The sequence below is a fragment of the Salmonella sp. SSDFZ54 genome, assembly GCF_004010735.1.
Lineage (GTDB): Bacteria > Pseudomonadota > Gammaproteobacteria > Enterobacterales > Enterobacteriaceae > Salmonella > Salmonella enterica.
The window spans coordinates 57,672-173,014 of record NZ_CP034819.1 but is presented as its reverse complement, the minus strand read 5'-3'; the positions used below and the strand labels follow the sequence as shown (position 1 = coordinate 173,014).

Here is a 115,343-nt window from a genome sequence, read left to right as displayed (position 1 = left end):
GGCCGTGCGCCTGTATTACAAACCGTTTGTCCGCTGGATATGGGCCGGGGGACTGCTGATGGCGCTGGGCGGGCTGCTGTGCCTGGCGGACCCGCGCTACCGCCGCCGTAAACCATTGCCGGAGGCCGGATGAAACGCAACGTACTGTTATTACCGCTGCTGATTTTTCTGCTGATTGCCGCGGCGCTGCTGTGGCAGCTGGCGCGCAACGCGCAGGGGGATGACCCGACGAATCTCGAATCGGCACTGACCGGAAAGCCGGTGCCGGCGTTCCGCCTGGAATCGCTGGAGACGCCGGGTCAGTACTACCAGGCGGAGGTGCTGACGCAGGGGAAACCGGTGCTGCTTAACGTCTGGGCCACCTGGTGCCCGACCTGCCGCGCCGAGCATCAGTACCTGAACCGGCTGGCCGCGCAGGGTATCCGGGTGGTGGGGCTGAACTATAAGGACGACCGGGCGAAGGCGGTGGCCTGGTTAAAGGAACTGGGCAACCCGTATGCGCTGAGTTTATCGGACAGCGACGGGATGCTGGGGCTGGACCTGGGCGTGTACGGCGCGCCGGAAACCTTCCTCATCGACGGCAGGGGGATTATCCGCTACCGCCATGCGGGCGATTTGAATGCCCGGGTATGGGAAAGTGAACTGAAACCGCTGTGGGACAGATACAGCCGGGAGGCGGCGCAATGAGACTGTTACCGGGCATGGTGATGCTGATGCTGGCGCTGGTTATCGCCGGGTCAGCGCGGGCAACCACCGACGTGATGCCGTTTAAAGATGAAGCGCAGGAGCAGCAGTTCCGCCAGCTCACGGAGCAGCTGCGCTGCCCGAAATGCCAGAACAACAGCATTGCGGACTCGAACGCGATGATAGCCACCGACATGCGCCGCAGGGTGTATGACCTGATGCAGGAGGGGAAGAGCCGCCAGGAAATCATCGATTACATGGTGGCGCGCTACGGCAACTTTGTCACCTACGACCCGCCGCTGACCCCGCTGACGGTGCTGCTGTGGGTGCTGCCGCTGGCCGCCATCGTGGCGGGCGGGTGGATAATCGTCGCCCGCACGCGCCGGCGGGTGCGCCTGCGCCGGGAGCCGCTGCCGGCGGACACCCCGGTTTGCGGCGCGCGCGCCGGGTGGGGCGTTTACGTGCCGGGGGCCGTCATTGCGCTGGCGGTCGGCGCCGGCAGCTACGCCCTGACCGGCAGCTATCCGCAGGTGAGGGCCTGGCAGCAGGCAACGGCGCAGACGCCGGGACTGCTGGCGCGGGCGCTGGACCCGCAGGCGCAGCCGCTGAATGAGGAGGAGATGGCGCGGCTGGCGCTGGGGCTGCGCACCCGCCTGCAGAATGATGCCGGCAATGTTGAGGGCTGGCTCATGCTGGGGCGCACCGGTATGGTACTGGGTAATGCCGGTACCGCCACCGGGGCCTATGCGAACGCTTACCGTCTGGACCCGAAAAACAGCGATGCGGCGCTGGGCTACGCGGAGGCGCTGACGCGCTCGTCCGACCCGGAGGATAACCGCCGCGGCGGGGAGCTGCTGCGCCGGCTGGTGAGCCGCGACCACACGGATATCCGGGTGTTAAGCCTGTATGCGTTCAGCGCCTTTGAGCAGCAGCGCTTTGGCGAGGCGGTGGCGGCCTGGGAGATGATGCTGAAGCTGCTGCCGGCGGGTGACGCCCGGCGGGCGGTGATAGAGCGCAGTATCCGGCTGGCGCAGGAGAAATAATGCCCTGACGGCCCGGTGGCGAGGCGCCATCGGGCCTGGCTTGTTACTGCATTCCGCGTGTTTGTAAAAATAGAATGGTCGCCGCGACGCGCGAGCGCACGTTTAGTTTGCGAAGTAGATTACGAATGTGCACCTTAACCGTCTGCTCAGAAATATTCAGTACTGACGCAATCTGTTTGTTAGAAAGCCCCTGCGCCAGCTCATGCAAGACATCTAACTCTCGTTCGGTCAGGATACTAAAGGGATCTTCCTGCGCGCCAAACCGTTCGCGCTCACGCAGATATTCATTGACCCGATCGCTAAAGACTTTACCGCCGTTAGCACCTTTGCGAATGGCCTCCAGCAACACTTCCGGATCGCTATCTTTGAGCAGATAACCGTCGGCGCCGGCGTCGATCAGCGCGTAGATGTCGCTGGCGGAATCCGAGACGGTAAGAATAATAATTTGCGCCGTCACACCATCCCGGCGTAGCGCGTTCAGGGTATCTAACCCGCTCAGACCTTTCATATTCAGATCCAGCAGGATCAGATCGGGCTCAATGCGATTCGCCAGATCGATCGCACTCGCCCCGTCACCCGCTTCGGCAACGACATAAAAAGCCGGGTCCAGTTCCAGTAATTGACGAATACCTCGCCGCATAAGTGGATGGTCGTCCACAATAAGCACCTGAAAAGGTGTTACTTCAGGCATGCTATATCTCCTGAGTTTTATTAGAATGATTATTGTTTTCAGCGCGGAAATCGTCCAGATTTGCCACATTGTCAAGCGCGTAAATTTTACCTTAATTAGTGCATGGGTAAGTAGTAAAACCTGTGACAGGCGAGTCATTAGCTGAACGATAGAAAGGATAAAACAACCCGTTGTGAGAGAAAACAGAATACTCCCTGAAGTTGAATACTGGTCTGGGCGCTTTTTTCGGACAATGTGACATAACAGAAGTGTGGCATATGTTGCTGCGCCCTTGCACCCGTAAGTCCAGACTATCTTTACTGGCAGGAAACTCCTTATTAAAAGTCATAGCGTCTAAAGCTTTTCATTATTAACAAATTATTTTAATTGAATTTATTTATGGTTTTATTAATGTCAATGAAATACATCTGAGCAGAACGAATAAACCGCGACATCTGTTAAATTAAATATTAAGTCAATAGCAGAGGTATTTTTATGCGATAAAGAGATTCTGACGATATTCTTATCATAAATGAAAATGTGGTCAGGAATGAGAGTCATTCACTTATAACTTATCCTGGATGTGCCTGAACAACACTCGCGGCGTTTTGAGCACCCGTTGGGGCGACTCAAGGGGAGAGCGTAGTGAGTATGTTTTGATTTCTGCACACAGTCCATGTCCAGCCTGTTTGCATCAAAAATGCTGGTTGGAGTAATTATGAAAATAATATTAATACTGGATGCTATATCAGCCGTTTCTGTGAGCGTAAGCGTGGCGTAGAAAATTTTAAATATGTTAGCCGGTTAAAAATAACTATTGACATTGAAATGGTGGTGGAGTGTATATGAAGAGAATATTTATATATATATTATTACTTTGTGCATTCGCATGTTCTGCTAATGATAATGTTTTTTTTGGCAAGGGCAACAAGCATCAGATCTCTTTTGCTGCGGGAGAAAGTATAAGAAGAGGAGGGGTTGAGCACTTATATACGGCTTTTCTGACATACAGTGAACCCAGCGATTTTTTCTTTTTACAGGCAAGAAATAATCTGGAGTTAGGAGGATTTAAGGCTAAGGGTAGCGATGATTGCAGTAAACATTCTGGCAGCGTTCCCTGCAATAAATATAACCAGGGCGTATTGGGTATCTCGAAGGATGTGGCGCTGGTTCATTTCGCTGGTATCTATACCGGTATTGGTCTGGGGGCTTATATAAAATCTAAGTCGCGAGATGATATGCGTGTCAATTCTGCATTTACCTTTGGAGAAAAAGCGTTTCTTGGCTGGAACTTTGGGGCTTTTTCTACAGAAGCTTATATCCGGCATTTCTCGAATGGATCACTCACGGATAAAAATTCAGGGCATAATTTTGTAGGTGCTTCAATTAGTTATAATTTCTGAAGTTGAATAACAATTAGCGAGTTGCTGGCTGAAGGAGTAATTCATTACCGTACGTTGTCTACAAAACGTGTTGTGAATAGCCGATCATTATCGACCCTATGGCGACAGGGAGGCTAATTGTTAGTAACAAAGAAGTGGTAAGCTGTTTACCTTACCAGAACGTTTTATTATTGCTGCGACAGATTGCTTACTCATTTACCTGCCACTGCAAACATTTCTTCCAGCATAGGGTGTAGATGCGCTTTTTCTGTTTTAGTGCAAACATGGTTTACGTTATTTGCCTGCATTGACTTTACGTTGACCACTGCACAAGAAAGGTGTCCGATCAGTTCATGTAAAATAACGTCTCTGGCATCAGCTAACTTTTTAATTGTAGGCATAAAAAAACCAGCCCTGAGAGGCTGGTTTTTAAGGGGAATTTTGGTCGGCACGAGAGGATTTGAACCTCCGACCCCCGACACCCCATGACGGTGCGCTACCAGGCTGCGCTACGTGCCGACTTGTGGGTGCTAATACTACCTCTTTCCAACGCGAATGCAAGGGGAAACGGTGCTAACTGATTTATAATTAATCAGTTAGCGATAAAACGTTTCTCTTCTGTTAGCACTTGCAGCAGCAGACTGAGCTGCGGCTTCTGATCTTTGATCTTCTCGCCGTGTAAGTCATAGGTCTGATAATGACCGTTATTATTGAGCACCAGAGTCATTTGCGGCGTCGTGATTGCCAGCGTACTGCCGTCTGCCGCCGTTACCCAGTTATGACGACGTGGAACGGTAAAGATGTCCTGGCCCTGTGAATATTCGTTCGCTGGCGTGCTGACATGTAACAGGCGTTGCATCAACGTGGTCATCACATCGGTATGATCGGTAAGCACATTAATACGCTGCGCAGGCGTCCCCGGCCAGTGGATCACCAGCGGTACTTGCAGATGACCTTGCGACCAGTCGAAGCGATTTTCTTCCGGCGTCAACGGTATGCCGCGTCCTGCGGTAATGATCACGACGGTATTGTCGAATTTACCGGCCTCTCGCAGCGCGTTCAGAACCCGATTGATTTGCGCATCCACGTCGCTGGCGGCGCTGGCGTAACGCTTAACAAAATTCTTCTGATTACTGTCATCAATGTTAGTACCGTTAAACGATACCCATGAGAACCAGCGGTTATCTTCCTGTGCGTAGCGTCCAAGCCAGTCTATCCACTGGCTGGCCGTTTGCGCATCAGACTGCGTCTGCGCTGTCGGCATCGAGAAATCGGACAGTAATGCCTGACGGTAAAGCGGGCTGGCGAAGCCATCCGAAGAAAACAGTCCCAGTTGGTAGCCTTGCTGATTCAACGCGGTAATGAGCGCCGCAGGGGTTCTGGTGGATAACACGCCATCCATATAGCCTGGCGATATGCCATAGAACAGGCCGAAAATACCGTTATCAGTGGTATTCCCTGAACTCATATGACGGGTGAAGTCGATGTTTTGCTCGGCAAATGTAGCCAGCTCCGGCATCTGCTTCTCAAAGCGAGAATAGTTCAGGCCGTCTACGGTAATGAGCAGCACATTCTGACCGGTGCCCATATCGCGATAGTGCAAATTGCTGAGCGGGTACTGTACGGAGACCGCTTCCGGATTGCCTTGCTCTACCAGACGGCGCTGATATTCCTGCGCATCCAGCAGACCGTGTTTTTCAAGAAAACGTCGCGCCGTCATCGGATAAGAGAGCGGCAGGTTTGCCCGCTGCATGGTAATCGGCCGGTAAAAATTAGCGTCTGCCCAGATGTAGATAAGATGCGATGCGATAAAGGAGACGAAAAAGAATGCCGCAAGCGGCCTTGCGAAATGGCGGCGGCGCGTAAGACTGCGCAGCTTTTGCCAACTCCATGTCGCAAATAGCATCTCAATCAATAAGATAACCGGCACGCTAATAAACATAAGCTGCCAGTCGCGCGCCATTTCGTTCTGGTCAGGGTTGATGACCAGCTCCCAGACAATGGGATTAAGATGCAGGTGAAAACGGGTAAAGACTTCGCTGTCGATAAGCAACAACGTCATACCCGCGGTCGCCAGAATGGCTGATAAAAACCGCATCAGCCGCTGGGACATCACGATAAACGTGAGCGGAAAAAGAATAAGCAAATAGGTGGCGAACACCAGAAAGCTAAAGTGCCCGACAATGCTCAGGTAGGAGTATATGCGACCCGCAAGCGTTGTCGGCCAGTCGGCGACAAACAGGTAACGGCTGCCGAGCAACGTAGCCAACAGTATATTGAACAGAGCGAACCAGTGCCCCCAGCTAACCATCTGGGAGACTTTTTCACGGTAGCGCTGACGATGAGTTACCATACCTGTCGCTTGTTTCTCCGGAGTCGGCTTTTTAGTGCGCGTTGTCTTCGCTAATCGAAGACTGCAAGGCGCGGGCAAAAGAGTTCGCAATCGCCTGGCGTTGAGCCGGCGCAACGCTGGTGTTGATAAGGTTGGTGACCATATTTCCCAGCACCATCAGGGAAAGATCGGTCGGCGCCTTATGTTTTTCCAGTACACTGAGCAGTTCGCTCAGCAGTTGTTCAACATGTTCATCACTATAGCGGGAGAGTTGTGGCATAAATCAAAATCTGTTTGTTCATGAAAGGGCAACATATTACCGTAGCAACAGTTTTTTTTCTGCATTTTTATCCCCTAAATCATTCGCGTTACGGATAACACCTGAAATGACAGGGCGATTGCTTGCGTCTTCCGGCAGGCGGTGGTTGAATACCGCCCGGTCTTAAAGGAGAGTTTATCATGAGTCTGGATATCAACCAGATTGCCCTGCACCAGCTTATCAAGCGCGATGAGCAAAATCTTGAGCTGGTCTTGCGCGATTCATTGCTGGAGCCGACAACCACCGTTGTCGAGATGGTGGCTGAACTGCATCGGGTCTATAGCGCCAAGAATAAGGCGTATGGCCTGTTTAATGAAGAGAGTGAACTGGCGCAAGCGCTGCGGTTGCAACGTCAGGGGGAAGAAGATTTTCTTGCCTTTAGCCGGGCGGCGACCGGACGCCTGCGTGACGAACTGGCGAAATATCCCTTTGCGGACGGCGGCATTGTATTGTTCTGCCATTATCGCTACCTGGCGGTGGAGTATCTGCTGGTTACGGTACTGAACAACCTGAGCAGTATGCGGGTCAATGAAAATCTGGACATTAACCCGACGCATTATCTTGATATCAACCATGCGGATATCGTGGCGCGTATCGATCTTACCGAGTGGGAAACTAATCCGCAATCGACCCGCTACCTGACGTTTCTCAAAGGTCGGGTAGGGCGCAAGGTCGCTGACTTCTTTATGGATTTCCTCGGCGCCAGCGAAGGGTTGAACGCCAAAGCGCAGAATCGCGGCCTGTTGCAGGCAGTGGATGATTTCACCGCAGAAGCGCAGTTGGATAAAGCAGAACGTCAGAACGTGCGTCAGCAGGTGTACAGCTACTGCAACGAGCAGTTACAAGCCGGGGAAGAGATTGAGCTGGAATCGCTGTCTAAAGAGCTTTCCGGCGTCAGTGAAGTCAGCTTCAGCGAATTTACCGCCGAAAAAGGCTATGAGCTGGAAGAGAGCTTTCCGGCGGATCGCAGTACGCTGCGCCAGCTAACCAAATATGCCGGCAGCGGCGGCGGGTTAACGATTAACTTTGATGCGATGCTGCTGGGCGAGCGGATTTTCTGGGACCCGGCGACCGATACCCTGACTATCAAAGGGACGCCGCCGAATCTGCGCGACCAGTTGCAGCGACGCTCGTCGGGCGGGAAATAGAGGCATACGACATAAAAGGACGCCGTAGTGAGTAAAGGAATACGTCAGAAGCCGCCTGTTAATTTCAGTTTATTTCGGCAGGTTTTGTATGCGCACATTGTCGCATTTTTGATGATGTTGGTGCTCGGCATGGTGTTCACCGTTCTCTCGTTGGTACTGTTTTATACTTATGGCGCCAACTGGTTACTGAGCTTGTTCATATGCCCGCTGTTCTTGTTAAGTGGTTTATTCATTACTGGATTTGCTTTTAAATCAACCTGGTCCAGCATACGTTACTATTACGACAAGGGGCAGTTGAAACGGTATGGACTCAATCTTGATGCAACTTTGACGCATAAAGAGAAGGTGGAAATACGCATCGATAATGCAAAGCGTCAAGTGCGTGTAGATGAACTGGAGCTCCATGTCTTATTTGATTTTCAGTTTGATAGCAAGACATGGAGCTGCGGCGACTTACTGACCAATGAAAAGGTATTTGATGCGTTGAATGACGGGCAAACGATACCAATACGAATTTTGCCATGGAAACCGGAAAGTGCCAGCGTTCGTCAACGGGCATTATTCAATCGGCTTAAAGGTATGAATACCGCGGCGGAAACTACAGATCCTCGATTAGGGGAGGCGCTAATTGAATATGGCGAGGTGTAAGAAAGCAGAAAAGCAAAGTGGGTTCTCGTTGCTCTGCATGTCGTCAAATTCAATTAAACGCATAAAAAAACCCCGCCGGGGCGGGGTTTTTCTTCAACTTCCAGGCGATTACGCGCGAACGAAGTCGATGTGAGTCAGCTTCGGTTTGTAAGCGTGACGCTGTACAGCCTGAGCTTTAACTTTTACTTCTTTACCGTCAACAACGAGGGTCAGAACTTCGCTGTAGAATTCAGCTTTAGCTTGCATGTTCATCACCTGGTCGTGGTCCAGTTCGATAGCAATCGGGGCTTCAGAACCGCCGTAGATGATTGCCGGGAACTTGTTAGCGGCGCGCAGGCGGCGGCTCGCACCCTTACCCTGCTCTTTACGTACTTCTGCGTTGATAGTAAACATTTAAATCTCTCTTTAATAATTCCTGCTACAGGCGACCCAGCAACAGGTAAGTGATCTGCTTTGCGTATGCAAAGGCGGGCGGGATTCTATACTCAAATCGCCGTTACATCAATGAAAAGTACAATTAACCACGTAATTCGTGCGCCCGGCGGAAGCGGCCTTCATAGTCGAACACTTTTTCACGCACCTGCCAGTACTGGCCTTTCATCCGCGCGACCACAAAATCGGGATGCCGCAACAGCGCCTGCTGCGCGACAATATCCGCCGCCGTGATCCAGCGTAAAGGAACGCCGGGCGTGCGCGTATGCGGGCGAATAAATAGCTGTTCGAAAGCGGTACGCTGGGCGGGCGTGTGCAAGCGGAAGCGCTCACTGACATCCGCGCCGTCCTCGTCATAGTAAGTGATTTTCAGCCATTCGCCTTTCTCATCCTGCCCATGCTGCATCGTCATTCCGCTACAGCGCAGGACTAACGCATCCTTGAGCCTGAGCGCCGCTTTTAACATATCGTCCGGGTCGACCAGAATGGCGTCACATTCCCGGCAGCGTCGGGCGGCAATATCGTTTTCGGCATTACACTGCGGGCAGTTTTTGAAGCGAAAGCGAAAATCGCACTGCTCGCGATGGCCGTCGTCATCCTCAAACCAGCCCTGGCAGCGACGGCCAAAGTGTTCAATCAGCGTGCCGTCGGCAGTGGTTTTCCCCCAGAAGGTGTTGGCAAAGCCGCAGGCCGGGCAAAATACCTGGACAGGAACGTTATCGCTTTTTCCCTTCGGGCTACCGACCTCCGGGGCATACAGGTCGTGCGGGTTGCCAGCGTAATCAAGAATCAGGCAATCGGTCTTTCCCGGCGCAAGGCGCAGACCACGCCCGACAATTTGTTGGTAAAGACTAACTGACTCCGTGGGACGTAGAATCGCGATGAGATCAACGTGTGGGGCGTCAAAGCCGGTGGTCAGCACCGAGACGTTAACCAGATAGCGAAAACGCTGCGCCTTGAAATTATCAATCAGCGCGTCGCGCTCGGGCCCTGGCGTATCGCCGGTAATCAGCGCCGCGTCGTCCGCCGGAAGCAGACCGACAATCTCTTTCGCATGTTCGACCGTGGCGGCGAAAATCATCACGCCTTTGCGCGTTTGCGCAAATTCCATAATCTGGCTGATGATGTGCGGCGTAATCCGCTGCTGCTTTTTCAGCTCGCGGTTCAGGTCGGCTTCGCTGAACAGCCCATTGCTTTGGGCCTGCAGGCGGCTGAAATCGTATTGGACCACTGGCATATCAAGCCGCTCAGGCGGCGTCAGATAGCCGTGTTTAATCATATAGCGCAGCGGCAGTTCATAAATACAGTCGCGAAACAGAGCGTTGTCGTTGCCGCGCACCATACCGTGATAATGAAATTGATAAATCCAGCCTTTTCCGAGGCGGAAGGGCGTGGCGGTGAGCCCAAGCAGACGTAAGTGAGGATTAACTTTACTCAGGTGAGTGAGGATTTGCTGATACTGACTATCTTCATCGTCACCGATGCGGTGGCATTCATCGACAATCAACAGCGAAAACTCCTCCTGGAAGGCGTCAAGATTACGCGCCACCGACTGTACGCTGCCGAACACGACTTTGCCCTGACTCTCTTTACGTTTGAGTCCGGCGGCGAAAATATCCGCTTCCAGCCCCAGCGCGCAATATTTGGCGTGGTTCTGCGCGACCAGCTCTTTCACATGCGCCAGCACCAGTACCCGTCCGCGGGCGACGCGCGCCAGTTCGGCGATCACCAGGCTTTTACCTGCGCCGGTCGGCAGAACAATCACGGCGGGCGTACGGTGGCGGCGAAAGTGGCTGAGCGTGGCGTCTACGGCTTCTTGCTGGTAGGGGCGGAGTGTAAAAATCATGGTCTCACTACGTTAAACGGTTCCGGGAATAGTATGCCATGAATCATTTCCCTTGAGGGATATAGTTAGCCCGCTATACTGAGCGGATAGCAATTCCCTTTTTTCGGGTAGAATGCCCGATTTCCGTATTATTACAGGCTAAATCACACACATGCGACTTGATAAATTTATCGCTCAGCAGCTTGGCGTCAGCCGCGCTATTGCCGGGCGTGAAATTCGTGGTAACCGCGTTACCGTCGATGGCGACATCATTAAAAATGCGGCCTTCAAACTGCTCCCGGAACATGCGGTTGCGTATGACGGCAATCCCTTAGCGCAGCAACACGGGCCACGCTATTTTATGCTTAACAAGCCGCAGGGATACGTTTGTTCAACCGATGATCCCGATCATCCAACGGTGCTGTATTTCCTGGATGAGCCGGTGGCGTATAAGCTGCATGCCGCAGGACGTCTGGATATCGATACTACCGGTCTGGTGTTAATGACAGATGACGGTCAGTGGTCGCACCGCATTACGTCGCCGCGCCATCACTGTGAAAAAACCTATCTGGTGACCCTGGAGTCGCCGGTGGCTGACGATACGGCAGCGCAATTTGCGAAAGGCGTGCAGTTGCATAATGAAAAAGATCTCACTAAACCCGCTACGCTGGAGGTGATAACACCTGTGCAGGTTCGTCTGACCATCAGCGAAGGCCGTTATCATCAGGTGAAGCGGATGTTTGCCGCAGTAGGCAATCGCGTTGTGGAACTGCACCGCGAACGGATTGGCGCCATTACGCTGGATGAGAATCTGGCTCCCGGCGAGTACCGCCCGTTGACTGAAGAAGAAATCGCCAGCGTCGGCTAACTATCTCGTTAAATTCAGGAGTTCGATGTGACCACCCGGCAGCACTCTTCCTTTGCCATTGTCTTTATCCTTGGCCTGTTGGCCATGTTAATGCCGCTGTCGATTGATATGTATCTTCCAGCGCTGCCGGTGATTTCTGCGCAATTCGGCGTGCCTGCCGGTAGCGCGCAGATGACGCTCAGCACCTATATTCTGGGGTTTGCGCTGGGGCAGCTTATCTATGGACCGATGGCGGATAGCCTCGGGCGTAAGCCGGTCATCCTGGGCGGGACGCTGGTATTTGCCGCTGCGGCGGTCGCCTGTGCGTTGGCGCAGACTATCGATCAACTGATCGTGATGCGTTTCTTTCACGGTTTGGCGGCCGCGGCGGCAAGCGTCGTCATCAATGCGCTGATGCGGGATATTTATCCAAAGGAAGAGTTTTCGCGCATGATGTCATTTGTCATGCTGGTCACTACGATAGCGCCGTTAATGGCACCCATTGTCGGCGGCTGGGTGTTGGTATGGTTAAGCTGGCACTATATCTTCTGGATACTGGCCATTGCGGCGATTCTGGCGTCAGTCATGATCTTTGCTCTGATTAAAGAGACGCTGCCCGTTGAGCGGCGTCAGCCTTTTCATATTCGTACCACAATAGGTAACTTTGCCGCGTTGTTTCGCCACAAACGCGTACTGAGCTATATGCTGGCGAGCGGGTTCAGTTTTGCCGGTATGTTCTCTTTTTTGAGCGCGGGGCCGTTTGTCTATATCGAAATTAATCATGTTCCGCCGCAGGATTTCGGCTACTACTTCGCGTTGAACATCGTATTTCTGTTTGTGATGACGATTATCAACAGCCGTTTTGTCAGACGGGTAGGGGCGCTAAACATGTTTCGGGCCGGGCTATGGATTCAGTTTGCGATGGCGGTGTGGATGGTTTTCAGCGCGCTGATGGGCATTGGATTCTGGGCGCTGGTGGTCGGCGTTGCGGCGTTTGTCGGCTGTGTGTCGATGGTTTCGTCCAATGCGATGGCGGTCATTTTGGATGAGTTTCCGCATATGGCCGGAACGGCGTCTTCGTTGGCGGGCACTTTCCGCTTTGGTATTGGCGCTATCGTCGGCGCGTTGCTGTCGCTGGCTACCTTTACCAGTGCGTGGCCGATGATCTGGTCGATTGCGCTTTGCGCCGCCTGTTCCATTCTGTTTTATCTCTACGCCAGCCGTCCCAAAAAACGGTGACGGGCGCGGTGTCCCTCAATGGCGCCGAAGAATGCGCAGGCGGCGTTGGGGGACGCTATCCGCTACACGATGGCAAAGCCAAACGGCTTTCATAGTTGATGTATATCAATTACCAATTCATCATTTTCCTCCTTTATGTTTATTTTATGTAAAATCCATTTATGTAAAAAGTCACATCATTGTAGTTAAAAAGGTTGAGTTAGATCGCAGAAACGGGTACATATAGCCCGCCGCTATCTCCGCGTCGGTAAAACTATTTTAACTCCCGCTTGCTATAGAGCCACTGACGGAGAGAAGGGCGTTAGCAATCTGTTTAAGGACGGGTTGTCAATGATGTGTTAATATAAATGTAAGTAAATTGTGAAGTAATTGTGCTTCCGGGGAAAGAAAGTGAATACATTACAGCTCTCAATTGTTCACCGTCTGCCGCAAAACTATCGCTGGTCGGCGGGTTTTGCGGGGTCAAAGGTTGAACCGATTCCGCAAAACGGGCAGAGCACCGAGAATAGTCTGGTGGCGCTTAAACTGTTGAGTCCGGCAGGCGATAGCGCGTGGTCAGTGATGCATAAGCTCAGCCAGGCGCTAAGCGATATTGAAGTTCCTTGCTCCGTGCTGGAGTGCGAAGGGGAACCGTGCCTGTTCGTTAATCGTCAGGATGAGTTTGCCGCCACCTGTCGGCTGAAAAATTTCGGCGTGGCGATAGCGGAACCTTTTTCTAACAATAATCCTTTTTAGGCGTCAGCTTAACGCGAGTAGCTGACGCGTATAGGCCTGTTGCGGTGCGGTAAACACGCGCTCGCATTGCCCCTGTTCAACCACCTCCCCCTGTCGCAGCACGATAACCTGATGGCACAGCGCGCGTACTACATGCAGATCGTGGCTAATGAAGATATAGGCCAGACGGTGCTTTTGCTGGAGCGATTTCAGGAGGGCAAGAATCTGCGCCTGAACGGTTTTATCCAGCGATGAGGTCGGTTCATCCAGAATAATAAGCGACGGTTTTAAAATCAGCGCCCTGGCGACGGCGATACGTTGACGCTGGCCGCCGGAAAACTCAGCGGGGTAACGATGCCGTGTTTCCGGGTCCAGGCCGACTTCCATCATGACCGCTTTCACCTGCTGTTCGCGCTGCGCGCCTGAAAGCGTAGGCTGGTGGACGCGCAGGCCTTCTTCGATAATTTGCAACACGTTTAAACGCGGGTTTAGCGATGAGTTCGGGTCCTGGAATACGACCTGGATACGGTGGCGAACAGGTAAAAGCTGGCGGCGGTTTAACGTATCCAGCGATTGACCGTCAAATACGATGCGGCCTTCGGAGCGGATAAGCCGTAACAGCGCCAGACCGGTGGTGCTTTTTCCCGATCCTGACTCGCCGACCAGACCCAGCGTTTCGCCTGGATGCAGGGTGAAACTGATATTGTTAACCACCACATTATGATCCACGACGCGCTTCAGAATGCCTTTGCGGATCGGGAAGGCGACGCGCAGCCTGTCTACTTCCAGCAACGGCGTCTGCCCGGCGGGGAGCGGAACCGGATCGCCTGTGGGTTCGCTGTTGAGTAGTTTTTGCGTGTATGGATGGGTCGGCGCGGAGAGCAGCGTGTCGGCGCGTTGGTTCTCTACGCACTTGCCGTGTTGCATTACCGCCACTGAATCCGCCAGTTTTTTTACAATGCTGAGGTTATGGGTGATAAACAGCAATCCCATATTGAGCTCGCGCTGGAGTTCCCGCAGTAGAGATAAAATCTGCGCCTGTACGGAGACGTCGAGGGCGGTGGTCGGCTCATCGGCGATCAGTAATTCCGGCCGTGTTAACAGCGCCATGGCTATCATGACGCGCTGGCGTTCGCCGCCGGAAAGCTGATGCGGATAATCGCGCAGACGCTGGCTCGCCTGGCGGATACCGACCCGATCCAGACAACCGATCATCTCCGCCCTTGCCGCCTCCCGACGAATTCCCCGATGGAGCGACAGCACTTCATAGAGCTGTTTTTCCAGCGTATGCAGCGGGTTAAGTGAAACCATCGGTTCCTGAAAAATCATGGCGATTTTATTGCCGCGCACGCCGCGTAGCGTCTGCTCGCTGGCATGAAGCAATGATTCGCCGTGAAAGCGAATATCGCCGGAGAGGTAGACGGCGGGAGGGGTAGGCAAAAGACGCAGAATGGAAAGCGCCGTCACGCTTTTTCCTGACCCGGACTCGCCGACCAGCGCCAGCGTTTCCCCGGCGTTCACCTGTAACGAAATGGCGTTAACGACAGGGCGCACGTGCTGTTGCTGACGGAAACCTACCGATAAATTTTCAATTGCAAGCAATGGAGATGTCATCTTATACCGCCTTAGCAGGATCAAAGGCGTCGCGTACCGCTTCGCCGATAAAAATCAGCAGCGATAGCAGAATGGCGACAGACAGAAAGGCGGCGATCCCCAGCCAGGGAGCCTGTAAGTTGTTTTTCCCCTGTAAAAGAAGTTCGCCGAGAGAAGGGGAGCCAAGCGGCAGACCAAATCCCAGAAAATCCAGCGACGTCAGGGTGGTGATGGAGCTACATAAAATGAACGGTAAAAATGTCAGGGTAGCGACCATCGCATTAGGCAACATATGGCGCAGGATAATGTCACGATCGCTGACGCCAAGCGCCTGCGCGGCGCGGATATAGTCAAAATTGCGGGTCCGTAAAAACTCGGCGCGCACCACGCCCACCAGACTCATCCAGCCAAACAGTACGGTTATGGCCAGCAACCACCAGAAGTTAGGCTGCACTACGCTGGAAAGTAAAATAATCAGAAACAGGGTCGGCATTCCCGACCAGACTTCAATGAGACGTTGCCCCCATAAATCGACTTTGCCGCCATAATAGCCCTGTAGCGCGCCCGCCAGTACGCCCATGACGCTGGAGCAAATCGTTAACATCAGACCGAATAAAATAGAAATGCGGGTGCCGTACAGGATGCGGGCGAAAACGTCGCCGCCATTCGCATCGGTGCCCAGCCAGTTTTTCGCCGAAGGCGGGGAGGGGAAAGGCTGCGTGGTGGCAAAATTAATGGTATTGGCGCCAAAGCGTACGGGGGCCCACAACACCCAGCCCCGATTCTCAAGCTGCCGTTGTAGCCAGGGGTCCTGATAGTCTGCCGTTGTCGCCAGCGGGCCGCCGAAATCGCGCTCGCTGTAATTTTTTACCAGCGGAAAATACCACTGGCCTTCATAGCGCACCAGCAATGGCTTATCGTTAGCAATCAGTTCCGCGCATAAGCTCAGGCTGAACACGACCAGGAAAATCCATAGTGACCAGTAGCCCCGGCGATTATGGCGGAAACGCGCCCAGCGGGCCTGATTGACCGGGCTTAATCGCGGCATTATCGTCCCTCAAAATCAATGCGTGGATCGACCAGCGTATAGCTGATATCGCTCAGGATATTCAGTAATAAGCCAATCAGGGTAAAGATATAAAGCGTGCCGAACATCACCGGATAGTCGCGCGAAACGGTTGCTTCATAACCCAGCAGCCCCAGGCCGTTGAGCGAGAACATGACTTCAATTAGCAGCGAGCCGGTGAAAAACATACTGATAAAAGTGGCGGGAAACCCGGCGATCACCAGCAGCATGGCGTTACGAAAAACATGTTTCCAGAGAATGTTTTTTTCACTCACGCCTTTAGCGCGAGCGGTAACGACATACTGTTTACGCACCTCGTCGAGAAACGAATTTTTCGTCAGCATCGTCAGGGCGGCAAAACCGCCGATGACGGTCGCCAACACCGGTAGCGTAATATGCCACAAATAATCGGTGATTTTCTGGTACCACGGTAACGTGTCAAAGTTGGCGGAGACCAGGCCACGTAGCGGAAAGATATCGTAGTAGCTGCCGCCGGCAAAAAAGACGATTAATAAAATAGCGAACAGAAAGGCGGGGATCGCATAACCAATAATGATAAACGCGCTGCTCCACACATCAAAGCGACTGCCGTTATGGACGGCTTTGCGGATCCCCAGCGGGATAGACACCAGATAAATAATCAGCGTGCTCCATAATCCCAGGGTAATGGAGACGGGAAGGCTATCTTTGATCAGCGTTAGTACGGATGCGCTGCGAAACAGACTGTCGCCGAAGTCAAAAGAGAGATAGTCCCGTAGCATCTTGAAATAACGCTCATGCAGCGGTTTGTCGAAGCCGTAGCGATGGGTGATCTCCGCGATCACCTCCGGATCGAGTCCCCGGCCGCCGCGATAATGGCTGTCGCTGATATTGCCGACGCCGGTTTGCGCATGACTGGCGCGAACGCCTTCGCCGCTGGCGCCGGGCAACGCGCCGCCCTGGCCAAATTCAATCGCGGCAATAGCCTGATCGACAGGGCCGCCGGGAGCGATCTGCACGATAAAAAAGTTAATGGTAATAATGGCCCATAGCGTGGGGATCACCAGTAACAGACGGCGGATAAGATAGGCGCCCATTGATTCTTACTACCTCCTGGCTGCCGGTAGCTTGGCGGCTTTGTTGACATCATACCACCAGGTATCTAACCCGATGGTATATACCGGGCGAATCGCCGGATGGGAGAATTTATCCCACCAGGCGAGCCTGTCTTGCGCCATATACCACATCGGCAGCATGTAATAGTTCCAGGTCAGCACGCGATCCAGCGCCCGTCCCAGCGGCACCAGTTTCGCTTTATCACCCTGCGCTGCGATAATTTGCGCGATCAGTTTATCCACCACCGAACTTTGTACGCCGGGAGCGTTATAACTGGAGTCAATGTATTCCGACGCCCATGAGATTTGTAGATCGGAGCTGGGCCAGGGCATCGCCCGCCATAGCCTCGGCATCATGTCATAGTCGCGGCTGCGCATCCGGTTGGTGAGCTGAGAATTATCAACCTGACGGATAGTCATCGTAATGCCCAGACGCTGAAGATTATGCTGGAAGGGCAGAACCCACTGGCTATTACTGCTGGCAGGAAGGAGAAGTTCAAACGTCAGAGGCTTACCGGTGACGCTATTGACCCGTTGCTGTCCGTTGATCACCCATCCGGCCTGCGTCAACAAGGCGTCAGCTTTAAGAAGATTTTCGCGATCGTAGCCGTCGCCGTTAGAGACCGGCGGCTGATAGATCTGGGTGAAGACTTCAGGAGGAAGATCTTTTTTCATCGGCGCGAGTAATACCAGCTCATCGGCGTCAGGGTAATTTCTGGCGGCGTACTCGGTATTCTGGAAGTAACTGTTGGTTCGGCTCCAGGCATTATAGAACAGCGCTTTATTCATCCACTCAAAATCGAAGGCCAGGGTGACAGCTTCACGTACCCGCCGGTCTTTAAATACCGGGCGCTGAATATTAAAGGCCAGCCAGCGTGTGTCCTGCGCCGACTCGTTTTTCTGCTCTTCTTTAATGATGTAATGATTATCGAAATTTTTACCGATATAGCGCGTTGCCCAGTTTTTAGCGTCGTTTTCCAGCCGTAGATCAAATGCGCCCGCTTTAAACGCCTCGAAAGCGACATTGTCATCAAGGTAGTAATCGTAGCGGATAGTGTCGAGGTTAAAGCGTCCACGATTGACCGGCAGATTAGCCGCCCAGTAGTTTTTGACGCGTGAATAGACAATGTACTGGCCCATTTTCCACTGAGTAATCCGGTATGGCCCGCTGGCTAAGGGCGGCGTTGAAAGCGGATCGCTAAGTTTGTGATTTTTCCAGAATTTTTCGGGCATGATCGGTAGTGAAAACAGACTAAGCATGTCTTCTTTACCAGGCTTCGCCAGCTCAATTCGCACGGTTAAAGGCGCAATCGCCTTCACGGTAGTACCTTTATAGACCAGACGGAACTGCGGTACGCCTTCGGTCATAAACTTATGAAAGGTAAAGGCCACATCGCGGGCGGTAATGGGCGTGCCATCGTGAAAACGAGCGCGGGGGTTAATCGAGATTTCCACCCAGGAATAGTCGGCGGCATAGCGGGCATGGTCGGCAATCAGCGGATAATAGCTTCCGGGCTCATCATCCGAGGTGGTAAAAAGCGTATCGTAAAGGGCTTCGGTACGTACGCCGGGATTGCCGCGCAGCGAATAGCGATTGAAATTATCGAACGTACCAATGGCGGAAAGCGTCATCTGACCGCCTTTCGGCGCAGCAGGATTCACATAATCAAAGTGATCAAAGTTAAAAGCATACTTAGGTTCGCCGAGTACGGCGAAAGCGTAGCTTTCTTTGATTTCCTGGGCCTGGGCGCCAGCGCTAACCAGTGCGACAAGCAGAAGCATTACGCGCGCAATCATCTGAAGGCGGTTTCCTTATCGTATTGCCCGCTGCAAACCGGCAGGCGTTTCGCTGAATAATAAGTGACGTTGCGTCTGATGTGAATCCGTTAAAACCGTAAGGGGACTACCATTCAGGCACGGAAGGCGCCGACATCCACAGCACGAAATCTTTTAGGGGTAAAGGACGGCTAATCCAGTACCCCTGCAAGTAATTAACACCGTGATCGCGTAGCCAACGGGCCTGCTCCGGCGTTTCAACGCCCTCGGCCACCGTCAGCATATTCAGGCGTCTGGAGAGCGTCAGCACGGTATCCAGAACCGGCGACGTGACGGTTTCCGTGCCGATCGCCTGGATAAAGCCGCGATCGATTTTCAGATAATCTAAAGTAAATCGCTCCAGATAAATCAGGGCGCTATGGCCTGTACCGAAATCATCTATAGCGATTTCAAACCCGGCGGAATGCAGCCATTCGAACAGTTTGGCCGCTTCATACTGTTGAAGCATATCGCGTTCAGTGATTTCCAGCACGATATGAAAATGGTGCGCGGGCAGGGCGTCCCTGAGCCGGTGCATATCCTCTTTAAAACTGTCGCTGTGCAGATGTTCCGGCGCGATGTTAATGCCAAATTTGGCACCGACGGGCATCACCTTCTGTAGCGTGGGTGCGTCGCGGGCGATCAGCTCGAACAGATGCTGCGTTAATGGTACGATAAGTTGCTGCGCTTCGGCATAGTGGATAAAGGCATCCGGCGGAATCTCGCCTGCCGTAGGGTGACGCCAGCGCAGTAAGACTTCAAGCCCGGTGACGCTCAGCGTACGAGTATCGACGACGGGCTGATAAACCACATAAAACTGCTCGTGTTTGATCGCCGTTAAAATCTCTTTGCCCGGTCGCGTCCGGAGGGCATAGATAAAGTAACAGATAAACCCTGCTACGATGCCGCTAATGCAGCCCAGCATCAACGTATACCACAAGTCATTGTAGGTCCAGCTATCGGCATAAAGCTGTATTTTAAGCGGCAGGCCGTTGATAGTTGCCTGTCGTGATGGCGTGCCCGGCAGCTCCGCGACGGCCAGCAGACGCGAAGAAAAGGTCGACAGCGCGGTATTGCCGACAATCAGCGCGATGCCGTTAAAATCGTCCTGGCGCGTGGTATAGAGTAAGTAGGGCGTCAGGTTAATATTCAGCGATGTGAATACGCCGCTGTCATTTAGTAATGGGTTTCGATACCAAATCACCATTGTCGGTTTGTTGGGCATCATTGGCGTGCCGGGCAGAATCGCCATAGCAACGTCTTTGCGGATATCTATATCCGGCACCAATTGCTGAAGCGGCATATTCATGGCGCCAGTGGCGGAAGAGCAGAACACTTTTTTATCTTTAATCAATAAGAAGGCGCGGACATTAAGGCTAAAAGCGGCTCTTGAGGTGAGTTCTGCGCCAACCTGCTGACAGGTGTTGATCGTCAACGGTTGAAGAATATCGGTGGTGGCTTTCAGGTCGGCGAAATAGCTGGCCAGGTAATGTTGTACATCAGAAAGGAGCGTATTGTATTTAACATCCCGTTTATGCCACGACAGGAAAAATTGCAGGCTACCAATAAGTAATGCTGCCGCCATCCCCGTAATGATACAGGTAAGCAGGATTTTCCGACCGGAAGAGGAGTCGCGTGTTAGCATAATTCCTGGTGTGACCTGAAAAGGCGGATGCCGGTTAAACTGGTTGATTTATAAGACTATAGCCTGGATTACCCCGGATAGTCATGCTTTTCTGTGATGCGCAGGAAAGCGTATTGTCGCAGTAGTCGTTGGCGGAAACGACCTGAATGTCTGATGGCGCTATGTTTATCAGGCCTATGTTCGTGTGTTGTAGGCTGGATAAGAGGCGACACGTCGCTATTCGGTAAAACGGGTTCAGAAGGGATAATAAGCAAAAGCACTGCCGAAGCAGTGCTTTTTATGCCGTCTCATCAGGTAAGCCAAGGGAGGTGCTGCCTGATGAAGATTAACTGCGGCTCAGAACTCGACGCGCTTCATTGTAGCGTTTTTTCCAGTACGGTTCGTTCATACTGGAGATAATGACGCCGCTACTGGTAGACGCATGGACAAACTGGTTATTGCCGATATAAATACCGACATGGCGACCAGTGGAACCGGCGCGGAACAGAACCAGATCGCCCGTACGCAGGTTATTGCGTGAAACCGCTTTGCCCATTTCCTGCTGTTCATAGGTTGAACGCGGAAGCTCTAAACCAAACTGTTCACGGAAGGTGCGCTGTACAAAGCTGGAACAGTCGACGCCTTTCTTAGTGCTGCCGCCCAGGCGGTAACGCACGCCTTTCCAGTCAGCATACTGATCCATAATCCGCGACTTAACGTCGAGGTTACGCACCATATTTTCAAATTCATCCTGAGAGGCTTGCAGTGAAGAGCTATCGCTATTGCCCACAGCATGCGTCTCAGAATGCATATTCTTTACGGTATTGGTGGTTGTGCTACAAGCAGAAAGCAGAACCGCAACTGCAATCGCAGGAATCCCGCGCAAAATATATCTCAAAATCGGTTGAGATTTGACCATGTTGTTTGTTTTCCCTTGAAGTCCTTAACGATAAATATCGTTATAAAAATGCCAAACGTGATGAGACTAATTACCTGCACAGCTTGAGACAATTCTTTGTGCACAAATCTGTGGCGGAACGCACAAATTTATTCGCAATGAGAATAATTATCTGGCGAGGCAAAACGAGTTTGAGATTACCCGATTGTTGCTGTCATTGCGAGCGATTTCGCGTGATTTTTTATAAGAATTTATGATACGAAAAGTGAGCTATCAGCACGGGTCAAATTAAGCGCAAATCGTTTAAAAATCGTGCAACCTGTTCATTTTGCAGAGGAATAATATGACCGAAAAATGATGGGCTGGGGGAATATCATCATAAATTACCTTCAACGATGTAAAACTATCGCTGAAGGTAATGTTAATTGTATGGGTTATTTGTTTAAGATTTGTTTATTTCCGCCCGGGAGATAATTCTCAAAAAGCGCTATCGCCCGGTCGCTGAGCGGGGTCATCAGCCACCAGGGGAGGCCAATCAAAATAACCGTGAGTGACCCGACCACAATATCGGTGAACCAGTGAGCGCCAATCATAACGCGCGGAAACGCGAAAACCACAAATATAATAAGGGCGATAATCCCCGCCGTTTTGCCGAAATAACGCAGCATAAAGGCGGAAAATATCAGCAGCATCATACCGTGATCGCCTGGGAAACTGTCTTTTGACGCGTCTTTTGTCGGGATATGCAGCAACTCGCTGACGCGATAAATATGCTCAAAAGAGAGCGTTGGGCTGGCGCGCTTGACGGGGATCAGCGCCTGACCGAGTTGGTTAAGCACCACCGCTGTTAGCAGCATGACCAATCCGATTATCACGATGCGCCGCCGGCCCGATGCGTTTTCTTTTAGCCAGAAACTGAGCATCAGTCCGCCCATCGCCAGTAGCGAACAGCCGTCAAACGCCCGATTATTGGTAATAGCGACCCACCAGAGGAACGCGTGGCTTTCCACCAGTTTCTGGTTAAAGAAGTGGAATATGCCGGAATCAATGGTGAACCAGAAACCGTGATTGACGGGAAGATACCATGACAAAAACAGCGCCAGACCGGCGGCATTAAGCAGAATTATCAAGGAATAGCGGGTTTTCATCGTCATTTCGCCATAGTTTTTAAACGGTGGCAACCTTACGCGTGCGTCGCTAAACGAAGCTTCAACAAGGCCGTCTGTAACGTATTCCAGTCGGTTTCTGTGTTTGAGATAAGTTCAACCCGGCTGTCCGGCGGCGCGACACTCTGTGTTTCGATGTGCAGGTCATCGCCCTGGCGATTGATGCGTACCAGCCCCTCTTGTATGCGCATAACGCCTTTCACCCGGCCCACCGGCGCCAGACGCGCCCATTCGAGTAGGCCAATGGTGTCAAACACGGTATCGGCATCGAAAATCCAGCCGCAGGCCTGATGACCCTGTCCGCTATTGAGGCTGCGTCGCCAGCGCTGCTGGGCGGGCAGATTTAGCGCAGCGAGTCCTTTTTTACTGGCATGAGTGTGTGAATGCGCGGCGCTGGCCGGCAGTTCCGCCAGGTTTTGTCGCGGTAAATCCAGAAGCTTACCGTCTATCTGTCCATGTTCGGCATGAATCAGTTGACGATCGCCGCCGTACTGTCGCCACCACTGTTGCAGGGCGGCATCGCTCTGCGCCGTGGCGCGATCGGTCTTATTGGCGATGATAATATCGGCTGAGGCGAGCTGATCGCGGAAATTTTCATTGGCGACGCTCTGTTGGTCCAGTAGCAGGCGAGGGTCCAGGATGCAGAGCGTGGCGCGTAAATCAATCCACGGCTCATAAACCGGCGCAGTTAATAAATCCAGAATCTGTTTTGGGTGTCCCAGTCCGGTTGGTTCAATCAGCAACCGGTCAGGTTTGCCCTGGCGCAGCAGCGTGTTGAGCCCCACCTGCATAGGCAATCCGTTGACGCAGCACATGCAGCCGCCGGGGATCTCTTTTAGCAGTGCGCCGCTGTCGGCAAGCAGCGCGCCGTCAATACCCACTTCGCCAAATTCATTGACCAGGACGGCCCACTTTTCAGCCGGATCTTTATGGGCTAATAAATGAAGGATAGAGGTGGTTTTTCCGCTACCGAGAAATCCAGTAATAAGATTGGTTTTGGTCACGTCAGCTCCAGAATATTGATACAACATAACAACTTTAATAATCCTGGCGAATAAACGTGAAAAAGAGAAGCGCTGAGTTGACGAAGTCGTGCTTCTGCCATCTTAAGAGCAGAAAATGTTAAATTTTTAACGTTTCTCTTTCCGGGCGCAGAACAGTCAATAAAGAAAAGGGTCAGGCTGCGCCCTGGGGCGCAGCCGAAAAATGCGAAACTTAATCCGCGCGCCCCATATAACGGCGCTCTTCGATATGAATGCGGATTTTCTCACCTGCGCTCAGGTATTCGGGAACCTGAATCACCAGACCGGTGCTTAATGTCGCGGGTTTGTTACGTGCGCTGGCGGACGCTCCTTTAATACCCGGCGCGGTTTCGACGATTTCCAGATCCACGGTCTGCGGAAGCTCTAGCGCCAGCAGTTGGCCGTCCCAGGTCAGAACCTGCATATCCGGCATTCCGCCTTCAGGCATAAACAGCAACTCTTCTTCAATCTGATCTTTGGTGAAGGTATACGGCGTATAGTCTTCTTTATCCATGAACACATATTCGTTGCCATCGACATAAGAAAAGTCAACGCCGCGACGGCTCAGGGTGACGGTATCAACGATATCGTCGCCTTTGAAACGTTCTTCCACTTTCAGACCGGTGCGGACATCGGAAAAACGCATTTTATACAGTGTGGCGGCGCCACGGGCGGTAGGCGACTGAATGTCGATATCTTTCACAATCAGCAATTTGCCGTTGTAGTTCAGTACCATACCCTTTTTGATTTCGTTCGCTCTTGGCATCGAGGAGATCCTGTTGTAGAGATTATCTAAAATATCGCGTAAAACTACTCGCGCCGGGCCGTCCAGGCAAGTGGAATTGTCACTTTTGCTGGTGCAAAAAAGGTGATACTGTTCGCCCGCTTTCCGTTCCGCGTTCAACGAGAATACGCGATGGCATGTCGCCCGGAGGGGGGAAGTGTGCTGTGTTGTCCCTTCTGTTTCCAGCCTTGTCTTCGGAATGTCTGAGGGCAGGCCTGATCATGATGACGTCTACATTTTAAATCTGGATTTTTCTTTGGACAAATTCTGTTATCTTTCATTTGGTTATAAATAGAGGGCTGAGCATGGACTGTCGTAGCGGTTGTGGCGCTTGCTGTATTGCGCCTTCAATTTCGTCGCCGATACCCGGAATGCCGAATGGCAAGCCGATGAATACCAGATGCGTGCAGCTTTCGGAAGATAACTTGTGCCTTATCTTTGGCTCGCCTTTACGCCCAAAAGTGTGCTCTGGTTTGCAACCGGCAGGGGACATGTGTTTAACGACCCGGGAAGAGGCCATTATTTATTTGCTGGAACTCGAACAGAAAACCTTACCATGAGCTAAGCCGTTTTTGATAAATGTGCAGGGGCTTACGTTATATCCCGAAATAGTCTGCAAAAGCTGCGCCTCAAATTACCTCCTTTTACCATTAAATAGCGTAATACATGATTCCCTTATTTCGTGGCTTCTGAAGCGGTAGATGTCGCCGCTCAACCCCGTTGGTGCCTGAACGTGTACCGAATGAACCGTCACATAAAACAAAAACGATCAATTTTATTTATATGATAGTTTTTATCTATTAAAAAGAGGAATTTTGATCGATTTTAATTATTTATAACGATCGATATCATGAATTTGATAGCTTATATCTATCATTGATGTATTTACCGATCGATATAACCAGTGTGAATGTATTGTTATTTTCCTTTAAAATACTCGAATTCTTATGTGTGGGTTTTATCTTATGAAGAAATATACGTTCGCAGCCAGGGCGTTTATTTTTACGCTGGTGTTGCTTTTTGTTATTTCAGTATGTGGGTTGACTATTAGCGTTTTAAAAGGGATGTGAAATGCGGGGAGAAAATAGTGAAATTGATTTAGTCGACGTTTCCTTATTCCTTATAAGAAAATGGCTAAGTATCATGATCGCTACCTTTATTTTTGTTGCCATTGGCTATGTTTTTGTGAGCGTGCAGCATGATACAAAGGTTGTGAGTATGACAATCAAACCTAATCTGGATACGCCTGCTACCTATGCGTTATGTGGCTATACTAATGATATTCAATGTAAAACAACGGTTATCCTTAACCAGTTTAGCCGTTTCTTGCCTACGGAATATAAAAATAAAATAAGTTTTGACGCGAAAAAACAGCTTGTCATTTTTAAGGCGCAGGGGAGGGAAGAAAGTGTCAATAATATTATTTCCACCCTGAAAAATAGTGTCGATAAAATGGCAGCATGGTATATCGATGACGGTGACATTAAACGTTATAGCGTGCATAAAAATATGTTACAAACGGAAACATATGCAAAGCTATCATTGTTGTCGGAGGCGGTTAAAAATAATGCTAACATTGAAGTGATAGATGTTGCTGTAACACCAAAATATAAGATGCGGCTGGTGTTGGTCCTTTGCGGGCTGATGGGCGTAATTTTCTCAATAACCGGTCTTTTATGTAGGAGGGCGCTAACAGAATATCGTATTGAGAAAAAGACAATGAATCACCGTGCATGAACATTGCGCAGAGGTAAACTCTGCGCTGAAATGTGTCGAAGAGTAAAAGTATCAGGCTTGCAAGTTAAACATCTTTAATACGCGCCAGGCAGAACATGGTGGCGACAATCATGACTAACGCAAACCAGAAGACCGCATGATAATTCCAGATTTCTGCGGCGATTCCCGCCAACGAACCGGCAATGATCCAGCCGACGCGAATGGTATTGGTATACAGCGTGGTGGCTGAACCCGCCTGGCCTGGCATGAGATCCTGAAAATAGAGCATGCCAATCCCGCCAAGAATGCCGATGTAAATCGCGTTCAGCAACTGCAAGCCGAGCAACGTTGCCGGTGCGTGCGCCAGCAACATCCCCGCATAAAAGCACAGTCCGGCGACAACGGCGATGCACATTAACAGGCGTTTTCCCAACCGTTTGGCGAAGTAACCTGCAATCAGCATTGTGGGAATCTCCAGCCCGGCGGCGGTGCCCATCATCACGCCTGCAAGTTTTTCCGGAAGATGCAGCTCATTGATGATAAACAGCGGCATATTAATGATATACAGGCTGTTAGTTCCCCACATTAACGTACAGATGACAAACAGCAACAGCGTATCGCGGCGATTACGACGCGGTGCTTCCAGCGTGCCGGTTGCCAGCGGCGCATCTTTGCGCATTGACGGTAAAAAGAACCACACCATGACGCCGCAGACGATAAAAGCTACCGCCGCGCTCAAATACATCACCGTAAAGCTAAAACCCATCGCCAGCGCATAGGCCAGCGGCGGCCCAATGACCCAGGCCAACGAGACCTGGGCGCGGAGGATTGAGCTGAACATCACTGCTTCACGACCTGTACGATCGGCATGTTCTCGGGCCAGCGCAAACATCTGCGGGTTGGCGGTAGAGCCGAAGCTACTGAGAAAGACGCCAATGAACAGCAAAATAAAGTAGTTGCGGTTCCAGGCAAACAACACGCAGGCCAACATGCCCAGCACGCAACAGAAAACGATCAGTTTTTTGCGATCGCCTTTTTTATCTGAGCGACCCGCCAGAAACTGGCTCACGATAATGCCGATAACCGCGCTGCCGGTAAAAAAGAAACCCACCATGCCGGGACGGGCGTGAACCTCATCCGTCAGAAAAATACTGAGCGTCGGCGTCTGTAACGCACCGGCAATACCGGTGAGAAAAGCCACGATCAAAAAGGCGGTAGACGTCAGGTCAAACGATTTAGGCGCAGCGGCGGCGGGACTGTTGTGCATGTTTCTATATCAGTGGTGTGAAGAGAGGCGGAGTTTACGCTGCCCGTCAGAAAATAAACAGGCGTCTGAATCAAAATCGACACGAAAAATCAAAATAGCATTCCAATTTGTTACCAGGGCGTGCTGACGCAAGCTGAAAGAAAAAAGCTGAAGCCTTTTATGCGTCAGCTATTGAGGGTCTGTTGGAGAAAAAATGTGCTTCACCTCAAAAAATTGCTACAAAACCGGTAACTTTTCTTGCGTGCTGAAGCAGAAAGATCCAGACTTCTTGAAACGTTTCAGCGCGATCTGGTTTTTTTGATAACTCAGATTGGCGCTTTTTTTCTCATAGTGGCTGAATCGTTTCAATTCAGCAGGAGAGGAGACACATGTTCCAGTTATCGGTTCAGGACATTCATCCGGGCGAGCAGGCCGGAAATAAAGAAGAGGCCATTCGGCAAATCGCCGCCGCGTTAGCGCAGGCCGGGAATGTGGCGGGCGGCTATGTTGACGGTATGCTGGCGCGCGAACAGCAAACCTCGACCTTTCTTGGCAATGGTATTGCGATTCCCCATGGCACAACAGACACGCGCGATCAGGTGCTGAAAACCGGCGTCCAGGTCTTTCAATTTCCGCAGGGCGTTACCTGGGGAGAAGGCCAGGTCGCCTACGTGGCGATTGGTATTGCCGCCAGTTCGGACGAACACCTTGGCCTGCTGCGTCAGCTGACGCATGTGCTGAGCGATGACTCCGTGGCTGAACAGCTGAAATCCGCGACAACGGCGGAAGAGCTGCGCGCATTGCTGATGGGCGAGAAGCAAAGTGAACAATTAAAACTTGATAACGAGACGATGACGCTGGATGTCATCGCCAGCTCGCTGGTCACATTGCAGGCGCTAAATGCGGCGCGTCTGAAAGAGGCGGGAGCGGTTGATGCGGCGTTCGTCGCAAAAACGATTAACGATAGTCCGATGAATCTGGGACAAGGCATCTGGCTGAACGACAGCGCGGAAGGCAATTTGCGCAGTGCTGTTGCGGTAAGCCGCGCGACCCAGGCGTTTGACGTAGAGGGTGAAAAAGCAGCCTTATTAGTCACTGTCGCGATGAACGACGAGCAGCCGATTGCCGTGTTAAAACGCCTCGGCGACCTGTTGCTGAACAATAAAGCCGATCGTCTGCTGAGCGCCGACGCCGCGACGCTGCTGGCGTTGCTGACCAGTGATGATGCGCTGACGGATGACGTACTGAGCGCGGAATTTGTAGTGCGTAATGAGCATGGTCTCCATGCCCGTCCGGGCACCATGCTGGTGAATACGATTAAACAATTTAACAGTGAAATTACCGTGACAAACCTTGATGGAACCGGCAAACCGGCAAACGGACGTAGTCTGATGAAAGTGGTGGCATTAGGCGTGAAGAAAGGCCATCGTCTGCGCTTTACCGCGCAGGGTGAAGATGCTGAACAGGCGCTGAAAGCGATTGGCGATGCGATCGCCGCCGGTCTCGGGGAGGGCGCATAATGAGCAGGCGTGTTGCCACCATTACCCTTAATCCGGCTTACGATCTGGTTGGGTTTTGCCCTGAAATCGAACGCGGCGAAGTGAACCTGGTGAAAACCACGGGTCTGCACGCGGCGGGCAAAGGCATTAACGTTGCCAAGGTGCTGAAAGACTTAGGCATCGACGTCACCGTCGGCGGTTTTCTCGGTAAAGATAACCAGGACGGTTTTCAGCAATTGTTCAGCGAACTGGGCATCGCTAACCGCTTTCAGGTGGTTCAGGGCCGGACCCGCATCAACGTGAAGCTGACGGAAAAAGATGGCGAAGTGACCGACTTCAACTTTTCCGGCTTTGACGTGACCCCCGCAGACTGGGAACGCTTTGTTAACGACTCCCTGAGCTGGCTGGGTCAGTTCGATATGGTCTGCGTCAGCGGTAGCTTACCGGCTGGCGTGAGCCCGGAAGCGTTCACCGACTGGATGACGCGTCTGCGCAGCCAGTGTCCATGCATTATCTTTGATAGTAGCCGTGAAGCGTTAGTCGCCGGTCTTAAAGCTGCGCCGTGGCTGGTGAAACCGAATCGCCGCGAACTGGAAATTTGGGCGGGTCGTAAGCTCCCGGAAATGAAAGATGTGATTGATGCGGCGCACGCGTTACGCGAACAGGGTATCGCCCATGTGGTGATTTCGCTGGGGGCGGAAGGCGCGCTGTGGGTTAACGCCTCAGGAGAATGGATCGCTAAACCACCGGCAGTTGACGTGGTAAGTACCGTCGGCGCAGGCGATTCCATGGTTGGCGGATTGATTTACGGCCTGCTGATGCGCGAGTCCAGCGAACATACGCTGCGTCTGGCGACGGCGGTTGCCGCGCTGGCGGTCAGCCAGAGCAATGTGGGTATTACCGATCGTCCTCAGTTGGCCGCAATGATGGCGCGCGTCGACTTACAACCGTTTAACTGACAGCAGGAGAGGCATAATGAAAACGCTGCTGATAATTGACGCTAATCTCGGCCAGGCTCGCGCTTACATGGCGAAAACCCTGCTTGGAGCGGCGGCGCATAAAGCAAATCTGGAAATTATCGACAATCCGAATGATGCTGAGCTGGCGATCGTGCTGGGCGAATCTCTGCCGAACGACAATGCTCTGAACGGCAAAAAGGTTTGGCTGGGGGATATTGGTCGCGCCGTCGCGCATCCGGAACTGTTTCTGAGTGAAGCCAAAAGCCATGCGACCCCTTACAGCGCTCCTGCTGCGGCTGTTCCTGCGGCGAGCGGCGGTCCGAAACGCGTGGTCGCGGTAACGGCCTGCCCGACCGGCGTCGCCCATACTTTTATGGCGGCTGAAGCCATTGAAACAGAAGCGAAAAAACGCGGCTGGTGGGTAAAAGTCGAAACGCGCGGCTCCGTGGGGGCTGGCAATGCCATCACCCCTGAAGAGGTGGCGGAAGCGGATTTAGTCATTGTGGCGGCGGATATCGAAGTGGATCTGGCGAAGTTTGCCGGTCTCCCGATGTACCGCACGTCGACCGGCCTGGCGCTGAAAAAGACGGCGCAGGAGCTGGATAAAGCCGTAGCGGAAGCAACGCCGTATCAACCGGCGGGTAAGGCATCGCAAGCGGCGACCGAAGGGAAGAAAGAGAGCGCTGGCGCATACCGGCATCTATTGACGGGCGTTTCTTACATGCTGCCTATGGTGGTTGCCGGGGGACTGTGTATTGCACTTTCCTTCGCCTTTGGTATTGAAGCCTTTAAGGTGCCGGACACGCTGGCGGCGGCGCTGATGCAGATTGGCGGCGGTTCGGCGTTTGCGCTGATGGTGCCGGTACTGGCGGGTTATATCGCTTTCTCCATCGCGGATCGCCCAGGCCTTACGCCAGGTCTGATTGGCGGTATGCTGGCGGTTAGCACCGGTTCCGGTTTTATCGGCGGGATCATTGCCGGCTTCCTTGCCGGGTATATGGCGAAGCTTATCAGTACCAAATTGAAACTTCCGCAAAGTATGGAAGCGCTGAAGCCAATCCTGATCATCCCGTTAATTTCCAGTCTGGTGGTGGGGCTGGCAATGATTTACCTGATCGGTAAACCGGTTGCCGGGATTCTGGAAGGGCTCACCCACTGGCTGCAAACCATGGGGACGGCAAACGCGGTGCTGCTGGGCGCGATTCTCGGCGGGATGATGTGTACCGACATGGGTGGCCCGGTGAACAAAGCGGCGTATGCGTTTGGTGTTGGTCTGCTGAGTACGCAAACTTACGCGCCGATGGCGGCGATCATGGCCGCAGGTATGGTACCGCCGTTAGCGCTGGGTCTGGCGACGATGGTGGCGCGTCGTAAGTTCGACAAAGCGCAGCAGGAAGGCGGTAAAGCGGCGTTGGTGCTGGGGCTGTGCTTTATCACTGAAGGCGCTATTCCGTTTGCGGCGCGCGACCCGATGCGTGTACTGCCGTGCTGTATCGTTGGCGGCGCGTTGACCGGGGCTATTTCTATGGCGGTAGGCGCAAAATTGATGGCGCCGCATGGCGGTCTGTTTGTTCTGCTTATCCCAGGCGCAATTACGCCGGTATTGGGATACCTGCTGGCAATTGTGGCCGGTACGCTGGTGGCAGGGCTGGCTTATGCCGTCCTGAAACGTCCGGAGACGGAAGTCGCGGCAAAAGCGGCGTAAGAGAAACACGCTAAAAAAGGCAGAGCGCGCTCTGCCTTTTTTATTGCCTGAAGAACATTGAGCGTCAGGCCACCGCTTCGGCAATTTGCTGGGCTTTTAACCACGCAATCTCTTCCGCCCAGATATCAGGATTGATGGTCTCCAGTATCAGCGGAATACCGTCAAAACGCCCATCCTGCATAATCCAACGAAACGCATCGTGGCCGATATTGCCTTCACCCAGACTGTGATGGCGGTCAACGCGGCTACCGAAGGCGCTTTTGGCGTCGTTCAGGTGCATTCCGCGCAAATACTGAAATCCGACAATTTTCCCGAATTCGGCGAACGTTTTTTCGCACGCCTCTGGCGTACGCAGATCGTATCCGGCGGCAAAGGCATGGCAGGTATCGATACAGACACCAACGCGCGACTTATCTTCCACGCCGTCGATGATGGCGGCTAACTGTTCAAACTCAAACCCCAGATTACTGCCCTGACCGGCTGTATTTTCGATAACCGCCGTAACGCCCTCGGTCTGCGCGAGGGCAATATTGATGGATTCCGCGATCCGCGCCAGGCAATCCTCCTGTGCAATCTGCATCAGATGGCTACCGGGATGAAAATTAAGCAAGGTTAAGCCGAGTTGTTCACAGCGCTGCATTTCATCGAGAAAGGCATCGCGTGATTTTTCCAGCGCTTCACTGACCGGATGGCCCAGATTAATCAGGTAACTATCGTGGGGAAGGATTTGCGCCGCCGAAAAATGATACTTTTCACAGGCGATTTTAAAGTCATCAATGACCTGGGGAGTAAGGGGGGCGGCACGCCACTGACGCTGGTTTTTTGTGAAAAGCGCAAAGGCCGTTGCGCCAATTTCAGCCGCGCGGGCAGGGGCGTTAGCCAGACCGCCAGCAGCGCTGACGTGCGCTCCGATGTATTTCATAAAAGACTCCTGTTAAACCCGCTAACGGTTCATTACGAACGCTATGATAACGGGTTAACAGGCGTGAAACGTAATAATTTATGCGATAAGGCTATGGATTAGGACGTTAATGGCGCCACCGCCAATAATCAGCCAGGCGAATAGTGCCAGCGCCATCAGCAGCGGTTTCGCCCCCGCTTTTTTCAATGCGCTAACGTGAGTGGTCAGACCCAACGCCGCCATCGCCATCGCCAGCAGCACTGTGTCCAGCGTCACCAGCATATCCACCACGGCTTTCGGCAGCAGGTGGAAAGAGTTGAAGATCGCCACTACGATGAAGAAAATAGCAAACCACGGAATGGTAATTTTGCTTTTTTCCGCGCCGGTCGCCGGTGAAAGCTGTTTAACGCGTGCCGCCAGAATGATCAGGAACGGCGCCAGCATCATGACACGCAGCATCTTAGCGATAACTGCCGCATTTTCCGCATCCGGGCTAACGGCATGACCCGCTGCGACCACTTGCGCGACTTCATGCATGGTTGAGCCGATATAGATGCCGTAAGTTTCCGGGCTGAACCAGTGCGCCAGCAGCGGATACATTGCCGGGTAAAGGAAAATAGCGATGGTGCCGAAAATAACGACAGTCGCGACGGCTACAGTAACCTTACTGGCTTCCGCTTTTACCACCGGTTCTGTCGCCAGTACCGCCGCCGCGCCGCAGATACTGCTACCGGCGCCAATCAGCCAGCTGGTGTGCCTGTCCAGACCAAAGACTTTTTGGCCTAAGAAGCAGGCCAGCATGAACGTGCTGGAAAGCGTTAATACGTCAATCACAATGCCGCTAATGCCCACGTCGGCGATTTGTGAAAAGGTAAGGCGGAAGCCGTAAAGGATAATCCCTAAACGCAGCAGATGTTGTTTTGCAAACAGCACGCCGCCGTCGCATTGTTTCCATATTTGTGGATAGACGGTATTCCCGATAACCATACCCAGCAGGATAGCCAGGGTCAGGGCGCTGAACCCCGCGCCTGCAACGGCAGGGATAGCGCCGCCCCACAGGGCGACTCCTGTAATGACGGCGCTCAGAGCGAGCCCCGGTATAAAATGCCACATTGTACGACGATGATTCTGCAAGGTGAGTTCTGTCATAACCTTCTCCTGTATATGGACAATAAGGTTACGGTGATCTGGTTTAAAAATAAAATTGATTATATATTTATAATTAATCTTTATAAGTGGTAAGTGAAACGCTATCGGTGGGATACGACTATGCATATTACGCTACGACAACTTGAAGTGTTTGCTGAAGTACTGAAAAGCGGTTCAACAACCCAGGCGTCGGTCATGCTGTCATTATCGCAGTCCGCCGTTAGCGCCGCGCTCACCGATCTGGAAGGTCAGCTCGGCGTACAGTTGTTTGATCGGGTGGGGAAACGGCTGGTGGTCAACGAACATGGGCGCTTGTTATACCCGCGCGCGCTGGCATTGCTGGAGCAAGCGGTAGAAATTGAGCAGCTATTTCGTGAGGATAACGGCGCGATACGGGTTTATGCCAGTAGCACCATCGGCAATTACATTTTACCCGCCATGATTGCCCGCTATCGCCAGCATTATCCGGCCTTACCGCTGGAACTCAGCGTGGGAAACAGCCAGGACGTGATTAACGCGGTGCTGGATTTTCGGGTTGATATCGGCCTGATTGAAGGACCATGTCACAGTACAGAGATTATTTCTGAGCCGTGGCTGGAAGATGAGCTGGTGGTCTTTGCCGCGCCGTCCTCGCCGCTGACGCAGGGGCCGGTGACGCTGGAACAGCTTGCGGCATCCCCATGGATTTTACGCGAGCGCGGTTCCGGTACGCGGGAAATTGTCGATTATTTGCTGTTGTCGCATTTGCCGCGCTTTCATATGGCGATGGAGTTGGGGAATTCAGAAGCGATCAAACATGCAGTGCGTCATGGACTGGGGATAAGCTGTTTATCGCGCCGGGTGATTGCTGAACAACTTCAGGCGGGAACCCTGGGCGAAGTCGCGGTGCCGTTACCGCGCCTGGTGCGCACGTTGTGGCGTGTTCATCATCGGCAGAAACATCTTTCTAACGCGTTGCAGCGTTTTTTGAGTTACTGTGAATAAAGGTGAAGAGGAGGGCTGCCCGGGCGGCATCGCCATTTTTAGTATCCGCTTACGTATACGTTATTCTCTGCTTTACTTATAATCCGTGGCCGGTCATGAAGGTCTCTTATAACCGCGCATTTGTGTCGGAAGGATAGTATTTCGTCTGTTACAATCGCGCCTCATTTTTTGGATGGATAGCATTTTCACATGGGTTCCAAAACTAAAACCACAGAAGCGCCCGCGCTACGTCGCGAATTAAAGGCGCGTCACCTGACGATGATTGCCATTGGCGGCTCCATCGGGACAGGTCTTTTCGTTGCATCTGGTGCGACAATTTCTCAGGCGGGGCCAGGCGGCGCGCTGTTTTCTTATATTCTGATTGGTTTGATGGTCTACTTCCTGATGACCAGTCTTGGCGAGCTGGCGGCCTATATGCCGGTATCTGGCTCGTTTGCGACATATGGTCAGAACTATGTGGAAGAAGGCTTTGGTTTCGCGCTGGGCTGGAACTACTGGTACAACTGGGCGGTGACTATCGCTGTTGACCTGGTTGCCGCGCAATTGGTGATGGGCTGGTGGTTCCCGGACACGCCGGGCTGGATCTGGAGCGCGCTATTCCTCTGCGTCATTTTCTTGCTGAACTACATTTCCGTACGCGGTTTTGGCGAGGCGGAGTACTGGTTCTCGTTAATTAAAGTCGCGACCGTTATTATCTTCATCATCGTTGGCGTAGCGATGATTATCGGTATCTTTAAAGGTGTCGAGCCGGTCGGCTGGAGCAACTGGACGACAGGCGATGCGCCTTTTGCTGGCGGTTTTGCGGCAATGATTGGCGTCGCGATGATCGTGGGCTTCTCTTTCCAGGGAACTGAGCTGATTGGTATTGCCGCCGGGGAATCTGAAAACCCGGAGAAGAATATTCCGCGCGCGGTGCGTCAGGTGTTCTGGCGTATTCTGCTGTTTTATGTTTTCGCGATTTTGATTATCAGCCTGATCATTCCTTATACCGATCCAAACCTGCTGCGTAACGACGTCAAAGACATTAGCGTCAGTCCGTTTACCTTAGTGTTCCAGCATGCGGGCTTGTTGTCTGCGGCGGCGATAATGAATGCGGTTATCCTGACGGCGGTACTGTCTGCGGGTAACTCCGGGATGTATGCCTCGACCCGTATGCTCTACACCCTGGCCTGTGACGGTAAGGCCCCGCGTATTTTTGCGAAATTGTCCCGCGGCGGCGTACCGCGCAATGCGCTTTATGCCACCACCGTGATTGCCGGTCTTTGCTTTTTGACCTCAATGTTCGGCAACCAGACGGTCTATCTGTGGCTGTTGAACACCTCCGGTATGACGGGCTTCATCGCCTGGCTGGGGATTGCCATTAGCCATTATCGCTTCCGTCGCGGTTACGTGATACAAGGGTATGATGTGAATGATTTGCCGTACCGTTCCGGATTCTTCCCGCTGGGGCCGATTTTCGCCTTTGTACTGTGCCTGATTATTACGTTGGGGCAGAACTATGAAGCGTTCCTGAAAGATACCATCGACTGGGGCGGCGTCGCGGCGACCTATATCGGTATTCCGCTGTTCCTGCTTATCTGGTTCGGCTACAAGCTGATAAAAGGCACGCATTTCGTGCGCTATAGCGAAATGCACTTCCCGGAACGCGTTAAAAAGTAACGCGGTATTCTCGTCATGGCCGGATAGGCTTTATGCCGCCATCCGGCACGGACTGCCTGAACCTGACCCTTCTAACCCTCTCATTCGAGAGGGTTTTTTGTTTTTTCTTTATGATTGGTTCAAATGACATAATTATTAACAATTAAATTGATAATTATTATCGTTTGCTTTATCGTTACGCTCGAAATCAGAAAGGATGAAGATTCGGGCGCGACCGTCACTCATGAGCCCGACTCGCCTGCATAAAAAGAGTTCGCCGTGATAACCGTTATCGCAGGCGAAACGTAATGCGTTGTGAGCGATAACCGATTTTTTTTGTCGTATTTACCTCATGGAGAAATGGAATGTTTAGGTTTAACCCTTTCGTTCGGGTAGGGCTTTGTATGTCCGCAGTTACGTTGGCCTGGCCGGTTGCCGCGGCAACGGATGATGGTGAAACCATGGTCGTTACCGCGTCCGCCATCGAACAAAATCTGAAAGATGCGCCAGCAAGTATCAGCGTCATTACCCAGCAAGATTTACAGCGCAGGCCCGTGCAAAACCTGAAAGATGTCCTGAAAGAGGTGCCGGGCGTACAGCTCACTAACGAAGGGGATAACCGTAAAGGCGTGAGTATTCGTGGTCTGGACAGCAGTTATACGCTGATCCTGATCGACGGTAAGCGCGTTAACTCCCGTAACGCGGTCTTCCGCCATAATGATTTTGATCTGAACTGGATACCGGTTGACGCTATCGAACGCATTGAAGTGGTGCGTGGCCCCATGTCCTCGCTGTATGGCTCCGATGCGCTGGGCGGCGTGGTCAACATTATCACCAAAAAAATTGGTCAGAAATGGCACGGCAGCGTCACGGTTGACTCCACTATTCAGGAACATCGCGACCGTGGCGATACCTATAACGGTCAGTTCTTTACCAGCGGTCCGCTGATCGACGGCGTGCTGGGAATGAAAGCCTACGGTAGCCTGGCGAAACGCGAAAAAGACGAGCAGCAGAGTTCCGCCACCACCGCTACGGGTGAAACGCCGCGCATTGAAGGATTTACCAGCCGGGATGGAAACGTCGAGTTTGCCTGGACACCAAACGAAAATCATGACGTTACCGCAGGCTACGGTTTTGATCGCCAGGACCGGGACTCCGACTCGCTGGATAAAAACCGTCTGGAACGGCAAAACTATGCGTTGAGCCATAACGGACGTTGGGATCTCGGCAATAGCGAGCTCAAGTTCTACGGCGAAAAGGTGGAAAACAAAAACCCCGGCAACAGTAGCCCTATCACGTCAGAAAGCAATTCGATTGACGGGAAATACGTTCTGCCGTTAGCGTCTGTCAACCAGTTCCTCACCTTCGGCGGCGAATGGCGTCACGATAAACTGAGCGATGCGGTGAACCTGACCGGCGGTTCCAGTACTAAAACCTCCGCCAGCCAGTATGCTCTGTTCCTTGAAGATGAGTGGCGCATCTTCGAACCGCTGGCGCTGACCACCGGTATTCGTATGGATGACCATGAAACCTATGGCGATCACTGGAGCCCGCGTGCTTATCTGGTCTATAACGCAACGGATACCCTGACGGTGAAAGGTGGGTGGGCCACGGCCTTTAAAGCGCCGTCGCTATTGCAATTAAGTCCGGACTGGGCGACCAACTCCTGCCGTGGCGGATGCCGCATTATCGGTAGCCCGGATCTGAAACCTGAAACCAGTGAAAGCTGGGAGCTCGGCCTTTATTACCGGGGCGAAGAAGGCATACTGGAGGGCGTGGAAGCGAGCGTTACCACGTTCCGTAACGATGTGGACAATCGCATCAGCATTAGCCGTACCCCTGACGTTAACGCCGCGCCCGGCTATTCCAACTTTGTCGGTTTCGAAACCAACAGTCGGGGACAGCGCGTTCCGGTCTTCCGTTATTACAACGTGAATAAAGCGCGTATTCAGGGCGTGGAAACCGAGTTGAAAGTTCCGTTTAACGAGGCGTGGAAACTGTCGTTGAATTACACCTATAACGACGGACGCGACGTCAGTAATGGCGGGAACAAGCCGCTTTCCGATCTGCCGTTCCACACCGCGAACGGTACGCTGGACTGGAAACCGGCGCAGCTCGAAGACTGGTCATTCTACGTATCAGGGAATTATACCGGGCGTAAGCGGGCCGACAGCGCAACGGCGAAAACGCCGGGCGGGTACGTGGTCTGGGATACCGGCGCGGCATGGCAGGCGACGAAAAACGTTAAACTGCGTGCGGGCGTTCTGAACGTGGGCGATAAAGATCTCAAACGCGACGACTACGGTTATACCGAAGACGGACGTCGTTACTTTATGGCGGTGGATTACCGTTTCTGACAGAGACTGGCGACAGCCGCGTTTTGCCGCTGTCGCCAGAATGTTATAACCGATGCAGCCTGGAGAGCAGCGCCAGCGACAGAGTCGTTAGCAGAATAGCGATCAACGCATAGATATAAACGCCCGACCACGCCCAGCTATTTTTCACCATAATTACCGGCACACCGGCCATTGCCGCGCCGACATAGCTGAACAATCCCCGAAAGCCGGTAATCGATCCCGCCGCATCCTTATGGGTCACATCCAGACAGCCGACGGCAAAAAGCATATGCGGTCCGTATAAGGCGAAGCCCATGATGGTGAACAGAATCGCGGTGAGGGTGTAAGAGGTATCCTGAACCAGCGGCACCAGCACGATGCATATGCACAGCGCTAACGCGAAGATTAATCCGGTCATCCAGCGGTTACTTTTGAACATAAAGTCAGACAAGTAGCCTGCCAGCAACCCACCCGCCAGTCCGCCCGCCTCAAACCAGGAAATAATCGAGTTCGCTTTTATCAGGCTCCAGCCGTGAACCTGCGAATAGTAAATCTGCGGCCAGTCGTTAAGGATGGTGCGCGCAATATAAACCGACATATCACCGATAATAATGATCCATACCAGTGGATTGGTCAGGATATATTTCACAAAAATCTGCCAGAAGCTCAGGTTGACCGGGCTGGCCTTGACCTGGGCCAGTTCCGTCGGGTCGTTACGCCACTGCCCCACGTTGGGCAAACCTAACGTACCGGGACGATCTTTAATGGTAAATAGCGCCACTATCCCCATCAGCAGCGAAATGGCGCCGGGAACATAAAATCCCATTTTCCAGCTACCGCTAAAGGCGATAGCAAAACTGGTCAGCAGCGGCGCGAGGCTGCCGCCGATATTGTGCGCCGCTTCAACGATAGCCCACCAGCGTCCCCGTTCGTTTTTCGAAAACCACGAGGCCATAATTTTCGCCATCGGCGGAAAGCTGGTGCCCTGTAAGATCGCGTTGAGACTGTACAGCACGTAGAATGCCGCCACGCTGTCGGAAAAGCCGAACAGAATATTTACAATCCCCACGCCAATCAGCACCGGGCCGGTCATGGCTTTCGGGTTAATTTTATCGACCAGCATCCCGCCGACAAACTTCATTGCGCCATAAAGAATGTAAAAAATGGAAGACATAATGGCGAAGTCTTCTGCGGTCAGCGACGTTTCCGTCAGCATGGCCGGCATCGCGGCGGAGAAGTTTTTACGGGTAAGATAAAAGACGGCATAAGAGATAAAGACCGAGGCGATAATCTCAAAACGAAATTTTTTATAGGTCTGGTCTATCTCTTTTTTCTCTTTTACAATCGGCTTATCGGGCTGGCTGAAAATAAATGTTTTTATACTCATTTTAAAATTCCCTTCCGGCGAGGTGAGTCGCGTTATAATTCATCTTCAATAAGAAAAAGAAGCAATTCGAAACCGTGATAATTAATCTGATGGTGGATTTTTTCCCGTACAACCGGCTTCGCTTTCCAGGCAATACCGGTGCCAGCATGTTCTAACATCGGCAGATCGTTGGCGCCATCACCGCAGGCAATAATATTCTCCGTGGCAATATTTAACCGGGCAGCCAGGTCAACCAGCGTCTGTTTTTTGTTTGCGGCATTCATAATCGGCAAGGTAATGTTATCCGTCAGAACGTTATCGCGTATTTCAACCGTATTCGAAAAGGCATAATCCAGTTGATACCGTTCTTTTAGACGCTGGGTGAATATATCCAATCCCCCGGAGATAATCGCGGTTTTAAATCCTTTGGCCTTGATGACTGGCAGAATAGTTAACAGGCCTGGCGAAAGGGTCATGCGATCGCATACGGCGTTCAGCACTGCTTTCGGTGTGCCTTTCAACATTCCGATACGTCGGGTAAAACTGGCGTTAAAATCAAGCTTGCCCTCCATCGCCTGTTGGGTAATGGCGGTGATTTGCGTCGACATGCCAAGCTCGCGGGCAATTTCATCCACGCCTTCTTCCGCAATAAATGTCGAGTCCATATCAAACGCGATAATACCGTTAGCAGGCAGTGGCTGCGGCTTAATAAAAAAATCAAACTGCCATTGCAATGAGAGTTCGCGTAAATAGCGATAAAATTCAGGCGTCAGACATTCCGCTGGCAGCGTAAGCTTTAAATAAGCGGTATTGATAAGCGCGGCATAACGTTTATCAAATAATAGCGGAAATGGCATGGTGACGGCATTAAATAACGTTTCCTGTAATTTTTTCTGAAACGTATCGATATCCTGTGTAGTAATAAAATAAATAATGCTCATATGATAACTCCCTTAATTTACGGGTATTATAATGACTCTTTTGCGGCGTGGAATCTTGTGCTATCACAGATATCACAGCCAGAAAAGGGCTAAAAAAGCGTTGTTTTTGATACCAGGTAAAGTTCAGACACAAAAGGTATCACTTTTGATATGCCAACTGTGCGAGGATGTTATTTATTACTGAACGCGAATGACACTGAAAGGATTGATATAACGATGGAGAGTTGCCTTGATATATTCAAAATAGTAATAGGTCCATCCAGCTCACGTACCGTAGGGCCGATGCGCGCCGCCTGTCACTTTATTTCATTGCTCAGAGAACAAGAGACGTTGCCGCTAATTCGGGAAATTGAAATCGAGCTGTATGGCGCGTTATCGTTAAGCCGCAAGTGCCACAATGTGGATACCGCCCTGTATCTTGGGCTGCTGGGTTGCCAGCCGGAGAATGTCGATCTCCGTTCGCATATGGCGGTGATTAAGCGTGCGGAAAATGAAAACAAAATCGAACTCCCGCTCTCTGACGCGGGCGGAATCACGATAAAAGTCAAGATTATCGCCAATCACCAGGCGCATCCAGGCCATCCTTATGCCATGACGTTTCGCGCCAGGGATGATTATTTTACGGTGTATGAAGAGACCTGGTTTTCGACCGGCGCCGGGCAGGTCCGTAAACATGGCGAGCCGCTGACGCCATCGCTTCCTTTGCGTACAGTGTCGCCCTTTGAATTTAGTCATGCCGCGCAGTTGCTGGCGCTGTGTCGGCGTAACGGCCTGTCCGTGGCGGCGCTGATGATGAAAAATGAGCTGTGCCGCCACTCGCCACAGACGTTGCAGAATTATCTGGCGCAAATATGGGACGTGATGCAGCAGGCGGTTTATCGCGGCCTGCATACTGAGGGGGTATTACCCGGTCCCTATCAGGTACCGCGGCGCGCCTGTGCGTTACATAAGACGTTACAGGCTAACCGCTCCGCCAGCGATTTTTTAACCGCGCTGAACTGGGTCAATGCCTTCGCGATTGCGGTAAGCGAAGAAAATGCCAGCGGCGGACAGATTGTTACCGCGCCAACCAATGGCGCGTGCGGCATCATTCCGGCAGCGCTCTGCTGGTATGATAAATTTGTCACGCCGCTGGAGCCCGGTGCTCTGACCCGTTTCTTCCTGACCGCCGCCGCTATCGCGATATTGTTTAAACAAAACGCCTCTATTCTGGGATCTGAAGTTGGCTGTCAGGGGGAAATCGGCGTGGCGTGCTCAATGGCGGCGGCGGGCCTGGCTGAACTGATGGGCGCATCCGTGGAGCAAACGCTGAGCGCCGCTGAAATTGCCATGGAACATCATCTGGGATTGACCTGCGATCCGCTGGGCGGGCAGGTACAAATTCCCTGCATAGAGAGAAACGCCATCTCTGCCGTGAAAGCGATAAACGCGGCGACGATGGCGATGAGTCGCGTAAGCGAACCCTGTATTTCGCTCGATGAGATCATTGCTGCGATGTACGAGACCGGTAAAGACATGAGCGCTAAATACCGTGAAACGTATCATGGTTCGCTGGGGAAAATTCAGCCGCGCAAGAGAGGGTAACAGCGTGAAATACAATACGATGAATAACGACGAGATTATCCTGTCGTTGTGCGCCCGCTTAAAGGAGACGCGCCTGTCTCTTTCGATGACCCAGCAGCAGCTTGCCGATCGCGCGCACGTTGGTATTGCCACCATCAAGCGTATCGAGAAGGGGGGAGGGCTCAATCTTGATACGTTAATTTCTCTCCTGCGGGCGCTGGATAAGTTGCATAATCTTGATGCGGTGCTGTTTGAATCCGAGCTGCGTAATTTTCACGAAAGTTATGAAGGCGGAGAGGGCAGCGGCCGCCTTCAGGTACGCCAGCAGGCCGCGGATTTAAATAATAAATCTTCCGCGCCGCAGTCGGAGGAGGTGAACTACAGCGCGGCGCTGGAAAATTCATTATGTTGGTGACGTCTCACGCTCGTCCCGTAAATACCGGGCATGAAAGCGCAGATGGTCCTCGATGAAGGACGCAATAAAATAATAGCTATGATCGTAGCCAGGCTGGATTCGTAGCGTCATCGGCCAGGCGGTTTGCCGCGCGGCTTCCGCCAGTACGGCGGGCTGAAGCTGATCGGCGAGGAACTGATCGCTGTCGCCCTGATCGATGAGCACAGGAATGGCGTCCTGCGGCTGGCTGGCCAGCATTAATTCGCAGCTATCCCACTCAGTCCAGGCTGATTCATCTTCGCCGAGATAAGCGGTAAGCGCTTTGATTCCCCACGGCACGCGGCTGGGGTTGACGATGGGCGCAAAAGCAGAGACGCTGGTATATTTGCCCGGATTTTTCAGCGCCATGATTAACGCGCCGTGGCCGCCCATCGAGTGCCCGCTGATGGCGCAACGGTCGCTGACGTTAAACTGTGTCTGGATAAGCGCCGGAAGCTCATCGCGCAGGTAATCGTACATGCGATAATGGCTGGCCCAGGGCGGCTGTGTGGCATTGAGATAAAACCCGGCGCCGTGGCCTAAATCGTATCCGCTATCGTCGGCGACCTGTTCACCGCGTGGACTGGTATCCGGCATCACCAATACAATGCCCAGTTCTGCTGCGATACGCTGCGCGCCTGCTTTGGTGGTAAAATTCTCATCATTGCAGGTCAACCCGGACAACCAGTACAGTACCGGAGGCGGTTCATTATCCTGAGTCGGCGGAAGAAAAATGCTGAATGTCATGGCGCAGTTTAGCGTGGCGGCATGATGACGCCAGCGCTGCTGCCAGCCGCCAAAACATCGGTGCTCTTCGAGCATTTCCATGCGGGGGCTCCTTTTATGGTGAACCTGATAAGGTATGCAGATTCTTCATAATACAGATTATTCACCGCGTTGTGAGTAACTTTCACTTCCGTAATACATAAACATGCTTCATCATTTAAATAACGTTGCGTTAACAAATATGCCCTTTGTCCTGCCATCATTCTCGCACCGGAAAAGATGTCATGAAAGGCAGCGACAATTTCAACAATTATGGGCGTGAATACTGGATTATGTGCGCTACCTCACGCACAATAATCACACTGTCACAATATTGACAAACTTTGCCCCATGCAGGGCAGAGGCGCCACACCTGCAGGAGAACACGATTAATGCCATCACTCAGTAAAGAAGCGGCCCTGGTTCATGACGCGCTGGTTGCCCGGGGGCTGGAAACGCCGCTGCGCCCGCCTATGGATGAACTGGATAATGAAAAGCGAAAAAGCCTTATCGCAGGGCATATGACTGAGATTATGCAGTTGCTGAATCTCGATTTGAGCGATGACAGTCTGATGGAAACGCCGCATCGTATCGCTAAGATGTACGTTGACGAGATTTTCGCCGGCCTCGACTATGCCAATTTCCCGAAAATTACCCTCATTGAAAATAAAATGAAGGTGGATGAAATGGTCACCGTCCGCGATATCACGCTGACCAGCACCTGTGAACATCACTTCGTGACCATTGATGGCAAAGCGACCGTCGCGTATATCCCCAAAGATTCCGTGATCGGCCTGTCGAAAATTAACCGCATTGTGCAATTCTTCGCCCAGCGTCCGCAGGTTCAGGAACGTTTGACCCAACAAATTCTGACGGCGCTGCAAACCTTGCTCGGCACCAATAATGTAGCGGTATCGATTGATGCGGTGCATTACTGCGTGAAAGCGCGCGGTATTCGTGACGCAACCAGCGCCACGACGACGACGTCGCTGGGCGGATTGTTTAAGTCCAGCCAGAATACGCGCCAGGAGTTTCTGCGTGCCGTTCGCCATCATCCATGATTAAGGCGGAGACGATGGAGCGTAATGTCACGCTGGATTTTGTACGTGGCGTCGCTATCCTCGGTATCCTGCTTCTTAACATTAGCGCCTTTGGATTGCCGAAGGCGGCTTATCTCAATCCCGCCTGGTACGGCGCGATCGTTCCCGAAGACGCCTGGTCCTGGGCGATTCTCGATATTGTGGCGCAGGCTAAATTTCTTACGCTGTTCGCGTTGTTGTTTGGCGCGGGGCTACAAATGCTGCTTCCGCGTGGTAAACAGTGGATTCAATCGCGCTTGACGCTATTGGTACTGTTAGGTTTTATCCATGCGTTATTCTTTTGGGACGGCGACATTCTGCTGGCCTACGGTCTGGTCGGATTAATTTGCTGGCGACTGGTACGCGACGCGCCTTCGGTAAAAAGCCTGTTCAATACCGGCATACTCCTTTATCTGGTCGGGATTGGCGTGCTACTGCTGCTGGGCGTGGTATCGAGTAGCGAAACCAGCCGCGCCTGGACGCCGGATGCGTCGGCAATATTGTATGAAAAATACTGGAAGCTGAACGGCGGCATGGAGGCTATCAGCAACCGGGCAGAGATGCTGTCAAATAGTTTACTGGCGCTCGGCGCGCAGTATGGCTGGCAACTGGCAGGTATGATGCTGCTGGGCGCCGCGCTAATGCGTAGTGGCTGGCTGAAAGGTCAGTACAGTCTGCGGCACTATCGCCGTACCGGGATTCTGCTGGTGGCGTTAGGGCTAATGATCAACCTGCCTGCGGTCATCTTACAATGGCGGCTGGACTGGGCGTACCGCTGGTGCGCCTTCTTATTGCAGGCGCCGCGCGAACTGAGCGCGCCGTTGCAAACGCTGGGCTATGCCGCGCTGATGTTTGGCTTCTGGCCGCAGCTTAGCCGATGCAGACTGACGCTTGCCATTGCCTGCGTAGGGCGAATGGCGCTGACCAATTATTTGCTGCAGACGATCATCTGTACCACGCTGTTTTATCAGTTTGGCTTATTTATGAAATTCAATCGACTGGAACTCTTGTTCTTTGTCGTTCCGGTATGGGCAATAAACCTTCTCTTTTCCGTCATCTGGCTACGTTTCTGGCGACAGGGACCGGTCGAGTGGTTATGGCGTCAACTCACGTTGCGCGCGTCAGGATCGCTCAGATAACGATCTGAATCACATTCATTAACAAAATCGCTGTAACCGTTTCCATCCCTGTGATGTTTCTCACGTAGTCCTGTGCAGGGTGCTGACAAAATAGCCGCCTGCTAACGGGGCATTTGTGAGCATTTTTGAACTCAAACAGGGCAGTGAATATGATCACCATTCGTGATGTAGCGCGCCAGGCTGGCGTGTCTGTAGCGACCGTTTCCCGCGTACTGAATAACAGCGCGTTGGTCAGTCCCGACACCCGTGACGCCGTTATGCAGGCCGTCACCCTGCTGGGATATCGGCCAAATGCGAATGCGCAAGCGCTGGCCACCCAGATGAGCGATACCATCGGTGTCGTGGTCATGGATGTTTCCGATGCCTTTTTCGGCGCTCTGGTGAAAGCCGTAGATCTGGTCGCGCAGCAGCACCAGAAATATGTTCTCATTGGCAACAGTTATCATGAGGCGGAAAAAGAGCGCCATGCGATTGAAGTCTTGATCCGTCAGCGTTGTAACGCATTGATTGTTCACTCAAAAGCCTTAACCGATCGCGAGCTGAGCGACTTTATGGATCAGATCCCCGGTATGGTGCTGATTAACCGTATCGTGCCGGGTTATGCGCATCGTTGTGTCTGTCTCGACAATGTGAGCGGCGCCAGAATGGCGACCCGAATGTTGCTGAATAATGGACATCAACGCATCGGCTACCTGGCCTCCAGCCACCGTATTGAAGATGACGCGATGCGCAGAGAAGGGTGGTTATACGCGCTGCAAGAGCAGGGGGTTGCTGCGTCGGAGAGCTGGATTGGCACCGGCACGCCGGATATGCAGGGCGGCGAGTCGGCAATGGTTGAGTTGCTGGGACGCAATCTGCAACTGACGGCGGTATTTGCCTATAACGATAACATGGCGGCGGGCGCGCTGACGGCGTTAAAAGATAACGGCATCGCCATTCCCTTGCATCTGTCTGTCATCGGTTTCGATGATATCCCTATTGCTCGTTATACCGATCCTCAGTTGACTACCGTGCGCTATCCTATTGCTTCTATGGCGAAAATCGCGACCGAGCTGGCGTTACAGGGGGCCGCAGGCACGCTGGATATCACGGCGACGCACTGCTTCATGCCAACCCTGGTACGGCGCCATTCGGTGGCATGGCGACAGAATGCGGTACTGATCACTAACTGATTACGCACCGCATGTAACCGTTTTCAATCTGTGAGTAAATTCACAGTTTATTAACATTGTGATAGCTATGATGACAACGTTTGTCGCACTGTAACTAATGTGTAACAGTTAGTTGTCAGTTTTGCTGGGGTATTTCGCTTATAAAAACCGTTATCACAATATCCCGCGACTACCGGACAAAAATAAAGAGTTGAATAAGAGCCTATCCCATTAGGGCTATTTTACTTGCCATTTTGGACCTGGGCAGTGCTCGCCAAAACGCGTTAGCGTTTTGAACGCCGCTAGCGGTGGCCCGAAGGGCGAGCGTAGCGAGTCAAACCTCACGTACTACGTGTACGCTCCGGTTTTTGCGCGCTGTCCGTGTCCAAACTGGCTGCGCCAATAACGCCTGGTGGGATAGGCTCTAAATACGCTTCGGCGTTCAGTAACACGCGTTAACGTGCTGAACAGCCGGGCATTTTTTTACGCTATACCCTACATAATAAAACCGGAGCTACCATGAATAAGAAGGTACTGACCCTTTCTGCCGTGATGGCAAGTCTGTTATTCGGCGCGCACGCGCACGCGGCTGATACTCGTATTGGCGTGACGATTTATAAATATGACGATAACTTTATGTCCGTGGTGCGTAAGGCTATTGAAAAAGATGGCAAATCCGCGCCGGATGTCCAGCTACTGATGAATGACTCGCAAAACGATCAATCTAAACAGAATGATCAAATTGACGTTTTATTAGCGAAAGGGGTTAAAGCTCTGGCGATTAACCTGGTCGACCCGGCAGCCGCCGGTACGGTGATTGAGAAAGCGCGCGGGCAAAATGTGCCGGTGGTGTTCTTTAACAAAGAGCCTTCCCGCAAAGCGCTGGACAGCTATGACAAGGCGTATTATGTCGGGACTGACTCTAAAGAATCCGGTGTGATTCAGGGCGACTTGATTGCCAAACACTGGCAGGCGAATCAGGGTTGGGATCTGAATAAAGACGGTAAAATTCAGTATGTTCTGCTGAAAGGCGAGCCGGGGCACCCGGATGCTGAAGCCCGTACGACGTATGTGGTGAAAGAATTAAATGATAAAGGTATTCAGACCGAGCAACTGGCGTTAGACACCGCCATGTGGGATACCGCGCAGGCAAAAGATAAGATGGATGCCTGGCTGTCTGGCCCGAACGCTAACAAGATTGAAGTGGTTATCGCGAATAACGATGCGATGGCGATGGGCGCGGTAGAGGCGCTGAAAGCGCATAATAAATCGTCGATTCCGGTCTTTGGCGTCGATGCGTTACCGGAAGCTCTGGCGCTGGTGAAATCGGGCGCGATGGCCGGTACGGTACTGAATGACGCCAACAATCAGGCGAAAGCGACATTCGATCTGGCGAAAAACCTCGCCGAAGGCAAGGGCGCGGCTGACGGCACCAGCTGGAAGATTGAGAACAAAATCGTGCGCGTGCCTTATGTCGGCGTGGACAAAGATAATCTGAGCGAATTTACCCAAAAATAACTTTTCCGTCTGTGGGCGCAATTTTGTTGCGCCCTGAAACCGTGGAAGGGTGACGTGCCGCAGACCGGATAACGTATTTCTTTTGCCATCCGGCGCGGATAGTCATAATTAAAAAGGCCGACAGGGTATCATTATGGGCAGCACGATCTCTCCGTCGTCGGGTGAATATTTGTTGGAAATGCGTGGCATTAACAAATCATTTCCCGGCGTGAAAGCGCTTGATAATGTCAACTTAAACGTTCGTCCGCACTCTATTCATGCATTAATGGGTGAAAACGGCGCAGGCAAATCAACATTATTAAAATGTCTTTTCGGTATTTATCAAAAAGATTCCGGCAGCATTGTATTTCAGGGAAAAGAAGTGGACTTCCATTCGGCGAAAGAAGCGCTGGAGAATGGGATTTCGATGGTACACCAGGAGTTAAATCTGGTATTACAACGTTCGGTCATGGATAACATGTGGTTGGGACGTTATCCCACCAAAGGTATGTTTGTCGACCAGGATAAAATGTACCAGGATACCAAAGCGATATTTGATGAACTGGATATCGATATTGACCCGCGCGCGCGCGTAGGAACGTTATCCGTTTCGCAAATGCAGATGATCGAAATTGCGAAGGCGTTTTCCTATAACGCTAAGATCGTTATTATGGATGAACCGACCTCATCGTTAACTGAGAAAGAGGTTAATCATCTGTTCACGATTATTCGCAAGCTGAAAGAACGCGGCTGCGGTATTGTTTATATCTCGCATAAAATGGAAGAAATTTTTCAATTGTGCGATGAAATTACTATCTTGCGCGACGGTCAGTGGATTGCCACCCAGCCGCTGGAAGGGCTGGATATGGATAAGATCATTGCGATGATGGTCGGGCGTTCCCTGAACCAGCGCTTTCCGGATAAAGAAAATAAGCCGGGCGACGTGATCCTGGAGGTTCGTCACCTGACCTCGCTGCGCCAGCCTTCCATTCGCGATGTCTCCTTTGATTTGCACAAGGGCGAAATTCTGGGCATTGCCGGTCTGGTTGGGGCAAAGCGTACCGATATCGTCGAAACGCTGTTTGGCATTCGTGAGAAGTCGTCCGGGACAATCACTTTACATGGCAAGAAAATTAATAATCACACTGCGAACGAAGCGATTAACCACGGTTTTGCGCTGGTGACGGAAGAACGTCGTTCCACCGGAATTTACGCCTATCTGGATATCGGATTTAACTCATTAATTTCGAATATCCGTAATTATAAAAATAAAGTGGGGTTATTGGATAATTCCCGGATGAAAAGCGACACCCAATGGGTCATTGACTCCATGCGGGTAAAAACGCCGGGGCATCGCACGCAAATTGGTTCGCTTTCCGGCGGCAATCAGCAAAAGGTGATCATTGGTCGCTGGCTATTAACGCAGCCGGAAATATTAATGCTGGACGAACCGACCCGCGGCATTGATGTCGGCGCAAAGTTTGAAATTTATCAGCTTATTGCGGAACTGGCGAAAAAAGGCAAGGGGATCATCATTATCTCTTCTGAAATGCCGGAGCTGTTAGGGATTACCGATCGTATCCTGGTGATGAGTAACGGTCTCGTTTCCGGCATTGTCGATACTAAAACAACAACGCAAAACGAAATTTTGCGTCTTGCTTCTTTGCACCTTTAAGATCAGGGGCTCCTTATGAGTGCGTTAAACAAGAAAAGCTTTTTGACCTGGCTGAAAGAGGGCGGAATTTACGTCGTTCTTTTAGTGTTGCTGGCGATTATTATTTTCCAGGACCCGACTTTTTTAAGTTTGCTGAATTTAAGTAATATTCTGACGCAATCTTCGGTACGTATTATTATCGCGCTGGGCGTGGCGGGACTCATCGTCACCCAGGGGACAGACCTGTCGGCGGGGCGTCAGGTAGGGCTGGCGGCGGTCGTGGCGGCAACATTACTGCAATCAATGGAAAACGCCAACAAAGTGTTTCCGGAAATGGCGACCATGCCGATTGCGCTGGTCATCCTGATTGTCTGCGCGATTGGCGCGGTGATTGGCCTGGTGAACGGCATCATCATTGCTTACCTGAACGTGACGCCGTTTATTACCACGCTTGGCACGATGATTATCGTTTATGGGATCAACTCCCTTTACTATGACTTTGTCGGCGCTTCGCCCATTTCCGGCTTTGACAGCGGCTTTTCCACCTTTGCACAGGGCTTTGTGGCGATGGGCAGTTTCCGGCTCTCATACATCACCTTTTACGCTCTGATTGCGGTAGCGTTTGTCTGGGTGCTGTGGAATAAGACCCGTTTTGGTAAAAACATTTTTGCTATTGGCGGCAACCCGGAGGCGGCGAAAGTTTCTGGCGTAAACGTGGCGCTGAACCTGCTGATGATTTATGCGCTCTCCGGCGTGTTTTATGCCTTCGGCGGCTTACTGGAAGCAGGGCGTATTGGTTCTGCCACCAACAACCTCGGTTTTATGTATGAACTGGATGCGATTGCCGCGTGCGTGGTCGGGGGCGTATCGTTTAGCGGCGGAGTGGGGACGGTCTTCGGCGTGGTGACCGGCGTCATTATCTTTACCGTCATCAACTATGGCCTGACCTATATCGGGGTAAACCCGTACTGGCAGTACATTATCAAAGGCGGCATTATCATTTTCGCCGTGGCGCTGGACTCGCTGAAATACGCGCGTAAGAAGTAGTTATCCAGACCTATTGCTTTGCTTATCAGATAACCCGGCGCAGCGAAACTGCGCGCCGGGCTTCATACCGTGAGCTACAGCGTTAACGCGTGTTCTTTTTCGCCTTTTTTAAATTTGACCTCGCCTAAATCAATACAGGCGACCGGGCAGACATGACCGCACAGCAGACAACCGACGCATTTTTCCGTATTGCAATGCGGCGTGCGGCTGTGTTCATCCCACTCCATCGCCTGATGACCGCCGTCATAGCAGGAGATATAGCAACGTCCGCAGCCGACGCATTTCTCCTGATTAAGTCGCGGATAGACGATATAGCTGCGATCCAGCTCTTCCGCCGGGATAATATTGCCATTCGCCAGCCCGATCATCTCCTGTAATGAGGCAAATCCCTGATCGGCCAGATAGTGGCTGAGGCCGCTCGCCATATCTTCTACAATGCGATAACCGTATTGCATAATGCCTGTCGTCACCTGTAGGGTCGCCGCGCCCAGCAGCAGGAATTCGGCAGCGTCTTCCCAGGTTTCAATGCCGCCGATACCGCTAATCGGGAAATCGCGCAGTTCAGGGTGCATTCGCAACTGCTGGATAAAACGCAGCGCAATGGGTTTCACCGCTTTTCCTGAATAACCGGAGATACTGGATTTACCGTTAACCACCGGCATCCCGATTTTGCGGTTCAGGTCGATGTTAGTAATGGATTTCACGGTGTTGATGGTGGCGATACCGTCGGCTCCGCCGCGTTTGGCGGCCAGCGCGACTTCGCACATATCGCCAATATTCGGCGTCATTTTCGCCAGCATTGGCAAAGATGAACCGCGTTTTACGGCGCGGCAGTATTTTTCAACCAGCTCCGGGCTTTGCCCTACATCGCTTCCCATGGCGTGTGAGGTCATCTGCGGGCAAGAGAAGTTACACTCAATCATATCCGCGCCGGCTTCTTCAACCAGACGCGCCAGTTCCTGCCACTGCTGCTCATTTTCCCCCATGATGGAAGCAATCAGCACCTTATCCGGATAATCCTGTTTCAGCCGTCGAATGGCGGCCAGATTCTCTTCCAGCAGATGTTCAGCAATTTGCTCCATGTTTTTGAAACCAATAAAACCGGTATCTTCTTTCGTCAGGTGATCAAAACGTGGAGAGACTTCGTTGGCAATAAAAAAACCAATGGTTTTAAAAACGATCCCGCCCCAGCCGGTATCATAGGCTTTGGCGCACATCTCATAACAGTTGCCTACCGGAGAAGAAGAAAGACAAAACGGATTGGGAAACTTAACGCCGCAAAAGGTAACAGACAAATCTTTTGTTAACATGAGCAGGCCTCCTCTAAATAATGATGAATAGCCTGAGCGGCTTCTTTTCCGGTTTTTACCGCATAAACGACGGTCTTATCGCCTTTAACAATATCGCCAGCGGCAAAGATCGCCGGGTCGTCGGTTTGATAATTGTGCGTGTCGATAATATTATGCTGCGCTTTTATCTCCGCAAAGGTATCCAGTCGCGCGTGCTGCCCCACGGCCAAAATAATATTTTCCGCTTCCAGCGTCAGTTCTCCTGAGTGGCGTACATGGTGGAAGGTCACTTTATTTCCGCTGACGGCGACAGGCGTAAAACCATCAATAATCGATACGCCTAATGCCTGCGTGCTGGTAAATTCTTTTTCGCTGGCGGGGAATTCGGCTAATTCTTCCCGCGCCACGCAGGTGACGGAAGGACAGCCGAGAATTTTTAACGTACTGGCGACATCCATCGCTACGTCGCCGCCGCCAATAATTAATGCGCTACGCGGAACGCTAATATCGCCGTCGGCCTGACGGGCGCGCTGTAAAAAATCAACGGCAATCTCTACGTGACTGGCTTGCTCAAATAACGGTAAATCAGAGCCACAGGACATCCCGACGGTCATCAGCACGGCGCGATATTCGGCTTTGAGTTGCGCAAGCGATAGCGACCCGCCCACCTCACAATTACATTTAATATTGACGCCCATTTCTACAATGCGGGCAATTTCCTGATCGAGTACGCTTTGCGGCAGACGAAATGCCGGGATGCCGTGACGCAGCCATCCGCCGGGCTGCGGCTGTTTTTCGTAAATGGTGACGTCATAGCCTAAATGCGTGAGCGTCACGCTTGCCTGCAAACCTGCCGGACCCGCGCCAATAATCGCGACTTTCCCGCGTGTTTTACTCCCGGGCTGATAAATCTGCATGGCAGTCTGCTGTTCAAAATCGGTAATAAAACGTTGCAGGCGTGCAATATCAATAGGTTTATCTATTCCGGAACGTGTACATCCGCGCTGGCATAATTTTTCCGTCGGACAGACTCTGGCGCAGACAGCGCCAAGCGCGTTATTTTCCCGGATAGTTTCCGCTGCGCCTTTAAAATTGCGAAAGTAAATAGAACGAATAAATTTCCCCGGATCGGTTTGCGCCGGGCAAGCCTGACTACAGGGCGCATCGTGACATAATAAACAACGTGAAGCCTCTTTTATTGCCAGTAATGGCGTAAAACCAGGCGTGAGTTCATCCAGATAATTTTGTTGCGGCATATAATCTTCCTTAATGCTTGAATAAATTAAGGCGAAACGCAAATAACGCGTTTTAATGATCTAAAATCTACCGCCAGCCTAAGCATTGAAAGAAGGGTATTCTGTGAAAGAATTCACAAAAAAATGAAACCAGAATGCAAAACAGCATTTGTTCCTTATATCATAATAATAACTATTCTCAATTTTAAAGGGATAATAAATAGATTACCGATAAAAAAGAAGATAAATAATCATTCCAGTAAATAAAAAACCGCAACCGGTATAAAGAAAAAGATAAGACCAATATTGTACGGGATCGGCATGGCGATAGACATAAACTGGTTTTCGCGCATTTTTGACAACTTTATCTACCGCGCCGGTTCGCCAGCCTTTCCAGGCCTCACGGAAGCAAAAAAGCGGGAGTAGCAGAAAGGCTAATATGACAAATATCGTCTGTACATCCATGATCATTTCCCTTTTTTCTTTTCCAGTTCAAGCAATTGTTCCGGCGTAACGGCCGGATACCCCTGGGCGTCATTCGGCACCTGATGCTGCGTGGGGATAGGTACCAGCGGGCCTAAAAAACGCGGTTCGCGTTTAAAAATATAGAGATCCGCCAGCGCGCTAAAGCGGGCGCCAAATTCGCGCAGGCGCACTGTCAGCATATTTTTGGGCGAAGGTACCGCGTAACACTGCGCCTGAATGCCCATATGCAGCGCAATAAACAAGGCGCGTTCGCAGTGGAAGCGCTGAGTGATGATAATAAAGTCGTTGGTATCAAACACTTTGCGGGTACGCACAATGGAGTCAAGCGTACGGAAGCCAGCGTAATCAAGCACAATGTCCGCAGGATCGACGCCCGCCGCGATAAGGTCTTTGCGCATGGTCATCGGTTCGTTATAGCTTTGCAGGGCATTGTCGCCGCTGAGCAGCAGGTAATTGACTTTACCGCTATTGTAAGCGTTTAACGCGCCCTGGATACGGTAACGATAGTACTGATTAATGACACCCTTGCGATAGTATTTGGCTGTCCCTAACACGACGCCAACCTGGCGGTAGGGAAGATCCTGTAGCTCGTCATAGATATAGGGCGCTGTTTTCCAGCTCATCCACCGATCGAGGCCAAGCACCGTCAACAGCAGCAAGCCTACCAGGACCAACAGGCTGTAAAACACGCGCTTTAACATGCAGGAAACTCGATACCAGGATGAAAGTACGATCAGGCTACTGTACCCGAAGACGTAGCGCAAGAAACCGCCGTCTGATTGCGGAGATTTTCAGCATGATTTCCCTTGTATCGGGTCGCGGGAGAGGAGAGTCAGGCCGGATAAGACGCCAGTGCGTCGCTATCCGGCACATTTGCTTAGCCGAGAAGCACGCGGTCAATATTATGGCAACCTAACGCTTTCAGCGTTGCGGCGGTGGCATCCCATTGAATTAATGCCGCATCGCCTTTTTCCGCCAGAATCGCGCGCTGAATATCCGCATAGTCATAGCCATTGAGACTCAGCAGGTTTAGCGCGCCTTGCAGTGGGGGAAGCGTAGGGTTAAAGGCGGCGTTTTCCGCATAGCTGCCGGTGAAAATACGGCCATCTTTACATTCCAGCGCCACGCCGCTCGGCGAGTGGCTATAAGGCATATGGCTCTTATTGGCTGCCGTTATCGCCGCTTGCGTTAGCGTATCGCCCGTTAACGTAAAGCCATGATCCTGCTCGTCCATCAGCAGCGTTTTGATCTCCAGATCTTTTGGCCCGAAAGCGTCAGGCAGATAATCGCGTAACGTATGCGGCGCGCGGCCCGGCAGATGAATGCGCAGATCCAGACCGCTGTTCAGCTCGTTCATAAACTGGCGACAGTGGCCGCAAGGGGTGTAGTTAACGGTGACGGCGGCGAGCCCTTTTTCGCCGCGTAGCCAGGCGTGGCTAATCGCGCTTTGTTCAGCATGCACAGTTTGTTGCATGGTGGCGCCCAGGAACTCCATATTTGCGCCGAAATACCAGTTGCCGCTAACGCCGCGCGCAATCGCGCCGACGTTAAAATGGGACAAATCGGTACGGGCGCAGGCCGCCGCCAGAGGTAACAGTGCGAAAGCCAGCGCGTCTTCGTCCAGTCCCGCCGTATTTTTAAGCGTCGAGACCTGCTCTGCGGTCAGCATGGCGGGAAAATGGTGGTCCGCCAGGATAGGGGCCAGCGCTGATTGCAAATTATCCGCAAGCTGGGCAAAAGCAGTTTGAAAACGTGGATGCATGGCGTTGCCTCATAACAATGTAATGGAACCGTAGTTTACGGGCCTGCTATGTCTTAATATGTGATCTAAATCTCATTGCTTATGCAACTTGTGAAACTTAAATGAAAAATGCGCGACGTATCGCAAATTTTAACCCGGTCTTTTGTCCCGTCGTTAGCGCATTACCGCCAGAATGAGCGGAAACAAAAAGGGCGCTACCAGCGAGGTAATAATGCCGCAGATCACCAGCGCCAGGGAGCTAAACGCGCCTTCCTGGTAATCCAGCTCGGCGCAGCGCGCAGTACCGAGCGCATGTGAGGCGGTCCCCATTGCCAGCCCGCGTGCGGCCTTAGTACGGATGTGCATCGCGTTTAACAGCGTGTGGCCAAACACCGCGCCCAGAATACCGACAAAAATTACGCATACCGCGCTGATCGCGGGGATGCCGCCGATGCTGCCGCCCACCGCCATCGCGATAGGCGTAGTCACGGATTTAGGCAGTACCGATGCCGCGATTTCAGGCGTTGCGCCCATCAGCAAGGCAACGGATGTTCCGGTAATCATCGCTACCAGACTGCCGACAAAACAGATGCTAATAATGGATTTCCAACGCGCGCGAATCTGGTGCAACTGTTCATAAAGGGGATAGGCCAGCGCCACCACCGCCGGTTGCAGCAGATCGTTAAGTACTTCGCTGCCTTTGAAGTAGTGCTCGTAGGGAATACCGGTCAGCAACAGAAAAGGAATAATGACTACCATTGCCACCAGCAGCGGATTCAGCAACGGCATTTTAAAATGCGCCGCCAGTCTGCGGGCGGCGAAAAATACCGCCAGCGTCAGCGGTAACGACCACCAGATATATGTCATCATTTTTTCGTTCCCTTCTGCCCAACCACTTTACGCTCACCGTGTATCAGATGTGAACTCCAGCTTACGACCACAAAAACGACCAGCGTACTGATAGCGCAAGAGACCACCACCGGGCCGAATTGCGCGCGCAGTAAGTCAAAATATTGCATGACCCCAACGCCAATCGGCACAAACAGCAACGCCATATAACGAATCAGCACATAACAGCCGGGGTTAACCCATTTTGCCGGCAGAATTTGCAGCGCCAGCAACACAAACAGAATTAACATCCCGATAATGCTGCCGGGAATAGTGATAGGAAGCAGTGATGCAAGAAAAATGCCTGCGTACAAACAGGCATAAATCAATACAAAAGCGCGTATATATTGCCAGATAATATTCAGTGACTTACTCATGTTTAAAGCCCTTGATGAGATGGATTCATCATACAATTAAACGTTAAAACGTGCTACCGATCACATCATGAATTCTTAGCATAGTGGGTATAGACAGCAGGAACATCGGGCAATGCCCCTGGTCGGCGGCGTTAAACCTGGGCTAAAAAATACAAAAAACGACTCAGGGCCAAAGACGGCGTCTCATTCTTACGCCAGAACATCCCTACGCTGCCTTTTTGCTCAATTTTTGGCAAGTTTAAAATCGCCAGTTGCCCCTGGCTGGCATAGCGTTGCGCCAGCCGTAAAGAAAGAATAGAGATCATATCGCTGCTTTGCAGCAAATTGGTGCTGACGTTCATTGACGCCGATTCAATGGTGTTTTCCGGGAGCATGACGCCGTTATCGACGAGGGCGTTATCAATACTGATGCGAATAGGGGTGCCGGTTGGCCAGACTATCCATCGCCAGTGCGCCAGATCGCTCCAGGCGATCTGCGCTCGCGCGGCCAGCGGATGGTGCGGACGCGCCACAAAGCAGACCGGCTCGGTATAAAGTACCTGATAATTAAGCGGCAGTTGCAGGGCGCGGCCGCCGACACGCCCTACCACCACATCCACCTGACCGGCAAGCAAATCGTGCAGCAGCGGCGTCATTACCTTCTCTTCAATATTCAGATGCAGCGTCGGCATTTCGTTAAGCAGGCTCAGAATCGCCTGTGATACGCAGTCAGTCGCCACGGGCGAACAGCCGATCTTCAGGCTGCCAACCAGGCCGCCCTGCTTGAAACGGGCGATTTCATACTGTGAACGCTCCAGATCGTTAATTAGGCGCTGGGCGTGCTGGAGCAGTAATTTACCGCCTTCCGAGGGCCGTAGCCCTTTACTGTGGCGCTCAAAAAGCGTGATGCCTATCTCATCTTCGAGTTGAGATAACCACTTCGATAGCGCCGGCTGGGAGATATTCATCATCCGGGCGACGTGCGTCAGGTTGCCCTGTTCGCCCAGCGCAACCAGCGTTTGCAGGTGATGTAATTTCAATTTCTGCGCCCAGTTCGCCATTCGCTATAACCTCCAGGTTATGTCTCTGCCTGAAAAGCCATTGTACATTTTATCGCTCACTCTACAAACTCGTAACATAGCAAACATAAAAACAACATCTATCTCCCTGCACTGAGGCATTAGCTATGACTCAACGACGTGATCTACAAGCCCTTATTGATGCCGCGCCCGTCGGCAAAATGCAGTGGCGCGTTATCATCTGCTGTTTTCTGGTGGTTATGCTCGACGGTTTCGACACCGCCGCGATTGGCTTCATCGCCCCGGATATTCGTACTCACTGGCAGCTAAGCGCCAGCGAACTTGCGCCGCTGTTTGGCGCAGGGCTGCTGGGGCTTACGGCCGGCGCGCTGCTATGCGGGCCGCTGGCGGATCGCTTTGGCCGCAAGCGGGTCATTGAGCTTTGCGTAGCGCTATTCGGCGCATTGAGCCTGCTTTCCGCTTTCTCGCCGGATATAGAAACCCTGGTGTTGCTGCGCTTCTTAACCGGTCTGGGACTGGGCGGAGCGATGCCGAATACCATCACCATGACGTCGGAATACCTTCCCGCTCGTCGACGCGGAGCGCTGGTCACGCTGATGTTCTGTGGTTTTACCCTGGGGTCGGCGATGGGCGGGATTGTGAGCGCGCAACTGGTGCCGCTGATTGGCTGGCACGGAATTCTGGCGCTAGGCGGCATCTTGCCTTTGATGCTGTTTTTCGGCCTGCTGTTCGCGCTGCCGGAATCTCCCCGCTGGCAGGTACGCCGCCAACTACCGCAAGCCGTTGTCGCCCGGACGGTCAGCGCCATTACCGGCGAGCGCTATCACGATACGCAATTCTTTCTGCATGAGACGGCAGCCATCGCCAAAGGCAGTATTCGCCAGCTTTTTGCCGGGCGACAGCTTGTCATTACCCTGATGTTATGGGTGGTGTTCTTTATGAGCCTGCTCATTATCTATCTGCTTTCCAGCTGGATGCCGACGTTACTTAACCATCGCGGTATTGATCTGCAACAGGCGTCGTGGGTGACTGCCGCATTCCAGGTTGGCGGCACGCTTGGCGCGCTGTTACTCGGCGTGTTGATGGACCGGCTTAACCCGTTCCGGGTACTGGCGGTGAGCTATGCGCTGGGCGCGGTTTGCATTGTCATGATAGGCCTGAGCGAAAACGGCCTTTGGCTGATGGCGCTGGCGATTTTTGGTACCGGCATCGGTATTAGCGGTTCCCAGGTCGGGCTTAATGCTCTGACGGCGACGCTGTACCCCACCCAAAGCCGGGCGACGGGCGTGAGCTGGTCGAACGCCATTGGACGCTGCGGGGCGATTGTCGGTTCGCTCTCCGGCGGCATGATGATGGCCCTCAATTTCTCTTTCGATACGTTGTTTTTTGTCATTGCTATTCCGGCGGCTATCAGCGCGGTAATGCTTACCCTGCTGACGGTGGTTGTCCGCCTTTCGATTTCTGTACCTGACGACCTGCCGCGTGCCAGCGTCGTAAACGAATAAGGAGAATCTCCATGTCTGAAATAAATCAGAACGTAAAAGATAGCCGTCAGCAGTATTACCAGCATATTTCCGGGCAGAATCTGACGCCGCTGTGGGAATCGTTACATCACCTGGTACCGCAGACGCCAAACGCCAACTGCGCGCCAGCCTACTGGAATTATCAGGAAATTCGTCCGCTACTGATGGAAAGCGGCAATGTCATTGGCGCGAAAGAGGCGATCCGCCGGGTGCTGGTGCTGGAAAATCCGGCATTGCGCGGTCAGTCGTCGATCACGGCGACCTTATACGCTGGTTTACAGCTGATCCTGCCCGGCGAAGTCGCGCCGAGTCATCGCCATAACCAGTCGGCGCTGCGTTTTATCGTCGAAGGTAAAGGCGCATTTACCGCGGTGGACGGCGAGCGCACGCCAATGCATACCGGCGATTTTATCCTGACGCCGCAGTGGCGCTGGCACGATCATGGTAATCCGGGGTCAGAGCCGGTGGTATGGCTGGATGGTCTGGATCTGCCGTTAGTCAACCTCCTGGGCTGTGGGTTTGCGGAAGACTATCCCGAAGATCAGCAGCCGGTAACGCGAAAAGAGGGCGATTATCTGCCACGCTATGCAGCGAATATGCTGCCGCTGCGCCACCAGCGCGGGAACTCGTCGCCGATTTTCAACTACCGTTACGACCGCAGTCGCGAGGCGTTGCACGATCTGACCCGTATGGGCGATCCGGATGAGTGGGAAGGCTACAAGCTGCGTTACGTTAATCCCGTCACCGGCGGTTATCCGATGCCGTCAATGGGCGCGTTCCTGCAACTGCTGCCAAAAGGCTTTGCCTCGCGTGTGGCGCGGAGCACCGACAGCACTATCTACCACGTCGTTGAAGGGGCAGGGCAGGTCACTATCGGCAACGAAACTTTTCATTTTTCCGCAAAAGACATTTTTGTGGTGCCGACCTGGCATGAGGTGTCGTTTCGCAGTAGCGAAGACACGGTGTTATTCAGCTTTTCGGACAAGCCGGTTCAGGAAGCCCTGGGGCTGTTCCGCGAAGCACGTTATTAATTAGGGAGAGAGAACATGACCAAATATGTATTCCAGCCGCAGGCCCCGGTGACAGTACCCGTGGCGGGCAGTGATGAGCAGTTTCCGGTACGTCGCGTTTACTGCGTGGGTCGCAACTATGCCGCCCATGCCCGTGAAATGGGCTTTGATCCCGATCGCGAACCGCCGTTCTTCTTTTGTAAACCAGCGGACGCTGTCGTCCCGGTAGCGGCGGGGGATACCCTGGAACTGCCGTATCCGGCGCAGACCGATAACTACCATTATGAAATTGAGCTGGTGGTGGCGATTGGTAAAAAGGGGAGCGATATCCCGCTGGAAAAAGCCCATGAATATGTCTGGGGATACGCCACCGGTCTGGACATGACGCGTCGCGATCGTCAGATGGAAATGCGTCAGATGGGACGCCCGTGGGAAATTGGCAAAGCGTTCGATCTCTCCGCGCCCATTGCGCCATTACACAAAGCCGCTGAAACGCATAATGTGGATAACGCCCCTATTTGGCTACAGGTTAACGGCGAAGACCATCAACGCAGCGATATTCGTCACCTGATTTGGTCGGTGAATGAAACCATCAGCTATTTGTCCGGCTTTTTTGAATTGCAGCCAGGCGATTTGATTTTCACCGGTACGCCAGAGGGGGTGGGCGCAGTGGTGAAAGGGGATGTCATCACCGGGAACGTAGAAGGTCTGACGCCGATTGCTGTGAAAATTGTCTGAGGTGAACGATGAAGCTGTACAGTTTCTTTAATAGTTCGGCGTCTTATCGTGTACGTATTGCGCTGGCGTTAAAGGGGATTGATTACCAGACAGTGGGCGTCAATATTCGTATCGGCCAGCAGAATGAGCTGGCCTACCGACGGATGAATCCGGTAGGCCTGGTGCCGACGCTGGTCACTGATGACGGCGAATCGTTGGGGCAATCGCTGGCCATCGTCGACTGGCTGGACCGACATTTTCCGCAAACGCCGCTGCTGTCGACGAGCGACCCGGCGCGCAGCCAGGCGCTGGAAATTGTCTACGCTATCGCCTGCGATATACACCCAATCAATAACATGCGCGTGTTGCGCTACCTGACCGATGAGCTGAAGGTTAGCGAAGAGGATAAAAAACGCTGGTACGCCCACTGGATACAGCAAGGGTTAAGCGCGGTAGAGCAGCTATTGCGTAAAAGTCAGTCCGGACGATTCTGCGTGGGCGACGCGCCAGGCCTTGCGGACTGCTGCCTGATTCCTCAGTGGGCGAATGCGCTCAGGATGGGCTGCGATTTATCAGGCTATCCGCGCTGTAAAGCCGTTTATGACGCCTGCGTACAGCTACCGGCGTTTATTGCCGCCGCGCCGGAAAATCAGCAAGATAAAATCCCGGCCTGAAAAGGAGAATGACCATGACTCACGTGACAAGCGCAATTATTGTAGGTGGCGGAATCGGCGGCGCGGCGACCGCGCTGTCGCTGGCGCGCCAGGGAATAAAAGTCATGCTGTTGGAAAAAGCGCACGAAATTGGCGAGATTGGCGCGGGTATTCAGCTTGGGCCGAACGCTTTTTCGGCGCTGGATAGTCTCGGTGTGGGCGATGTTGCCCGCCAGCGTGCGGTGTTTACCGATCACATTACCATGATGGATGCCGTGAATGCCGAAGAAGTGGTATGCATTGAAACCGGGCAGGCGTTCCGCGACCATTTTGGCGGGCCGTATGCGGTAATTCACCGGGTAGATATTCATGCAACGGTATGGGAAGCGGTGCTGACGCACCCTGGCGTGGAGTATCGTACCTCGACCCATATTGTCGATATCCGCCAGACGCCGGATGACGTTACGGTGTTTGATGAGCAGGGAAATAGCTGGACGGCGGATATTCTTGTGGGCTGCGACGGCGTTAAATCGGTCGTGCGGCAAAGTTTACTCGGCGACGCGCCGCGCGTAACGGGGCATGTAGTCTATCGGGCGGTGATTGATTACGACGATATGCCGGACGATTTACGTATTAACGCACCGGTGCTGTGGGCAGGCCCGCATTGCCACCTGGTCCATTATCCGCTGCGCGGAGGCCATCAGTACAATCTGGTGGTGACATTCCACAGCCGCCAGCAAGAAGAGTGGGGCGTGAAAGACGGCAGTAAAGAAGAGGTGCTCTCTTATTTTGCCGGTATTCATCCCCGCCCGCGTCAGATGCTGGACAAGCCGACCTCCTGGCGCCGCTGGTCGACCGCCGATCGCGAGCCGGTCGCGAAATGGGGAACCGAGCGTATCACTCTGGTGGGCGACGCCGCGCATCCGGTGGCGCAATATATGGCCCAGGGCGCCTGTATGGCGCTGGAAGACGCCGTCACGCTGGGCAAAGCGCTGGAACGCTGCGACGGTGACGCGCAGCAGGCATTTGCGCTGTATGAGTCGGTGCGTATTCCCCGCACGGCGCGTATCGTCTGGTCTACCCGCGAGATGGGGCGTCTCTATCACGCCGCCGGGGTGGAGCGTCAGGTGCGTAATCTGCTGTGGAAAGGGAAATCGCAAGAGGCGTTTTATCGCGGTATCGAATGGCTGTACGGCTGGAAAGAAGATAACTGTCTTGAGCCGCGTTGAGCGCCTTACGTGACGTAGCGTGGCGTTTGCGCCGCCACCCGGCAAAAAGTTTTGCTCATCGCAGAGAGGCGTTATGATAGCGCCTCTTTTTTTGCTGTGGATACCGATATGCGTGTTTTACTGGCGCCGATGGAAGGCGTGCTCGACGCGTTAGTGCGCGAGCTGCTGACCGAAGTGAATGATTACGATCTCTGCATCACCGAATTTGTGCGCGTGGTGGATCAGCTGCTGCCGGTAAAAGTGTTTCATCGCATCTGCCCGGAGTTGCATCACGCCAGCCGCACGCCGTCCGGCACGCCGGTGCGTATTCAGCTTCTGGGCCAGCATCCGCAGTGGCTGGCGGAAAACGCCGCGCGGGCGACGGCGTTGGGATCGTATGGCGTGGACCTGAACTGCGGCTGTCCGTCAAAAGTGGTGAACGGCAGCGGCGGCGGCGCGACATTGCTCAAAGATCCCGAACTCATCTATCAGGGCGCGAAAGCGATGCGGGCGGCGGTACCGTCGCATCTGCCGGTGACGGTAAAAGTGCGTCTCGGCTGGGATAGCGGCGATAGAAAATTTGAAATCGCCGATGCGGTGCAGCAGGCCGGCGCCAGTGAACTGGTGGTGCATGGTCGTACCAAAGCGCAGGGCTACCGCGCCGAGCATATCGACTGGCAGGCGATCGGCGAAATACGCCAGCGTCTGACTATTCCGGTTATCGCTAATGGCGAAATCTGGGACTGGCAGAGCGCGCAGTCATGTATGGCGACCAGCGGCTGCGATGCGGTGATGATTGGCCGTGGGGCGTTAAATATTCCTAACCTGAGTCGGGTGGTGAAGTATAACGAACCGCGTATGCCGTGGCCGGAAGTGGTGACGTTATTACAAAAATATACCCGACTGGAAAAGCAGGGCGATACCGGTTTATATCATGTCGCGCGTATTAAACAGTGGTTGGGATATTTACGTAAGGAATATATTGAGGCGACGGAACTCTTTCAGTCGATTCGGGCGTTAAACCGTTCGTCCGAGATTGCGCGGGCGATTCAGGCTATTAAAATCTAATCTCTACAGCGTCCAGAACGTGTGCCGGGCAGATACTATCACTGCCCGGCGCAGGAATCAGAAAATCATCTTAAACACGCCCGTTACCACCAACAGCCCAATCAGAAAAATAATTAAGATTGCCCATAAAAGAATTTTCATTGTTTGTCCCTTTATTGGTAAATACAAACAAAGTATAGGAAAGTATTAAGCCATCTGCTGCCTTGTTGGGCGCGGCGACGTTTAACTCATGAAGGCTGCTGGCGGGTATTGCAGCAAAATCGTTCATTTATGAACGGGTTAGTGGGACTTTTCATTGAAATATTACATCAAAAAATGTATCAGATGAAATTATTTGCTAATCATATAAATTTCAAAATATGTCTTTTGTTGTCTGATGATGTATTGCCACGCGTAACTAAAAAATAGATCGCCGTAAGACGTACTCTCTGCGCACCTTTTTTTATCAGAACACCTCCATGAATCGTAATTCTTTCCTTGCCGCGACAGCGAGCTTACCGCTTTTTATTTTGCTGGCGGGCTGCGCCCCTATGCACGATACCCGCCAGTCGCTGACCCAGCAGACGCCCTCTTCTCATGTTGATTCCAGCCTGCCGGCGGCATTGAAAAACGGTTGGCCGGATAGCCAGTGGTGGAAGGCGTATCACGATGCGCAGCTTGACGCGCTGATTGATAATGCCATACAGCATTCGCCGGATATGCAGGTGGCTGAACAGCGTATTCAACTGGCGGAAGCGCAGGCGAAAGCGGTTGAGGCGCAGGACGGCCCGCAGCTCGACTTTTCTGCCGACATTGAGCGCCAGCGAATGTCCGCGGAAGGGCTGATGGGGCCATTCGCGATTACCGACCCCGCGGCGGGAACGACCGGGCCGTGGTATACCAACGGTACATTCGGCCTGACGGCGGGCTGGGATCTGGATTTATGGGGGAAAAACCGCGCTGAAGTTACTGCGCGGATCGGGGCGGTCAAAGCGCGCGAAGCGGAGCAGGAGCAGACCCGACAACTGCTGGCAAGCGGCGTGGCGCGACTCTACTGGGAGTGGCAGACGCAGGCGGCGCTGAAAAATGTGCTGATGCAAATCGAGCATGAGCAGCAAAACGTGGTGACGGTAAACCGGGAGCTGTATCAACACGGCATTACTTCTTCTGTTGAAGGGGTCGAGACCGATATCGACGCCAGCAAAACCCAGCAGCAGTTGAATGACGTTAACGGTAAAATGAAGGTTATTGAAGCGCGGCTCAGCGCGTTAACCAATACGCAATCGGCGGCGCTCAAGCTGCGTCAGGTGAGTCTCCCCGCCGTTGAAAGCCAGTTACCGTCGCAACTGGGCTATTCGTTGCTGGCGCGCCGGGCGGATCTACAGGCCGCGCACTGGTACATTGAATCCTCGTTGAGCAGCATTGACGCCGCGAAGGCCGCGTTTTATCCCGATATCAATCTGATGGCTTTTTTACAGCAGGATGCGTTACATCTGAGCGATCTGTTCCGCCATTCCGCACAGCAATATGGCATTACCGGCGGGCTGACGCTGCCGATTTTCGACAGCGGCAGGCTGAATGCCAACCTCGATATCGCCAAAGCGCAAAGCAACCTTTCTATCGCCAACTACAACAAAGCGGTGGTAGATGCGGTTAATGATGTGGCGCGCGCCGCCAGTCAGGTAGAGACGCTGGCGCAGAAAAATCAGCATCAGCAGCAGATTGAGCATGACGCGCAGCGTGTGGTCGGTCTGGCGCAAGCGCGCTTTAATGCCGGTATTATTGCGGGTTCCCGCGTGAGCGAGGCCAAAATCCCGGCACTGCGCGAGCAGTGTAACGGCTTGCTGTTGCAGGGCCAGTGGCTGGATGCCTCTATTCAGCTTACCAGCGCGCTGGGCGGCGGTTATCATTCCTGATTTTTCCGGATGATTCAGACAGGGTTCCTATACTTAGGCTGTGTATGAATCATCCGGAGAGGAATATGACCAAAGTCGCAATTGTAACGGCATCAGATTCGGGAATTGGCAAAGCGTGTGCGTTGTTATTAGCACAAAACGGTTTTGATATTGGTATCACCTGGCATTCCGATGAACGCGGCGCGCAGGAAACGGCGAAAAAAGCGGCGCAATTTGGTGTGCGGGCTGAGACCATTCATCTTGACCTGAGCCAGTTGCCCGAGGGCGCGCAGGCCATTGAACATCTTATTCAGCGCCTGGGGCGCGTTGACGTGCTGGTCAATAATGCCGGGGCGATGACCAAATCCGCGTTTATTGATATGCCGTTTACGCAGTGGCGGCAAATTTTTACCGTGGACGTCGATGGCGCGTTTCTCTGCGCGCAGATCGCCGCCCGGCATATGATTAAACAAGGAGAGGGAGGGCGCATTATCAACATCACCTCCGTCCATGAGCATACGCCGCTTCCGCAAGCCAGCGCCTATACCGCGGCGAAACATGCGCTGGGGGGATTGACTAAATCCATGGCGCTGGAACTGATTGAACATCATATTTTGGTCAACGCCGTCGCGCCAGGCGCTATCGCCACGCCGATGAATGATATGGATGACAGCGACATTGAGCCGGGATCGGAACCCTCGATCCCTATTGCCCGACCGGGTTCTACGCATGAAATAGCCAGCCTCGTCGCCTGGCTGTGTTCGGAAGGAGCAAGCTATACCACCGGTCAGTCGCTGATTGTCGACGGCGGGTTTATGCTGGCGAATCCGCAATTCAACGCCAAATAAACGCCGGGTGCCGGATGGCGGCGTTATGCCATCCGGATACCATCGGGTTTAACGGGCCTCCGCTTTGCCGCGTCTTTTCAGCCACCAGCGCACGCCCACCACCAGGACGATGGCCAGAATCAGCCAGACTCCGTGCCTGAGATGCTGATCGAGGTCGTGCAGCCATGGCGCGATCACCTCGCCGCCAAGATATCCCAGCGTGGTAAACAGCAGCGCCCAGATCAGCGCGCCTACAATATTCAGCGGCAGAAAAATTTTAGGCGGCAGGCGGCTGGCGCCAATCAGCAGCGGGCCAACCACCCGGAAGCCGTACATAAAACGCGTGCCGATCACAAACAGATACGGATGGCGTTGGATCATTTTCTGCGCGCGACGAATCTTCGTATGATAACGGGGGAAACGACGCAGGATCTTCCCGCCATAGCATCGTCCTAACAGATAAAGTAGCTGATCGCCCATCATCCCTCCCAGCGCGACAGCCGCCGCCACCAGCGGAAACTTGAGTAATCCCTGATGCGCCGCGACGCCCCCCAACAGGGTAACGGTTTCACCTTCGGCCATACTGCCGATAACCAGCGCCGCATAGCCATAATGCGTAATAAACGTGTTGATATCCATGCGTAAACCACCTCCGGCATTAAGCATACACCCTGGCAAGAGGCGTGCGCGGCAAAGCCGACGTTTTGCCGGAGACTATTTTGCCATTGCTCATAAAATAACCAGAAACTGAATTATACTTGAACATACTGGCATCTGAGGCAGCAGAAGGGGGCAGTATGAACCATGTATGGGGGCTTTTTTCCCATCCCGATCGGGAAATGCAGGTGATCAAAAGCGAAAACGAAACCGTTTCGCATCACTATACGCACCATGTTTTGCTGATGGCGGCGATTCCCGTCGTCTGCGCCTTTATCGGCACGACGCAAATCGGCTGGAATTTTGGCGACGGCAACGTGTTACAACTCTCGCTGTTTACCGCTTTTGCGCTGGCGGTCTTGTTCTACGGCGTGATGCTGGCGGGCGTCGCGGTGATGGGACGCGTCATCTGGTGGATGGCGCGAAACTATCCGCAACGGCCATCGCTTGCGCGCTGTATGGTTTTTGCCGGCTATGTCGCGACGCCGCTGTTTTTAAGTGGTCTGGTGGCGCTCTATCCCCTGGTATGGCTATGCGCTTTGGTCGGCGCTGTCGCGCTCTTTTACACCGGCTATTTGCTGTATTTGGGTATTCCGACTTTCCTTAACATTAATAGAGAGGAAGGATTAAGCTTCTCCAGTTCGACGCTCGCTATCGGCGTGCTGGTCCTGGAGGTGCTACTGGCGATCACCGTGATCCTGTGGGGATACGGCTACCGCCTGTTCTGATGCGAAAAAGGGCTGGCGCAAAAGCCAGCAATGCAGCATTTGCTGACGATTCTTCTGTAGCGGCAACGCTGGCGTGCCGCTATGATGCCACTGCTAGCTTGAGTATAATCTTAGCTCAGGCGGTGTGCGTTACGACGCGCGTGAATCATTATCAGAAATCTCATCATGCTGAAATTCCGAGCTTCATTCCTGAGCCTTGCTCTGATGTTGGCCGTTCCTTTTGCCCCGCAGGCTGTGGCGAAAACGGCAGCGACAACCGCGGCGTCTCAACCTGAGATTGCCTCCGGTAGCGCAATGATTGTTGATCTCAACACCAATAAAGTGATCTATTCGAACCACCCGGATCTGGTGCGTCCGATTGCTTCAATAACCAAATTAATGACAGCGATGATCGTGCTCGACGCGCGATTGCCGCTGGATGAAATACTGAAGGTCGATATCAGCCAGACGCCGGAAATGAAAGGGGTTTACTCCCGCGTGCGCCTGAACAGCGAAATTAGTCGCAAAAATATGTTGCTGCTGGCGTTGATGTCATCCGAAAACCGTGCGGCGGCAAGCCTGGCGCACTATTATCCTGGCGGTTATAACGCATTTATTAAAGCGATGAATGCGAAGGCGAAAGCGCTGGGCATGACGCATACCCGCTTCGTTGAGCCGACGGGGCTGTCGATTCATAACGTCTCGACCGCGCGGGATTTAACAAAATTGCTGATTGCCACGAAGCAATACCCGCTGATTGGCCAGCTAAGCACCACGCGCGAAGATATGGCGACATTCTCGCATCCGGCGTATACGCTGCCGTTTCGCAATACCAACCATTTGGTCTACCGTGATAACTGGAATATCCAGTTAACGAAAACCGGCTTTACCAATGCGGCGGGGCATTGCCTGGTGATGCGTACCGTGATCAATAACAAACCGGTCGCGCTGGTGGTCATGGACGCGTTCGGCAAATATACCCACTTTGCGGACGCCAGTCGCCTGCGTACATGGATTGAAACCGGTAAAGTCATGCCCGTTCCGGCTGCCGCGCTGAGCTATAAAAAGCAAAAAGCCGCGCAAATGGCGGCAGCCAGCGCCAGTGCCGGGGCGCAAACCGCACAGAACGATTAAGTCGCCGCAGGCCCGGCAGGCATCGCGCCGCCGGGCTTCACGGTAAACCGCACGGTGTTAATGCGTTTCGTCGGGCGTATTTTCCTGCCAGAATTTCCGCTTACTCGTTTTGCCGATACCGGGGTTCATACTGTTGGTTGGGTCATTTTGCCGATAAAAACGCGTCAGCGTTTCCGGCGCTTTATACAGATGTCCAACGTTGTGCTCCGCTGGGTATTGTGCCCCGCGCGCCTGCAACAGCTCCAGCATTTGCGCTTTCAGCGCATGGACGTCGACGCCTTTCTTCACGATATAGTCCTGATGAAAAACGTGGCACATAAAGTGGCCGTAATAGAGTTTATGTACCAGTTGGCTGTCGATTTCCGGCGGCAGATGCTCGAACCAGTCGGTATCGTTGCGGCGCAGGGCGATATCCAGCGCCAGGATATCTTCCACTTCATCAGCGTGTACGGCCTGATAACGAATCGCTGCGCCAGCAGCGGCGAAGCGGTGCAGGAAGGCTTTGCTGCCTTCTTCCGGCGTACAGGTGAAGAAACCGCCCTCAGCGGATTTAAAAAATTCATTCAGCCAGCGTTGCGCTTCTGCGACGCCGTCTCCCGCCATTTTTAACAGCAGATGATGCTCATATTTATCGCGCCAGTTTTTCATTCGCGGCGGCAGATGGCTGGGAAACAGGTGGCCGAATTTCTGCATCGCGCGGTCGGTGAAATGCGGACGGAAAAATTTTACTTTTTCCAGCATCGCATCGGTTCGGCCTTTTAGCGTGAAAAAGAATGGCATCTTGTCGGTGCCGAGTTTATCGATCATCAGAAAGGTATCTTTACCGTACTGCTCCGCAATATCGTAGATATCGCGATGCATATATTCTCCCGCCACTGGCAGATTGTCGAAGTTCGCCAGAATATGCCGACGGATTTCAGTCAGTACCGCGGGCTGATTGGTGCCGATATAAAAAACCTGCTGATTTTTTTCCGCTGCAAAGGTATCAAGGCGAACGGCAAAAACCGCCAGTTTTCCGGCGCAGCCGGAAGATTCAAACAAACGGTCCGGGTCGGCGTTATAGCGGGCGGGCGTATCGGCGTTGATATCTCGTACCCGCGTCACGTAGTCGTGATCGTGCGCATGACGACCATCGTGACGCACATCCTCATCTTTAATCCGTTCATCATCCAGCTTGCTCAGGATCTGCTCCGGGGTATGCCCAAGATCGATGCCCAGATGATTGACCAGTTGCAGTTTGCCTTGCTCGTCAATACGGGCAAAGAGCGACATCTCGGTATAGGCCGGGCCGCGCTGCACCAGCGAGCCGCCGGAGTTATTACAGATGCCGCCGATGACCGACGCGCCGATACACGACGAACCAATCACCGAGTGCGGTTCACGGCCCAGCGGTTTAAGCGCTTTTTCCAGCGCATAGAGCGTCGTACCGGGCCAGGCCAGAACCTGTTGGCCGTTATCCAGTAAGTGCAGCTTATCCAGCCGCTGGGTGCTGATAATCACAATATCGCGATCGTAGTCGTTGCCGTTCGGCGTGGAGCCTTCCGTCAGACCGGTGTTGGCGGCCTGCATCAGAATAATTTTGTCAGCGTTAACGCAGGCGTTGAGCACACGCCACAGTTCCAGTAACGAACCCGGGAAAACAACGGCCAGCGCGTCGCCCTGACCGGAACGGAAACCCTTGCGATAGCGGGCGGTTTTGGCGGGGTCTGTCAGCAGGTGAGAATGGCCTACCAGGCGGGCCAGCTCATTCAGGAACGTTTTATTATCAGTCATTGTTATGGAAGACATTCTCCACTCCTTGTGGTGGGACAAAATATCAGCGTTAAGCATAGCGCTTGGTATGACAATACGCTTTCTCATTCAAATTGTCTCTGTGTTGGTGGTATTCATTTGCCGCCTTGATACCATTTGCTGGCGGTTGCGTATTCGACTGTGCGGAAAATTAGGAGAATAACCTTCGCTTTCTTCTCCTCTCGCGTTTAGGCTTATGGCAAACTGCGGTTTTTATTCTGTTTTTACCGCCTCGTCGGGATAAAGATAAAGAGAGACTCAACATGAAATGGTTATGTTCAGTAGGTGTTGCTGTGAGTCTGGCGATGCAGCCAGCATTGGCGGAAAACCTGTTTGGCAATCACCCGCTGACGCCTGAAGCGCGCGACGCGTTCGTCACCGATTTACTCAAGAAAATGACTGTCGATGAAAAAATTGGTCAGTTACGTCTGATCAGCGTCGGCCCTGATAACCCGAAAGAAGCGATTCGCGAGATGATCAAAGACGGGCAGGTAGGGGCGATTTTCAATACCGTCACCCGCCAGGATATCCGTCAAATGCAGGATCAGGTGATGGCATTGAGCCGCCTGAAAATTCCTCTCTTTTTTGCCTATGACGTGGTACACGGCCAGCGAACCGTCTTCCCGATAAGCCTCGGTCTGGCTTCTTCTTTTAATCTGGATGCGGTAAGAACCGTAGGACGCGTATCGGCGTATGAAGCGGCGGACGACGGTCTGAATATGACCTGGGCGCCGATGGTGGATGTCTCCCGCGATCCGCGTTGGGGACGCGCCTCCGAAGGCTTTGGCGAAGATACATATTTAACCTCCATCATGGGCGAAACCATGGTGAAAGCGATGCAGGGCAAAAGTCCGGCGGATCGCTATTCGGTGATGACCAGCGTGAAACATTTTGCCGCCTATGGGGCCGTTGAAGGCGGTAAAGAATACAACACCGTGGATATGAGTTCCCAGCGTCTGTTTAATGATTACATGCCGCCATACAAAGCGGGGCTGGATGCGGGGAGCGGCGCGGTGATGGTGGCGCTGAACTCGCTGAACGGCACGCCTGCGACGTCAGATTCCTGGTTATTGAAAGATGTCCTGCGCGATGAGTGGGGTTTTAAGGGAATTACCGTTTCCGACCACGGCGCTATTAAAGAACTGATTAAACACGGCACCGCGGCCGACCCGGAAGATGCGGTGCGCGTGGCGCTAAAGGCAGGGGTGGATATGAGCATGGCGGATGAGTATTACAGCAAATATCTGCCGGGTCTGATTAAGTCGGGCAAAGTGACGATGGCGGAACTGGACGACGCGACGCGCCATGTGCTCAACGTAAAATATGACATGGGATTGTTTAACGCCCCCTATAGTCATCTGGGGCCGAAAGAGAGCGACCCGGTGGACACCAATGCCGAAAGCCGCCTGCATCGTAAAGAAGCACGGGAAGTGGCGCGGGAAAGTGTGGTACTGCTGAAAAACCGGCTGGAAACGCTGCCGCTGAAAAAATCGGGCACCATTGCCGTTGTTGGGCCACTGGCCGACAGTCAACGTGATGTAATGGGAAGCTGGTCTGCTGCTGGGGTCGCGAATCAGTCGGTGACGGTGCTGGCGGGTATTCAAAATGCTGTCGGCGATGGGGCGAAGATCCTCTATGCCAAAGGGGCGAATATCACTAACGATAAAGATATCGTCGATTTCTTAAACCTGTATGAAGAGGCAGTGAAAATCGATCCGCGCTCACCGCAGGCGATGATTGATGAGGCGGTGCAGGCGGCGAAACAGGCCGATGTGGTGGTCGCAGTGGTAGGCGAGTCGCAGGGGATGGCGCATGAAGCCTCCAGCCGTACCAATATCACCATTCCGCAGAGTCAGCGCGACTTAATCACCGCTCTGAAAGCCACCGGTAAGCCGCTGGTACTGGTATTAATGAACGGCAGACCGCTGGCGCTGGTAAAAGAAGATCAACAGGCCGATGCGATTCTGGAGACCTGGTTTGCCGGGACGGAAGGCGGCAACGCCATTGCCGATGTGCTGTTTGGCGATTACAACCCGTCAGGCAAACTGCCGATCTCCTTCCCGCGTTCGGTGGGACAAATTCCGGTCTATTACAGCCATCTCAATACGGGACGCCCGTATAATCCTGAAAAGCCAAACAAATACACCTCACGTTATTTTGACGAAGCGAATGGCCCGCTCTATCCGTTTGGTTACGGTCTGAGCTACACCACATTTACGGTGTCTGACGTCACGCTCTCCTCACCGACAATGCAACGCGACGGCAAAGTCACGGCCAGCGTAGAGGTCACGAACACCGGTAAACGCGAAGGGGCTACGGTCATCCAGATGTACTTACAGGATGTCACGGCGTCAATGAGCCGCCCGGTGAAGCAATTAAAAGGCTTTGAAAAAATCACCCTCAAGCCCGGCGAACGTAAAACCGTGAGTTTCCCGATTGATATCGAGGCGTTGAAGTTCTGGAATCAGCAGATGAAATATGACGCGGAACCCGGCAAGTTCAACGTCTTTATCGGCGTGGATTCCGCTCGCGTTAAACAAGGATCGTTCGAGCTACTGTAAGCCTGCCGTCAACAGGGCGCGATAGCTGCGCCCTGTCTGGCAATGACTTTTCCTGTCCCCCCTTTTATTGCCTGCCACGTCACTTAACTGCCGGAAAATCCCAGGTTAAACGCAGACTTTTCAACTATGCTTTTTTCTCAAGTCTCTGAAAAAGGCCGTAAAAGGATGAGGAAAGCATCATGACGATCTCAAAGCTATGGGTAAGTTCGCTGGCGTTGCTGGCGACGGTGAGTTTACCTCTACAGGCGGCATCGCCCGTGACGGTCGGGTCAAAGATTGATACCGAAGGCGCGCTGCTCGGCAACATGATTTTGCAGGTACTGGAAAGCCACGGCGTTAAAACGGTCAATAAAATTCAGCTCGGGACGACGCCAGTCGTTCGTGGCGCGATTACCGCCGGAGAGCTGGATATCTATCCGGAATACACCGGTAACGGGGCGTTCTTTTTTAAAGATGAAAACGATCCGGCATGGAAAAATGCAAAGCAAGGCTTTGAGAAAGTCAAAAAACTGGATGCGGAGCAGAATAAGCTGGTCTGGTTGACGCCTGCGCCAGCCAACAATACCTGGACCATCGCGGTACGCCAGGACATCGCGGAAAAAAATAAACTCTCCTCGCTTGCCGATCTCAGCCGTTATCTGAAAGAGGGCGGCACTTTTAAACTGGCGGCGTCTGCGGAATTTATCGAACGGGCGGATGCGCTGCCGGCATTTGAAAAAGCCTATGATTTTACCTTGAATCAGAACCAGCTCTTGTCGCTGGCGGGCGGCGATACGGCGGTCACGATCAAAGCCGCCGCGCAACAAACATCCGGCGTTAACGCCGCGATGGCGTATGGCACCGACGGCCCGGTCGCCGCGCTGGGTCTGCAAACCCTGAGCGACCCGAAAGGCGTCCAGCCTATCTATGCCCCCGCGCCGGTTGTGCGTGAATCGGTGTTACAGGCCTATCCGCAGATAGCTGACTGGCTACAGCCCGTTTTCGCCAGCCTTGATGAGAAAACGCTGCAACAGTTGAATGCCAGAATCGCCGTAGAAGGGCTGGATGCGAAAAAAGTCGCCGCAGATTACCTCCGACAAAAAGGGTGGGTGAAGTAATCTGTGAGTGATGCTGCCAAAAAAATCACGGTTAATCGTGTGCTGTTGCTGTTGGTTGTTCTGACCCTGCTTGCTGTCGCGCTGCCTTTCATTAATTACGCCCCGAATCGTCTGGTGAGCGGCGAGGGGCGCCAGTTATGGGAGATCTGGCCGGCGACCATCTGGATGCTGACTGGCGCAGGATGCGCGCTGTTTACGTTGTGCTTTGTACCCGGTAAACGCGGTAGCGTACTGACGCTGATGATGGCGCAGACGCTTTTTATTGTCATGCTGTGGGGAGTCGGCAGGGCGGCGACCCAGTTGGCGCAGGAGGGCAGCCCGCTGGCGCGTACCAGTCTGGGAAGTGGATTGTGGCTGGGCCTCGGTCTGATGCTGCTGGCCTGTAGCGATGCGATCCGCCGTATTACCGTTGGGCCGCTGTGGCGCTGGTTGCTGCACGCGCAAATTGTCATTGTCCCGCTGGCGCTGCTGTTTTCAGGCACGTTCGACAACCTCTCGCTTCTGAAAGAGTATACCAACCGCCAGGATGTTTTCGATGCCGCGTTGGTGCAACATTTGATGTTACTGGCGGGCACGGTGCTGCCGGCGCTGGCGATCGGACTACCGTTGGGCGTCTGGTGTTATTTTTCCGCCTCACGCCAGGGGCCGGTGTTTACCGTGCTGAATGTGATCCAGACTATCCCTTCCGTCGCGCTGTTTGGCCTGCTGATTGCGCCGTTGGCCGGGCTGGTGAAACAGTTTCCGTGGCTTGCCGAATTCGGCGTCGCGGGAACCGGCATGACGCCTGCACTGATAGCGCTGGTGCTCTATGCGTTATTGCCGCTGGTGCGCGGCGTGGTCGCCGGGCTCAATCAGGTGCCGCGCGATGTGCTGGAGAGCGCAAGAGCAATGGGAATGAGTAGCGGCCAGCGCTTCAGGCATGTGCAACTGCCGCTGGCGCTGCCGGTCTTTTTACGTAGCCTGCGGGTAGTAATGGTTCAGACAGTGGGAATGGCCGTCGTCGCCGCGCTGATTGGCGCGGGAGGTTTCGGCGCGCTGGTGTTTCAGGGGCTATTGAGCAGCGCCATTGATTTAGTCCTGTTGGGCGTCATTCCGGTGATTGCGCTGGCGGTAGTGATCGACGCGCTGTTTGATTTATGGATCGCGTTTTTGAAGGGAGCAACCGATGATTGAATTTAACCATGTCAGTAAAACCTTCGGCGATCAACAGGCTGTTAGCGACCTCAATTTGCACTTTAGCGAAGGCAGCTTTTCGGTGTTAATTGGCACCTCCGGTTCGGGAAAATCGACCACGCTGAAGATGATTAACCGGCTGGTAGAGCATGATAGCGGAACGATCCGTTTTGCCGGGGAAGAGATCCGCAGCCTGCCGGTGCTTGAACTGCGCCGTCGCATGGGCTATGCCATTCAGTCTATCGGTCTTTTTCCCCACTGGACGGTGGCGCAAAATATCGCCACCGTACCGCAACTACAAAAGTGGTCGCGTGCGCGGATTAACGATCGTATTGATGAACTGATGGCATTATTGGGTCTGGAAAGCGCGCTGCGCGATCGTTATCCGCATCAGCTTTCCGGCGGGCAACAGCAGCGGGTCGGCGTTGCGCGGGCGCTGGCTGCCGATCCGCAGGTATTGCTGATGGACGAGCCTTTCGGCGCGCTTGATCCGGTAACGCGCGGCGCATTGCAGCAGGAGATGACCCGCATTCATCAGCTGCTGGGGCGCACCATCGTACTGGTGACGCACGACATCGACGAGGCGCTACGACTCGCCGACCATCTGGTGCTGATGGACGGGGGCCACGTTATCCAACAGGGATCGCCGCTTTCTATGCTGACCTCGCCGGAAAATGATTTCGTGCAGGCATTTTTTGGCCGCAGCGAGCTGGGCGTAAGGCTGCTTTCGTTACGTAGCGTAGGCGATTATGTACGTCGGCATGAACAGCTCAGCGGCGACGCGCTGGTGGAAGAGATGACGCTACGCGATGCGCTATCGATGTTTGTCGCCCGTCGGTGCGACGTCCTGCCGGTGGCGAATCAGCAGGGCGAGCCCTGCGGTACGCTCCATTTCCGCGATCTGCTTTCGGAGACGTCCCCCCGTGAAACGACTGTGTGATCCGCTTCTCTGGCTTATTGTTCTGTTCTTGCTTCTGCTGTTTGGATTGCCTTATAGCCAGCCGTTCTTTGCCGCGCTGTTTCCCGATTTGCCGCGCCCGGTCTACCAACAGGAGAGTTTTGCCGCCCTCGCGCTCGCCCATTTCTGGTTGGTGGGCATCTCAAGTCTGTTTGCCGTCGTGGTGGGCGTCGGCGCAGGGATTGCGGTCACGCGAGAAAGTGGGAAAGAGTTTCGTCCCCTGGTGGAGACTATCGCCGCCGTCGGGCAGACCTTTCCGCCGGTGGCGGTACTGGCGATCGCGGTACCCGTCATGGGTTTTGGTCAGCAACCGGCCATTATCGCCTTGATCCTGTATGGGGTGTTGCCCATCCTGCAGGCGACCCTGGCAGGGCTGGGCGCGGTGCCTGCCAGCGTGATGAGCGTTGCCAGCGGTATGGGAATGAGCCGTCGCCAACAGTTGTATCAGGTTGAGCTGCCGCTGGCCGCGCCGGTGATTCTGGCGGGCATCCGAACCTCGGTGATTATCAATATTGGTACGGCGACCATCGCTTCAACGGTGGGGGCCAGTACGTTAGGCACGCCGATCATTATCGGGCTTAGCGGCTTTAATACGGCCTATGTTATCCAGGGGGCGCTGCTGGTGGCGCTGGCGGCGATCATTATCGATCGCCTGTTTGAAAGGCTGACGCGCGCGCTTACCCGGCACGCAAAATAAAACTGTAACCTGCCAGCATCACGCCGCCGATACCGCCAATAGCCATCAGCAGGAAAAGGGCGATCACCCCGATTTTCGCTACGCGCATTATGTACTCCTTATGTTAATAAAAGGAGTATACATTAAAGCGAATTTGTTAGCTGCTGTTTAAACGCCAAGGGGATGAATGTCGCGTCCCTGGGCGCGCCATGCCAGGAGTTGCTGCTGCTGCGCCAGCGTCTGGTTTTCTCCGCACCATACCAGTAACGTCTTGCCGTCAAACAGTTCCGGGCGGAACTGGCTAAGCGAATGCGCCAACACGTCGATTCGCCATCCCTGTTGGCTGGCGACCCAACCTTCCAGCCACAGGCGGGTGGTATCATGGATATTCCAGCCGATCACCAACGCATCTTTTCCCTGTTTCTTACGCGCAGACGCCAGGCAGAGCGCAATATAGTTGATCAGGATACCGTCAAGAATGCCGAGCAGCGCCTGAAGGGCGGGTTGTTGGCACTGTAACCGTCGTCGCAGCGGGACGAACAGGTTAGTGGTCAATGTTTGGGCAGGATAATCCTGACCGCGTTCTTTGACCCATAACCGTAAACTGTGCAGATTACTGCTTTGCAGGTAGTGCAGCAGGATCTCCTGCTGTTCGCGCCAGCCGTTAGGTTGTTCGCTACTGTCGCTACTGAGCAGCACTTTGACTTTGCTGACCTGGACGCCGTTATCTATCCAGCGCTTGATTTCGCGGATTCTGTCGATATCGGCATCGTTAAACAGACGATGACCGCCATCCGTTCGCTGTGGTTTTAAAAGTCCATAACGTCTCTGCCACGCGCGCAACGTGACAGGATTGATATCACAAAGCAAAGCCACTTCACCAATTGTGTAAAGCGCCATCGTTTCACCCTTGCTCGCGAGGTCCCGGTTTAACTTTAGACGCTCTTTTAGGAACCAGGAAGTTTTGCCTGTTTTTTATGCATTAAAACGCGAAGTAGCGGGTTGCGGCGCGGCGTTTAAGTGATCGTATTCACGAATTCATATTTTTATGCAACAGTTCAAAGAAAGTTAATCGTACTCAATGTATGTTACGCGCTTTTAATTGAAGTGTGGTTTGCGGGTATGTACGAGTTTAATCTGGTGTTGCTGCTGCTTCAGCAGATGTGCGTGTTTCTGGTCATTGCGTGGCTAATGAGTAAAACGCGCCTGTTCATCCCGCTTATGCAGGTCACGGTTCGTCTGCCGCACAAGCTTCTGTGTTACGTCACGTTTTCTATCTTCTGCATTATGGGCACTTATTTTGGGCTACATATCGAAGATTCGATTGCCAATACCCGCGCGATTGGCGCGGTGATGGGTGGCCTACTCGGCGGGCCAGTCGTCGGCGGGCTGGTCGGCCTGACCGGTGGGTTACATCGGTATTCTATGGGCGGCATGACGGCGCTGAGCTGTATGATTTCCACCATCGTCGAAGGGCTGCTGGGCGGGTTGGTACACAGCGTTCTCATACGTCGCGGACGCCCGGACAAAGTGTTTAGCCCGCTGACGGCGGGAGCAATTACGTGTGTTGCCGAACTGGTGCAGATGCTGATCATTTTACTGATAGCCAGGCCGTTTGACGATGCCCTGCATCTGGTCAGTAATATTGCCGCGCCGATGATGGTGACGAATACCGTTGGCGCCGCGCTGTTCATGCGTATTTTGCTCGATAAGCGCGCCATGTTCGAAAAATATACTTCGGCATTTTCTGCTACCGCGCTGAAGGTCGCCGCGTCAACGGAGGGGATTCTGCGTCAGGGATTTAACGAAGTGAACAGTATGAAGGTGGCGCAGGTGTTATATCAGGAGCTGGATATCGGCGCCGTCGCCATCACCGATCGCGAAAAACTGTTGGCTTTTACCGGTATTGGCGACGATCACCATCTACCGGGCAAACCCATTTCATCAGGTTATACGCTGAAAGCGATTGAAACCGGAGAGGTGGTTTATGCCGATGGCAACGAAGTGCCGTATCGCTGTTCGCTACACCCGCAGTGTAAACTCGGCTCGACGCTGGTGATCCCGCTGCGTGGCGAAAATCAGCGAGTCATGGGCACCATTAAATTGTACGAAGCGAAAAACCGACTGTTCAGCTCAATTAACCGTACTCTGGGGGAGGGTATTGCGCAGCTTTTATCCGCGCAGATCCTGGCCGGGCAGTATGAACGGCAGAAGGCGTTGCTGACGCAGTCAGAGATCAAGCTGTTGCACGCGCAGGTGAATCCGCATTTTCTGTTTAACGCGCTCAATACCATTAAAGCGGTGATTCGCCGCGACAGCGAACAGGCCAGCCAACTGGTGCAGTACTTGTCGACCTTTTTTCGCAAAAATTTAAAACGCCCGTCGGAAATCGTCACGCTGGCGGATGAAATTGAACACGTGAACGCTTATCTGCAAATTGAAAAAGCGCGCTTTCAGTCGCGTCTGCAGGTACAGCTTGATGTTCCATCGACGCTTTCACGTCAGAAATTGCCTGCGTTTACGTTACAGCCGATTGTTGAGAACGCCATTAAACATGGCACGTCGCAACTGCTTGATACCGGCAACGTCGCTATTCGCGCCCGGCGCGAAGGGCAGCATTTGATGTTAGATATTGAAGATAATGCGGGACTGTATCAGCCTTCCGCCGGCAGTAGCGGGCTGGGGATGAGTCTGGTGGATAAACGTCTGCGCGAACACTTTGGCGATGATTATGGTATTAGCGTGGCCTGCGAGCCGGACTGTTTTACCCGAATTACATTACGACTTCCACTGGAGGAGGACGCATGATTAAAGTGCTGATTGTGGATGATGAGCCGTTAGCGCGGGAAAATCTGCGGATTTTGCTCCAGGGGCAGGATGACATTGAGATTGTGGGAGAGTGCGCGAACGCGGTAGAAGCGATTGGCGCGGTACATAAGCTGCGACCTGATGTGCTGTTTCTGGATATTCAGATGCCGCGTATCAGTGGACTGGAGATGGTAGGAATGCTTGACCCGGAACACCGCCCGTATATCGTTTTTTTAACCGCGTTTGACGAATACGCCATCAAAGCCTTTGAAGAACACGCTTTTGATTATCTGCTCAAGCCGATAGAGGAGAAACGGCTGGAAAAAACGTTACATCGTCTGCGTCAGGAGCGCAGTAAACAGGATGTTTCGTTGTTGCCGGAAAACCAGCAGGCGCTTAAATTCATTCCCTGTACCGGACACAGCCGGATCTATTTGTTGCAAATGGATGATGTCGCCTTTGTCAGTAGCCGTATGAGCGGCGTTTATGTGACCAGCAGTGAAGGGAAAGAGGGGTTTACCGAGCTGACGCTGCGCACGCTGGAAAGCCGGACGCCGCTACTGCGTTGTCATCGTCAGTTTCTGGTGAATATGGCCCATTTGCAGGAAATTCGGCTGGAGGATAATGGGCAGGCAGAGCTGATTTTACGCAACGGCCTGACGGTGCCGGTAAGCCGTCGCTATCTGAAAAGTTTAAAAGAGGCGATTGGCCTGTAAAAGACTGTTAGAATATCGTTTTGCCATAGAAACGACCGAAGGCCTCATGCTGAGTAACGATATTCTGCGTAGCGTGCGCTACATTTTAAAAGCTAATAATACCGATCTGGCGCGTATCCTGGCGCTGGGTAACGTTGATGCTACGCCGGAGCAGATTGCAATCTGGTTGCGCAAAGAAGAGGAAGAGGGGTTTCAGCGTTGCCCGGATATCGTGTTGTCCTCATTTCTCAATGGCCTCATTTATGAAAAACGCGGCAAAGATGAGGCGGCGCCTGCATTGACGGCGGAACGTCGTATCAACAACAATATTGTGCTGAAAAAGCTGCGTATTGCCTTTTCGCTAAAAACAGATGATATCCTGGCGATACTTACCGGTCAGTTGTTTCGTGTCTCAATGCCAGAGATCACCGCGATGATGCGCGCGCCGGACCATAAGAACTTCCGCGAATGCGGCGATCAGTTTATGCGTTATTTTCTGCGCGGTCTGGCGGCCCGTGAACACGCGGCGAAGTAATTCTGCGGTATTGTTCCCGGCAGCGTCCTGTCTGACCGGGAAAACGCATTATTATACTAATTGATTCTATGATACCCGCTCTCTTCCAACAGTTTCTGCGAGCGAATCATTGACAGATAGTACGCGGAACAGTTGTCAATTGATGATCCTGGCAATTTACAGAGGTCGCTTATTTTTGCCTGGGTAAAATCAATATCCACATATTCCGTAGCATAGCTATCATAATAGTCGATTCGTTCAGTCAAACCCGGCATACCCTGATAAGCTTCGCCGACTTGACTCAGCATTTTTTGTGCTTCTTCTTTATTATTGGCTTTCAGGGTCTTATAAAGTAGTTTATGTTCAGATATTTGACGTAAAACGATATCCCCTTTGTAGTAATAGGTTAACTTGATTTCAATACCGTTGAGATTACCTACATAGCGTTGTGTTTCCTCTGACTCTTTGCTAGCGGCTATCTTCTTGATAAACGCTGTCATGTTATTTTGCTTTCCCTGGAGAGTATCGTTTTTCTGATCGCAGCCAGTTATGCTAACCGATAGAGAGAGCGCGAATAGTGGCAGTGCCATAAGACGTAGAACCTGCATAACAATTCCTTGTCGTTAAGTATTGGTGTGGCCAGGAATTCAGGGATTATAGGCTTTGGCGAGGGGACTTACAGCGAGGCTGTCTTTTTTCGGAATTCATAAAGAAAAGACGCTGCCGAAGCAGCGCCCTGAGCGACTTTACCAGTCGATGCAATACATTATGCCTGCCAGTTATTTCGCTTCTTTAAAACCAGCAGCTTCCAGCAGCGTCTGGGTTTGTTTCATGCTGATACCTTTGCTGGTATCGCCGGACACCATCGTCCCTGAGATTTGCTGTAACGCTTTAAAGTCCACTTTTTCCATATCCACAGAGACGTTTTCCTGGGCATAGGTATCTTCATAGGTTAATTTTTCTTCCACTCCGGCGATATTTTTATATTTCGCGCTCAGCGGATCGAGAATTTTGGCGGCATCTTCTTTCGTTTTAGCGCCTACAGTGGCATAGCTGATTTTACTTTCAGACGTCTGCTTAATGATTTTGTCACCTTTATAGGTGTAAGTAATTGAAATTTCTGTCCCCGCCAGGTTTGCGTTAAAGGTCTTTGATTCTTCTTTATCGCCACAGCCAGCAAGAGAGAACACCAGTACGGAAGCCAAAGCCGCGGACAATAACTTGCCAGAAATTTTCATCTAAAACTCCATTTTATATAATGATTGGGTTTTTAAAATAATTTCAATGAATTAATTTAACCCAGTAATAGCAATGTATCAGGGAGAGATAGAATATGACTTTTAGCCGTTATTTAGCAGTCCGGATATGGAGTCTTAACGCTATTGCTTATTAAGGAAAAAGTTAAAACACGCGGATGGGGTGATATGCCAGTCAGGATTAAGCGGTTAAAAAAGCCGGAGCATGCTCCGGCTTGTTGCTTATTTCACCTGTTGGCCAGGCTTCGCGCCGTCATCAGGGCTTAACAGGAAGATATCTTTCCCGCCAGGTCCTGCGGCCATCACCATTCCCTCGGAGACGCCAAAGCGCATTTTGCGCGGCGCGAGGTTGGCGACCATTACCGTCTGGCGGCCAATCAGCGCCTGCGGGTCCGGGTAGGCGGAACGAATGCCGGAGAAGACGTTACGCTTCTCGCCGCCCAGATCCAGCGTCAGACGCAGCAATTTGTCAGAACCATCTACGAACTCAGCGTTTTCAATCAATGCTACGCGCAGGTCAATTTTGGCGAAATCGTCAAAGGTGATGGTTTCCTGAATCGGGAAGTCGGCTAACGGGCCGGTAACCGGCGCGGCTGCGGCTTTCACCTCTTCTTTAGACGCTTCAACCAGCGCTTCAACTTGCTTCATGTCGATGCGATTGTAGAGCGCCTTAAAGGTGTTGACCTTGTGACCGAGCAGCGGCTGTTCGATGGCATCCCAGTTCAGTTCGCTGTTCAGGAAGGCTTCAACGCGTTCAGAAAGCGTCGGCAGTACCGGTTTCAGATACGTCATCAGCACGCGGAACAGGTTGATGCCCATCGAGCAAATGGCCTGCAGGTCCGCGTCGCGGCCTTCCTGTTTAGCCACCACCCACGGCGCTTGCTCGTCAACATAACGGTTAGCGACGTCGGCCAGCGCCATAATCTCACGGATAGCTTTGCCGAATTCACGACTTTCCCATGCTTCGCCAATCACCGCAGCGGCGTCAGTAAAGGTTTTATACAATTGCGGATCGGCCAGTTCAGCCGCCAGCACGCCGTCGAAACGCTTATTGATAAAACCGGCGTTACGGGATGCCAGGTTGACTACTTTATTGACGATATCGGCATTGACGCGCTGGACAAAGTCTTCCAGGTTCAGGTCGATGTCATCAATGCGTGAAGAGAGCTTCGCGGTGTAGTAGTAGCGCAGGCTGTCGGCGTCAAAGTGTTTCAGCCAGGTGCTGGCCTTAATAAAGGTGCCGCGCGACTTAGACATCTTCGCGCCGTTCACCGTCACGTAACCGTGAACGAACAGGTTGGTCGGCTTACGGAAGTGGCTGCCTTCCAGCATGGCAGGCCAGAACAGGCTGTGGAAATAGACGATGTCTTTGCCGATAAAGTGGTACAGCTCGGCGTCGGAGTCTTTTTTCCAGTACTCATCAAAACTGGTCGTGTCACCGCGCTTATCGCACAGATTTTTGAAGGAGCCCATATAGCCAATCGGCGCGTCCAGCCAGACGTAGAAATATTTGCCCGGCGCGTTCGGGATTTCGAAACCAAAATACGGCGCGTCGCGGGAAATGTCCCACTGCTGCAGGCCGGATTCAAACCACTCCTGCATTTTATTCGCCACCTGCTCCTGCAGCGCGCCGCTGCGGGTCCACGCCTGCAGCATTTCGCTGAATGACGGCAGATCAAAGAAAAAGTGCTCGGAGTCACGCATTACCGGCGTCGCGCCGGACACCACGGATTTAGGTTCGATAAGTTCGGTCGGGCTGTAAGTTGCGCCGCAGACTTCACAGTTATCGCCGTACTGGTCCGCGGATTTACATTTCGGGCAGGTGCCTTTCACAAATCGGTCCGGCAGGAACATGCCTTTTTCCGGATCGTAGAGTTGAGAGATGGTGCGGTTCTTAATAAAACCGTTCTCTTTCAGGCGCGTATAAATCAGCTCGGACAGCTCGCGATTCTCGTCGCTGTGCGTTGAGTGGTAGTTGTCGTAGCTAATATTAAAACCGGCGAAATCGGTCTGGTGCTCCTGGCTCATTTCACCGATCATTTGCTCCGGCGTAATACCAAGCTGCTGCGCTTTCAGCATGATCGGCGTGCCATGAGCGTCATCGGCACAGATGAAGTTAACCTCATGGCCGCGCATTCGCTGGTAACGGACCCAGACATCAGCCTGGATGTGCTCCAGCATATGGCCGAGGTGGATAGAGCCGTTGGCGTACGGCAGCGCGCACGTTACCAGAATTTTCTTCGCGACTTGAGTCATAGTGGGTATTACTTCTTCTGTTGTAAAAAAGGGCTTTGATAGTACCAAAATGGTAATTACTGCGCCAATCGATAAGGGCATTTATCCGTAAATGAATAATTGTTACCGCTGGAGTAAACTACAAAGTTACAATCGTACTTTTCAGAACTACAAAAGGAGTCGGGATGAACGAACAATCCCAGGCCAAATCACCAGATACCCTGCGAGCGATGGTCGCCGGGACGCTGGCGAATTTTCAGCACCCAACCCTGAAGCATAACCTCACCACGCTTAAGGCGTTGCACCACGTCGCCTGGATGGATGATACGCTGCACGTTGAGCTGGTCATGCCGTTCGTCTGGAACAGCGCGTTTGAGGTATTAAAAGAGCAATGCAGCGCCGATCTGTTACGTATTACGGGCGCAAAAGCGATCGACTGGAAACTGTCGTACAACATTGCGACGCTGAAACGCGTCAAAAATCAGCCTGGCATTAATGGCGTGAAAAACATCATTGCCGTGAGCTCCGGTAAAGGCGGGGTGGGGAAATCGTCCACGGCGGTAAACCTGGCGCTGGCGTTAGCGGCTGAAGGCGCAAAGGTCGGGGTTCTCGATGCCGATATTTACGGTCCGTCGATCCCAACCATGCTTGGCGCAGAAGATCAGCGCCCGACATCGCCAGACGGTACGCATATGGCGCCGATTATGTCTCACGGCCTGGCGACCAACTCGATCGGCTATCTGGTGACTGACGATAACGCGATGGTATGGCGCGGCCCAATGGCCAGTAAGGCGCTGATGCAGATGTTGCAGGAGACGCTGTGGCCGGATCTGGATTATCTGGTACTGGATATGCCGCCGGGAACCGGGGATATTCAGCTAACGCTGGCGCAGAACATTCCTGTTACCGGCGCGGTGGTGGTGACTACGCCGCAGGATATCGCGCTGATCGACGCCAAAAAAGGTATCGTGATGTTCGAGAAGGTGGAAGTGCCGGTGCTCGGCATTGTGGAAAATATGAGTATGCATATTTGTAGCAACTGCGGCCATCACGAACCGATCTTCGGCACGGGCGGCGCGCAGAAGCTGGCGGAAAAATACCATACTCAGCTTCTGGGTCAGATGCCGTTGCATATTAGTCTGCGCGAAGATCTCGATCGTGGTACGCCGACGGTGGTTAGCCGTCCGGAGAGCGAATTTACCGCGATCTATCGCGAACTGGCCGATCGCGTTGCGGCACAGCTTTACTGGCAGGGTGAAGTGATTCCGGGTGAAATCGCCTTCCGCGCGGTGTAATCCTCCTGACGTATTCCAAAGAGAATATGACATTCACTGCATTAATATATATTGATGCAGTGAATGTATTAATAAAATAATAGCCCCCGCATTGTTAATTCCTGCTTAAACAGACAGGTGTTTATCTGAAATAATCGGCAAAAACATTATTTGAATTGATCATACCTATCCTACTGATTTATTTTTTCAATTGGTTTTAAGGTATCGATACGTTCATACTGCTCATCAGGACGGCCTGCATACTGTTTGACGTTCACCAGAGGAACAATTGCTCACTATGAAAAAATATTTGCTGATGGGAATTATAGTTTCGGCTTATGGGATAAGCGTACCCGTTTTTGCCTCCGACACCGCAACATTAACCATCAGTGGAAAAGTGACCGCGCCAACGTGCAGTACAGAAGTGGTAAACGCGCAGTTGCAGCAGCGTTGCGGCAACACTATCCACGTTTCAACGCTGCAAACACCCGCCGCTACGCCGATGAGAGGTGTGACAACGCAGCTATACACGGTGCCTGGTGATAGCACCCGACAGATTGTTGTTAATCATTACGACTAATTCTTATTAATTCCGCAGGCCCATATCATTGATATCAATGATATGGGCTTTTTTATTTGTTGTGTTTATATTTAAGGGCAGTAAATTTCGGAAATTAATAAGTTTACAAAATAATGATAAGCAATGATTATTTGTTGCAATTATATTGCAATCTGTAAATTGTTTTAAATCAACAAAACATCGTGTTTACATTGCGATAACTTCCTGTCTATGAGAATTTTCGTTGCAAGGGTTAATAACTCTTAACAAATAGAAATTACTTCATTAAGGAAGAGATTATGAAACGTTCACTTATTGCTGCTTCTGTATTGTCTGCTGTATTTATGAGCGCTGGGGCTTTTGCTGTTGATGAGTATGATTCAGGCGTTCTGAATATTAACGGAAAGGTGGTTGGTACTACATGTCAATTTTTGGGTACGAACACCGCTGAAATTAGACTGAATGAAATTGGTGCGGATAAAATAATTAATTTAACCCCGGGTCAGATTTATGACGCAGTAACTAATCAAACTCAGATGCCGTTGAAAATAAAATGTCAACAGGGTGTAGCGCCGCGTATTACCTTCTCTTCAACGCAATTTGACAGCCACGATATCACATTTAATAACGGGTCTGCCAAAGGTGTCGGTTTTGCGGTTTACTACGGAAGTACGGATAATCAGATTGATCCAGAGACGGGGGTGACACTAGATCCAAATAGCAGCGGTGAATACGACCTGACTTTTTTAGCACGCTATGCGCGTTTAGACGGTGATGTTGCTTCTGGTGATGTTAGCTCAACACTGACTTTAACGGTTGTTACTGACTAATTTATTCAACCGGCGGCGTTCGTCGCCGGTTTTTTATAAGCAAGGCCGTGTAAATATGAAAATATTATCTGCAGTATTATTATCTGCCATAATTTTGCCTGCGCATGCTGGTATTGTTATTTATGGTACGCGCGTGATTTACCCGGCAGAGAAGAAAGAAGTCGTTGTACAATTGGTGAATCAGGGCGAGCAAGCTTCGCTGGTACAGTCCTGGATTGATGACGGTAACACTTCATTACCGCCAGAAAAAATTCAAGTGCCATTTATGCTGACGCCGCCAGTGGCGCGCGTTGCCGCTGAATCTGGTCAGCAGATCAAAATCAAGAAAATGCCTAATAGCTTACCGGACAACAAAGAAAGTCTGTTTTATCTGAATGTGCTTGATATTCCACCAAACAGCCAGGAAAACGCCGGTAAAAATGTGCTTAAATTCGCAATGCAGAATCGAATAAAATTAATATGGCGCCCCAGTCGAATTGCCGCCGTAACCAAAGACAGTTTTCAGCGGATTGGTTTATTTCGCAGTAATAAAACTGTCATCATGAAAAATGATACTGCAAACTGGATTACCGTGACGGATGTAAAAGCAGGAAATACTAAGATTAATGATCAAACTATCATGCTGCCACCGCTATCGACGCAAAATATTAACATGAAATATGCGTCAACAAGCCAGTATGAAGTAACGATTATTGATGATAATGGTAACTATATTAGTAGCAAAATCAATGTAAAATAAACAGGAGTTCATCATGCCAAGGATGACGCCCATCGCTTCGCTTGTTTTATTGACTCTGTTTACCTGGCAAACGCAGGCTATCGCGACGGAAACGTTTGATACCCATTTTATGGTGGGGGGAATGAGAGATCAAAAAATAACAAATTTCCATCTGGATGAGAATAAGCCAATTCCGGGACAGTACGAACTGGATATTTATGTCAACAATCAATGGCGAGGTAAATACGATATCATTGTTGCCGATGATCCCGGTAGCACGTGTATTTCAACTGAGTTGTTGAAAAATATTGGTGTGATAAGCGATGGTCTGCAACCGCAGGGAGCAACGGATTGTATTGCGTTAAAAGATGTCGTGAGAAGCGGTGGCTATACTTTTAATATTGGCGTTTTTCGGCTGGATTTGAGCGTCCCCCAGGCCTATGTAAATGAGGTCGAGGCGGGTTATGTATTGCCTGAAAACTGGGATCGCGGCATCAATGCATTTTATACTTCTTACTATGCCAGCCAGTATTACAGTGACTATAAGAATTCTGGCAGTAGTGAAAGTACTTACGTTCGGTTCAATAGCGGTTTCAATCTGTTGGGCTGGCAAGCGCATGCGGATACCACATTTAATAAAACCGATGGCAGCAGCGGTGAGTGGAAAAGCAACACATTGTATCTGGAGCGCGGTATCGCTGAGCTCCTCGGCACATTACGCGCCGGGGATCAGTATACCTCGTCAGAGATTTTTGATTCTGTGAGATTTACCGGCGTTCGCCTGTTCCGCGATATGCAAATGTTGCCAAACTCGAGACAGAATTTTACGCCGTTGGTGCAGGGGATTGCACAGACTAACGCTTTGGTAACCATCGAACAGAACGGATTCGTTGTTTATCAGAAAGAGGTTCCTCCTGGCCCCTTTTCCATTGCGGATCTGCAACTCGCGGGCGGTGGCGCGGATCTTGATGTCACCGTGCGTGAGGCGGATGGTTCGATAAATACCTGGCTGGTGCCTTACGCTTCCGTACCGAACATGTTGCAGCCTGGCGTCTCTAAGTATGATTTTTCCGCCGGCCGTAGTCATATTGAAGGCGCCGATAATCAGGCCGATTTTACACAAATCAGTTATCAGTATGGCCTTAATAACCTGTTGACGCTTTATGGCGGTACGATGCTATCGAACCATTATAATGCGTTTACCCTCGGCACGGGGTGGAATACCCGGATTGGCGCCATTTCGCTTGACGCTACGCGAGCGCACAGTAAACAGGATAATGGCGATGTATTTGATGGTCAGAGTTATCAGATTGCTTATAATAAATACCTGACCCAAACATTAACCCGGTTTGGTCTGGCTGCGTATCGGTATTCATCACAGGATTACCGCACATTTAACGATCATGTCTGGGCCAATAATAAAAATAACTATCGTCGCGATAAGAATGATGTATACGATATTGCTGATTATTATCAAAACGATTTTGGGCGTAAAAATACGTTTTCAGCTAATGTGAGCCAATCCTTGCCAGAAGGATGGGGCGCAGTATCACTGAGTGCATTATGGCGTGATTACTGGGGACGTAGCGGCACCAGTAAAGATTATCAAATAAGCTATTCCAATACGTTCCAGAAAATTAATTATACGTTATCCGCCAGTCAGACTTACGACGAGGATCATAATGAAGATAAACGTTTTAACCTGTTTATTTCAATTCCCTTTGACTGGGGGGACGGTATTACTACCCCGCGCCGTCATCTGAATGTGTCGAACTCGACGACCTTTGATGATGATGGATTTACCTCAAACAATATTGGTTTAACCGGTACGGCAGGCAGTCGCGATCAATTTAATTACGGCGTGAATGTTAGTCATCAGCGACAGGATAGTGAGACCACAGCGGGGACGAATTTAACCTGGAATACGCCCGTTGCAACGCTTAATGGTAGTTACAGCCAGTCGTCCAATTATACTCAGACCGGCGGAAGTATTTCCGGTGGGGTTGTAGCCTGGAGTGGCGGGTTGAATTTATCCAGCCGGCTTTCAGATACCTTTGCGATTATGCAGGCTCCGGGACTTGAAGGAGCCTACGTTAACGGCCAAAAATATCGGACCACCAATAAAAAAGGAACGGTGGTTTATGACAACCTTACGCCATATCGCGAAAACCATCTTATGCTTGATGTGTCGCAAAGTAGCAGTGAAACGGAATTACGCGGTAACCGTAAAGTTGCCGCCCCGTACCGAGGGGCCGTCGTGCTAGTGAATTTTGATACCGACCAGCGTAAACCATGGTTTATTAAAGCGCAGCGTCCTGATGGCTCACCTCTTATTTTTGGTTATGATGTAGTAGATCATCATGGTCATAATGTGGGCATTGTTGGACAAGGTAGTCAGCTATTTATTCGAACGAATGATATTCCGCCCGAAGTCAGTGTACCAGTAGATAAAGAGCAGGGGCTTTCATGTTCAATCACCTTTGGTAAAACGGTTGATGAAAGTAAAGTTTATATTTGTCGGTAGTGGTGAGGTGGTGAAATGAAACTCTTTCTTTTTATCGTGATGTTATTGATTTTACCTGAAACATACGCAGCCTGTACGGGAGAAATTACTTATCAGGATAATTTAATTATTCGTGAGGATTTTACGATTAACCCTAATCAGTCCGCAACTTATAGCCATAATTTTAACGATACAACTTGTTCAGGGACTTATAAGATAACGCGTATGGATCCTTCCGATATCATCGTGGGATTATACAATGATACAGTAAAACTGAAGTTAAAAATCGCCTGGGCAGATAATAATACTCTCACAATGCCGTTTACAACGGGCTATACGGTAACGGTTGAACCCGCTTCCTCTGGGGCGAATGTAAATATTTCTGCCGGTAGTGGGAACAGTGTCCTAATCAACGGGGTGGTATCAATAACAAGCGCTTCTTCTGCAACTCAGTTTACGGCCGGTTTGCGGTTTTTAGGGTGCCTGCTAGCAGGAAGAGGCTGGAATGCCTGTGCCGCAGATTATAATAGTTATCTTAGAGGTGCAGGGTTATATTCATTTGATCTGTTTGTGTCCTACGATCGCAAGCAGACAACCTGCAAACCTGAAGATCTGACGATCACGCTACCGAATATTGCGCTTTCTGAATTATATAACACAGGCAAGGTCAGTAATAAAAATGCCGCGGATAATATTCGACTCCAGTGTGATAATCTTTTTGGTAATGCTAAACAAGCATCGCGTAAAATGACGGTTTATCTCTCCAGCAGTGATTTAATACCAGATAGCTATTCTGTGTTGCGTGGTGCTGTGAATAATGGCGTCGGATTTATACTGGAGAGCGGTGGAAAAACGGTGAATATTTCAAATACAGCAGAGCAGGGTAATGCTTCAACGTTATGGAAAGTGGATCAAGTAGGCACGCCGCTCAACAGTGATATGATAACAATCCCTATTATCGCCAGTTATTATGTTTATGACCGAGACAATATAAAGCCAGGCGATCTAAAAGCGACTGCGCTGATCTATGTGAAATACGATTAATATATATGAAAAATATTTAAGATATATGGCGCGATAGGTGAATGAACTTCCGGTCACTTACAATAATAAGTGACCGGGATGACAATTTTTCTGCAATAAATTTTAATGTGGTATGCGGTAGTTTCAAAAGGGCGAGATCCAGAGCGAATCGGGTAGTGAAGGCAGTCAACAAAAAGGCAGTTTGAAGGGGATAGAGTGATTAAGGGCTAATAAAAAAGTAACATGGGGCTGTATTTCCCCCTCTGGATGAGGGGGCTTTTTTTATCGATGATAAAAAATCTCGCCATCATAGGCTTTGATGATTTTTCCATCGGTATCGTTAATCAGTACATACGCGCCGCCCATATAGGTCCAGTGAGTACCGGCATCTGGCGCGGGCAGATTACGTAATTTCCACTGTTTAATATTATACTCATCGGTGCGGTACATCTGCGGAACGGTATCGCCGGGCTTGAAATGGGTGAAGTCGGCGATAAAGCTTTTTAACTCATATTGATCAATGCCCGTTGTCGCGGGGGCGGCCCATGCAAAACTGGTTGCAAGCAACAGCGCGCAAGGCAGCAACTTACTTTTCATACTTTTACCCTCCACATATGCGGGTCAGTTAACATCGTGTGTATCATTTCTGCTGGTGGCGTATCTGACAAGCGCTATTTTGTTATCTCACGCCCCTTTTCGTAAAAAGTGTAAACGAAAGCGTCGTGCAGCAACATATCCGCCAGCAAGTTTGCCAGAACCGAATAGGTTTTGAGAACTATCTGATAACGCTGAAATTATCGTCCGCCGCTGACTGTAAATTTACATTGTCTGGCACAGACAGTATGCTTAATAGCGAAACCCCGCTTAACACGGTGGGGCTTGACGACTCGGGGTGCCCTTCTTTGTGAAGGCTGAGAAATACCCGTACCACCTGATCTGGATAATGCCAGCGTAGGGAAGTCTGACACTGCTCGTGTCCCTTCTTCACGCGGGCAGGAGCTGAACCATGCAGCCTGACCTGCACTGCCGCACGCTTGCGGCGCATACGTTAAAACACTTTCGCGCGCTCTCCCCGCTTACGCACTGTATGACGAATGACGTCGTACAAACGTTTACCGCCAATACGCTGCTGGCGCTGGGCGCTTCACCCGCCATGGTGATTGATCCCGTCGAGGCCAGACCGTTTGCCGCCATCGCCAACGCCTTGCTGGTTAATGTCGGAACCTTAACCGCCTCACGCGCTGACGCGATGCGTGCGGCGGTAGAAAGCGCTTATGATGCCAAAACGCCGTGGACCCTTGATCCTGTCGCGGTGGGCGCGCTGGAATTTCGTCGGCGATTTTGCCTGGATCTCTTGTCCCTGCGCCCGGCGGCAATACGCGGCAACGCCTCGGAAATCCTGGCGTTATCCGGCATGGCGCTGGGCGGACGCGGCGTAGATACCACCGAGGCGGCGTTGGCCGCACTGCCTGCGGCGCAGGCGCTGGCGCGTCAGATAGACTGCATCGTTGTGGTTACCGGAGAGGTAGATTACGTCACTAACGGTCAGCGCACGCTGAGCATTCCCGGCGGCGATCCGTTAATGACTCGCATTGTAGGCACCGGCTGCGCGTTGTCGGCGGTCGTCGCCGCCAGTTGCGCGTTACCGGGCGCCGCGCTGGACAATGTCGCGTCGGCCTGCTGCTGGATGAAACTGGCTGGACAGGCCGCGGCAGAGCGTAGCGAAGGACCGGGCAGCTTCATCCCGGCTTTTCTTGATGCGCTCTATCATCTGGATGTGGAGGCGGCCAATGAAGAGAATTAACGCGCTGACGATTGCCGGTACCGATCCCAGCGGCGGGGCCGGTATCCAGGCGGATCTCAAGACCTTTTCCGCGCTGGGCGCATATGGCTGTTCGGTCATCACCGCGCTGGTGGCGCAAAATACCTGTGGCGTACAGTCGGTGTACCGGATAGAGCCGGACTTTGTCGCCGCTCAACTTGATTCCGTGTTCAGCGATGTGCGCATTGATACCACGAAAATCGGGATGCTGGCGGAAACCGATATTGTCGAGGCCGTGGCGGAACGACTACAGCGCCATCATGTACGTAATGTGGTGCTGGATACGGTGATGCTGGCGAAAAGCGGCGATCCGTTGCTCTCGCCCTCTGCGATAGAAACATTACGCGTCCGGCTGTTGCCGCAGGTATCGCTGATTACGCCTAATTTGCCGGAAGCCGCAGCGTTGCTGGATGCGCCCCATGCGCGTACGGAACAGGAGATGCTGGCGCAGGGGCGGGCGTTACTGGCGATGGGGTGTGAAGCGGTATTGATGAAAGGCGGGCATTTAGAGGATGCGCAAAGCCCGGACTGGCTCTTTACCCGTGAGGGCGAGCAACGTTTTAGCGCGCCGCGTGTGAACACCAAAAATACGCATGGAACGGGCTGTACGCTGTCGGCGGCGCTGGCGGCGTTACGGCCCCGGCATCGCTGTTGGGGAGAGACGGTAAACGAGGCGAAGGCATGGCTTTCGGCGGCGTTGGCGCAGGCGGACACGCTGGAAGTGGGGAAGGGCATTGGTCCGGTACATCATTTCCACGCGTGGTGGTAGTATACTGCCTACAGACCCGTCGTCAGGAAAGATAAATGGAACAAGCGCATACCCGGCTCATCGCGCAACTGAATGAACGAATTTCAGCGGCGGATAATACGCCGCTATACATGAAATTCGCCCAGACGGTAAAGGATGCCGTGCGCAGCGGTATTCTTGAGCACGGTAATATTTTGCCTGGCGAACGCGATCTCAGCCAGCTTACCGGCGTCTCGCGCATCACGGTACGGAAAGCGATGCAGGCGCTGGAAGAAGAGGGTGTCGTCACGCGCGCCCGTGGCTACGGTACGCAAATCAATAATATCTTTGAATATTCCCTGAAAGAGGCGCGGGGATTTTCTCAGCAGGTTGTCTTGCGCGGCAAAAAACCGGATACGCTATGGGTTAACAAACGCGTGATAAGTTGTCCGGATGAGGTCGCGCAGCATCTGGCGATCCCCGCAGGCAGCGACGTCTTTTTACTCAAACGCATTCGTTATGTTGATGAGGACGCGGTATCGATTGAAGAGTCCTGGGTGCCCGCGCATCTGATTCATGATGTCGACGCGATTGGTATTTCTCTGTATGACTATTTTCGTCGCCAGCACATTTACCCTCAGCGTACCCGATCTCGCGTTAGCGCCCGGATGCCGGATGATGAGTTTCAGTCGCATATTCAAATGGATGGTAAAGTGCCGGTGCTGGTGATTAAGCAGGTGGCGCTCGATCAGCAGCAGCGGCCTATTGAATACAGCATCAGTTATTGTCGTAGCGACCTATACGTTTTTGTGTGCGAGGAGTAGCGCCTCGCGCGTGGGCGCGCAGTCGCCGCCGCGATGCCCGACCACCCAGCTTGCCACCGCATTTCCCAGCAGTACGGCATCCGCGAGCGGCCAGCCTGACGCCAGTCCTGCCAGCACGCCGCCAGCATGGCTGTCGCCCGCGCCGATGGTATCCACCACGGTTGCCGGAAACGCTGGCACAACGCCGGAAGATTGCGCGCTAAAATACCACGCTCCGTCTTTATCATGGCGCACCACCAGCGGCGCGGAAAAGCGTTTTACCCATGCTTCGCCGAAAGTGCGCGTATCGGTCGCAAGCCCGGCGCGTTCCGCGGCGATGATGGCTTCCTGGCGGTTGAGGGAGACGATGGGCCGGCAGGCCATAATGCGCGCCATTACATCGTCTGTAATATCACCGATTCGCGGGCCAAAATCGATAAAAGGCGTGACATCGTCGACGGTTTCCAGCCACTGGATCATTGGTTCGCCACAGGACGAGGCCAGTTGATAGCCGGACAGGTAGACAAGACTGCCCCGCGGTGTCCTGAGCTGCGACAACCAGTCTGCATTCCACTGGTTTTCCACGCCGCTAAAAGACATAAACGTGCGTTCGCCATCCGGTTCGACTAACGCCAGACACCAGCCGTTATCTCCTTCAACCGCGTCAATCACGCTGGATAATCCCTCTTTTGCCAGACGGCGGCGAATCCTCTCCGCCCACACGCCCTGGCCCAGCGGCAGCGCATTGCTGGCGTCAATCCCCAGTCGTTTCAACGCCACGGCAATATTCAGCGCACAGCCGCCGACATTGACGCTCTGTTGTTGCAGTTCAATATCGCCTCCGCGACGCGGCAACGTCCAGGCGTCGGCAATGATATCGATTACTGCCGCGCCGATAACGGTGAGCGGACGCCGGGTATGCAGGGTCGGTAATAATGTCAGCAACCGTGCGCCGTTCATAGTGCCTCCCGCCGTTGACGATAACTCGCCAGCGCAACGGCATAGCGCGCAAAATCCAGCTGATTAACCTCGTCCAGCGTTTGCTTTAACTGGGGGTTAATGGCGCTTACCCCGTGCAACGCGCCGCAAATGGCGGTAGCCATCGCGCCGATAGTGTCGGTATCGCCGCCGAGGTTAGCGCACAGCACGGCACAGCGGTTAGGATCGGTATTCGCCAGCTCCACCATGGCGATAGCGCAGGGAACCGATTCAATGGTGCTGGTTCCCGCGCCGATGATCTGATAGAGCTGTTCGCTGGCAGATTCGACGCCGTCGGCGTGGCGGACAATGTTTAGCGCCAGTTCCAGACGTGCCGATAGCGAGGCGCTAAACGTGGTAATACGCGCTGTCTGCGCCTGATGGGCGATGGCGGGGAGCGAGTCGGCAATACTTTGCCACGTGTCGCCGTTAACCGCTCGCGAGACGGCCCAGGCGACAACCACGGCGCCAGCCACCGCCAGATCGGATTTATGCGTCGGGCTGGAGGCTAACGCTACTTCTGCTATAAAGGCTGTCAGGTTAGTTGGCGGCAACAGGCAGCCCAACGGCGAAACGCGCATGGCCGCGCCGTTAGTCACGCCGTTATTTTCCAGCGCCGCGATCGGTTTGCCGTCGCGAATCGCATTCAGCGCAATTTTTGACGTCGGGCCGAGTACATTTTTATTGAACGCATCAAAGCGTTCCGCCCAGGCGAGGATGTTACGCCCAATAATCTCGGGATCAATGTTGCCTTCGCATTCGAGTAGCGCGTCGGCCAGGCAGAGCGCCATTGCGGTATCATCCGTAAACTCCGCGCGGTTAAAATAGCAGGCGGCATTATTCTCTTTTGGCCCGGGCAGAAAGCGGTCAATCCAGCCGAAATGCGCTTTGACGCGCGTTCTCGGCCACAGCTCAGAGGGCATTCCCATCGCATCCCCTAACGCTTGCCCGTAAAGAGCACCGAGAATACGTTCTGCTTTCATTTTACTTCCCCTTGTGTCAACGCAATATCGCGATCGTCAATAGCAGTGATCTCTTTGTCCGATTCGCGAAAGAAAATCATAAACAGTAGCGCGATGACGGCAATCATCACTGCGCCAAACGTCCACATGCCCGCCCAGTTGAATGTCAGACCGTTAACCGGTTGCGGATAAGCAAACATTTTTTCCATCATCACGCCGCCGAGACGATAGCCCAGCAGGCTGCCGAATCCCTGACAGCAGAGGGTGATAAGCCCTTGCGCAGCGGTACGCATATGAACCGGCGCTTTTTTATCGACATAAATGTAGGCGGTGACGTAGTAGAAATCGTAACTCACGCCGTGTAGCAAAATACCGAGGAACAGCAGGGCATAAGTGAAGTACGTTTCCGCGCCGCCATAGACAAAAAAGCCGTAGCGGATCGCAGCGGTAATAAGACCAAGTAATAATACCTTTTTAATACCAAAGCGCTTAGTGAAAAAGGGCAGAGCCAGCATAAAGAAGATTTCAGAGAACTGGCCGAGCGTCATCCAGCCGGTGGCGTTCTTCATTCCCACTTCTGTCAGGTAGCCGTTAGCGAAGATGTAGTAGAAGGCCAGCGGCATCGCAAACAGGAAGGAACAGAAGAAGAAAACGAGAAAGTTTTTATCGCGCAGCAGGACCAGCGCATCCAGCCCCAGCATCACTTTAATATCCATCTTGCCGGTGCTTTTTGGCGGCGTGTCTGGCAGACAGAACGCAAATACGCCCAGCAACGCTGAACTTGCGGCGGTTATGAGCAGTGGAATGTTGGTGGGGGAAATATCGTTATAGCCTAACATTTGCGGCAGGAATCCACAGGCGAGGCCGGAGGCTATCCACCCAATGGTTCCCATAACGCGAATGCGTGGAAAATCGCGTTCAACGTCCGGTACGTTAGCGAAGGCAATGCTGTTTGTCAGCGCGATGGTCGGCATATAGGTCAATGAATAGGCCAGAAGCAGCGGAAAGAATCCGGCGAAGGTGGTTTGCTGCGCCGCGAAATACATCAGCACGGCGCCTGCAAACATCAGTACCGCCAGGACTTTTTGCGCTGAGAAAAAACGGTCGGTAACGGAGCCGACCAGAATCGGCGACAGGATCGCCGCAATGGCGGTACAGGCATAAGACCAGCCTATTTCACCGGCGGAAAACCCGCTTTTATTTAGCCATAGCCACAGGGGGACGAACCAGGCGCCCCAGATAAACCACTCCACGAACATCATGAACGACAGTTTAAAGGTCGTTTTCATTTTTGAATCCTTCATGACAGGTAAGGTACGCCACGACAATACCATTTAATAATACCTTTTAAATACCATTGAGCATTAATTTTGACCGCTCTAACACTTTTTCGGACGTGAATCGAGTCAGCAGATAGCGCCGAAAAAATGCGCTAAAGTTGGCAAAAATGGTCGGTCAGTACCAGGCTTATTGCGACCCGCAATCTGCGGGGCAGGACTATTCACCTTCCGATACCCTATCGGAACTTACGGGAGCATAGCTATGACTGATATTGCGCAGTTGCTTGGCAAAGACGCCGACAGCCTTTTACAGCATCGTTGTATGACCATTCCTTCCGATCAGCTTTATCTACCCGGCAAGGATTACGTTGACCGGGTGATGATTGACAATAATCGTCCACCAGCCGTTCTGCGTAATATGCAGACGCTCTATAATACAGGTCGCCTGGCGGGAACAGGATACCTTTCGATACTGCCCGTCGATCAGGGGGTGGAGCACTCCGCCGGCGCTTCTTTTGCGGCCAACCCGCGCTACTTTGACCCAAAAAATATTGTTGAATTGGCGATTGAGGCCGGCTGTAACTGCGTGGCCTCTACCTACGGCGTACTGGCCTCGGTTTCACGGCGCTATGCGCACCGTATTCCGTTTTTGGTCAAACTGAATCACAACGAAACATTGAGCTATCCGACAGAGTACGATCAGACCCTGTACGCCAGCGTTGAGCAGGCGTTCAATATGGGCGCCGTGGCGGTAGGCGCGACGATCTATTTCGGTTCGGAACAGTCTCGTCGCCAGATTGAAGAGATCTCCGCCGCTTTTGAGCGTGCGCATGAGCTGGGTATGGTGACCGTATTGTGGGCTTACCTGCGTAATTCTTCCTTTAAAAAAGACGGCGTTGATTACCATGTATCCGCTGACCTGACGGGGCAAGCCAACCATCTGGCCGCTACGATTGGCGCGGATATTGTGAAACAGAAAATGGCCGAGAATAATGGCGGTTATAAAGCGGTCAACTTCGGCTATACCGACGATCGCGTGTACAGCAAACTGACCAGCGATAACCCGATTGATTTGGTACGTTACCAGTTGGCGAACTGCTATATGGGACGCGCCGGGCTTATCAACTCCGGCGGCGCGGACGGCGGCGACACTGACCTCGGCGACGCGGTTCGTACCGCGGTGATCAACAAACGAGCCGGTGGAATGGGGCTAATTCTGGGACGTAAAGCCTTTAAGAAATCGATGGCTGATGGCGTGAAGTTGATTAACGCCGTACAAGATGTCTATCTGGATAGCAAAGTCACCATCGCCTGAGTTCAACGAAGAAAAGCCGGATGTGAGCGCATCCGGCCAGCGACAGGTGTTATTAACGTAGTAACGGGCAGTCTGGTGGCAGCCGACAGCGTAATGCGCCAGGCAGCACCTCAATATGAAATTCTTGCCCGCTGAGTGGTTCGCCATCCAGATTGAACGTGATTTCATGCGGCGCATGAATATCAAACCACGCTGAGGCGCCGTCAATAATATTCGGATTGTCATCTGACTGCGTGAGCGTGGAAAACAGAGCCGGCAACAGCTCTTCGCCGGTAAAAATCCGTAGCTGTAACAGTCCGTCGTTAATCAGCGCGGTGGGACATAATTGCTGCCCGCCGCCGGCCTGACGACCGTTGCCGATGCCGATCACCAGCGCATCTCCCTGCCAGTGAAAGTTTTCGCCACGTATTTCGCAGCGGTCAGGGGTCAGCGTATCCATTCTCATCAGACCGTGAATAAGATAGGAGACGCCGCCCAACGCGGCCTTGAGTTTTTCCGGCGTTTCGGTGGTAATGCGGGTGCCAAAACCGCCCGTCGCCATATTGATAAAACAGGTTTTATCATTGACCCTGGCCATATCAATTTCCATCGCGTTTCCGGCAATCGCCAGTTTCAGCGCTTTGTCCAGCGCTTCAGGAATACCGGCGCTGGTGGCAAAATCGTTGGCAGTGCCGAGCGGCAAAAGGCCCAGTGCAGGGGCTACGCCGTCGCGGATCTGGATGAGCGCGGTCGACACTTCATTAATGGTACCGTCTCCGCCGCCGGCAATCACCGTTTCAACGCCCAGTCTACGGGCTTCATCAACGTAACGCTGCGCGTCGCCTTTTTCCCAGGTTACCCGAACGTGAATCTGTATGCCTTCGTCGCGAAGTAGAGTAATGGCCTCACGTAGCGGCTGGTTATCAGCGCTTTTGCCATTGAGGATCAGTAAGCTGGCGGGAAAGTTAGCCATCCGTTATGCCTTAATAGGTTGAACAACAATCTCCAGAAAGTGTATAGCAGAAATGAAAAAGCGAGGTCAGAACAGGATGAAAATTGAAATGTTGCGCACTTATTGCTTTACCGTTTTTCTTCCTGCTGTACGCAGCGGTAAGCGAAGCATGGTTTAAGGCAAATGGCGACAAGAGAGATGCCGGTATGCGCATTGAGTAGTGCTTGTAAGAGTGCAAGGAAACCACAAGGGGTAGTCAGACGCTTTCCGATATAGCGCCTTTAATAACGAAACGGAGAATTAACAAGACGAACATACGTCAGTTATCAGTATTAATTTCAAACTTCATAATATCAGATAAAAACCTGATATTTATTACCAAACATACTTTTTAATAGCATAAAATCGAAATGTTCTTTAGACTGCTTTGGCAGGAACAAGGCGCACTATTAGCAGTACACTATTCTTGTTATCAAATAAAACCTATTTAGATGATGACTTGGCGCGGTGTCTTATAGTCGTACCGTTGCCTGAGGTATCGCTTTTCTCATAAACATAAACAGGCATGTGCATGAAGAGGTTTATATGAATGTTACTTCAGGCGTGAATGCGCAAACGCCATTGCTCTCCCCTTCTGAACGGTGTAATGAAGAAATTCCGGCAGCTGAAATCGTTGAGTTTAACGCTCACGGCAATAAACCCAGATGTTTAATATGCGTGGGAACCACGGCATTGTTTACAGGTATTTTCAGTGGGGTATGCTCAGGGGCTGTCGCCAGTGTCAGTAGTGGTGCTGCATATACTACCGCTCTGACGGTTTTAGGCGCATCGTTTGGCATTGGGGGAATTGGTATGATGGGAATATGCGCCGGACTATACCTTAGCGCAAATGGCGTCAGAACCCGGCCAGCATGGCCATAAATGAGCAAACACAGCAAGTCATAGGGAAAAGATGAATTCCGGAGATGACACGGGGTGTTAAGCGTCCAGACCAGAGGCTTATGACTTATATAGAAACGCTTTAGATAGAGTATGGGGTGTTATGTATTCAAGAGCCGATCGCTTATTAAGACAGTTTTCACTAAAATTAAATGCCGATTCAATTGTCTTTGACGAAAACAGATTATGCTCATTTATTATAGATAACCGTTACCGTATCTTACTAACAAGCACTAACAGTGAGTATATAATGATATACGGTTTTTGCGGAAGACCTCCGGATAACAATAATCTTGCTTTTGAATTTCTCAATGCTAATTTATGGTTTGCAGAGAATAATGGACCACATTTGTGTTATGATAATAACTCACAATCATTATTACTGGCTCTCAACTTCTCACTCAATGAAGGTTCTGTAGAGAAACTTGAATGTGAAATTGAGGTAGTTATTAGATCAATGGAGAATCTGTATCACATTTTACAGGATAAAGGAATAACTCTGGATACCGATTATACGTGACGGTGGGAAGGGCGAGTAAAACAAGGCTATTATGATTATCTCCACGAGCTGGCAGTTAAACTGCTTGTGTTCATAATGATATTTTCGTGTTTAAATTCAATGAAATCGCAAAATGCGTCATAATCTTGTATATGAGAACCGTCAAAATAATGCCTCAACCCTTTACTGAGCCAGTCATTATAGGGATCGCCATAAGGTTTACTGTGCATAATTTCGAGTCCTTTTATTAATGCTGGATGCTCGCTGCGGTTAACAGCAATAATTCCATTTTCAAGGCTAACATGATTATCTTTACGACTTACATGGATAGCGATACCATCAGGTAAATACAACGTGCCGAGTTTATCAGTAAGTAACATATCTGCATCAAGATATATGCAACCGCCGCCTGGTTGCAGATGATGACAACCAGGTTTACCAGCTTCCAGAAAAACATCGCTTCCTTTTAGCAGGAAAAGATTTCTGTAGAAGTCAAACCATAAGTGACCTTTGTCTTTATTATGAGATGAAATAAGCGTTTCCTCCGGATTGTTTTTCAAGACATCTTCCAGGCTTTTTTTTACCCCGTTAAGCAAGACCTCATCTCGTTCACTTGCTGACTGAGCTTCCAGTTTGGTGATGTTTTCTAAATAAATCGTCGTTAACTTTTTATCATACATGCTATAATTAAGGTCAGAATTATAAATAACCTTTATGTTTCTATAATTTTGTTCCAATTTTGCCAATGCTTTTCTTTGTCCCTTGCTAAAATCGCCATCAACGAAAATACCAATAATTCTTTCTTTTTCTATTATAGCAGCATTGATAATATTATTAAGATAAGGGTTTTTCTGCGTATTGATAATGGGAATTTCGTTTTGACCAAATCTATCTGGATTGCGTTCAAACCACTGAAAAACGAGCGGCGTTTGGTGATCTAGTGGTAATAGAGGATAATCAACCCCAGCAAAACTTACATGGCCTGATGAGGGTGGACTGAGCGTAGGTGCGATGGTTTGAGTATTACTTTGACATGAAATCAAACCTCTAATCCGGGAAAACATTATTTTAATCCTTGTAAAAGCGGCATTAAAACGTGCCATATTTTTACACGCTTAAATTATCAGTTTTTAACCTTAATTTAATAACCTGGAAACTTTTTGTGTAAGTTCTCACAAAGCAGTTATTGATTTAATTTACTGATGTTAAACGTAAACGTCAGAATGCTAAGTCCTGAGTCTGACCGGATGCGGGAGGATTGTGACTTGCTGGCTGGCCATGAATAGTGGAGGTCTGTAAACCTAAGCGCCCATTTGCGCTTTGGTTAGTGTGGTCAATTTTGGATATGGCGGGAAGTACCACTTTTTTATTGATTAAACGCAAAAAATAAGCCTGCGTAAGGGAGATTACGCAGGCCAAGGAGGTGGTTCCTGGTACAGCTAGCATTTATGGGTTATGTTTTTCAGCGCGTTGAATAATACCCGCATTGAGCGAAGCGGTATGTGATCAATTTCTAAGAATCTTCCCGTCATGAAAAAATAACCGCAATTAACTACTTAGCATGGGGGTTACGCGTTGATTCGCCTGAGAAATTACGCATCAATAGTGCGTAATCCAGCGTAACGTCCTGCGGGACGGGCATCCAGACGGTATAGCCATCGCCAGGCGCCACCGGCATAGCGTCGCCTTTGGCGTTCTCCATCTGTTCCAGGGTGAAATTGATATTTCCCTGCGGTGTCATCAGCTCCAGACTATCGCCAACGGAGAATTTATTCTTCACCGCCACGGCCGCCAGTTGGCCTTTACGCTCGCCGGTGAACTCGCCGACAAATTGCTGGCGTTCGGAAACGGAGTACCCGTACTCGTAATTCTGGTAATCGTCGTGCGTATGGCGACGCAGGAAACCTTCGGTATAGCCGCGATGAGCCAGACCTTCCAGCGTTTCCAGCAGCGTAGGGTCGAAGGGTTTACCCGCGGCGGCGTCGTCGATGGCCTTACGGTAGACCTGCGCGGTACGGGCGCAGTAATAAAAGGATTTGGTGCGGCCTTCGATTTTCAGCGAGTGGACGCCCATTTTCGTCAGGCGCTCCACGTGGGCGATAGCGCGCAAATCTTTTGAGTTCATGATATAGGTGCCATGCTCGTCTTCGAACGCGGTCATGTATTCGCCCGGTCTTTGGGCCTCTTCTATCATAAACACTTTATCCGTCGGCGCGCCGATACCGAGCGTCGGCTCAACGTTCTGTACCGGAATCGGTTCGTGCTTATGCACGATGTTGCCGACAACGTCTTCTTTTCCTTCCTGCACGTTATATTCCCAACGGCAGGCATTGGTGCAGGTGCCCTGATTCGGATCGCGTTTATTGATGTAGCCGGAAAGCAGGCAGCGGCCGGAATAGGCCATGCATAGCGCGCCGTGGACGAAAATTTCTATTTCCATATCCGGTACCTGCTGGCGAATTTCCTCAATCTCTTCCAGCGACAGCTCGCGGGAGAGAATCACACGGGTCAGCCCCATCTGCTGCCAGAATTTTACCGTCGCCCAGTTTACGGCATTAGCCTGTACCGACAGGTGAATCGGCATTGCCGGGAAGTGCTCGCGTACCAGCATAATCAACCCTGGATCGGACATGATCAGCGCATCCGGGCCCATCTCGACGACGGGTTTCAGGTCACGGATAAAGGTTTTGAGCTTGGCGTTATGCGGGGCGATGTTCACCACCACGTAGAATTTTTTTCCGAGCGCGTGGGCTTCGTTGATGCCAAGCTGCAAATTTTCGTGATTGAATTCGTTATTACGCACGCGTAAAGAGTAGCGCGGTTGGCCCGCATAGACGGCATCGGCACCGTAAGCGAAAGCGTAACGCATATTTTTCAGCGTTCCCGCCGGCGAAAGGAGTTCTGGTTTAAACATCATTTTCTCGTTCTGATGACAGGTCAGATCCGCCTCACCTGATGAGGCGGCTTGAGGAGAGTCCTCACTTTAAGGGCGGGCATTGTACGCTTACGGACAGGCCGAGTAAATATTGCGAGAGTATATTGGCGCTAATAGAACACCGGATGTTAATGGAGAGCCAATGATGAAAATGAGCCGCACGGCCATCGCGTTGAGTCTGCTGGGAATGGTCGCGCATCCCGTTTTTGCCGCTCCGTCGTTTGAAGAGACGGCAAGACAGGTGATTATCGCTTTTCAGCAGCGAGACAACGCGAAAATTAATGCCCTGATTGATAAAAAAGTTGGGATGTATGTGCTGTACCGAATTGGGGCTGGGGTTGATTATAAGTGGATGAAAAGTTTTGATATTAATAAGCCGATACCCGGTTTTAACTACCTGTTGGGGCAGGTAGGTTGGTTTTCAGAGCATATTCCTGTGGATAACGAATTTGATCACCACACGGAGGTTGAGTACGTTTGTGAAAAGGGATGGGATCACGCCGGTTTTTTTGTCAGCTATACCGGTACTAATAATGCGCTGCTGACGTTTAGCATGGTGAATGGAGCGGATAATGGGGATCAGGCGTCTGATACCCGTATAGCAAACGCCAGGCGGCTTGAGCTGCAATCAGAGCGAGTGGTGGCAGTGCCGAAAGAATGGGGTGATGGTTTGATTTTTCATCTGAGCGAGCTTCATGGCTTGGGCAAAGGGTGGAGTTTAACGCTGCTGGATTTGGTCACGGAAGATTGTAGTGCGTGAGGCATATATGTTTAATCAGGGTAAATGGCTGCTTATTTATATCTTTCTGCTATCAGGATGTTATGGCACCCCCTCAATATTCAGAATTTAAATAAAGCATTTCCTGAATATGAAACTAATTCACTAAAAAATAAAGGTGAAATCACCTCGGCAACATGCATTAAAGAAAATACAAAAGGTCATTTGACTTATTATAGCGTCAGTGATCCCGTCTTTGACTAATTTGGCTCACGTTATGTATCCACTATGGGGAATCTTTATATATTCCGAAAAAAAACACAATGATATTCTTAATGCAGATAAGAGAGTAATCTTAGGGTGTGCAGGTTTGTAAACCAGGGTATGGCGGTAGCGTTATTTTTTAACGAGATATCATCAGAGGTAGAATTAACGATCGCAGACGATACTCAGTACTAAGAGGAAATCAGGTTGAGGTTGAAAAGAAAATGATAAATACCTATTGATAAGATGGAATCCATTGAATCTACTTATTAGTAGATTTTATTATAAAAAATATATTTTTCTTGATGTTTTTTACGCATTGCGCAATAGCAAATCCTTGCCGCCTTGATGCAACTTGAATGGTTTTGTGTATAGTGTGACAATGCTGAATACTGAATTGATACCTTCTACATATTAAATCAGGGGTTAGTGGTATGGGCGATTTTATAAAGTATCTATTTATTTTTTCTTGCTTATGGAGCGCAAATACTTTTGCGATTACTCAAACTCAATGGGATGGTAACTTTAGAGTCGAGGAACTTGGCGAGGAGTTAAATGATGGGAGTCAGGTTTTTTTACAATATAATTTAAAGATAGATAGTAAAAATAATCGTGCTTCTTTATCCATGACAACCTGGCATGCGGGGATAACATGCATTGGTGACTACTCTTTAAAAATCAATTCTGGTGTTTTGGCATTATACTATAACGGCGACGAGGAAAATGCATGTCCATATCCATCACCGCAATTTGAGATAAGCAATAAAGGAAAAGCATATTATATAAAAGGAAAAATGTTTTCATATTCTCAGCCTGGTGAATGGTTGCCACTCAAACGTATTACACTAAAATAATTCTATATTTGATAAATTATGATGATGAAGTTAATGATGGTATGAAATATTAATTGGATATGTCGTGAACATATTTTTGTTATATGTTTTCAATGTGTATGACAAGAAAATTTGCATGAAAAGATTATATGAGACGGTTTGAAAAATGAATGAAGTTCACATAAAAGCAAGGTCATTCTGAAACGAATTTGTCAAATTTACTGAATTATATATCAATAATTCCTGACTATCGACAATAATGTGAAATCGAGTACAAACTCACGGATTTGTAGTAATTAGGGCAAAGAACAAGTCAGATAAAAAATTTCTCATTATTTATTCAAAAAGCAAGTGCAAACTGTTAGTTTGATTTGTACTTCTTCATAGAAGTGTTGAATAATATTGACGTCAAACATGTTCTGCCTTTTTTTACTAAACTGAGTAAGGTAACTTTAATATTATAATTGCAATGATACAAAATCACATCAATATATAATGAGGAAAACTATATGCCCGCCGCCGCTCGACTAAACGACAAAGGTATGCGTTCGACTCTGGATAGAGTGTTAATATGAAAGCGAATAATGTGATTATTTTTGTGATTCTATTTTTATCCTCTGTGAGTTATTGTTTTGCTGATATGAAGATATTAAAAATAAATCAGTCCCATTATATGAGTCCTTATAATAAAGAGCCTGGGGATAGAAACTTATGCAATAAATGGGTTTTAAATGCAAGTCAGATAGAAAAAATATTTTTGTTAAGTGATAAATATAAGGAAATGAGTGATACCATGACTGGATTTTGGCTCTGGTTTCCCTGTGAAATAACGGGTGAGTTGATTTATAATAAGAAAAAGTGGCATTTTTCTATTAATGCTGCTGCCACGGCAGAATGGTCCGATGGTAAGGAAACGATATACTGGGGGTGTTCCAGGGAAAAATGTGATGACATGTTTATACTTCCATATCCAGGCCGAAGTTATATAGGTGGTGGTGGTAAATTGATTTGGTGACGAGGTAGATCTTCATCCGGGTTTTAGCCTTTTAAAATGAATTAAATTTAACCTTCAGCATCATGACGAGAGTATGAAAGTATATTTTTGCACACGCCTGGATAAAGAATAAAATAACTAGGAATCGTATATTTAGCACGTTAAATACAACTTTTTAAATACAAGTCAGTGCTGGATTTTACAGATTAATGTTGCGTTATTACTAAATTCATAAATTAATGTTTGAGTTATGGTTGTTATGATCTTTCCCTGATAGAACAGTGCATTCAGGCAGAGGTGGCATTACCATCAACAAACATAATGTTCATTTTTATGGGAGTAGGGGGGTCACCCTTATTTAAAGATTACAAAGAAATATATTTCTCATTTAATGTTAAATAACATGTGACTCATATTGTCAGTGATGTTCCTGATGAGATAATTGATTTTACATTTGAATGGAAGGGTTAAAAAACTATGTGTGACGGTATCTTTTCGTTCAGAGAAACATAGCGGAAAGAAAGAACCGGAAATGTTGGGTGAGATATTATATAAGTTCAGCGGATTTAACAGCAGAAAAATTTGCTAATGCGATGAGAAGTCATTGAGATGTGGAAAATAAATTGCACTGGCGTTTGGATGTGGCGATGAACGAGGATGATTGCAGGATAGGAAGGGGAAATGTCAAGAGCTTTTTTGAAATAATAAAATCGGGTGAATATGAAATTTGGGGATGTGAGATAATGAGATGGATAAGAATAAATATACTTAAATGTACGTTAGTATTTTGCCTGGCTTGTGGTTTTTCATTTGCAAAAACACCATGTACTAATATGTCTGATAAATTAAGTGCTGCACAAAGAGATTCTTTGCAAAATAATATCAAAAGACAACTAAAAACAGAACGATTAAATATACTCGAATTTTTTAAAGAGCAAAATAGTTCAATCGTCTATATAGAAACATATGGTGCCGATGAGGCGTTTATTTTTTATTCTGGAGATGAGTTTAAGGATGATTTTATCACAATATGGAGTGGTGCGGCTGAAATATCAGAGGAAAAAAATATAGAAAAATGGGTAAAAGATCATGTTCCATACATTCCAGATAGGTTGGCTCGATGTTTCGCATGGTACACAATCTATAGGCATGACTGATCTGATATTTAAGATAACTTTGTCGACGTGCAGAAATATGGTAAATGGGGAAACCTGTCGGGTGAGGAAAATCCGGCGTACCTGGAGCAGGTGATACGGCTGCCGGGGCAGCAATACGATGAGGAGTCGGGGCTGTATTATAACCGGCACCGTTACTATAATCCGGGGCAGGGAAGATATATTACGCAGGATCCGATAGGGCTGTCCGGGGGATTAAATCCTTATACTTACCCGCTCAATCCGGTCGTAAATATAGATCCTCTGGGGTTAGTCAATATAAATTTATTCCCTGAAAATCAATATATTCATGATATAGCCGATCATATTACAATTCCCGGGGTTTTCACTGTTGGAGTACATGGCTGTCCTTTATATGTTGAAGATGCTTCAGGTAACCCTGTAGATGTGAAAAAATTGGCGGACATGATCAGGAAAGATCGGAATTATAGAAAAGGCAAACCGATTAAGTTGATTTCTTGCTCCAGCAATGGTACTTGCTCATGAATTGACTCATGCTAATAAGAGTTGGTTTGATAAATTACTACGAGCAATTCTTCCTGACTCTTTCTTTGGAGATTATGACAATTATGAAGAGAGGCGTGTCGTCACTGGAGCCGAAAGGAATGCAGCAAAAACGTTTGGAGAGGGTACACGATATGATCACAGAGGAAGTAGCCGCATAGTATCATCACCAACATCAAGGTAATCTATATGGTAAAAACATTATTTTTTATTTTATTTTATAGTGTGGTGGGGTGCTCAATGACACATTCGGTTAATTTACAAGGTGAAAATAGAAGTTTACCTGACAATATAAAATCTGGTGGGTTTGATAGTGTAGACATTCTTTGCATTCCTTCAAGCATACAGAGTGCCATGCGGATAAATCAAGAAAATATTGAGGATGGTTATTTCTACAAAGTGTCCATACAAAAAATAAAGGCGTCTCCTTATTGGAGTGAGTTAATCAAATCACTGAATGCAACAGAGATAAAGCAGATTGACGATTTAAAAGATTTGAGGTGTGCGGTAATATTTTTAAAAGAAAATATAAAAGTTGCCTCTATATATTATGATAAAAATGGGAAGTACGGGGCTATCAATGCGACCCCAGTAATTTTTAAAGGGGGGTTGTATGATTGGATAAACGACAATTTCCCTAAATTAATAGACTAGAGGAATTGCAAAGAATTTATTTTGTTGGTGATTTGAATGCGGATTGATATTATAAATAACTGGTTTCATGAACCGTGATTTATAGTTTTATACTAGAATAACAGAAAGACGTGATCCAGATGCGATTTATAAAATTGATGTTCCAAATGATTCCTTATTTGATATAGCGGCGAAGCCGGAGCAAAAAAGGCCATTTTGGACATGGAATGCAAGTGGTAAATATGAGAAAAATTGTACCGTTGGAGCATACAGCTCTTTATCTTCGGGAGGCGTTAATATACCTTTATCATCAATTTTATCATTATCTCCAAATGATTTTTGGGATGGGTTAAAAAACTGGAAGAAGATGGAAATAGTGGTGTTAAGCTAGTTGACATGCCTTTGATAACAGGTCAGGGGGCTGATTCTTTATACTGTTTTAATTATAAATAAAATGGTATGAGTTGTTGGGAAGGATGTTGTGTTATTATTTGTGGTTTATATGATTTTAATGAAATAAATATCACTGAATAATCTTTTTTTGATTTTTTATAGAACACGTACCCAGTAGATGTTGAGGGTTGATATGAAGATTGTGAGCCTTTTCACTAAAAATGTTTTTTTGCTTGTTAATATATTTCCATTTCTGCCTTTGGGAGCGTTTTTTTTAATATCAGGGTGTGGTGTTCATGAAAATCCATATAATAGTGTAGAGGAAAGTATATGGGGGTATAAACGTACTCTTATTCAGGGGGTTCCAGAATTACGTATCACAGAAAACTGGCCGAAAGTGGATGGTGCTACGGCATTATGTCCGTTATATGCTTCAGCTTATTATGCTCTAAATGTTCCACCAAAAAATAGCAGCATGGGGCGAGATTACACTGTGCCCGTATCACGCACCTCTGAAGCATATAATCGTATTATAAATGGTAGGGCTGAGATTATTTTTGTCGCCCAACCTTCCGAAGGTCAGAAAAAACGTGCCGCTGATGCCAACGTTAAACTAATTTATACTCCTTTCGCCAGAGAAGCCTTTGTCTTCATTGTTAACACTAACAATCCAGTAAATTCACTCACCGAACAACAGATTCGCGATATTTTCAGCGGTAAAATTACCCGATGGAGTACGATTGGTGGTGGTGGTGAGCGTATTCAGGTATGGCCTCGCCCGGCAGACTCTGGTAGCCAGACAATCATGTTGGCGAAAGTGATGAAGGATACACCGATGCTGCCAGCGAAAGAATCTACGATAATCGATCTGATGGGAGGGGTTATTCATAAAGTGGCTGATTATCAGAATACCCAACCGTCTATTGGTTATACTTTCCGTTACTATGCTACACAGATGAACAAAAATATCAGCAAAAATATTAAACTACTGGCAGTAAATGATATTTCTCCAACGATTGAAAATATCCGTAACGGCAGTTATCCATACATTGTTGATGTTTATATGGTCACTCGCGAAAAAACGACTGTGGAAACTCAGAAAATGGTGGGTTGGTTTTTAAGCCCGCAAGGGCAACAGCTGGTACAGGATGTGGGGTATGTACCACTATATAATACGTTACATTGAGACAGTTTATCGGGTTACATTGGGAATTGGTTTTTCATTGATATGGTTATATAAAATCATTTAACACTCAAAACTGATATTTATTTAATCTTATAATTGAAATAACCTTTAATATTTATAATGAGGGTTGGTGTTATATGACAATTGGTTCCTTTTTAAGGAAAATCATTCCGTTGCCTTTTGTTTTTATTTGTATATACACGACATTCTTTCTGTATATATTGATTAAGGCGCCTGATATATATAATGCAGTATTTTTTGTTTATTATTCTGGTGTTCCATCATCTATTTTATATGTCTTTTTTGATGCTTATTTTTCCCTGCCAACACATGGAAGTGTCTATTTTGATGTTGCTATTATGTATCTTTTGGGAGTAATTCAGTATGGGGTTATTGGCTGGATTTGCCAGAAGATCTTTCAGGCTGGCTGTTTTGTTATAAAAAAATATTTCCTGCATAAATAATCGTCATATCGAACAAGGGCCGTGGTTGTTGTGTCGAGTTTTGTGTTACAGAAAAGTGGTTGTTTGATGTAAGGGTACCTTAAGGTCGATGCGATAAATAAATATCAGGCAAGATAATGGTAAATAACAAAAGGAATAATGTATGAGCGGAAAACCAGCGGCGCGCCAGAATGATATGACAGCAAAAGGCGGCCCGATAGTCCAGGGTTCAGCGGGAGTGCTGAGAGGCGCGCCGACAGGCGTGGTGTGTTCGGTATGTCCGGGTGGAATGACGTCCGGCGAGCCGATAAACCCGCTGCCGGGGGCGAAGGTGCTGCCAGGTGAGATCGACTTCACGCTGCCCGGCCCGCTGCCGTTCATACTCACCCGCGCCTAATCAAGCTAACACAGGAATACAGAAGCTGGTTGATTCATTAATAAGTGAGCGAGGGCAAGGTACAGGTAAGAAACCTGGCCGATGTGAGATGCTCGAAGAGTTAATTGCAGATGGTAGATTTACTGCACTGGAGACAAGTACACCATGAAGGCATGGGGATGCAAACATTCACGGCAATCCAAAGATAAAATTACCAAGTGATAATCGTTATGAAAGTTATTGAAAAATACAAACAAAAAAAAGAAAGAAGAGAGATTTTTCTATATGAAAACTATAAAAACTACACCATAGAACAACTCACTCCTATTTTGTATGATAATAACCACTTAAAAAGAAATGCTGCTATATTTTGCCTGCAAATATTAAGTGGAGACGATGTTTTTAATTTATCCATGAATCTTTGTCATTCCAGGGATAACTATAAAAAGAAAATTGGAGTTACTATTTTAAGTCAAATGACCATGTCATATGAGAAACTGCGAAAATCTTTTTGTTTTTTAGAAAACATGTTCCAGCTCAATAAATCAGTCTTGATAAGAGCCTCTATTATCAATGCGTTAGGGCATTTTTGTAAAAAAGACAAACACTTCGAAAATAAATTTATTAATTTATGCACTAAAGTAATTCATGATAAATCGGCAAATGTTCGATGTGCAATTGCAGCAGCACTATCAAATATTAATGATAACTCGACAATACCTTTATTGCTATGTTTACTTCGTGATAATAATAGCGACGTGAAGAATTGGGCTGCATTTTCTATAAATTTCAATCAATATGACACCGAGGATATCAGAGAGGAGTTTGTGGGGATGTTATTGGATACGAATGATGATATAAGAATTGAGGTTATATCAGGTCTGGCAGAGAGAAAGGATGAACGTGTTCTGGAAACCATAATTAAAGAACTTAAGAAAGATGTGATTTTTGATGAAATTATTATTGCAGCCGGGAATGCCGGGAGTAAAGAATTACTTCCTATTCTAAATGAACTATTAAATGAATTTAGAGATGAACGTATTATAGACAAAATTAATGAATCGATAAAAAAAATAAAAGAAAATGTTTGTGAATAATAGTCTGTCTGTGCTACTGCTAATGACATATAAAATTATCTGGTGTCGAGATTACAACTGATGTCGATGGTATGATTTGCTGCAAAGGAGGAATATCATACAGGACCCGATAGGGCTTATGGGGGGATTAAACCCGTATCAACGACCACTGGAACGCTTCAGAAACCAGGCGATATAAAATAAATTTATATGATGAGGAAATAAATGCGATTTGTTATTGTATTTATAATGTTAATAGTATCATTTTACACATTTGGTGGCAAAATGGCTAAGTCTAAAGACGATAATAAATGGAGGTCGGAATCCACTTCCACCATCTATAATCTAACGGATGAGCAAAAATTCGAGCTTGAAAACAAATCGAAAGATGGAGACTCGGAAGCATCATTTCGATTATATCAATATTATTGCTTCACCATAAATAACATTGACGAACAATTAAGGTATTTGGAGATATCTGCATCTCAAGGAAATATCATAGCTCAATATAATTATGGTATTTATTTATCCAATACAAATCCAGCCTTTTCAAAGTATTATGATTTGGACAAAGCTATTTATTGGATGGGATTGGCTTCAAAAAATGGTGATATAGGTGCTCAAAACAAGCTACAAGAACTGGAAAAATTAAAGAATTAGCTATGAGGTAAAAGTTTTTATTATCAATGAGTTATGTGAATATTAGCCAAGAGGGACGGGCTGACGCCGGAGCAGATGACGGGGCAACTGGAGCCACACCATGAGCTGGAGAGAAAACTCTACCTTTGCCACTGTGACCATATTCTGATGGAAAAGTAGAGCCTTGGGGGGAGGGTATGTTGGTCCAAACAAGAAATGGATACAACTCAACCAGGGTCAATTTGGCCGGGATCTTAAAAAATGCATTGAACTAAAACGGGTCTATTTGCAGAAGCACTGCGGATGCTGTGCTTTATGAATTGTCTACTGGTGAGAAGGTCGGCGGCAGAGAATATATTGAAAGATTTACAGCGAGCTTTAAGGGGAGAGTAATGGATAAAATTATTGCTGACTATGTGGATAAATTTAGTTCTTTTTCGGACTCTATATCAGAAACAATTGGGTCCGTTAATGAGTATTGGATTCCTGATGAGCCACCGTTGATTATGCTATTTTCGCAGATTGGTAAGTCTTTGGTAGCGATATTTTCTGAACTTGATTGTGTTAAAAAAGGGTTATTGTTTAAATATATTGAAGATGGGATGGCTTCAGATAATGATGAATTAGCCACTGTCATAGCAACAGGTCTTGTTGAGGCAATAGTTACATCGACAGACGCCAATCAACATTTATGGGGGGAAATAGAGGGGTTGTTGGGAGT

General features: G+C 50.8%; 111 protein-coding genes, 1 tRNA gene, 4 pseudogenes and 1 riboswitch (2 of these 117 cut by a window edge). Of the genes and pseudogenes, 70 read left to right on the top strand and 46 right to left on the bottom strand.

Annotation, left to right across the window (positions count from 1 at the left end; all coding sequences use genetic code 11):
* The 3 genes in view from EOS97_RS00830 to EOS97_RS00820 are tightly spaced (each overlapping or abutting the next) and all read left to right on the top strand, a layout consistent with a single transcriptional unit that may run on beyond the window.
* On the top strand, positions 1-133 hold the 3' end of the coding sequence (locus tag EOS97_RS00830) for a heme lyase CcmF/NrfE family subunit (protein WP_039521875.1). 1,799 nt of this gene lie to the left of the window's left edge; 133 of the gene's 1,932 nt are visible here — the last part of the coding sequence; its start codon lies off the left edge, out of view; the stop codon is at positions 131-133.
* A complete protein-coding gene (gene dsbE, locus EOS97_RS00825) occupies positions 130-687 on the top strand; it encodes a thiol:disulfide interchange protein DsbE (RefSeq protein WP_000828299.1) in 558 nt (185 codons plus the stop codon). The genes EOS97_RS00830 and dsbE overlap by 4 nt, the downstream gene beginning before the upstream one ends.
* Positions 684-1,727, top strand: coding sequence for a cytochrome c-type biogenesis protein CcmH (locus EOS97_RS00820; RefSeq protein WP_053521161.1), 1,044 nt, complete (start codon positions 684-686; stop codon positions 1,725-1,727). The genes dsbE and EOS97_RS00820 overlap by 4 nt, the downstream gene beginning before the upstream one ends.
* Before the next feature lie 43 nt (positions 1,728-1,770).
* On the opposite strand, the gene narP is transcribed toward EOS97_RS00820, so the two are convergent.
* Positions 1,771-2,418 (bottom strand): nitrate/nitrite response regulator protein NarP, encoded by a 648-nt coding sequence (narP, locus tag EOS97_RS00815; RefSeq protein WP_001115500.1) that lies wholly within the window; start codon positions 2,416-2,418, stop codon positions 1,771-1,773.
* A gap of 818 nt (positions 2,419-3,236) precedes the next feature.
* Between narP and pagL the strand changes: the two genes are divergently transcribed.
* The gene (gene pagL, locus EOS97_RS00800; RefSeq protein WP_000281868.1) at positions 3,237-3,800 is read left to right on the top strand and encodes a lipid A 3-O-deacylase PagL; all 564 of its coding nucleotides are present in this window, start codon (positions 3,237-3,239) and stop codon (positions 3,798-3,800) included.
* 191 nt (positions 3,801-3,991) lie between these two features.
* Here pagL and EOS97_RS00795 read toward each other — a convergent pair whose 3' ends face one another.
* From EOS97_RS00795 to EOS97_RS00780, 5 genes and pseudogenes are all read right to left on the bottom strand, one after another.
* The gene (locus EOS97_RS00795; protein WP_001727474.1) at positions 3,992-4,180 is read right to left on the bottom strand and encodes a DinI-like family protein; all 189 of its coding nucleotides are present in this window, start codon (positions 4,178-4,180) and stop codon (positions 3,992-3,994) included.
* Positions 4,174-4,266: pseudogene (locus EOS97_RS27000) on the bottom strand (hypothetical protein); the annotation flags it as partial. The gene EOS97_RS00795 and the pseudogene EOS97_RS27000, both read right to left, overlap by 7 nt.
* A tRNA-Pro gene (locus EOS97_RS00790) sits at positions 4,222-4,298 on the bottom strand. The gene EOS97_RS00790 and the pseudogene EOS97_RS27000, both read right to left, overlap by 45 nt.
* A gap of 73 nt (positions 4,299-4,371) precedes the next feature.
* Positions 4,372-6,132, bottom strand: a complete 1,761-nt coding sequence (yejM, locus tag EOS97_RS00785) for an LPS biosynthesis-modulating metalloenzyme YejM (protein ID WP_000256155.1) — start codon at positions 6,130-6,132, stop codon at positions 4,372-4,374.
* A 31-nt stretch (positions 6,133-6,163) separates the two neighbouring features.
* On the bottom strand, positions 6,164-6,391 hold the full coding sequence (locus EOS97_RS00780) for a YejL family protein (protein ID WP_001135904.1): 228 nt from the start codon (positions 6,389-6,391) through the stop codon (positions 6,164-6,166).
* A gap of 179 nt (positions 6,392-6,570) precedes the next feature.
* Here EOS97_RS00780 and yejK point away from each other — a divergent pair, with 179 nt between their 5' ends.
* Together yejK and EOS97_RS00770 are read left to right on the top strand one after the other, a co-directional pair.
* On the top strand, positions 6,571-7,578 hold the full coding sequence (gene yejK / locus EOS97_RS00775) for a nucleoid-associated protein YejK (RefSeq protein WP_000050804.1): 1,008 nt from the start codon (positions 6,571-6,573) through the stop codon (positions 7,576-7,578).
* Between the two features lie 27 nt (positions 7,579-7,605).
* Complete coding sequence (locus EOS97_RS00770; RefSeq protein ID WP_000033430.1) at positions 7,606-8,226, top strand: hypothetical protein; 621 nt, start codon at positions 7,606-7,608, stop codon at positions 8,224-8,226.
* 108 nt (positions 8,227-8,334) lie between these two features.
* Here EOS97_RS00770 and rplY read toward each other — a convergent pair whose 3' ends face one another.
* Together rplY and EOS97_RS00760 are read right to left on the bottom strand one after the other, a co-directional pair.
* Positions 8,335-8,619, bottom strand: a complete 285-nt coding sequence (rplY, locus tag EOS97_RS00765; RefSeq protein ID WP_000494192.1) for a 50S ribosomal protein L25 — start codon at positions 8,617-8,619, stop codon at positions 8,335-8,337.
* Positions 8,620-8,743: 124 nt separating this feature from the next.
* Positions 8,744-10,504, bottom strand: a complete 1,761-nt coding sequence (locus EOS97_RS00760; RefSeq protein ID WP_000578121.1) for a DEAD/DEAH box helicase — start codon at positions 10,502-10,504, stop codon at positions 8,744-8,746.
* 151 nt (positions 10,505-10,655) lie between these two features.
* Here EOS97_RS00760 and rsuA point away from each other — a divergent pair, with 151 nt between their 5' ends.
* The 3 genes from rsuA (at position 10,656) to EOS97_RS00745 (ending at position 13,304) form a co-directional block, all read left to right on the top strand.
* Complete coding sequence (rsuA, locus tag EOS97_RS00755; RefSeq protein WP_001234836.1) at positions 10,656-11,351, top strand: 16S rRNA pseudouridine(516) synthase RsuA; 696 nt, start codon at positions 10,656-10,658, stop codon at positions 11,349-11,351.
* A gap of 27 nt (positions 11,352-11,378) precedes the next feature.
* Positions 11,379-12,569, top strand: a complete 1,191-nt coding sequence (locus tag EOS97_RS00750) for a Bcr/CflA family multidrug efflux MFS transporter (RefSeq protein WP_000213349.1) — start codon at positions 11,379-11,381, stop codon at positions 12,567-12,569.
* 390 nt (positions 12,570-12,959) lie between these two features.
* Complete coding sequence (locus tag EOS97_RS00745) at positions 12,960-13,304, top strand: YejG family protein (RefSeq protein ID WP_001094639.1); 345 nt, start codon at positions 12,960-12,962, stop codon at positions 13,302-13,304.
* Positions 13,305-13,307: 3 nt separating this feature from the next.
* Here the strand turns inward: EOS97_RS00745 and yejF are convergent, their stop codons facing one another.
* From yejF to yeiP, 9 genes are all read right to left on the bottom strand, one after another.
* On the bottom strand, positions 13,308-14,897 hold the full coding sequence (gene yejF, locus EOS97_RS00740; RefSeq protein ID WP_000203606.1) for a microcin C ABC transporter ATP-binding protein YejF: 1,590 nt from the start codon (positions 14,895-14,897) through the stop codon (positions 13,308-13,310).
* Between the two features lies 1 nt (position 14,898).
* Complete coding sequence (locus EOS97_RS00735) at positions 14,899-15,924, bottom strand: ABC transporter permease (RefSeq protein WP_001137761.1); 1,026 nt, start codon at positions 15,922-15,924, stop codon at positions 14,899-14,901.
* On the bottom strand, positions 15,924-17,018 hold the full coding sequence (locus tag EOS97_RS00730) for a microcin C ABC transporter permease YejB (protein WP_000501623.1): 1,095 nt from the start codon (positions 17,016-17,018) through the stop codon (positions 15,924-15,926). Before EOS97_RS00730 ends, EOS97_RS00735 begins: the two co-directional genes overlap by 1 nt.
* Before the next feature lie 9 nt (positions 17,019-17,027).
* Positions 17,028-18,833 (bottom strand): extracellular solute-binding protein, encoded by a 1,806-nt coding sequence (locus tag EOS97_RS00725; protein WP_000561743.1) that lies wholly within the window; start codon positions 18,831-18,833, stop codon positions 17,028-17,030.
* Between the two features lie 106 nt (positions 18,834-18,939).
* Complete coding sequence (locus EOS97_RS00720; RefSeq protein WP_023165998.1) at positions 18,940-20,496, bottom strand: cyclic di-GMP phosphodiesterase; 1,557 nt, start codon at positions 20,494-20,496, stop codon at positions 18,940-18,942.
* Positions 20,497-20,821: 325 nt separating this feature from the next.
* Positions 20,822-21,394, bottom strand: a complete 573-nt coding sequence (gene mepS, locus EOS97_RS00715) for a bifunctional murein DD-endopeptidase/murein LD-carboxypeptidase (protein WP_000241017.1) — start codon at positions 21,392-21,394, stop codon at positions 20,822-20,824.
* A 413-nt stretch (positions 21,395-21,807) separates the two neighbouring features.
* Positions 21,808-22,527 (bottom strand): phosphatase PAP2 family protein, encoded by a 720-nt coding sequence (locus tag EOS97_RS00710; protein WP_000178095.1) that lies wholly within the window; start codon positions 22,525-22,527, stop codon positions 21,808-21,810.
* A gap of 29 nt (positions 22,528-22,556) precedes the next feature.
* Positions 22,557-23,543 carry a GTP-binding protein gene (locus tag EOS97_RS00705; protein ID WP_000169350.1) on the bottom strand — a complete coding sequence of 329 codons (987 nt, stop codon included), beginning with the start codon at positions 23,541-23,543 and terminating at the stop codon, positions 22,557-22,559.
* Positions 23,544-23,754: 211 nt separating this feature from the next.
* A complete protein-coding gene (yeiP, locus tag EOS97_RS00700; protein WP_001136822.1) occupies positions 23,755-24,327 on the bottom strand; it encodes an elongation factor P-like protein YeiP in 573 nt (190 codons plus the stop codon).
* Positions 24,328-24,650: 323 nt separating this feature from the next.
* On the opposite strand from yeiP, the gene EOS97_RS00695 reads away from it, so the two are divergent.
* From EOS97_RS00695 to EOS97_RS00685, 3 genes are all read left to right on the top strand, one after another.
* The gene (locus EOS97_RS00695; protein ID WP_023209193.1) at positions 24,651-24,905 is read left to right on the top strand and encodes a zinc/iron-chelating domain-containing protein; all 255 of its coding nucleotides are present in this window, start codon (positions 24,651-24,653) and stop codon (positions 24,903-24,905) included.
* A 387-nt stretch (positions 24,906-25,292) separates the two neighbouring features.
* Complete coding sequence (locus EOS97_RS00690; RefSeq protein ID WP_001533779.1) at positions 25,293-25,415, top strand: hypothetical protein; 123 nt, start codon at positions 25,293-25,295, stop codon at positions 25,413-25,415.
* 1 nt (position 25,416) lies between these two features.
* Positions 25,417-26,082, top strand: a complete 666-nt coding sequence (locus EOS97_RS00685; RefSeq protein WP_001213883.1) for a GNVR domain-containing protein — start codon at positions 25,417-25,419, stop codon at positions 26,080-26,082.
* Between the two features lie 64 nt (positions 26,083-26,146).
* On the opposite strand, the gene setB is transcribed toward EOS97_RS00685, so the two are convergent.
* Positions 26,147-27,328, bottom strand: coding sequence for a sugar efflux transporter SetB (gene setB / locus EOS97_RS00680; RefSeq protein WP_000551934.1), 1,182 nt, complete (start codon positions 27,326-27,328; stop codon positions 26,147-26,149).
* Positions 27,329-27,696: 368 nt separating this feature from the next.
* On the opposite strand from setB, the gene fruB reads away from it, so the two are divergent.
* Genes fruB through fruA form a run of 3 tightly spaced genes read left to right on the top strand, consistent with a single transcriptional unit; the run spans position 27,697 to position 31,470 of the window.
* Positions 27,697-28,827, top strand: a complete 1,131-nt coding sequence (gene fruB, locus EOS97_RS00675) for a fused PTS fructose transporter subunit IIA/HPr protein (protein ID WP_000487287.1) — start codon at positions 27,697-27,699, stop codon at positions 28,825-28,827.
* A complete protein-coding gene (gene fruK / locus EOS97_RS00670) occupies positions 28,827-29,765 on the top strand; it encodes a 1-phosphofructokinase (RefSeq protein WP_000091249.1) in 939 nt (312 codons plus the stop codon). Before fruB ends, fruK begins: the two co-directional genes overlap by 1 nt.
* Before the next feature lie 16 nt (positions 29,766-29,781).
* Positions 29,782-31,470, top strand: a complete 1,689-nt coding sequence (gene fruA / locus EOS97_RS00665; protein WP_000854412.1) for a PTS fructose transporter subunit IIBC — start codon at positions 29,782-29,784, stop codon at positions 31,468-31,470.
* A gap of 64 nt (positions 31,471-31,534) precedes the next feature.
* Here fruA and nfo read toward each other — a convergent pair whose 3' ends face one another.
* Entirely contained in the window at positions 31,535-32,392 is an 858-nt protein-coding gene (gene nfo, locus EOS97_RS00660) for a deoxyribonuclease IV (protein ID WP_000873910.1), read from the bottom strand.
* A gap of 78 nt (positions 32,393-32,470) precedes the next feature.
* Positions 32,471-33,520: a YeiH family protein gene (locus tag EOS97_RS00655; RefSeq protein WP_000137966.1), complete on the bottom strand. Its 1,050-nt coding sequence runs from the start codon at positions 33,518-33,520 to the stop codon at positions 32,471-32,473.
* A gap of 120 nt (positions 33,521-33,640) precedes the next feature.
* Between EOS97_RS00655 and yieE the strand changes: the two genes are divergently transcribed.
* The 3 genes from yieE (at position 33,641) to cirA (ending at position 38,499) form a co-directional block, all read left to right on the top strand.
* The gene (yieE, locus tag EOS97_RS00650; RefSeq protein ID WP_000548316.1) at positions 33,641-34,504 is read left to right on the top strand and encodes a DNA-binding transcriptional regulator YeiE; all 864 of its coding nucleotides are present in this window, start codon (positions 33,641-33,643) and stop codon (positions 34,502-34,504) included.
* Between the two features lie 189 nt (positions 34,505-34,693).
* Complete coding sequence (lysP, locus tag EOS97_RS00645) at positions 34,694-36,163, top strand: lysine-specific permease (protein WP_000534999.1); 1,470 nt, start codon at positions 34,694-34,696, stop codon at positions 36,161-36,163.
* Between the two features lie 344 nt (positions 36,164-36,507).
* A complete protein-coding gene (gene cirA / locus EOS97_RS00635) occupies positions 36,508-38,499 on the top strand; it encodes a catecholate siderophore receptor CirA (RefSeq protein WP_000488251.1) in 1,992 nt (663 codons plus the stop codon).
* Positions 38,500-38,542: 43 nt separating this feature from the next.
* On the opposite strand, the gene EOS97_RS00630 is transcribed toward cirA, so the two are convergent.
* Positions 38,543-39,865, bottom strand: a complete 1,323-nt coding sequence (locus EOS97_RS00630) for an MFS transporter (RefSeq protein WP_000023806.1) — start codon at positions 39,863-39,865, stop codon at positions 38,543-38,545.
* Positions 39,866-39,897: 32 nt separating this feature from the next.
* Positions 39,898-40,785 (bottom strand): phosphoserine phosphatase SerB, encoded by an 888-nt coding sequence (gene serB, locus EOS97_RS00625; protein WP_000022914.1) that lies wholly within the window; start codon positions 40,783-40,785, stop codon positions 39,898-39,900.
* Positions 40,786-41,001: 216 nt separating this feature from the next.
* On the opposite strand from serB, the gene EOS97_RS00620 reads away from it, so the two are divergent.
* Positions 41,002-42,369, top strand: coding sequence for an L-serine ammonia-lyase (locus EOS97_RS00620; RefSeq protein ID WP_000443206.1), 1,368 nt, complete (start codon positions 41,002-41,004; stop codon positions 42,367-42,369).
* Between the two features lie 4 nt (positions 42,370-42,373).
* Entirely contained in the window at positions 42,374-42,763 is a 390-nt protein-coding gene (locus EOS97_RS00615) for a helix-turn-helix domain-containing protein (RefSeq protein ID WP_000876817.1), read from the top strand.
* Here the strand turns inward: EOS97_RS00615 and fghA are convergent.
* Positions 42,752-43,609, bottom strand: coding sequence for an S-formylglutathione hydrolase (gene fghA / locus EOS97_RS00610; protein WP_000425488.1), 858 nt, complete (start codon positions 43,607-43,609; stop codon positions 42,752-42,754). The two genes, EOS97_RS00615 and fghA, sit on opposite strands and share 12 nt — an antisense overlap.
* Positions 43,610-43,938: 329 nt before the next feature.
* On the opposite strand from fghA, the gene folE reads away from it, so the two are divergent.
* The 6 genes from folE to mglC all read left to right on the top strand — a co-directional run bounded on the left by folE (position 43,939) and on the right by mglC (position 51,113).
* Positions 43,939-44,607, top strand: coding sequence for a GTP cyclohydrolase I FolE (gene folE, locus EOS97_RS00605; RefSeq protein ID WP_001139607.1), 669 nt, complete (start codon positions 43,939-43,941; stop codon positions 44,605-44,607).
* Positions 44,608-44,621: 14 nt separating this feature from the next.
* On the top strand, positions 44,622-45,764 hold the full coding sequence (yeiB, locus tag EOS97_RS00600) for a DUF418 domain-containing protein YeiB (RefSeq protein ID WP_001612136.1): 1,143 nt from the start codon (positions 44,622-44,624) through the stop codon (positions 45,762-45,764).
* A 149-nt stretch (positions 45,765-45,913) separates the two neighbouring features.
* Positions 45,914-46,936, top strand: a complete 1,023-nt coding sequence (galS, locus tag EOS97_RS00595; protein ID WP_000628624.1) for an HTH-type transcriptional regulator GalS — start codon at positions 45,914-45,916, stop codon at positions 46,934-46,936.
* A gap of 498 nt (positions 46,937-47,434) precedes the next feature.
* Positions 47,435-48,433, top strand: a complete 999-nt coding sequence (mglB, locus tag EOS97_RS00590) for a galactose/glucose ABC transporter substrate-binding protein MglB (protein ID WP_001036943.1) — start codon at positions 47,435-47,437, stop codon at positions 48,431-48,433.
* Between the two features lie 133 nt (positions 48,434-48,566).
* Positions 48,567-50,087 (top strand): galactose/methyl galactoside ABC transporter ATP-binding protein MglA, encoded by a 1,521-nt coding sequence (mglA, locus tag EOS97_RS00585; RefSeq protein ID WP_000535913.1) that lies wholly within the window; start codon positions 48,567-48,569, stop codon positions 50,085-50,087.
* A gap of 15 nt (positions 50,088-50,102) precedes the next feature.
* Complete coding sequence (gene mglC / locus EOS97_RS00580) at positions 50,103-51,113, top strand: galactose/methyl galactoside ABC transporter permease MglC (protein ID WP_001275101.1); 1,011 nt, start codon at positions 50,103-50,105, stop codon at positions 51,111-51,113.
* Between the two features lie 74 nt (positions 51,114-51,187).
* Here mglC and preA read toward each other — a convergent pair whose 3' ends face one another.
* From preA to EOS97_RS00540, 8 genes are all read right to left on the bottom strand, one after another.
* Complete coding sequence (gene preA / locus EOS97_RS00575) at positions 51,188-52,423, bottom strand: NAD-dependent dihydropyrimidine dehydrogenase subunit PreA (RefSeq protein ID WP_000956090.1); 1,236 nt, start codon at positions 52,421-52,423, stop codon at positions 51,188-51,190.
* Positions 52,417-53,658 carry an NAD(P)-dependent oxidoreductase gene (locus EOS97_RS00570; protein WP_001136405.1) on the bottom strand — a complete coding sequence of 414 codons (1,242 nt, stop codon included), beginning with the start codon at positions 53,656-53,658 and terminating at the stop codon, positions 52,417-52,419. Before EOS97_RS00570 ends, preA begins: the two co-directional genes overlap by 7 nt.
* A gap of 204 nt (positions 53,659-53,862) precedes the next feature.
* Positions 53,863-54,108, bottom strand: coding sequence for a DUF2542 family protein (locus EOS97_RS00565; RefSeq protein ID WP_000605187.1), 246 nt, complete (start codon positions 54,106-54,108; stop codon positions 53,863-53,865).
* Positions 54,105-54,824 (bottom strand): outer membrane permeability protein SanA, encoded by a 720-nt coding sequence (gene sanA / locus EOS97_RS00560; protein WP_000920081.1) that lies wholly within the window; start codon positions 54,822-54,824, stop codon positions 54,105-54,107. Before sanA ends, EOS97_RS00565 begins: the two co-directional genes overlap by 4 nt.
* A gap of 176 nt (positions 54,825-55,000) precedes the next feature.
* Positions 55,001-55,885 (bottom strand): cytidine deaminase, encoded by an 885-nt coding sequence (gene cdd / locus EOS97_RS00555; protein ID WP_000553526.1) that lies wholly within the window; start codon positions 55,883-55,885, stop codon positions 55,001-55,003.
* Positions 55,886-56,038: 153 nt separating this feature from the next.
* Positions 56,039-56,734 carry a CidB/LrgB family autolysis modulator gene (locus tag EOS97_RS00550; protein ID WP_000989296.1) on the bottom strand — a complete coding sequence of 232 codons (696 nt, stop codon included), beginning with the start codon at positions 56,732-56,734 and terminating at the stop codon, positions 56,039-56,041.
* A complete protein-coding gene (locus tag EOS97_RS00545; protein WP_000045719.1) occupies positions 56,731-57,129 on the bottom strand; it encodes a CidA/LrgA family protein in 399 nt (132 codons plus the stop codon). Before EOS97_RS00545 ends, EOS97_RS00550 begins: the two co-directional genes overlap by 4 nt.
* Positions 57,130-57,260: 131 nt before the next feature.
* Positions 57,261-58,169, bottom strand: a complete 909-nt coding sequence (locus tag EOS97_RS00540; protein ID WP_000024658.1) for a LysR substrate-binding domain-containing protein — start codon at positions 58,167-58,169, stop codon at positions 57,261-57,263.
* Between the two features lie 125 nt (positions 58,170-58,294).
* Here EOS97_RS00540 and EOS97_RS00535 point away from each other — a divergent pair, with 125 nt between their 5' ends.
* The 6 genes from EOS97_RS00535 to dusC all read left to right on the top strand — a co-directional run bounded on the left by EOS97_RS00535 (position 58,295) and on the right by dusC (position 64,327).
* Complete coding sequence (locus EOS97_RS00535; RefSeq protein WP_000194218.1) at positions 58,295-59,653, top strand: aromatic acid/H+ symport family MFS transporter; 1,359 nt, start codon at positions 58,295-58,297, stop codon at positions 59,651-59,653.
* Positions 59,654-59,664: 11 nt separating this feature from the next.
* Entirely contained in the window at positions 59,665-60,702 is a 1,038-nt protein-coding gene (gene gtdA / locus EOS97_RS00530; protein WP_001289859.1) for a gentisate 1,2-dioxygenase, read from the top strand.
* Between the two features lie 15 nt (positions 60,703-60,717).
* The gene (locus tag EOS97_RS00525) at positions 60,718-61,419 is read left to right on the top strand and encodes a fumarylacetoacetate hydrolase family protein (protein ID WP_000170621.1); all 702 of its coding nucleotides are present in this window, start codon (positions 60,718-60,720) and stop codon (positions 61,417-61,419) included.
* Between the two features lie 8 nt (positions 61,420-61,427).
* The gene (gene maiA, locus EOS97_RS00520) at positions 61,428-62,072 is read left to right on the top strand and encodes a maleylacetoacetate isomerase (RefSeq protein WP_000781196.1); all 645 of its coding nucleotides are present in this window, start codon (positions 61,428-61,430) and stop codon (positions 62,070-62,072) included.
* A gap of 14 nt (positions 62,073-62,086) precedes the next feature.
* On the top strand, positions 62,087-63,280 hold the full coding sequence (locus EOS97_RS00515; RefSeq protein WP_000150105.1) for a 3-hydroxybenzoate 6-monooxygenase: 1,194 nt from the start codon (positions 62,087-62,089) through the stop codon (positions 63,278-63,280).
* Between the two features lie 108 nt (positions 63,281-63,388).
* A complete protein-coding gene (dusC, locus tag EOS97_RS00510; RefSeq protein WP_001264841.1) occupies positions 63,389-64,327 on the top strand; it encodes a tRNA dihydrouridine(16) synthase DusC in 939 nt (312 codons plus the stop codon).
* A 57-nt stretch (positions 64,328-64,384) separates the two neighbouring features.
* On the opposite strand, the gene yohP is transcribed toward dusC, so the two are convergent.
* Positions 64,385-64,468 carry a small membrane protein YohP gene (yohP, locus tag EOS97_RS00505; protein ID WP_000698460.1) on the bottom strand — a complete coding sequence of 28 codons (84 nt, stop codon included), beginning with the start codon at positions 64,466-64,468 and terminating at the stop codon, positions 64,385-64,387.
* A gap of 317 nt (positions 64,469-64,785) precedes the next feature.
* Here yohP and mdtQ point away from each other — a divergent pair, with 317 nt between their 5' ends.
* Complete coding sequence (gene mdtQ / locus EOS97_RS00500) at positions 64,786-66,222, top strand: multidrug resistance outer membrane protein MdtQ (RefSeq protein ID WP_001081457.1); 1,437 nt, start codon at positions 64,786-64,788, stop codon at positions 66,220-66,222.
* A gap of 65 nt (positions 66,223-66,287) precedes the next feature.
* Positions 66,288-67,049: an SDR family oxidoreductase gene (locus tag EOS97_RS00495; protein ID WP_000169608.1), complete on the top strand. Its 762-nt coding sequence runs from the start codon at positions 66,288-66,290 to the stop codon at positions 67,047-67,049.
* Between the two features lie 48 nt (positions 67,050-67,097).
* On the opposite strand, the gene EOS97_RS00490 is transcribed toward EOS97_RS00495, so the two are convergent.
* Positions 67,098-67,667, bottom strand: coding sequence for a DedA family protein (locus EOS97_RS00490; protein ID WP_001804814.1), 570 nt, complete (start codon positions 67,665-67,667; stop codon positions 67,098-67,100).
* A 158-nt stretch (positions 67,668-67,825) separates the two neighbouring features.
* Here EOS97_RS00490 and EOS97_RS00485 point away from each other — a divergent pair, with 158 nt between their 5' ends.
* Together EOS97_RS00485 and pbpG are read left to right on the top strand one after the other, a co-directional pair.
* Positions 67,826-68,413 carry a Yip1 family protein gene (locus EOS97_RS00485; protein WP_001017057.1) on the top strand — a complete coding sequence of 196 codons (588 nt, stop codon included), beginning with the start codon at positions 67,826-67,828 and terminating at the stop codon, positions 68,411-68,413.
* A 165-nt stretch (positions 68,414-68,578) separates the two neighbouring features.
* Positions 68,579-69,526 carry a D-alanyl-D-alanine endopeptidase gene (pbpG, locus tag EOS97_RS00480; protein WP_000911549.1) on the top strand — a complete coding sequence of 316 codons (948 nt, stop codon included), beginning with the start codon at positions 68,579-68,581 and terminating at the stop codon, positions 69,524-69,526.
* A 57-nt stretch (positions 69,527-69,583) separates the two neighbouring features.
* On the opposite strand, the gene dld is transcribed toward pbpG, so the two are convergent.
* Positions 69,584-71,314 (bottom strand): D-lactate dehydrogenase, encoded by a 1,731-nt coding sequence (gene dld / locus EOS97_RS00475; protein WP_000095234.1) that lies wholly within the window; start codon positions 71,312-71,314, stop codon positions 69,584-69,586.
* Between the two features lie 266 nt (positions 71,315-71,580).
* Between dld and bglX the strand changes: the two genes are divergently transcribed.
* The 5 genes from bglX to EOS97_RS00450 all read left to right on the top strand — a co-directional run bounded on the left by bglX (position 71,581) and on the right by EOS97_RS00450 (position 77,803).
* Positions 71,581-73,878, top strand: coding sequence for a beta-glucosidase BglX (bglX, locus tag EOS97_RS00470; protein ID WP_000871542.1), 2,298 nt, complete (start codon positions 71,581-71,583; stop codon positions 73,876-73,878).
* 179 nt (positions 73,879-74,057) lie between these two features.
* On the top strand, positions 74,058-74,975 hold the full coding sequence (locus tag EOS97_RS00465; RefSeq protein ID WP_000155876.1) for an ABC transporter substrate-binding protein: 918 nt from the start codon (positions 74,058-74,060) through the stop codon (positions 74,973-74,975).
* Between the two features lie 3 nt (positions 74,976-74,978).
* A complete protein-coding gene (locus EOS97_RS00460; RefSeq protein ID WP_001278120.1) occupies positions 74,979-76,148 on the top strand; it encodes an ABC transporter permease in 1,170 nt (389 codons plus the stop codon).
* Positions 76,141-77,088 carry an ABC transporter ATP-binding protein gene (locus EOS97_RS00455; RefSeq protein ID WP_000569166.1) on the top strand — a complete coding sequence of 316 codons (948 nt, stop codon included), beginning with the start codon at positions 76,141-76,143 and terminating at the stop codon, positions 77,086-77,088. The genes EOS97_RS00460 and EOS97_RS00455 overlap by 8 nt, the downstream gene beginning before the upstream one ends.
* Positions 77,072-77,803, top strand: coding sequence for an ABC transporter permease (locus EOS97_RS00450; protein ID WP_000824854.1), 732 nt, complete (start codon positions 77,072-77,074; stop codon positions 77,801-77,803). Before EOS97_RS00455 ends, EOS97_RS00450 begins: the two co-directional genes overlap by 17 nt.
* Here the strand turns inward: EOS97_RS00450 and EOS97_RS00445 are convergent.
* Both EOS97_RS00445 and mlrA read right to left on the bottom strand, forming a co-directional pair.
* Entirely contained in the window at positions 77,784-77,891 is a 108-nt protein-coding gene (locus EOS97_RS00445; protein ID WP_001261696.1) for a protein YohO, read from the bottom strand. The genes EOS97_RS00450 and EOS97_RS00445 overlap by 20 nt on opposite strands.
* A 59-nt stretch (positions 77,892-77,950) precedes the next feature.
* Positions 77,951-78,682, bottom strand: coding sequence for an HTH-type transcriptional regulator MlrA (mlrA, locus tag EOS97_RS00440; RefSeq protein ID WP_001240418.1), 732 nt, complete (start codon positions 78,680-78,682; stop codon positions 77,951-77,953).
* 222 nt (positions 78,683-78,904) lie between these two features.
* Between mlrA and EOS97_RS00435 the strand changes: the two genes are divergently transcribed.
* Genes EOS97_RS00435 through EOS97_RS00425 form a run of 3 tightly spaced genes read left to right on the top strand, consistent with a single transcriptional unit; the run spans position 78,905 to position 81,820 of the window.
* Positions 78,905-80,590, top strand: coding sequence for a sensor histidine kinase (locus tag EOS97_RS00435; protein WP_000272850.1), 1,686 nt, complete (start codon positions 78,905-78,907; stop codon positions 80,588-80,590).
* Positions 80,587-81,306, top strand: coding sequence for a two-component system response regulator BtsR (gene btsR, locus EOS97_RS00430; protein WP_000598637.1), 720 nt, complete (start codon positions 80,587-80,589; stop codon positions 81,304-81,306). The genes EOS97_RS00435 and btsR overlap by 4 nt, the downstream gene beginning before the upstream one ends.
* 46 nt (positions 81,307-81,352) lie before the next feature.
* A complete protein-coding gene (locus EOS97_RS00425) occupies positions 81,353-81,820 on the top strand; it encodes a DUF1456 family protein (RefSeq protein WP_000950413.1) in 468 nt (155 codons plus the stop codon).
* 56 nt (positions 81,821-81,876) lie between these two features.
* Here EOS97_RS00425 and EOS97_RS00420 read toward each other — a convergent pair whose 3' ends face one another.
* The 3 genes from EOS97_RS00420 to metG all read right to left on the bottom strand — a co-directional run bounded on the left by EOS97_RS00420 (position 81,877) and on the right by metG (position 85,311).
* Positions 81,877-82,407: a YehR family lipoprotein gene (locus EOS97_RS00420; RefSeq protein ID WP_001197951.1), complete on the bottom strand. Its 531-nt coding sequence runs from the start codon at positions 82,405-82,407 to the stop codon at positions 81,877-81,879.
* Between the two features lie 171 nt (positions 82,408-82,578).
* Positions 82,579-83,037, bottom strand: coding sequence for a YehR family lipoprotein (locus EOS97_RS00415; RefSeq protein WP_000703137.1), 459 nt, complete (start codon positions 83,035-83,037; stop codon positions 82,579-82,581).
* A 240-nt stretch (positions 83,038-83,277) separates the two neighbouring features.
* The gene (metG, locus tag EOS97_RS00410) at positions 83,278-85,311 is read right to left on the bottom strand and encodes a methionine--tRNA ligase (RefSeq protein WP_000195334.1); all 2,034 of its coding nucleotides are present in this window, start codon (positions 85,309-85,311) and stop codon (positions 83,278-83,280) included.
* Between the two features lie 164 nt (positions 85,312-85,475).
* Between metG and apbC the strand changes: the two genes are divergently transcribed.
* The 6 genes from apbC (at position 85,476) to EOS97_RS00380 (ending at position 92,218) form a co-directional block, all read left to right on the top strand.
* On the top strand, positions 85,476-86,585 hold the full coding sequence (gene apbC, locus EOS97_RS00405) for an iron-sulfur cluster carrier protein ApbC (RefSeq protein ID WP_001005424.1): 1,110 nt from the start codon (positions 85,476-85,478) through the stop codon (positions 86,583-86,585).
* A gap of 277 nt (positions 86,586-86,862) precedes the next feature.
* Positions 86,863-87,144: a YehE family protein gene (locus EOS97_RS00400; protein WP_000760404.1), complete on the top strand. Its 282-nt coding sequence runs from the start codon at positions 86,863-86,865 to the stop codon at positions 87,142-87,144.
* 278 nt (positions 87,145-87,422) lie between these two features.
* Positions 87,423-87,953, top strand: a complete 531-nt coding sequence (gene yehD, locus EOS97_RS00395) for a fimbrial protein YehD (protein ID WP_000830686.1) — start codon at positions 87,423-87,425, stop codon at positions 87,951-87,953.
* 55 nt (positions 87,954-88,008) lie between these two features.
* Positions 88,009-88,692 carry a fimbrial biogenesis chaperone StcB gene (gene stcB, locus EOS97_RS00390; RefSeq protein WP_000698775.1) on the top strand — a complete coding sequence of 228 codons (684 nt, stop codon included), beginning with the start codon at positions 88,009-88,011 and terminating at the stop codon, positions 88,690-88,692.
* Between the two features lie 13 nt (positions 88,693-88,705).
* Complete coding sequence (locus tag EOS97_RS00385; RefSeq protein ID WP_001137795.1) at positions 88,706-91,195, top strand: fimbrial biogenesis outer membrane usher protein; 2,490 nt, start codon at positions 88,706-88,708, stop codon at positions 91,193-91,195.
* A 15-nt stretch (positions 91,196-91,210) separates the two neighbouring features.
* The gene (locus EOS97_RS00380; RefSeq protein WP_000765278.1) at positions 91,211-92,218 is read left to right on the top strand and encodes a putative fimbrial-like adhesin protein; all 1,008 of its coding nucleotides are present in this window, start codon (positions 91,211-91,213) and stop codon (positions 92,216-92,218) included.
* 261 nt (positions 92,219-92,479) lie between these two features.
* On the opposite strand, the gene rcnB is transcribed toward EOS97_RS00380, so the two are convergent.
* Positions 92,480-92,794 carry a Ni(II)/Co(II) efflux transporter accessory subunit RcnB gene (gene rcnB / locus EOS97_RS00375; protein ID WP_000837534.1) on the bottom strand — a complete coding sequence of 105 codons (315 nt, stop codon included), beginning with the start codon at positions 92,792-92,794 and terminating at the stop codon, positions 92,480-92,482.
* 281 nt (positions 92,795-93,075) lie between these two features.
* Positions 93,076-93,172, top strand: a riboswitch (TPP riboswitch).
* A 31-nt stretch (positions 93,173-93,203) separates the two neighbouring features.
* Here rcnB and thiM point away from each other — a divergent pair.
* The 3 genes from thiM to EOS97_RS00360 are packed head-to-tail and all read left to right on the top strand — an operon-like array spanning position 93,204 to position 95,570.
* Positions 93,204-94,001, top strand: coding sequence for a hydroxyethylthiazole kinase (thiM, locus tag EOS97_RS00370; RefSeq protein WP_001182164.1), 798 nt, complete (start codon positions 93,204-93,206; stop codon positions 93,999-94,001).
* A complete protein-coding gene (gene thiD, locus EOS97_RS00365; RefSeq protein ID WP_000822242.1) occupies positions 93,988-94,788 on the top strand; it encodes a bifunctional hydroxymethylpyrimidine kinase/phosphomethylpyrimidine kinase in 801 nt (266 codons plus the stop codon). The genes thiM and thiD overlap by 14 nt, the downstream gene beginning before the upstream one ends.
* A gap of 35 nt (positions 94,789-94,823) precedes the next feature.
* Positions 94,824-95,570, top strand: a complete 747-nt coding sequence (locus EOS97_RS00360; protein ID WP_000434057.1) for a GntR family transcriptional regulator — start codon at positions 94,824-94,826, stop codon at positions 95,568-95,570.
* Here the strand turns inward: EOS97_RS00360 and EOS97_RS00355 are convergent.
* Genes EOS97_RS00355 through EOS97_RS00345 form a run of 3 tightly spaced genes read right to left on the bottom strand, consistent with a single transcriptional unit; the run spans position 95,544 to position 98,778 of the window.
* Positions 95,544-96,509 (bottom strand): PfkB family carbohydrate kinase, encoded by a 966-nt coding sequence (locus EOS97_RS00355; protein WP_001012667.1) that lies wholly within the window; start codon positions 96,507-96,509, stop codon positions 95,544-95,546. The genes EOS97_RS00360 and EOS97_RS00355 overlap by 27 nt on opposite strands.
* A complete protein-coding gene (locus tag EOS97_RS00350) occupies positions 96,506-97,510 on the bottom strand; it encodes an ADP-ribosylglycohydrolase family protein (RefSeq protein WP_000642787.1) in 1,005 nt (334 codons plus the stop codon). Before EOS97_RS00350 ends, EOS97_RS00355 begins: the two co-directional genes overlap by 4 nt.
* Entirely contained in the window at positions 97,507-98,778 is a 1,272-nt protein-coding gene (locus EOS97_RS00345; protein WP_000858692.1) for a nucleoside permease, read from the bottom strand. The genes EOS97_RS00350 and EOS97_RS00345 overlap by 4 nt, the downstream gene beginning before the upstream one ends.
* 253 nt (positions 98,779-99,031) lie before the next feature.
* Between EOS97_RS00345 and fbaB the strand changes: the two genes are divergently transcribed.
* Positions 99,032-100,084, top strand: a complete 1,053-nt coding sequence (gene fbaB, locus EOS97_RS00340; protein ID WP_000129590.1) for a class I fructose-bisphosphate aldolase — start codon at positions 99,032-99,034, stop codon at positions 100,082-100,084.
* Between the two features lie 52 nt (positions 100,085-100,136).
* On the opposite strand, the gene yegS is transcribed toward fbaB, so the two are convergent.
* Complete coding sequence (gene yegS, locus EOS97_RS00335; protein WP_001273393.1) at positions 100,137-101,036, bottom strand: lipid kinase YegS; 900 nt, start codon at positions 101,034-101,036, stop codon at positions 100,137-100,139.
* 564 nt (positions 101,037-101,600) lie between these two features.
* Between yegS and steD the strand changes: the two genes are divergently transcribed.
* Positions 101,601-101,936 carry a type III secretion system effector SteD gene (gene steD / locus EOS97_RS00330; protein WP_001805517.1) on the top strand — a complete coding sequence of 112 codons (336 nt, stop codon included), beginning with the start codon at positions 101,601-101,603 and terminating at the stop codon, positions 101,934-101,936.
* 121 nt (positions 101,937-102,057) lie between these two features.
* Complete coding sequence (locus tag EOS97_RS00325; protein WP_001805516.1) at positions 102,058-102,474, top strand: CesT family type III secretion system chaperone; 417 nt, start codon at positions 102,058-102,060, stop codon at positions 102,472-102,474.
* A 35-nt stretch (positions 102,475-102,509) separates the two neighbouring features.
* On the opposite strand, the gene sseK2 is transcribed toward EOS97_RS00325, so the two are convergent.
* A complete protein-coding gene (gene sseK2 / locus EOS97_RS00320) occupies positions 102,510-103,556 on the bottom strand; it encodes a type III secretion system effector arginine glycosyltransferase SseK2 (RefSeq protein WP_077906545.1) in 1,047 nt (348 codons plus the stop codon).
* 449 nt (positions 103,557-104,005) lie between these two features.
* On the bottom strand, positions 104,006-105,367 hold the full coding sequence (gene yegQ, locus EOS97_RS00315; protein ID WP_001517981.1) for a tRNA 5-hydroxyuridine modification protein YegQ: 1,362 nt from the start codon (positions 105,365-105,367) through the stop codon (positions 104,006-104,008).
* Positions 105,368-105,530: 163 nt separating this feature from the next.
* Here yegQ and EOS97_RS00310 point away from each other — a divergent pair, with 163 nt between their 5' ends.
* The 14 genes and pseudogenes from EOS97_RS00310 to EOS97_RS00245 form a co-directional block, all read left to right on the top strand.
* Positions 105,531-106,148 carry a hypothetical protein gene (locus EOS97_RS00310; protein ID WP_000977171.1) on the top strand — a complete coding sequence of 206 codons (618 nt, stop codon included), beginning with the start codon at positions 105,531-105,533 and terminating at the stop codon, positions 106,146-106,148.
* 24 nt (positions 106,149-106,172) lie between these two features.
* Positions 106,173-106,370: a hypothetical protein gene (locus EOS97_RS27440; RefSeq protein WP_001805514.1), complete on the top strand. Its 198-nt coding sequence runs from the start codon at positions 106,173-106,175 to the stop codon at positions 106,368-106,370.
* A 434-nt stretch (positions 106,371-106,804) separates the two neighbouring features.
* Complete coding sequence (locus EOS97_RS00300; protein WP_000502180.1) at positions 106,805-107,224, top strand: hypothetical protein; 420 nt, start codon at positions 106,805-106,807, stop codon at positions 107,222-107,224.
* 550 nt (positions 107,225-107,774) lie between these two features.
* Complete coding sequence (locus EOS97_RS00295) at positions 107,775-108,218, top strand: hypothetical protein (RefSeq protein ID WP_000646714.1); 444 nt, start codon at positions 107,775-107,777, stop codon at positions 108,216-108,218.
* Positions 108,219-108,608: 390 nt separating this feature from the next.
* A pseudogene (locus EOS97_RS00290) lies at positions 108,609-108,880 on the top strand (ISAs1 family transposase); the annotation flags it as partial.
* Positions 108,881-109,387: 507 nt separating this feature from the next.
* Positions 109,388-109,624, top strand: a pseudogene (locus EOS97_RS26875) (RHS repeat-associated core domain-containing protein); the annotation flags it as partial.
* 441 nt (positions 109,625-110,065) lie between these two features.
* A complete protein-coding gene (locus EOS97_RS00280; protein ID WP_000241161.1) occupies positions 110,066-110,530 on the top strand; it encodes a hypothetical protein in 465 nt (154 codons plus the stop codon).
* A gap of 565 nt (positions 110,531-111,095) precedes the next feature.
* On the top strand, positions 111,096-112,088 hold the full coding sequence (locus tag EOS97_RS00275; RefSeq protein WP_024144435.1) for a PstS family phosphate ABC transporter substrate-binding protein: 993 nt from the start codon (positions 111,096-111,098) through the stop codon (positions 112,086-112,088).
* Between the two features lie 137 nt (positions 112,089-112,225).
* Positions 112,226-112,552 (top strand): hypothetical protein, encoded by a 327-nt coding sequence (locus EOS97_RS00270; protein WP_000152158.1) that lies wholly within the window; start codon positions 112,226-112,228, stop codon positions 112,550-112,552.
* A gap of 142 nt (positions 112,553-112,694) precedes the next feature.
* Positions 112,695-112,925, top strand: a pseudogene (locus EOS97_RS00265) (DUF6531 domain-containing protein); the annotation flags it as partial.
* On the top strand, positions 112,873-113,076 hold the full coding sequence (locus EOS97_RS27435) for a polymorphic toxin type 34 domain-containing protein (RefSeq protein ID WP_127836100.1): 204 nt from the start codon (positions 112,873-112,875) through the stop codon (positions 113,074-113,076). The pseudogene EOS97_RS00265 and the gene EOS97_RS27435, both read left to right, overlap by 53 nt.
* Positions 113,077-113,137: 61 nt before the next feature.
* The gene (locus EOS97_RS00255) at positions 113,138-114,004 is read left to right on the top strand and encodes a HEAT repeat domain-containing protein (protein WP_000864150.1); all 867 of its coding nucleotides are present in this window, start codon (positions 113,138-113,140) and stop codon (positions 114,002-114,004) included.
* Between the two features lie 204 nt (positions 114,005-114,208).
* On the top strand, positions 114,209-114,643 hold the full coding sequence (locus EOS97_RS00250) for a sel1 repeat family protein (protein WP_001213035.1): 435 nt from the start codon (positions 114,209-114,211) through the stop codon (positions 114,641-114,643).
* Between the two features lie 371 nt (positions 114,644-115,014).
* A protein-coding gene (locus tag EOS97_RS00245; RefSeq protein ID WP_000357797.1) for a hypothetical protein crosses the window boundary here: on the top strand, positions 115,015-115,343 show its 5' portion. It continues 49 nt past the right edge of the window; 329 of the gene's 378 nt are visible here — the first part of the coding sequence; the start codon lies at positions 115,015-115,017; the stop codon falls past the right edge of the window.

Excerpts from the sequence above, each read along its gene's own strand:
- dsbE (WP_000828299.1), top strand. The coding sequence starts at position 130 with ATGAAACGCAACGTACTGTTATTACCGCTGCTGATTTTTCTGCTGATT.
- EOS97_RS00820 (WP_053521161.1), top strand. The coding sequence starts at position 684 with ATGAGACTGTTACCGGGCATGGTGATGCTGATGCTGGCGCTGGTTATC.
- narP (WP_001115500.1), bottom strand. The coding sequence starts at position 2,418 with ATGCCTGAAGTAACACCTTTTCAGGTGCTTATTGTGGACGACCATCCA.
- EOS97_RS00795 (WP_001727474.1), bottom strand. The coding sequence starts at position 4,180 with ATGCCTACAATTAAAAAGTTAGCTGATGCCAGAGACGTTATTTTACAT.
- yejM (WP_000256155.1), bottom strand. The coding sequence starts at position 6,132 with ATGGTAACTCATCGTCAGCGCTACCGTGAAAAAGTCTCCCAGATGGTT.
- EOS97_RS00780 (WP_001135904.1), bottom strand. The coding sequence starts at position 6,391 with ATGCCACAACTCTCCCGCTATAGTGATGAACATGTTGAACAACTGCTG.
- yejK (WP_000050804.1), top strand. The coding sequence starts at position 6,571 with ATGAGTCTGGATATCAACCAGATTGCCCTGCACCAGCTTATCAAGCGC.
- rplY (WP_000494192.1), bottom strand. The coding sequence starts at position 8,619 with ATGTTTACTATCAACGCAGAAGTACGTAAAGAGCAGGGTAAGGGTGCG.
- EOS97_RS00760 (WP_000578121.1), bottom strand. The coding sequence starts at position 10,504 with ATGATTTTTACACTCCGCCCCTACCAGCAAGAAGCCGTAGACGCCACG.
- rsuA (WP_001234836.1), top strand. The coding sequence starts at position 10,656 with ATGCGACTTGATAAATTTATCGCTCAGCAGCTTGGCGTCAGCCGCGCT.
- yejF (WP_000203606.1), bottom strand. The coding sequence starts at position 14,897 with ATGACATCTCCATTGCTTGCAATTGAAAATTTATCGGTAGGTTTCCGT.
- EOS97_RS00735 (WP_001137761.1), bottom strand. The coding sequence starts at position 15,924 with ATGCCGCGATTAAGCCCGGTCAATCAGGCCCGCTGGGCGCGTTTCCGC.
- EOS97_RS00730 (WP_000501623.1), bottom strand. The coding sequence starts at position 17,018 with ATGGGCGCCTATCTTATCCGCCGTCTGTTACTGGTGATCCCCACGCTA.
- EOS97_RS00725 (WP_000561743.1), bottom strand. The coding sequence starts at position 18,833 with ATGATTGCGCGCGTAATGCTTCTGCTTGTCGCACTGGTTAGCGCTGGC.
- EOS97_RS00720 (WP_023165998.1), bottom strand. The coding sequence starts at position 20,496 with ATGCTAACACGCGACTCCTCTTCCGGTCGGAAAATCCTGCTTACCTGT.
- mepS (WP_000241017.1), bottom strand. The coding sequence starts at position 21,394 with ATGGTCAAATCTCAACCGATTTTGAGATATATTTTGCGCGGGATTCCT.
- EOS97_RS00710 (WP_000178095.1), bottom strand. The coding sequence starts at position 22,527 with ATGACGATGAAAACCCGCTATTCCTTGATAATTCTGCTTAATGCCGCC.
- yeiP (WP_001136822.1), bottom strand. The coding sequence starts at position 24,327 with ATGCCAAGAGCGAACGAAATCAAAAAGGGTATGGTACTGAACTACAAC.
- EOS97_RS00695 (WP_023209193.1), top strand. The coding sequence starts at position 24,651 with ATGGACTGTCGTAGCGGTTGTGGCGCTTGCTGTATTGCGCCTTCAATT.
- EOS97_RS00690 (WP_001533779.1), top strand. The coding sequence starts at position 25,293 with ATGTGTGGGTTTTATCTTATGAAGAAATATACGTTCGCAGCCAGGGCG.
- EOS97_RS00685 (WP_001213883.1), top strand. The coding sequence starts at position 25,417 with ATGCGGGGAGAAAATAGTGAAATTGATTTAGTCGACGTTTCCTTATTC.
- setB (WP_000551934.1), bottom strand. The coding sequence starts at position 27,328 with ATGCACAACAGTCCCGCCGCCGCTGCGCCTAAATCGTTTGACCTGACG.
- fruB (WP_000487287.1), top strand. The coding sequence starts at position 27,697 with ATGTTCCAGTTATCGGTTCAGGACATTCATCCGGGCGAGCAGGCCGGA.
- fruK (WP_000091249.1), top strand. The coding sequence starts at position 28,827 with ATGAGCAGGCGTGTTGCCACCATTACCCTTAATCCGGCTTACGATCTG.
- fruA (WP_000854412.1), top strand. The coding sequence starts at position 29,782 with ATGAAAACGCTGCTGATAATTGACGCTAATCTCGGCCAGGCTCGCGCT.
- nfo (WP_000873910.1), bottom strand. The coding sequence starts at position 32,392 with ATGAAATACATCGGAGCGCACGTCAGCGCTGCTGGCGGTCTGGCTAAC.
- EOS97_RS00655 (WP_000137966.1), bottom strand. The coding sequence starts at position 33,520 with ATGACAGAACTCACCTTGCAGAATCATCGTCGTACAATGTGGCATTTT.
- yieE (WP_000548316.1), top strand. The coding sequence starts at position 33,641 with ATGCATATTACGCTACGACAACTTGAAGTGTTTGCTGAAGTACTGAAA.
- lysP (WP_000534999.1), top strand. The coding sequence starts at position 34,694 with ATGGGTTCCAAAACTAAAACCACAGAAGCGCCCGCGCTACGTCGCGAA.
- cirA (WP_000488251.1), top strand. The coding sequence starts at position 36,508 with ATGTTTAGGTTTAACCCTTTCGTTCGGGTAGGGCTTTGTATGTCCGCA.
- EOS97_RS00630 (WP_000023806.1), bottom strand. The coding sequence starts at position 39,865 with ATGAGTATAAAAACATTTATTTTCAGCCAGCCCGATAAGCCGATTGTA.
- serB (WP_000022914.1), bottom strand. The coding sequence starts at position 40,785 with ATGAGCATTATTTATTTTATTACTACACAGGATATCGATACGTTTCAG.
- EOS97_RS00620 (WP_000443206.1), top strand. The coding sequence starts at position 41,002 with ATGGAGAGTTGCCTTGATATATTCAAAATAGTAATAGGTCCATCCAGC.
- fghA (WP_000425488.1), bottom strand. The coding sequence starts at position 43,609 with ATGGAAATGCTCGAAGAGCACCGATGTTTTGGCGGCTGGCAGCAGCGC.
- folE (WP_001139607.1), top strand. The coding sequence starts at position 43,939 with ATGCCATCACTCAGTAAAGAAGCGGCCCTGGTTCATGACGCGCTGGTT.
- yeiB (WP_001612136.1), top strand. The coding sequence starts at position 44,622 with ATGGAGCGTAATGTCACGCTGGATTTTGTACGTGGCGTCGCTATCCTC.
- galS (WP_000628624.1), top strand. The coding sequence starts at position 45,914 with ATGATCACCATTCGTGATGTAGCGCGCCAGGCTGGCGTGTCTGTAGCG.
- mglB (WP_001036943.1), top strand. The coding sequence starts at position 47,435 with ATGAATAAGAAGGTACTGACCCTTTCTGCCGTGATGGCAAGTCTGTTA.
- mglA (WP_000535913.1), top strand. The coding sequence starts at position 48,567 with ATGGGCAGCACGATCTCTCCGTCGTCGGGTGAATATTTGTTGGAAATG.
- mglC (WP_001275101.1), top strand. The coding sequence starts at position 50,103 with ATGAGTGCGTTAAACAAGAAAAGCTTTTTGACCTGGCTGAAAGAGGGC.
- preA (WP_000956090.1), bottom strand. The coding sequence starts at position 52,423 with ATGTTAACAAAAGATTTGTCTGTTACCTTTTGCGGCGTTAAGTTTCCC.
- EOS97_RS00570 (WP_001136405.1), bottom strand. The coding sequence starts at position 53,658 with ATGCCGCAACAAAATTATCTGGATGAACTCACGCCTGGTTTTACGCCA.
- EOS97_RS00565 (WP_000605187.1), bottom strand. The coding sequence starts at position 54,108 with ATGATCATGGATGTACAGACGATATTTGTCATATTAGCCTTTCTGCTA.
- sanA (WP_000920081.1), bottom strand. The coding sequence starts at position 54,824 with ATGTTAAAGCGCGTGTTTTACAGCCTGTTGGTCCTGGTAGGCTTGCTG.
- cdd (WP_000553526.1), bottom strand. The coding sequence starts at position 55,885 with ATGCATCCACGTTTTCAAACTGCTTTTGCCCAGCTTGCGGATAATTTG.
- EOS97_RS00550 (WP_000989296.1), bottom strand. The coding sequence starts at position 56,734 with ATGATGACATATATCTGGTGGTCGTTACCGCTGACGCTGGCGGTATTT.
- EOS97_RS00545 (WP_000045719.1), bottom strand. The coding sequence starts at position 57,129 with ATGAGTAAGTCACTGAATATTATCTGGCAATATATACGCGCTTTTGTA.
- EOS97_RS00540 (WP_000024658.1), bottom strand. The coding sequence starts at position 58,169 with ATGGCGAACTGGGCGCAGAAATTGAAATTACATCACCTGCAAACGCTG.
- EOS97_RS00535 (WP_000194218.1), top strand. The coding sequence starts at position 58,295 with ATGACTCAACGACGTGATCTACAAGCCCTTATTGATGCCGCGCCCGTC.
- gtdA (WP_001289859.1), top strand. The coding sequence starts at position 59,665 with ATGTCTGAAATAAATCAGAACGTAAAAGATAGCCGTCAGCAGTATTAC.
- EOS97_RS00525 (WP_000170621.1), top strand. The coding sequence starts at position 60,718 with ATGACCAAATATGTATTCCAGCCGCAGGCCCCGGTGACAGTACCCGTG.
- maiA (WP_000781196.1), top strand. The coding sequence starts at position 61,428 with ATGAAGCTGTACAGTTTCTTTAATAGTTCGGCGTCTTATCGTGTACGT.
- EOS97_RS00515 (WP_000150105.1), top strand. The coding sequence starts at position 62,087 with ATGACTCACGTGACAAGCGCAATTATTGTAGGTGGCGGAATCGGCGGC.
- dusC (WP_001264841.1), top strand. The coding sequence starts at position 63,389 with ATGCGTGTTTTACTGGCGCCGATGGAAGGCGTGCTCGACGCGTTAGTG.
- yohP (WP_000698460.1), bottom strand. The coding sequence starts at position 64,468 with ATGAAAATTCTTTTATGGGCAATCTTAATTATTTTTCTGATTGGGCTG.
- mdtQ (WP_001081457.1), top strand. The coding sequence starts at position 64,786 with ATGAATCGTAATTCTTTCCTTGCCGCGACAGCGAGCTTACCGCTTTTT.
- EOS97_RS00495 (WP_000169608.1), top strand. The coding sequence starts at position 66,288 with ATGACCAAAGTCGCAATTGTAACGGCATCAGATTCGGGAATTGGCAAA.
- EOS97_RS00490 (WP_001804814.1), bottom strand. The coding sequence starts at position 67,667 with ATGGATATCAACACGTTTATTACGCATTATGGCTATGCGGCGCTGGTT.
- EOS97_RS00485 (WP_001017057.1), top strand. The coding sequence starts at position 67,826 with ATGAACCATGTATGGGGGCTTTTTTCCCATCCCGATCGGGAAATGCAG.
- pbpG (WP_000911549.1), top strand. The coding sequence starts at position 68,579 with ATGCTGAAATTCCGAGCTTCATTCCTGAGCCTTGCTCTGATGTTGGCC.
- dld (WP_000095234.1), bottom strand. The coding sequence starts at position 71,314 with ATGTCTTCCATAACAATGACTGATAATAAAACGTTCCTGAATGAGCTG.
- bglX (WP_000871542.1), top strand. The coding sequence starts at position 71,581 with ATGAAATGGTTATGTTCAGTAGGTGTTGCTGTGAGTCTGGCGATGCAG.
- EOS97_RS00465 (WP_000155876.1), top strand. The coding sequence starts at position 74,058 with ATGACGATCTCAAAGCTATGGGTAAGTTCGCTGGCGTTGCTGGCGACG.
- EOS97_RS00455 (WP_000569166.1), top strand. The coding sequence starts at position 76,141 with ATGATTGAATTTAACCATGTCAGTAAAACCTTCGGCGATCAACAGGCT.
- EOS97_RS00445 (WP_001261696.1), bottom strand. The coding sequence starts at position 77,891 with ATGCGCGTAGCGAAAATCGGGGTGATCGCCCTTTTCCTGCTGATGGCT.
- mlrA (WP_001240418.1), bottom strand. The coding sequence starts at position 78,682 with ATGGCGCTTTACACAATTGGTGAAGTGGCTTTGCTTTGTGATATCAAT.
- EOS97_RS00435 (WP_000272850.1), top strand. The coding sequence starts at position 78,905 with ATGTACGAGTTTAATCTGGTGTTGCTGCTGCTTCAGCAGATGTGCGTG.
- btsR (WP_000598637.1), top strand. The coding sequence starts at position 80,587 with ATGATTAAAGTGCTGATTGTGGATGATGAGCCGTTAGCGCGGGAAAAT.
- EOS97_RS00425 (WP_000950413.1), top strand. The coding sequence starts at position 81,353 with ATGCTGAGTAACGATATTCTGCGTAGCGTGCGCTACATTTTAAAAGCT.
- EOS97_RS00420 (WP_001197951.1), bottom strand. The coding sequence starts at position 82,407 with ATGCAGGTTCTACGTCTTATGGCACTGCCACTATTCGCGCTCTCTCTA.
- EOS97_RS00415 (WP_000703137.1), bottom strand. The coding sequence starts at position 83,037 with ATGAAAATTTCTGGCAAGTTATTGTCCGCGGCTTTGGCTTCCGTACTG.
- metG (WP_000195334.1), bottom strand. The coding sequence starts at position 85,311 with ATGACTCAAGTCGCGAAGAAAATTCTGGTAACGTGCGCGCTGCCGTAC.
- apbC (WP_001005424.1), top strand. The coding sequence starts at position 85,476 with ATGAACGAACAATCCCAGGCCAAATCACCAGATACCCTGCGAGCGATG.
- EOS97_RS00400 (WP_000760404.1), top strand. The coding sequence starts at position 86,863 with ATGAAAAAATATTTGCTGATGGGAATTATAGTTTCGGCTTATGGGATA.
- yehD (WP_000830686.1), top strand. The coding sequence starts at position 87,423 with ATGAAACGTTCACTTATTGCTGCTTCTGTATTGTCTGCTGTATTTATG.
- stcB (WP_000698775.1), top strand. The coding sequence starts at position 88,009 with ATGAAAATATTATCTGCAGTATTATTATCTGCCATAATTTTGCCTGCG.
- EOS97_RS00385 (WP_001137795.1), top strand. The coding sequence starts at position 88,706 with ATGCCAAGGATGACGCCCATCGCTTCGCTTGTTTTATTGACTCTGTTT.
- EOS97_RS00380 (WP_000765278.1), top strand. The coding sequence starts at position 91,211 with ATGAAACTCTTTCTTTTTATCGTGATGTTATTGATTTTACCTGAAACA.
- rcnB (WP_000837534.1), bottom strand. The coding sequence starts at position 92,794 with ATGAAAAGTAAGTTGCTGCCTTGCGCGCTGTTGCTTGCAACCAGTTTT.
- thiM (WP_001182164.1), top strand. The coding sequence starts at position 93,204 with ATGCAGCCTGACCTGCACTGCCGCACGCTTGCGGCGCATACGTTAAAA.
- thiD (WP_000822242.1), top strand. The coding sequence starts at position 93,988 with ATGAAGAGAATTAACGCGCTGACGATTGCCGGTACCGATCCCAGCGGC.
- EOS97_RS00360 (WP_000434057.1), top strand. The coding sequence starts at position 94,824 with ATGGAACAAGCGCATACCCGGCTCATCGCGCAACTGAATGAACGAATT.
- EOS97_RS00355 (WP_001012667.1), bottom strand. The coding sequence starts at position 96,509 with ATGAACGGCGCACGGTTGCTGACATTATTACCGACCCTGCATACCCGG.
- EOS97_RS00350 (WP_000642787.1), bottom strand. The coding sequence starts at position 97,510 with ATGAAAGCAGAACGTATTCTCGGTGCTCTTTACGGGCAAGCGTTAGGG.
- EOS97_RS00345 (WP_000858692.1), bottom strand. The coding sequence starts at position 98,778 with ATGAAAACGACCTTTAAACTGTCGTTCATGATGTTCGTGGAGTGGTTT.
- fbaB (WP_000129590.1), top strand. The coding sequence starts at position 99,032 with ATGACTGATATTGCGCAGTTGCTTGGCAAAGACGCCGACAGCCTTTTA.
- yegS (WP_001273393.1), bottom strand. The coding sequence starts at position 101,036 with ATGGCTAACTTTCCCGCCAGCTTACTGATCCTCAATGGCAAAAGCGCT.
- steD (WP_001805517.1), top strand. The coding sequence starts at position 101,601 with ATGAATGTTACTTCAGGCGTGAATGCGCAAACGCCATTGCTCTCCCCT.
- EOS97_RS00325 (WP_001805516.1), top strand. The coding sequence starts at position 102,058 with ATGTATTCAAGAGCCGATCGCTTATTAAGACAGTTTTCACTAAAATTA.
- sseK2 (WP_077906545.1), bottom strand. The coding sequence starts at position 103,556 with ATGGCACGTTTTAATGCCGCTTTTACAAGGATTAAAATAATGTTTTCC.
- yegQ (WP_001517981.1), bottom strand. The coding sequence starts at position 105,367 with ATGTTTAAACCAGAACTCCTTTCGCCGGCGGGAACGCTGAAAAATATG.
- EOS97_RS00310 (WP_000977171.1), top strand. The coding sequence starts at position 105,531 with ATGATGAAAATGAGCCGCACGGCCATCGCGTTGAGTCTGCTGGGAATG.
- EOS97_RS27440 (WP_001805514.1), top strand. The coding sequence starts at position 106,173 with ATGGCTGCTTATTTATATCTTTCTGCTATCAGGATGTTATGGCACCCC.
- EOS97_RS00300 (WP_000502180.1), top strand. The coding sequence starts at position 106,805 with ATGGGCGATTTTATAAAGTATCTATTTATTTTTTCTTGCTTATGGAGC.
- EOS97_RS00295 (WP_000646714.1), top strand. The coding sequence starts at position 107,775 with ATGAAAGCGAATAATGTGATTATTTTTGTGATTCTATTTTTATCCTCT.
- EOS97_RS00280 (WP_000241161.1), top strand. The coding sequence starts at position 110,066 with ATGGTAAAAACATTATTTTTTATTTTATTTTATAGTGTGGTGGGGTGC.
- EOS97_RS00275 (WP_024144435.1), top strand. The coding sequence starts at position 111,096 with ATGAAGATTGTGAGCCTTTTCACTAAAAATGTTTTTTTGCTTGTTAAT.
- EOS97_RS00270 (WP_000152158.1), top strand. The coding sequence starts at position 112,226 with ATGACAATTGGTTCCTTTTTAAGGAAAATCATTCCGTTGCCTTTTGTT.
- EOS97_RS00255 (WP_000864150.1), top strand. The coding sequence starts at position 113,138 with ATGAAAGTTATTGAAAAATACAAACAAAAAAAAGAAAGAAGAGAGATT.
- EOS97_RS00250 (WP_001213035.1), top strand. The coding sequence starts at position 114,209 with ATGCGATTTGTTATTGTATTTATAATGTTAATAGTATCATTTTACACA.